This is a genomic window from Synechococcus sp. JA-3-3Ab, assembly GCF_000013205.1.
Lineage (GTDB): Bacteria > Cyanobacteriota > Cyanobacteriia > Thermostichales > Thermostichaceae > Thermostichus.
On record NC_007775.1, the window covers coordinates 56,631 to 167,690 of the forward strand.

Here is a 111,060-nt window from a genome sequence, read left to right on the forward strand (position 1 = left end):
TGTGCGGGCGCTTTTGATGGTATTTCCGGCAACCGCAAACAGCTAATGGCGGATCTGGATCCCATCCTCAATTGGGCAGCGGAGCAGGCTAAGTCCAAAGCCATTGGCCAAGCCAGCCTGTTTGATTTGTTGGGCAACGACCAGGGATTTATTGAAGCTCCGCGGGGGCCTGCAACTGAAGATTTTCCACCGCAAGAAAAGTTAAGGCTAGAACGGGAGCTGTTGGGCTTTTATGTTTCGGATCACCCGCTGCGGCGGATTCAAGAGCAGGCGCGGCTGTTGGCTCCTGTTAACCTCTCCGATTTGAGCGGCTACGCAGCCGATACTTCTGTAGGCATTCTGGCCCTGCTGACCGCCATTAAAACGGTAACCACCAAGAGAGGGGATCGCATGGCCATTTTGCAACTGGAAGATCTCACCGGCAGTTGCGAAGCGGTGATCTTCCCCAAAACTTACGAACGTTTGCGCCATCGTCTGGAGGTGGATCAACGGCTCTTTATCTGGGCCAAGGTGGATCAGCGGGATGAACAGGTGCAATTGATTGTCGAGGACTTACAGCCGATTGAATCGGTGAGTTGGGTTACGGTGGAACTCCCTCTGGACTCGGCTGGGACATTGGAGGATCGATACCGTTTGCAAACATTGCTTGCCCGCCAACGTTCGGAAGCCAAGGAAGAAAATCGCATCCCTGTTGTGGCGGCCATCGTCGCCCCTCCCCACACGCTCTGGGTGAGGCTGGGATCCCAATTTTGGGTTAAAGATGCCGAGGCCACCGTGGCAGCTTTGCGCCAAGCTGGCTATACCGCCCGCAGCGAAGCGCTAGCCTCCCGATAGGCAACCCAACTGTTGTCCCAGCCAGGCGCGCAACTGCGCCGCCGTCAGCCGCGGCGAGGGGCGAGGCAAAAGCCGTTCGGGATCCCCGGCCACCTTCAGCACGGGAACCTCCAGGTGGTAGCGCTCCCACCAGGCGGGGTTGGCGGTGATGTCGCGGATTTCCAGCTCGCCGATTTCGGGGATCTGCCGCAATTTCTCCGCTAGGCCCTCGCAGAGGTGGCATCCGGGCTTGCTGTAGAGAATCAGCGGCGGCCAAGGCATAGGGGATCCCTAGGGAGTAACGGCACAGGCCAGCCGGCGGTGTTGCAGCGAGGGCATCTGCCGCCGGATAAGCTGTAGCCGCTCTGGGGCGATCTCGGCAATGGCCACTCCTGGTTTTTCGCCGCCGGCATCCGCCAGGATCGTCCCCCAGGGATCCACGATCATGGCGTGGCCATGACATTGTCGCCGCTCGTAGTGGGTGCCCACCTGGGCGGGGGCGATCACGTAGCAGGTGTTTTCAATGGCCCGACACTGCAGCAAAACCTGCCAGTGATCCCGACCCGTGTAGGCGGTAAAGGCGGCGGGGATCAACAACACTTCTGCCCCTCGATCCACCAAGGAGCGATATAGCTCAGGAAAGCGCACGTCGTAACAGACCGACAAACCAAGGGTGCCTAGCCGCTCCTCCTGGCAGACAACCACCTCGTTGCCGCTCACCACCGTGTTCGACTCGCGGTAGGTGTTGCCGTCGGGCAGGTTGACGTCGAAGAGGTGGATCTTGCGGTAGCGGGCCAGCTCCTTGCCCTCGGGGCTGTAGAGGGCCGCCGTGTTGTACACCTTGCCCTGTCCATCCGGCACCGGGTATCCCCCGCCCAGCACAAACACCTGGTAGCGCTGGGCCATCTTGGCCAAAAACTCTTCGGCCCGCTGCGCAATCTCCGGCGCAAGGCGGGCTTTTTCTTCCTCCGGCCCCATGAAGGCAAAGTTTTCCGGCAAGGTCACCAGCTCACAGCCCCGGCGCGCCGCAAAGTCAATCCACTCCTCTGCCTGTTGCAAGTTGCCGGCCAGATCGGGGGTGCTGGTCATCTGCAGGGCGGCTGCCAAGTAGGATCGCATAGGAAAACTCCAAGGAGACTCAAGGGATCCAGCCGGCTAGCCCACCAGGTGCCACCAGCCCAGGGCAGGCCCCACAAATCGCACCACCACCCAGACAATGGCCAGGAGAATAATGCCGGCCCAAGCGCCTCGAGTTGTCCAATTGTAGATCGTGCGGGCTTGGGCTTTGGTGAGAGGAATGTCTTTGAGCTGGGGAAAGAGCAGCTCTTGGTCGGGAGTCGGTCTGTTTCGGGTTTTGCGGCGCTTGGCTTCGCCCATAGGGTGGCCTCCAAGTTGGCTTTTGCTGTGCCGGGGTAGTGACCATCATCTTAATGCTGTTACGCTTCCGGTGCGCCCACAACTTTTCCCAACGGCAGGGTGGCTCGGGATCCCTGTTTTGCCGATCCACATCGGCGAGAGTGCTCCGCCAGTCGCTTAAGCAGAGGGATCCTGGCTAGATCCATGCCTTGCCTCCGCCGACGAACCTATGTTGGTTGGCCACTGCTCCCGCTAGCCGGAAATCCACAGAGGGGATCCCTGGTGCTCTTGGGGCCGGCTGCCGTCTTCTTCGGTAATGGCCACTGCCCGCACCCATTCTGTGGATGCGAACACCGGTGGCAAGCGCAGCTCCTGTTCTTGGTTTCCCGCCGCATCCACCCGGAAAGCTGTGGTGAGGATCGCCCCCGCCCTATCTTTGGTGAAGGGCGCTTCCGGCTCCAGCACCACCCAGAGCGCATAGACGCGGCCTTCCGGCAGCGGCGGCAAACCGCGGGCTACCAGCCTCCCCTGCAAGCGCTGCGGATCCACCTCCACCGTAACCGAGCCAGTCACGTTTTCTGCCGTCGGTTGCAATTCATATGTCACCACCTCGACCGGGATCCCTTGCGTCTGGGCCAGTTGCAGCCTGCGCCACAGGTAGAGATTCCCCAGTCCCAAAGCCACGATTAACCCTGCTGCCAATGCCGCCAGGCCCCGCCAGCGAGGGGATCCCTGAATTGTCGTGGAGAGGGGTTTGGGCGCCGGCTCTGTGTAGGCTTGCAGCAGAGAAGCCCGCAGCGCGGGGGGAGGTTGCTTCTCTTCGACGCCGTAGGCCCTTTCCAGGGTCTGTTGCAGGGCTTGCAGCTCCTGCTGCAGCTCCGGGCGCAGCTTGAGCACCGCTTCCAGGCGGTCGGCCTCTTCCGGGGAGAGATCCCCCAGCACGTAGCCGGCCAGCCACAGTTGCAGTTCTTCGGGAGACACAGACTCGGCTTTCATGGGGCGCCTCCCAGCAACTCGCGCAGCCGCAGCAAGCCTCGGCGGGCTCTGGCTTTAACCGTTCCCAAAGGCAGATTCAATTGCTTGGCAATTTCTGTTTGGCTCATGCCTTCGTAATAGGCCATTTTGAGGATTTGGCGTTGATGTTCAGATAGCTGGGCCAAAGCCGTTTGCACCTCGACCGCCTGCTCTGCCCCGGCCAACTGCTCCAGGGCCGGATCCTCGGCGGCATCGCCCTGTAATTCCACTCTGCCCCGTTCCAGGGATCGCTGTCGATTGCGCCAAGAGCGCAGCCGATCCAAACAGCGGGAGCGGGCCAAAATGCCCAGGTAAGTGCGCAGGGATCCCCGCTTGGGATCGAAGGAAGAACGGGCCAAACTCAAAAAAATGTCCTGCGTCAGATCTTCGGCCTCGGCAGAGTTGCCCAGCATCTTGCAGGCGATTCCGTATACCAAACCGGCGTGGCGGTCGTAGAGGATAGCCAAAGCTTGCGACTGGCCTGCCTTGAGGGCTGAAAATACCTCTGCATCGCTTCTCTCCTGCAGAGATCCCTCGGCTTTGTCATCCTCGATCTTCATGGGGGGAAGGAGAAAACAAAACGGCGACGAGAAAGCACTTAGTAAGAAGCAGGCCTTGCCTAAGGCAAGCCAGAAAGGACAGCGGCTCCCATAATCTATCGCCTGCATAGATGGAGGTCAACCCTACTTGAAGAAGTACAGAAGGCCCAATCCCGAGCTGGAATCGGGCCGAAACAAAACAGCAACAATTGGCCAGAAAAATGACTGGAATTGTAACAACCTGGCCGATCTAGAAGGCAGCCAAGCCAAAGAACGGCCCACCCGGCAGCGTGCCCACAGAGGTGGCGCGACCTGTATTCAGGTCAATTCGATACAGGGTGGAGCCGCCGATGGCAAAGCCGGTATCCACCCCGCCGACCGTGCGGATGTCAAACCCGCCCACCGGGCCGAAGTTCACGCCCAGGGGGCCAATCGGCATTTGCACCCCCTCGTTGGGCGGATTCTGGAACAGCAGCAGGTTGCGCTCGCCGTCGATGTTCAACAGCCGTGTGGATTGGGTGCCGGCCACGTTGTTGGTGTAGGCGGCGGCGGTAACAGCCGGTCGGGATCCCTGCAGTTCCATTGGGCCAAAGGCCAAAGGTCTATCTTGGATCACTTCGCCCGTGTCCACATTGATGCGGAAGTTCTGGCCGTTGGCTCCCACCAGGCGCAGCCGATCCGGAACGGGGTTGAAATCTATGCCGGACAGCGTACCCGCCGTAAAGGGAACCGACAGGGTACTGGCCACCGTAGCGGCGCCGGTCTGCAAGTTAATGGTGTAGAGGATGTTGGCGTCGGTGAGGCCGTAGAGCAGGCGATTGGCAGGACGCACATCAATACCGATCAAACTACCACTCACCCCCGTCACCGTCAGGGATCCCTGTACCGAGGCATCGGTGGAGCGGATGAAGGTGAGGCGGTTGCCGCTGCCCAGGGCCACCAAATCTGCTTGGGAGGGGATCATCGCCATCGGAGAAGCATTGCTGTTGCTGCAGCCCAGCAGAGCTAAGCTACCGGCTGCCACAGATACGGCCACACACTGCAGGTGCTTGCGCATGGAAAATGCTCCTTAAAAAATTGACAAATTGTCTCAGTCGGTGTCAGGATTGTTGACAACAAAACACCCCTCTGCGCCACAAGACAGGTGGTTGCAGATTGCTGCGGCAAGCAGCACTCTCTTTTGCCGCTAGAAAGGCAGGCTAGAGGGATCCCATCCCCCAGCCGAGAATCCGCTTTTGCCCTTCCATTGAGGGGGAAGGCCAATTGTTCTTCCCAAAGGGGAGCGCGTGGGGCGCTTCTGTAGCAATTACTCCCATCCTCCCTGCTTGGATGCTCAGGATGGAAAGGTTTGGACGGAGATTTTAACTAGAGGCGCTGGTGTAAAAGCGCAGGGCAAAGCGCCAGAACAAATGGGATCCCCACAGCAGCCCCGCCGCCAGCAGGGCGGATCCCACAAGCCAGGGCCACTGGATCCGACCCAGCAAGGCTTCTGCCGGCACGGTGGTCAAGAAAGCCACCGGCACGACGAAGGTAAAAAACAACCGATAGGCCACCGGATAGGCCACCAGCGGGAATCGCCCCGCCTCCACCAAGCCCCGCAACACCTCGGTGACGTTGTAGATCTTGACAAACCAGATGCTGGTGGCCCCCAGCATAAACCAGAGGCTGTAGAGGATGACCAACCCCAGCAAAAGGGGCACTAGACCCAGAACATAGGCCCAGGCCGGCAGCCGCAACTGGATCCCGGCGTAGAGAATCAACAACAGGCCACAGCCAATATCCACCAGGCCCCAGGGAGAAAACACCCGCGTTGACAGCCAAAACTGACTGCTGATGGGCTTGAGCAACACAAAATCCAGGGTGCCTTCCTGAACTTGTTGCACGATGCGGTTTAAGTTGACGTTAAAAAGGCTGGCCGACACCCCCTGCAAAATGGTGAACACCCCCAAGACGATGAGCGCCTCCGGCCAGCTCCAGCCCCCCAGGCGGTGCCCCTGCTGGTAGAACAGCGACAGCCCAAACAAAGCTGACCCCAGGCCGCCCAAGCTGCTGAGGCTGGCAAAGACAAAATTGGCCCGGTACTCCATTTCTGCAGCTACAGAAGTGCTCCAAAACAACCACAACACCTGCAAATAGCGCAGCACTTGGGTTTTCTCCCATCTCAGCGTTCATTCCACTTGCGGTAGCAGCGGGCAGTAATCAAATAGGGGTGAAACACTTCTAAGAAATGGCTTTGTAACACCTGAAAGAACTCCTCGATCCGCTGTGAATCGTCGAGATGAAAGGGAAATTCGCCTTTAAACCCCTTGAAAAAATACCAGTTAATCAAGAGCTTACCTGCCGGCTGGAGCCAGTCGTCAAATTGCCGCAACTGCGCCGCCGGATCCGGCAAATGTTCCACCACATCGAAGCAGATGACGGTGTCAAAACGGATCCCTTCCGGGAAGGTGTCTGGACAGTGGATGCGTTCGCTTAGGCCCAGCTTTTCCGCCCGCAGTTGCACAAACTGCCGATGGATGGGGTTGATATCCCAGAAGATCACCTGCTCCACCGCCGGGCAGAGGGCCGCCCCAATGGCGTGGGTGCCGATGCCGCCGCCAAAATCCAACACCCGCCCACGGGCATGGTCGGCCACCAGGCGCAGGGTATCGCCGATGTAGTCGGTGCTGCTCAGGTGCCAAGCTGCCAAGTCCAGCAAATAGGCGGATCCCACCCGATCCCGGTAAAAGATCTCCGCCTGATCCCAGATGAAGTCGCGCCGGCCCAGCTCTGCCAACTGTTGCTGGCCAAGCCGCAGCTTCTCCCGCAGCTCGGCGGCCTTGAGGCCGAGAAAGGATCCCAAGTGAGCTTCCAGGTCGAAGCCATTTTGCCAGTAGCCGCTCAGGGCAGGGGGAGTGGGAGTCACGGGAACCCAAAACTCGGCAGGGGGTTGGATTGAAAACCATTCACGCCATCAAGCGGCGGTGAAGTCGTCGTTCTCTCTGGGCGTCTCTTTCAAGGTTTCTCTCTGGGATCCGGTTGGGGTTACATTGTCGCCGAGGGCCGGCGGCCTCAACAGGGCTGCCAGCGTCTCCGGGCTGAGGCGGTCGGTGCTCTCCACGATGGCGGTTACATTGGGCCCAAACCCTATCTTGTCCAAAAGCTGTAGCCGATGAGACAAAACCCGCTTGCCGTTGACGAACAAACCATTGGTGCTGCGGCGGGATGCGGAACTGCCGTCAAAGATCATATAGCCGTACCCAGCCCGGTTCTCTTCCGGGATGCGGATGATCAGGGCGTGTTCGCGGGAAACACAAGAGTCGTAGAGGCGGATGTGGTTGCTGGCTGCCCGGCCCACCGAGTAGTAAATCTTGTCTAAGACAACGCCGCGCCGACCCATCCGATCCGTGAAGATCAAGACCAAGTGAGGAGGGCTGGGTTGGGCAGCAGGAGCGCTCATGCTCATCTGTGGATACGCCCGGAGCTGAGGTGGTCAGAAAGGGCAGACTGGGAACAGTCAGGCAATCAAGCCGCAAAATGCGGATCCCCCTCTCTTCTCACCCGCCATAGGCTTGAATCATACACTATCCTAGGTCAACCCATACCGACAGCGCCTCCTACCCCCTCTTTTTCTCAAGGGCAAACAGGCTGAGAAAGTGACATCCTCTCCCGCTAAGCCCTGACGGGCTGTAGACGGGAGCTTCCGAGAATCACTTCCCGGAGTTGCTGCTTCAACGGACTGGTAAACCAGGATCCTCCACAGCCAGAGAGCGGCAGTCCCACCGCCCTGAGTCCTCGCTTCAAAATCTCGATAGCAGCGTTCAAGTCTCTGTCCCACGACCCGCAACGGGGGCAATCATGCACCCGTTCCGACAAGGTCTTGGGAACACGCTCCTCACAAACACAACAATTTTGGGACGTACCAGGGGGATCCACTCTCAACACCTGTTTGCCGCGTTTGACCGCCACTGCTGTCAGAATGTCAAGAAATTGTCCCCAAGCCGCATCCAAAATCGATTTAGCCAACCGAGTCCGTGCCAGCCCTCGGACGTTGAGATCCTCCACCACCAACAGGTCGTATTGCCCCACCAGCCAGTGCGCCACTTGGTAGTGGAACGCTTTGCGTTGTCGGGCAACGTGCAACTGCAAACAAGCAACTTTCGTGGCTTGTCTCTTCCAGTTGGCGGACCCCTTCACTTTGCGGCTCAGTTGCCGCTGCTGTCGAGCCAAGTGCTTTTGAGCTTGGCGGTAGTACCGCGGGATAGGCACCACCTCCCCATCGCTGGTGGTGAGAAACCTATCCAATCCCACATCAATACCCACCGCCCTTTTGACCGGCACAGGCTCTGGGAGAGGAACGCTTTTGTCCTCCAAAGTAATGCAGACATACCACCCATCGGCCTTGCGCACCACTGTGCAGGTTTTGGGCACGAACCCCTCTGGCAAGGGGCGGTGCAGCACCACAGGCATCGAGCCAATCTTGCTCAGCCGCAGAGTCTCCCCTTCCAGATGCGCTCCCGCCCCCCTGCTGGCCCCCCAACCCCCCGTATACGGGGGGCAGGGGGGGCGGGGGGCCGGGGCAGTTGATGCGGGGGAATGTGAAGGATCTCAACTCCCCCGCTTTTTTGAAGCGGGGCCGCCCCCGCCGCTTGCCTGTGCTATCCGGCACCTGCCACGCTTTCCACGCCTTGTCCAGCCGCATCAAGTTTTGCTGCAGCACCTCGGCGTAAATGCCCCGGTAGGCCGGGAATAGTTGCTTGATTTGTTTGAGGGATCCCGCCTGCCGATAATAATTCGGCTCCAGCGGGGGTTCTGACACAGGCAACGGGCACGAGACAAGGCTGCAACGGTCAATTGGGCAACGGGTTGCGGTCAGCCAGTCCAGTCTCTGCCCCAGAGCGTCGTTCCACTGCCGCCGCAACAATTCCAGCCACTCGGTCATCAGAGCGGCTTGGTCGTCGCTGGGCAGGATCCGGTACTCGTGGGTGATAATCATGAGACGGTTCTAGCATTTAGCGCAATGAGCTACAACATAGGCCATCGTTCTGTTTACAGCCTACAAATCCACTTGGTGCTGGTGACAAAGTACCGTCGTCGGGTGATAACTGCTCCAATGTTGCAGAGGCTGGAAGATATATTTCGAGCGACCTGCCAAAAGTGGCGCTGTTCCTTGGTGGAGTTCAACGGTGAGGCGGATCATGTGCATCTGTTGGTGAGTTTTCCGCCGGATGTTCAGGTCTCGAAGCTGGTGAACAACCTGAAAACAGTCTCCAGCCGGTTGATTCGCAAAGAGTTCGCCACAGAGGTGGCACGGTTCTACAGCAAGCCTGTATTTTGGACAGGGGCCTATTTTGTTGCCTCTTGTGGTGGGGTCACCGTTGAGGAGTTGAAGAAGTATGTCGAGCAGCAGGCAACGCCCAGATTGTGAGACTCAGGGGCATTGAACCCCTTCGTCTCACCGCCTATCCTCCATCCCGCCAAGCTGCGCTGTGGCGGGAGTACCCCGGAGGTTCTGATGGGTTCGTTGCAAAAACAACAACTGACCCAGAACAACTCGGTCTGACTTCTAATCTGGTTGGGGAACTCTCAAGAAGCGAGAAAGAGCGGGACAATGCCCAGCGCCTGCCGGATGTCGTCATCCAAGCCCTTGGCAAGGGTCAGAATCAAGCGCAGGAGGGATCCGGTTGCAGGTTTGCCCCAGACAGGAGATCATAGAGTCCTATCAAAGCAAAAAGCTCCCATTGACAGCGTGACGGTGGAACCTAAGCAGACTCAGCTAGACCCTCGGCCCGCCGGCCTCACCACAGCTACCGGAACCATCAAAGCCCAGTTGGATTTGCTGTTGCTGGGGCTGGAGTCCCTGAGCGGAGAAATTTCCGAGGCGGTTCTGGCTGCAGCCAAAGCCCTGAACTTGGAAAAGCAGATCGGCGATCGGGTGGCTCTCTGGCGGCTGCGCAACGCCAACCCTCTGCGCCGCAGCAGCGGTGGGCGAAAAGAAGTCGATATCGAAGAGGCGCGCGCCCTGGTGCTGGTGATTGCTCATCTGGCTGCTCAGCAGCAGGCCCGTATCCGCAGCACCTTGGAGCAACTGGAAGCTGCTGTTGAACAGGAGCTCAGCCCTTTCCGTCAGCCACTGGTGGGCGACTATCTAGATGAGTTTATCTCCCACTACCGCAGCCGCATGGTGGATGGGGATGTGCGTGACGAGAACAGCCTCGCCGAGCTGGCTCTGCGCATCTTGATCGAGCTGATGTTTTACAGCAGCCCAAGAGGGGCCCAGCGTCTATGGAAAGCCCTGCTCAACCGCCCTGAGATGGATCTGCCCGCCGGCAGCGACGAAGAAGGGGAGGTAGCCCATAGCTCCGGATCGGATGCTTTGCCCTCTTCCTGAAATAGGCTCCTTGCTTGTGTTGTTTGCCCGCCAGTTGCCATGCCCAGTCTCACCCTTATCAGTCATACCTATCAACAGCCCACCTCGACCCTCACGGTGCGGGGAGAGGCACCTGGCCTGCCCGAAGCTGCCGAGGGTTCCTCAACGCCGCCCCTGCGAGCCATCCAGCAGAACTTCGAGTGTCAGTTGGAAATTCGCCAGGGGGAGACCACCAAAACTCTGCAGGGGGACAGTGTTTGGCTCAGCGATTTGATCGCGGTGATCGACCGCTACGTCGGATCCCAGCTCAGCGGCGCGCCCAAGGGAACCTTCAGCGGTACTGTGGCCATCCGTCCGCTGGATTTTATTTTTCATCGCCTCACGGTGCGCCAAGGGGAGAATCAGATTGCCCAAGTGGATCTGTCGATGACCCAGTTGTACGACCTGTTGGAGAACCTCTCTCAGGTGGCCGATGACATTCCCCAACTGGCCAGCCTGGGAACGCCGGTAACGCGGGCTTGGTATCGACAGCCTGCCGGGATCGCTGCCCTGCTGGTGGGAGGGATCGCCCTGGTGGCCGGGGTCGGGATCTGGGCCAGCCGCACCCCGGAGAAGAGGGCTCCCACTGCTTTCAACTCGGCCCAGGAGCAGCTCACCGCGCCGGAAGCCTCTGGAGATCCTCTGCTGCGGCTGCAAAACACCCTGGCCCAGCAATGGCAGTCTCCTCCCGATTTGCAGGAGAGCTTGATCTATCGAGTAACGGTGGATGCGGCGGGATCCCTGCTGGCTGCCGAGCCGGAGAATGAGCTGGCCCGGGAACGCCGCGCCGAAACTCCTCTTGCCGACCTGCCGGAGTTGCCGCCGGATCCCTTGCCGACGGGTGCCAAACAGTTCCGCATCAGCCTAGGGCCAGAGAGCCGGGTAGAAGTGACCCAGATAGAGCCCCTCTGAAATCCGGGCTGAGGAGAACGTCACTCCAGACAGATGACCGGCCCCTCTGTGCCACACTGCTCGCCGTGCAGCCACTCTTCCTGGGGATCCGATTGAGCCAAAGACATAGCCGCCAGCAGAGCCAAAGCAGCGACTACCCCCGCGAGCCAGATGCTGCGCATGGTTTTCTCCCCATCTGCGATGAGTTCAATCTCTCGCTTTTCCGCCCGTGTCTTGGTGACCGGATGAGAGGTTCGAAGGCGATCCAAATCACAGTCAACGGCTGGCCGCTCGCCCTCTCCCCTTGCCGTCGCGGTAGAGTTTGGCAGTGATCTTAATCTGCAGGGATCCCCACTTCGCCCTCTTTCAGCGCAGATCCCGGCCAAAAGGCAACAAAGACAGGATGACCAGCTTCAGGTGCTGTTTGGCAAAGGGGATCCCAACGACGGTGACGGCCAGGATCACAGCCCAGAAGAGGTGGTTGAGCACCAGGGGCCAGCCGAAGAGCAACAGCCAGATCACGTTGAAGATCAGCAGCAGCGGGCTGTTGGCAACTCCACCACTTCTTTGCCGAAGGGGGCAAGCACTGCAAACCCCAGTTTGATGCTCTGCCAGCCAAAAGGAATGCCGATGATGGTCAGGCAAAGGCTTAGCCCCCCCAAGATATAGCCCAGACTGGTCAGCAACCCCCCGAAGATCAGCTAAATGATGTTGCCAATTAAGCTCATGATTCAGAACCTCTAGCGCTGAGCCCGGACTGCAGGGCAGGTTTCCGCTCCCCGCCCCCTGGACAAGCAGACGGGGCGGACCCCTTTTTATTGTTCCCATCGCCAAAGCACGTTCCCTTGAGCCTCGCCGAACTGCAATACTTCGTCAAGGTTTGCAACGCTTTTGGGGAGCTGTGGTAGGATGCCTGCTGTCTGACGAGCCGATCTACTTGCAGCGAGGAGAGCGCCTTGAGCCTGAGAGTTGCTGTTGTTGGGGGTGGCCCAGCCGGAGCCTCTGCCGCCGAAGTTCTAGCCCAAGCCGGAATCGAGACCTTTTTGTTTGAGCGGAAGCTAGACAACGCCAAGCCCTGCGGGGGCGCTATTCCCCTCTGTATGGTCTCAGAGTTCGACCTCCCTGAGGAGATTATCGACCGCAAAGTGCGCAAGATGAAGATGATCTCCCCTTCCAACTACGAGGTGGATATCGCCCTCGAAAAGGAAAATGAGTATATCGGCATGTGCCGCCGCGAGATCCTGGATGCCTTCTTGCGCAACCGCGCTCGCCAAAAAGGGGCGGAGCTGATCCACGGCAAGGTGATGCATCTGGAAATCCCCCAAAATGGCCGGGATCCCTACATCCTGCACTACAGCGATTTTTCCGACGGCTCAAATCGGGGAGTACCCCGTTCGCTGGGGGTGGATCTGGTGATCGGGGCAGATGGCTTTCACTCCAAGGTGGCAGAAGCCATCGGTGCCGGCGACTACAACTATGCTCTGGCCTTTCAGGAGCGGATTCGGCTCCCGGACGACAAAATGGCCTACTACGAGGAGCGGGCAGAGATGTACGTGGGGGACGATGTTTCTCCGGACTTCTATGCCTGGGTGTTCCCCAAGTGCGACCACGTGGCGGTGGGCACCGGCACCATGAAGGCCAACCAAGCCCAGATCCAAAAGTTGCAGGCCGGGATCCGCGCCCGCGCTGCCGAGCGGATTCGGGGCGGCCAGGTGATCAAGGTGGAAGCCCATCCGATCCCAGAGCATCCGCGTCCGCGCCGTGTGGTGGGTCGGGCAGCCCTGGTGGGAGATGCGGCAGGCTATGTAACCAAGTCCAGCGGCGAGGGGATCTATTTTGCCGCCAAGTCGGGCCGCATGTGCGCCGAGACCATCGTCGAGACCTCCGAGGGCGGGAAGCGCATCCCCAGCGAAGAAGATCTCAAGCTGTACCTCAAGCGCTGGGATCGCCAATACGGCCTAACCTACAAGGTTTTGGACATTTTGCAACGGGTGTTCTACCGTTCCAACGCCACCCGCGAGGCCTTTGTGGAGATGTGCGCTGACCGGGATGTGCAGCGGATGACCTTTGACAGCTACCTCTACAAGACGGTGGTGCCCATGAACCCTTGGGTGCAGTTCAAGATCACGGTTAAGACTCTAGGCAGCCTGCTGCGAGGGAACGCCCTGGCACCTTAGGGATCCCTACTGCCACTGGAAGGTGACGGTGACCCGATCCCAATTGGCATCGGTTTTCAGAACCCTAGCAGAGGCGCGTTGTCCCGGCGGCACGTCGCTGGGTTCAAACGCGACCACCCGCGTCTCCACCACCTCCTCTCCCCGGTAGAACGTGAAGCGAGCACGAGCGTTGAGGACGGTGCGGGTGCTGCGGTTGATCGCCTCTACGCTCAGGCGGCTGCCAGCCCCCACCCGTTCTTCCTGAATCGAGCCCACGATCACGAAATCTCCCGGGTTGGGTGCAGATTCGGCGGCAGCAGTCGGCGTTGGGCTGGCCGTCGGTGGGGCCGTCTCGGCCTGGCCGGGATCGGGCTGCTTCAAGAGCGCCAAGACGCGGGCCAGCTCCTGCTGAAAGAAGACAAAGGCTTCCCGCGATTGGTTGGCCACCTGGGCCAAGATCAGCCGATCCGACTCTTCCAGGGGGATCTCCAGGAGGGGGGCCGGCCCTTTGAGGGCGACCCGAATGCTGGCGACTTCTTGGTTGATGAATTTATCCAAGTAGGGAAAGATGTTGAGAATGCAGTCTTGAAAGGATCCCATTGGCATAACGCGATTGTTCGTCAGCACTAAGTCGGCTCGCTCACAGCTAGTTCGATCCTCCATATCGATTTCCAGCGGCACCCGAAAAGATCCCAGGCTGGTGTTGGTGATGGTGACGTTAATGCCGTCCACTTCCTGCCGCCAGCCGTGGATGATCTCCAGGCTAGGGCTGGTCACTTCCTCGGTGAAATACTCTCCGGCCCAGGCGGGGGATCCCCATAAAGCTAGGGCCGAGAGCAATCCAGGGAGATAGTAAGTCCGTCTCCAATTCACCTCAACTTTCCCTCCTTGAACTCGCAGATGTCGGGGTAGAGCCAAACCGCACCCAGATGTTGCCTGCTGCCCCGAGATGGCAATAGCCTAGCCCCAGGGCTAGCACAAACCAAGAGGAGACAGCGTTGGTTTAACGGCTTTCAACCTTCTCCTTACTCGGCTCGGCAGCCGAGCGCCCATCTTCTGAGAAACTCGCGGTTGTCTCTGCAGCAGCTCCCCAGAGACCCTACTTGGACGCTCCTGCCGCTGCCGTTTTCCGACTTGTCAGGTGAGGGATCCCGTGTGCGATAGGATCAAAAGGTGCCAAAATCCTGAAAGCCTCGGATCGAGTGCGCCCGTGTTCCTCACCCTTTCAGCAGTATGGCCAGATCTCCAGCTTTGTGGCTCAGTCGCCTCGCTGTTCTGCGAGGGCTGATCTTTATCTTGGCGGTGGTGGTTGCTCTCGTCTACTTGGGCTTCAGCCGCGAAGTTCGTCTTGGCCTTGACCTCAAAGGGGGGACGCAGCTCACCCTGCAGGCTTTGCCCACGGAAGAGGTGCCTGAGATTACCTCTGAGGTGATGCAGGGGGTAGAGGCGGTGATCCAGCAGCGGATCGACGGCCTGGGGGTGGCCGAGCCTCTGGTGCAGATCAGCGGCCAAGATCGCCTGTTCGTGCAGCTGCCGGGGGTGGCAGATCCCGATCGGGCCATTGCTCTTTTGGGCGATACGGCCCGGTTGGAGTTTCGCAAGGGCCTGGTGCCGGTCAGTGCCCTGCCCCGCAACGAGCGGGGAGAGATAACGGCGGGGGAGGATCCCGACGCCCTGTTTGAACGGGTCGGCCTCACCGGCGATCTGCTGCGCAACGCCTATCCCCAAGCCCCCCGCCGCGGATCCCAGACTTGGGAAGTGTTGCTGGAGTTTAAGCCGGCAGGGGCAGAGAAGTTTACTCAGCTCACCCGCGAGTTGGCCGGAACAGGGCGCCCGATTGGCATTTTTCTGGACGACGTGCTGATCAGCGCGCCAATTGTGGGGCCGGAGTTTGCCCGCACCGGCATTACCGGCGGGACGGCGGTGATCACGGGCAATTTCACAGTGGAAACCGCCACCGATCTGGCGGTGAAGCTCAAGGCGGGGGCGCTTCCCGTTCCCATTCGCGTCATTGAAAACCGCACCGTCGGGGCCACGTTGGGGGAAGAGAGCGTGCGCCGCAGCCTCTATGCTGGCATTGCCGGCCTGGTGCTGGTTTTCGTCTTCATGGTGGCCTACTACCGCCTGCCGGGGCTTGTTGCCGATATCGCCCTCCTCATCTACGCCCTCTGTACGTTTGCTCTGTTCCAACTGCTGGGGGTGACCATGACCCTGCCCGGGATCGCCGGCTTCATCCTCAGCATCGGCATGGCGGTGGATGCCAATGTGCTGATTTTCGAGCGCATCAAAGAGGAGCTGCGGGCCGGCAAGTCCATCTACAAGTCCATCTCGGAAGGGTTTAACCGCGCCTTCAGCAGCATCCTCGACAGCAATGTCACCACCCTTTTGGTCTGTGGCGTACTTTTCTGGCTGGGGATGGGGCTGGTGAAAGGCTTTGCGGTAACCCTGGCCATTGGCATTTTGGTGAGCTTTTTCACGGCCATCACCTGCACCCGCACGCTGCTTTTGGCGGCAATGGGGATCCCCGCCCTGCGCAAACCTGAGTTTTACGGCGTTCGCATGGAGGCGGCTCAATCATGACAGCTCAAGAGCTATCCCCCACCGATCCGGCAGTGGGATCCCGGCGGTCGCTTGACTACCGCTTCGACATCGTGGGTCGCAGCAGGCTGTGGTTTAGCTTGTCTCTGGCAGTGTTGCTGGTGGGGCTGGTCAGCATGGCTTTTTCCCTGGCCTCTCTGGGAACCCCCCTGCGGCTGGGGCTGGATTTTGCCGGCGGCACCTTGTTGGATCTGCGTTTTGAGCAGCCTGTCACCACCGACGAGCTGCGGCGGGCTCTGCAGGAACATGACCTGGGAACCAGCATCATCCAACTGGACACCCAGACGGGCCAAGAAGCCCTGATCCGCATGCCCCCTTTGACGGAGCAGGAGCGCCTGGCGGTAGAAGCCACGCTGCGGCAACAGATAGGCCCTTTTGAGCGCAAGCTGGTGGAGACGGTAGGCCCGACGGTGGGGCGTCTGCTCTTGCGCTCCGGCCTTGTGGCGGTGCTCATCTCCTTTGGGCTCATTGTGGTGTATCTGGCCCTGCGCTTCCAGTGGGATTACGCAGTGTTTGCCATTGTGGCCTTGCTGCACGATGTGGTGCTGACAACAGGTCTGTTTGCCCTTTTGGGCCTGACGGTGGGCATGGAGGTGGACAGCCTGTTTTTGGTGGCGCTGCTAACCATCATTGGCTTTTCCGTCAACGACACAGTGGTTATCTACGACCGCATCCGGGAAAATCTGCGTCTGGTCAGCCGCAAGGTCAGCTTTGCCGAGGTGGTGAACCTGTCGTTGAACCAGACTTTTGCCCGCTCTTTGAACACCACCCTGACGACGATGCTGCCCCTGGTGGCCATTGCCATTTTTGGGGGAGCCACCCTGAAGGGGTTTGCCATTGCTTTGCTCATCGGCTTCAGCTTGGGGGTTTATTCCAGCATCTTCATCGCCAGCCCCCTGCTGGTGTGGTGGCGGCAGCGGCGCTATGGCGCCAACAGGGATCCCAATCCCCTGCCTTCCGGCGCAGAGGGGTAGGATCTTCCCTAGCCCAGGGGTAAAGCGGCGGCAACGGCCTACCAGTGCAGTCGCTGGCCGTAGGCAACCAGGTAGCGCTGCAAATCGGCCATTTTGCCCTGGGGCACGATCTGGGCTGGGGTCAAGCCGGGATCCTGGCTGCGGAGCCAAGCCACGGTCAGCCCCGCTGCCGAGCCAATGGTCCACTCGCCGTAATGGGTGCGGGTGGCGGCGTTGACAATGTGGCTGGCGGCGATCCCCTTGCCGCCGATGAGCAGGTTATCCACCTTCTGGGGGATCAGGGCCTCTAGGGGGATGACGATGGGGCGGACGGAAAACTCGTTGACCGGCGCCGAGCTGGCCGACAGGGAAGGCTCCCAGTTGCGGTAGCGACAGCCGTGCATGTCGATGGCGTAGTGGGTGATCCCAACTGCTGTGGGGCTAAAGTCCCGTCCCCCGCTGGCGCCGACGCGAATATCCTGCTCCAGCATCAGGAATTCCGCCTGGCCGTAGGCAGCCCGCCCCAGGATACGCCGCCCCTCCCGGATGTAGGGGTAGAGGCTGAGGCCGGAGCGGGTGCCCAGCAAAGACTCTTCGCCAAACAGCAAGGAGAGGGGATAGCCGGCGCGGGACTGGGTTTCCATCAGCCATTCGGCAAACAGCAGGGCGTGGTTCTCCCCATCTTTGATGGCCGAGACATCCAGCCCCCCCAGCCAGTTGTGGCGCTGCCCTGAGGCCAGCAGCCGCTCTTCCGTTAGGATTAGGGGTGGGTTCATGATCCCCCAGTCGTTGCCGCGGTTCCAGTTCACCAGGCTGAGATCGCCGGGAAGCGGGGTGCCGTAAAAGGGATCCGTGCGGCCTTTGCTGACGATGCGGCGGTAGTTGAAAAAGCTCTGGCCGCTGAAGGTGGGAAACCCCTCCAGGTCGAACTGGCGGCGGTGCTCGGCGCGGGAGTAGCCCGGCTGCAACTGGGCCAGCTCGGCGCGGGAGCGCCCGCCGTCGTCGTGGATGGCCAGCACGAAGGGAAAAGTGAAAGCCTGGGTGCACTCCGGGTTGCTGGCCGGGGCGGCGTTGGGCTCCCCGGTTAGATCTCGCCCTTCTGAGCCCAGCCGGTAGGGGATCCCGGCCCAGCCCACCAGCTCGCCGGTGTCGGTGGCGTCGATCACGAACAAGGGGCGGCCCGGCGGCGCCTGCAGCCGCAGCACCCGCTTGGCAAAGACTTCCGTCTCCTGCCAGCTATACCAGCTCACCAATTCCCGCCACAGCCGCCCCGGCGGCACAAAATCGGGATCCCGCGGCTGCCGCTGCACCGCGTAGATGCTCTCGAGGCGGGAGCCGTCGGCGCTGAAGGTGGCCCCCTTAAAAGCGGTCTGGGTGGCCCAGCGACTGTGGGGGGCGCTGCGGGCGGCCTGTTGCAGCCAGGTTTCCACCGCCTGCAAACCAGCCTGGGGCGGAAAACACAGCCCCCCTACCCAGCAACTGTTGATTTCGGAGACACGGGTTCCCGGCGGGATCCCTGTCCAGGCGGGCAGATGCACCGGCTGGCTTTCGATGAGGGCCTTAAACTCCAGCCAGTGGCGGGAAAAATTGCCCCGCTGCCGCATGGGGAGCGACTCGTCGATGGCTGATACCCCCTGGGAGGTGATCTGGCCCCCCAGCCAAGGGGTGAGCTCGATGAGACAGGTTTGCACGCCCCCCCGCATGGCCTGGCCTGCCGCCGCCACGCCCCCCAGGGATCCGCCCACCACCACCAGCTCGCACTCCCAGATCTCGTCCGGCTGGGGCAGGGGATCCAGCAGCGGCCAGCCGTGGGCCGTAAAACGGGGCACCTCCGGCTCTGGAGCGGCGACGGGCGATCCCCCTTCCGGCTGGGAGAGGGCGGCAAACCCCATCCCCGCCACAAAGCCCAGCAGCGACAGGATCCCCAGCCCCAGAGCTTGTTTGCGCCTGAGTTGCTGCCGCGCCGCTGGGATCCCCTTACCGGCCGTCTTCACCTTAGTTTTGCCTCACACCCCAAGCTTTCTTCCGCAATGCTAGCAGGAGAACCCCTCTTGAGAATAGCTGATGAATAAGGCCCCCTTGAATGGCTGCGGGTGGCTCCGGATCCCCCAGATGGAAGTGCCGGACAAGGGGATCCAAGCAGGTGAAATCGGGCATAGGCAACCGTTGAGCCCTGGATGGCAAGGGCTGGGTCGTTGCCTGGCGTTGGATTGGGCTTTTGTTGGTATCCTACGCGATAGCCGGTCTGATACATTTACGCTGAACACTGCTGAACATCACTGTTCAACTATGCAGCGATAGCATTCTGCTTGTTTCCATTCGCGTTAGCGGGACGGAGTCCAAACAGAATGGCGGTATCCCGCAAAGCTTTGAGTAGAATACCCAAAGCGCAGTTTCCGTGTCGTCTTACTACCAATTTTCTGCTTTGCTTTGGCTACCATGTTGGCAGACTCGAAAGTAAACAGAAAGATCAACTGGTAGTAATCCGTACTGAACATATTATACATTATTTTCAGTATAGTTGAGCTTATTATTGACTAGAGTCATGCTCCGACTGCTGCTCCATGCTGACCTTGCAAACTGTGGCCGACCTGCTGCAAGCCCCTTTGCAGGGAGATCCCCACCTCTTGGGGTTGCCGGTTCAGGCCCTCTGCACCGACAGCCGCCGGTTGCAGCCAGGATCCGTTTTTGTGGCGCTGCGGGGAGAACGCTTCGACGGGCACGATTTTATTCCGCAAGCCCTGAGCAAGGGGGCCGTTGCTGTCATCAGCCAGCGGCCGGTGGAGGGTCCCCACTTCCAGGTTCCCGATACCTTGACTGCCTATCAGCGCATTGCCAGAGCCTGGCGGGAGCAATTTTCCATCCCGGTAGTGGCCATCACCGGCTCAGCAGGCAAAACCACCACCAAGGAAATGCTGGCGGCTGCTCTTTCGCGCTACGGCAGCGTTCTCAAAAGCGAGGCCAACCACAACAACGACATTGGGGTGGCGCAAACGCTGCTGCGGCTACAACCAGAACACCAGTTTGCCGTTCTGGAGATGGCCATGCGCGGCCCTGGTGAGATTCGCCGCCTTGCACAGATGGCTCGCCCCACCCATGCCTTGATTACCCACATCGGCACCGCCCACATCGGCAGGCTGGGATCCCGCGAGGCCATTGCTGCTGCCAAGTGTGAGCTGCTGCAGGAGTTGGGGCAGGGGATAGCTGTGCTCAATGGTGAGGATCCCTTGCTGTTGGCCACTGCCGCCAGCCTGTGGTCGGGAAAAACCCTCACCTATGGCCTCGCCCAAGGGGACTTGCGAGGAGAATGGGATCCCCAAGCCCAAACCGTAACCGTGGAGGGCTTGACCTTGCCGGTGCCCCTGCCAGGAAGGCATCACGCCCTTAACTGGATGGGGGTGCTGGCGGCTGTGCGCAGCTTGGGTCTGAATTGGGAGCGCCTGCAAGAGCCCCTTGACCTACCGCTGCCTCTGGAGGGGCGCAATCGCCATCTCAAGCTGGCTGGGGACGTGGAGATTTGGGATGAGACCTACAACGCCTCGCCGGAAGCGATGATCGCGGCTTTGCACCTGCTGGCTCAGACTGCGGGAAAACGGCGCTGGGCCATCCTCGGCCCAATGCGGGAACTGGGAGAGCATGCCCCACAGCTCTACGCAGAGGTGGGTCGGGCGGCTGCCTCCTTGAGACTGGAGCGGGTCTGGCTTTTGGATCCCGACGGGGAGATGCAGCCACTGGTTGACGAAAAGCCAGCCGCCGAGGTTGAACGCTTTGAGGAAGCTTCTGCCTTAGTGGAGGGTTTGCAGCAGCAGGTGCGGGCAGGGGATCGACTGCTGTTTAAGGCGGCGCGAGCCGTCGAGCTGGAGCGGGTGCTGCACCGCTTTTTGCAGGCTTGGCAGGGATAAGCTAAGCTAAAGGACAGTCGATAAGTGGCGCCCTATCGAGGCCATCGACCCGAAGCTTGCCCACACCTTCTTCACAGCTGCACTTCTTCTGGACAGCATGTACCACAACCCTTCTCTGCGGGAAGAACCTCGCGATCAGCCTCCAGTAGTGCTGCCCCTGCCCGGTAGCATTTCTATCCTCGACTGGTTGCGCCAGGAAGGCCGGCTGATCGAGCAGCCTCTTGAAGTCCCTGAAGCTGTTTTGGAAGAAGACATCGACGACATCGACGATTTGATCGGGGACGACTACGACGAAGACTTCGAGGCGGAAGAAGAGTAGGCATGCCTGCTGAGATCGCCAACTCGTTTACCCCTCTGCCCAGCACCGCAGAGGTGCCCACTTTGGCGATGCCAATGGAACGCTAACTTGAACAAACAATGTAAACAAACGTAACGATCCCTCAGCCTCAAGGGATCCTCATCGGGCGTGTTTTGGATGGTTCACCGCCATCCCGCGATGATTGTTGCAAATCTAACCTCAGCGGAGAGTAGCCTTGTAAGCCTTGTCAAAAAGGTATTTTGGGGTAGTAGAAATATCTTTTTCGGGGACTTTTTGCGATTTTGAGGAACCCGAGCTCTATCCCGTCCGTCACATAGAAATGTGAACCTACTCTTCACGGAGGGTTACATTGCATGATTCGCAATCTCTTCGCTCTCTCCTTGGCTGTTGCCTCGGCCACCACGTTGGTTGCAGCCCCTGCGGTCATTGCCGGCAGCCACGGCGCGACTTCTGAAAGCGTGAAAACCGCTGCCCCTGCCAGCAAAACCATAGTAGATGTTGCTGCCGAGGCCGGCTCTTTCACCACCTTGATCCAAGCCTTGGAAGCTGCCGACTTGGTGAAGGTGCTCTCCGGGGAAGGCCCCTTCACCGTTTTCGCTCCCACCGATGAAGCTTTTGCGGCGCTGCCGCAAGGCACTCTAGAGGAGCTGCTGCAGCCGGAAAACCGCGAGAAATTGACCCGGATTCTCACCTACCATGTGGTGCCCGGCAAAGTCCTCTCCAGCGATCTAAAGGAAGGTGAAGTGACGACGGTCGAAGGATCTTCTGTGAAGATCTCCTTGAGCGACGGAGTCAAGGTCAACGATGCCAAAGTGACGCAAGCAGACATTGAGGCCTCTAACGGCGTCATCCACGTCATCGACAAGGTGATCCTGCCCCCGCAAAGCTAACTTGTCGGTGCTAAGGCTCTAGATCCCAGGGGGGTCTAGTCCGGCCCCTGCCCTCAGGGGTGGGGGCTTTGCGTTGCAACCCAGCCCGGCGACCCTGGCCTTGAGCTCTACAGGTCGATGCCGACGCTGGAAGTGTAGATCGCCTCCACCGACACGCCGGACACCCGCTGCGGACGCACGATCATGTACTCGTTGTCCATTTGCTTGGGCAATGTGATGAACTCGTCCCCACCCACCATCAGTTGGTTGATCAGCTCTGTGTATTCTCTAGCTTCCTTGACCCGTACCTGCATGGTTTGTCCACCTTCGAGCATGATGTGGACAAGGTATCCATCGGGTTTTCTGGCCATGGGTGCTCCTATTGGGTGCAGCGAAGGTCGATAAGGGGCGTTCTCATGAACATTATTCCCCCATCGGAGAGGCCTGGCCAACCCTTGCCCCCGCCAGGAAATCTGGAGTTGCGGCGCGACCAACCGACTTGAGGCAGTTTCCCGGGCGCCTCCCCGGCCCACAGCTCCCCTCCCAAAAAGAGAGGAAAGGCGAAGGAAGGCCAAAGCAAGTGGTTCCCCTGCGATTGGGGATGGCTATAGATTACTAGGATGTGCCTATTTTGGGCTTCCTACCCAACTTGCTCGATCTCCCCGCTGGCTGGGATAGCTGGAGTGACTGGCGCAAACTCCCTTCAACGGCTGGACTGGCGCAACCTCAACACCCTCTGGGGATCCATTTTGGCCGAGACCTTGAGCCGGCTGGGTTGTCGGGTGGCCGTGGTCTGTCCAGGATCCCGTTCTGCCCCCCTCACCTATGCCCTAGCCCAGCACCCTGAGATCGAGGCCATTCCAGCGGTGGACGAGCGGTCGGCGGCCTTTTTTGCCCTCGGCTTGGCCCAGCAAACTCGGCAGCCCATCCCTCTGGTGTGTACTTCCGGCAGCGCCGGCGCCCATTTTTTCCCTGCTCTCATCGAGGCGGCAGAAAGTGGTTGGCCCCTTTTGGTGTTGACGGCGGATCGGCCGCCGGAGCTGCGCCACTGCCGCGCCGGGCAGACCATCGACCAGGTGAAGCTCTACGGCCACTACCCCAACTGGCAGGCGGAGCTGGCCCTGCCCAGCGCCGACCTGGAAGCTCTGGCCTACCTGCGCCAAATGATCATCCACGCCTGGGAGCGTGCTCTCTACCCTTTCCCGGGTCCGGTGCATCTCAACGTGCCTTTGCGGGATCCCCTAGCTCCCGTTGCCGATGGCAGCACGGCGCCGCTGGTTCATTTGCAGGAAGATCCGGAGTTTGAGAAGACCTTTTTCCGCGGGGTTATCTCCCCATCTGGCCTGGTCACCCCGGCTGGCGGTTCTGCATTCGCGTCAACAGCTTCCTTTTGGCGGGAGTGGTGTGGCTGTGAGCGGGGGGTGATCTTGGCAGGGCCGGCCCAACCGGCAGACCCCCAGCGTTATGCAGAGGCGGTGGCCCGCTTGGCGCTGGCCCTGGGCTGGCCGGTGTTGGCGGAGGGACTCTCCCCTTTGCGCAACTACGCTTCCCTCAACCCCTACCTCATCACCACCTACGATTTTCTCCTCCAGGGAGAGCAACCTCCTCTTTGGCCAGAGCAAGTGATCCAACTGGGATCCTTGCCCACCAGCAAGGCGCTGCGGCAAACCCTAGCCCAAGCCCGACCCCGCACCTGGCTGCTCGATCCCCGGGCCCAGAACGCCGATCCCCTCCACAACCCCACCACCCACTTGCCCTTTGTCGTGGAGGAGGTGGCGGCAGGGATCCCGGCAGGCAAGGCCAAAGCAACCGCTTTTCTACAAACCTGGCTGCGGGCGGAAGCCAAAGCTCGGGCTGAGCTGGATCGGCTGCTGGCTGACCTGCCGGAGTGGTTTGAGGGCAAGCTTGCCTGGTGGCTGGCCCACCACCTGCCGCCGGAGACGCCGCTATTTATTGCCAACAGCACGCCGGTGCGGGATGTGGAGTGGTTTTGGCCGCCCAACGATCGCCGCATCCGGCCCTACTTCAACCGCGGCACCAACGGCATCGACGGCATCCTCTCGACTGCCTTTGGGGTGGCCTACCGCCATCGGCCAACAGTGCTGCTGACTGGGGATCTGGCCTTTCTGCACGACTGCGGCGGCCTGCGTCTTGCCCAATGCCTCCAGGGATCCCTGACCATTCTTCTCATCAACAACCAGGGGGGCGGCATCTTCGAGCTGCTGCCCATTGCCGAGGCGGGCCCACCCTTTGAGCCCTACTTTGCGACTCCCCAGGCGGTGGATTTTGCCCTCCTCTGCCAGGCCCATGGCATCCCCCACCGGCGGATAGAGACCTGGGAAGAGCTGGCCCAGGCTTTGGATCCCTTGCCCGCCCAAGGGGTGCGGGTGTTGGAGATCCTTACGGATCGGCGGGCGGACGCGCGGCGACGGCAGGAGTGGTTCCGGCGCTGGTCTGAGCTGCCATCCACGCTGTAACCCGCTTCCAGATCTGTTCGGGCAGATCCTCGGCCTCGCAGTCCAGCCACTGGATCCCTGGCATGGCCCGAAACCAGGTCATCTGCCGCTTGGCAAACTGGCGGGTGCGCCGCACAATCAGAGGCTGCAGCTCGGCTGCCGGGATCCGCCCTTCCAGGTAAGCGCCGATCTCCGCATAGCCCAAGGTCTGCAAGAGGGGCAGGTCTGGGCCGTAGCGCTGCCGCAGCGTTTTTACCTCCTCAATCCAGCCTGCCGCCAGCATTTCTGCTGTGCGCCGGGCAATGCGTTGTTCCAGACGGGGCATTGGGCAGTGCAACCCCAAGAGCAAAATGGGGTAGTCAGGAGGATGGGCCTGCCGCAGGTAGGAAGCCGGCTTCCCAGTGGTGTAGATGATCTCCAAAGCCCGCAGGGTGCGCACTTCATCATGAGGGTGAATCTGCCCCGCTGCCACAGGATCCAACTGCTGCAGCCAGGCGTAGCGGATCTCGGGCGGCCACGTCTCCAGTTGAGCGCGCAACTGAGGCTGGGGGGGAACTGCCGGGATCCCTAAGCCTGCCGTGATCGACTGAATGTAGAGCCCTGTGCCCCCCACCAGAATAGGAGTCTGTCCCTGCCGATGGGCTGCGGCAATGCGCGCCTGGGCCGCCTGCTGAAACTCGGCCACTGTATAGGTGTGGCGGGGATCCACAAAGTCAATCAACTCGTGGGGCCAGAGGGCCCGCTCGGCGGGAGTGGGCTTGGCAGTGCCGATGTCGAACTCCCGGTACACCTGACGAGAGTCGGCGTTCAACAGGGGGGATCCCAGCCGCTGGGCCAACAGCAGCGCCTGGCGCGACTTGCCGGTGGCCGTGGGGCCAGCGATGACGACAAGCCCCGGCCTTGCAGTCGAGGAGGGGGAGGGAGGTTCTCGACAGTCGCGCCCATTTGGAGACCGGTTTTGATCCATCCGCCGGCAAGAAAGTTCACCCAGGGCAGCAGATTAAAATTTTCAAAGAACCTTAGCGCTGTGGCTAGAATAGAACATCCGTAGTCTCTATCGTCTTCCCAGCTCTTCGAATTTCCCCGTGATCTCATCTTATGTCCCTGCTTCCGTTGCCATGTGGGGCGGGGCACGGCCTCGGTTTAAACTGCCCCTTGTCAAACTGCTTTTCCTGTTGCTGCGGGCCTCGGCACGGCTAGGTCTGGCCGGCCTTGGCAGAGCCCTCGGAGCAGGAATCCTGGCGGCGTTGCTGGCGTGGGAACCGCGCCCTGCCTTGGCAGAAGTTTTGGTGCTCAAGCAGGGAGAAGTGCGAACTTTGCCCCTATTGCAAACAAGTGCCCGGCTGCCCCTGCAGATGGAAATGCTCTATTTGGGCATGGTGGAGGAGCGCTTCTTGAGCTACGCCCGCGCCAACAATTGGGAGACGATTTCCAGCGACCGGGAGGATCCCCGCTGGAGCCGCTGGCAACTGCGCCCGGGCGGTGAGGCCCTTTACCTGCCGGATGCCCCTTCGTCGCGGGATCCCTCAGAGCCCCCCCTCTATGCCCGTGGGTTTTATGTAGAGGCCTACTTCATGGGCGGGCGGCTGGCGGGGATGCACCTAATTGACAATCCAGAAGAGCCGGGCTTCAATTTAAGGCAACTGCAAAGGCTTGTTCGCGCCTGGTTCCCCGATAATCGCCTGATGGTGTACTACCAGGTGCTGCCGGAGGATCCGGACCAGCAGGTGCTGGGCGCCTACTGGGGCACTGTCCCTCCCCCTTACCTTGCCACCATTCAGCGCAACAGCCGCCTGCCCTTCTGCCAGACCTTTTTCAGCCCCACTTCGCCCCAGCCCATCACGCCTCCTTCCACACCTCCCCATTGCCTAGTCCAGGCCGCCGGTGAGGACGGTACCGTGCCTTTGGCTGCCCAGAAGAAGACCAACGCTCTGCGCTAGAATTTCGAGCCCATCCTCCCACCAGAAGGGATCCCTGCCGCTGAGCCGTGGCCCTTCCCAATGGGCTGAGGGTGAGGAGCGCCAGGCCTTCTCCCCTCTCTTTTGCGCCTTGGCCTGAGAGGAGTCCAAGGGCAGGGTTTTCCCAGATCAGCTCAAATCAAACCGTTACCAGCTCGGGGCGGCGGCTGTGGCGAATGGCACGAATGGCTTCCCCGTAGTCCTTGGCCTTGAACACGGCTGAGCCAGCCACGATGGCGTTGGCCCCCGCCTCGATCACCTGCCAGGCGTTGCTGGCCTTGATGCCGCCATCTACTTCAATCCAGGGATCCAAGCCGCGCTCGTCGCACAGGGCTCGCAACTGGCGAATCTTGGGCACCACCGCCGGGATGAAGCTCTGCCCGCCAAAGCCAGGGTTGACACTCATGATCAACACCAGATCCACCAGATCCAGCACGTACTGGATCAGCTCCAGGGGGCTGGCGGGGTTGAGCACCACGCCTGCTTGCTTGCCCAGATCCTTGATTTGTCCGAGGGTGCGGTGCAGGTGAATGGTGGAGCTGGACTCGGCGTGAACGGAGATGATATCGGCCCCCGCCTTGGCAAAGTCGGCCACATACTTTTCCGGCTCCACAATCATCAGGTGGACATCCAGAGGCTTGGCCGTAACCGGGCGCAGGGCTTCTACCACCAGCGGGCCGATGGTGATGTTGGGCACAAAGCGGCCATCCATCACATCCACGTGGATCCAGTCGGCCCCTGCCTCGTCCACCGCCCGCACTTCTTCCCCCAAGCGGCTAAAATCGGCTGAAAGGATGGAGGGGGCGACGACGATCGGCTTTTGCCCAGAAGCTGCTGACGGCTGAGTCATGGTGAGTATCCAAGTTGTAAACCGCAAAATAGGGGAGCTCGCTCCTCTATGGTACGGAGTTTGATCCCCTTTGCAAACTGCCTCTTGGCTCGGAGCCTAGGGTTGCAGGGGAGAGGTGGAGCCAGCACTGGCCTCGACCCACCGCCATCCCCGGAAAACTTAGGCCAGATGTCCCCAGAGATCCGGTGGCTGCGCGTTGCTCTGAGGCTCTGGAGCAGCCTGCTCTGAGGGAGCCGGGTTCACCTCTTCTTCCAGCCGCAGGGCCAGCTGCTGCAACTGCATATAGATGCTGTTGACAGCCAGCATGGCCAAGACGGTGCCGAAAAACTTGGTGCGGGATCCCATAGACCAACTCCTGGGTAAGAACCAAGATAGGACAAAGGTACGTTCCTCGCCGCTGCCCTAGCTCCAACTTAGCGCACAGGCGGAGCAGGCTCTTGGAGAAAATATGGTTTCCCTCGACAGATGCAAGCACTTTCCCGGAGCAATGTCATGACCGCCTCCCCAAAGCCCGCCTACCAGCACCTGCACACCGCCCTTTGGGTCAGCGATCTGGCCAGGGCCGAGCATTTCTACGGCACGGTGCTCGGGATCCCCAAGGCAGAACGGTTTCCCTTTGACTTTCCCGGCGCCTGGTACCAGGTGGGGTCTTCGCAGATTCACTTGATCGTCACTGAGGAGCCGCTTGACCAGGGGCAGCAAGCCAGTCGTGGCAGCAGGGCGAAGTGGGGGCGCCTTCCCCACGTGGCGCTGGGAGTGGAAGATCTGGAGGCGGTGAAAGCCCGCCTGCTGCAGGCAGGCTATGAGGTGCAGCCCAGCGCTTCCGGGCGGGCGGCTGTGTTTGTCCGCGATCCGGATGGGAATGTAATCGAGCTAAGCGCCATTGGCGCAACTGAGCCATGAACCCTCTCCCCCCAGCGATACCGCCTGTAACACCAGCGCGGCGTGGCGATAGGGATCCCCGCTGCCAGTTCGACCCGGCCACCGCCCTGGTCAGCGCGGCGCAGATGCAGCGCCTTGAGGAGGAGATCTTCGCTGCCGGCATGCCCGTGGCCGCCCTGATGGAAAAGGTAGGGCTGGCCGCTTTTGCCCAGTTGCAACAGGATTTTCCCCAGGCCCAGCGCATCGGCATCCTCTGCGGGACAGGGCACAATGGCGGCGACGGCTTGGTGGTCGGACGAGAGCTGCGGCTGGCCCAAAGGTCGGTGAAGGTGTGGCTGGGCAAGCCAGATCTCAAACCCCTGACCGCCGAGCACGCCCGCTACCTCAGGGCCCTGGGGGCGGAGTTTGTGGAGCGGGTGGAGGCGTTGGCCGACTGCGACCTGCTCATCGACGCCCTCTTTGGCATTGGCCTAAACCGGCCCCTGGGGGATCCCTGGGCGGAGGCGGTGGAGTGGGCCAACGGCAGCGGCATTCCCATCCTCAGCCTGGACCTGCCCTCCGGCCTCAACGACCAGACAGGCGAGATCTGGGGCTGCTGCATCCGCGCCAGCTACACCTATGCCCTGGGCCTCTGGAAGCGGGGCCTGTGGCAGGAGGCGGCTCTGCCTTGGGTGGGACGTCTGCGCCGCCTCGATTTCGGCATTCCCCCTTGGGCCTGGCCGGAGGTGGAAGTTCCCCAGGTGTTGCTGCACCCCTGGCCCCATTTCCCCCCCGATCCGCCTTTGGATACCCACAAATACCGCCAGGGATCCCTGTTGCTGGTGGCGGGATCGACAACCTATGCCGGGGCGGCGGTGTTGGCCGGGCTGGGATCCCGCGCCAGCGGCGTGGGCATGGTAACCCTGGCGGTGCCGGCAGAATTGAAAGGGCTCGTCCACAGCGCTTTGCCGGAAGTCTTGGTTCACGCCTGGGAAGGGATCCCCTCCCTGCTGGCCGAGAAACCCTTTCAGGCAGTGGCGGTGGGGCCGGGCGTGGGAGAAACCCGCCGTCTGCTGCTGGAGATCCTGCTGCAGGATTGGGCCGGGATCCCTTGGGTGATCGACGCCGATGGCCTCAACGCCTTGGCGGAAATAGGGGTGGAGCGCTTGCCAGAACACAGGATCCAAGCCATCCTCACCCCGCACCTGGGGGAGTTTCGCCGGCTTTTTCCGCACCTCCCGCTTTCAGATCGCATGGAGGCAGCCCAGAGAGCAGCAGCCCAGAGCGGGGCAGTAGTGGTCTTGAAGGGGGCGCGGACGGTCATCGCCTCTCCTACGGGGGAATGCTGGGTCAACCCGGAAAGCACACCGGCTTTGGCCCGCGGCGGCAGCGGCGATGTTCTGACCGGCCTGATCGGCGGCCTGGTGGCGCGCAGAAGGGCTCAACTGGGTCAGTCGATGGGGATCGCGGAGCTGCTCAGTTGCGCCTGTGCGGGGGTGTGGTGGCATGCTCAAGCAGCCATCCATTTGGCGGGGGAACGGGGTCTAACGGGCGTGGATCCGGCCCACCTGGCGGAGCACCTGCCGAAAGCGCTGCGGATTCTGCGGCAACAAAAGCCCACTTAAGGTTGCAAAAACCCCAGGGCCAGCCCCAGGAAAATGAACAGGCCAAAACCAATCCGATAGACAATGAACACCCAGGTGCTGCTGCGCTGCAAAAATCGAATTAGCCAGTCGATGGACCCGTAGGAGAAGACAAAGGCCGAGAGCGTCCCCAGCCCCTGCGACAGCAGCGCCTCTGCCCTGAACTCGGCGATAAACTCCGCCACCCCGGCCAAAAAGAGGGCCGGGATCCCCAGCAAAAAGGAGTAGCGGGCGGCAGCCGAGCGCTGCAAATCGAGCAACAGAGCCGCCGTCAGCGTCACACCAGAGCGGGATACCCCTGGGATCAGGGCCAAAGCCTGGGCCAGCCCCACCCAGAGCCCATCCCCAATGCCCAGGCTGTGCAGATCGCGCCGGCGCTTCCCCACCCGTTCTGCCCAGCCCAAAGCCAGGGCCAAGCCGATGGCGGCGGCGGCAACCACCCACAACTGCCGGGGCGGGGATCCCCAGATGGCCTTGACGGCCCAGCCCGCTATGACAATCGGCAGCGTTCCCACCAGGATCCCCATGAGCAGCCGCCAAGACTCCTCCTGGAAATCTCGCTTCTGCCAAGCCTTCCAGGAGCCGAGGAGCAACTGGCGCAGGTCAGAAGCAAAGTAGATCAACACCGCTCCCAGGCTGCCCAATTGGATCACCGCCGCAAAGGAAGCCCCCGCATCCGGCCAGCCCAGCAAAGCTGGAAACACCCGCAGGTGCGCCGTGCTGCTGATGGGCAGAAATTCCGTGATCCCTTGCACCATGCCCAAGACCAGGGCCTGCCACCAGTTGGGATACCAGATATCGGCCAGCACCAAAGAAAGCCTCTCCCAGTACGCCAGGCTACTGTCTGGAGGGGAGTTTCCCTCACCCCCAACCCCTCTCCCTTAGGGAGAGGGGAGATAGAGATGCCGCAGTACCTCACCAGCCTTGCCCTGTCTCTGAAAAGGGCTACGCCCGAAACCCCCTGTTCAGGGATCCACTCTCAAAACTCTCCCCCGCTCGAAGGGAGCTGCCCTTAGAAAGTGAGCCGCTCCGGATCGTCGATGGTGATGAGCCAGTTGCCCACATTGCGGAAGAGGGGGTTGGGCTCTGTCCCCCGTACCCGCGCCTCTACCCGGTAGATGCCGGCAGCGGAAGGATTGCGCACATTGGAGAGCACCAAGCGGATCTCCTGGCCGGCGGCAATGGGCTGACGGGCCACCACCTCCAAAGAGCGAAACTCCTCGTTCCAGTACACTTCCGCCAGCTCCACCGGCTTGCCCTCCACCTCTAGGCGCACGTTCTCCGGGTCGATGACGGCATCGAAATTTCTATCCCCGTTGATCTGCACCTCTGCCACCGCCACGTTCTGAGGCGGGATCGTCAGGCGATAGCGATCCAACCGACCGCGAATGCCGCGAAAATCCAGCCGGTAGCTGAGGACAGGTACCCCTTCGCTGCCGGTGATCACCAGGCCCGACTGCGCCGCTGCCGAAGGGGACAGCACCCCTACCAACAAGCCTGCCAAAATCAGCCTCGTCCCCAGCCGGGCCAAGCGGAGGCTCCACGAACGCTTCACTGCTCTCAACACCCAAACCTCCCAAAAGACATCAGTATAGGCACAACTTGCCGCTGACCTAGGGAGCAGCAAGGCCATGAGATTAAATTAAATTGCTATCCATTGTAAGGGGTGGGATCCCTTCTACCGAGAGCGCTCAAGGCCCACGCGGGTGCGGAGATGCGCAGTTTTCCCCGCCCCCAGAACCTTGCAGTCGCAACCCTGATGCTCTGCAACGTCCAGGAGCCTGGGGGATGGGCGTCGAAGGATATCACTTAAAGAAACTAAGTACCCCCACCCCGATCACCATCAGCACCCAGAGCAGGGATCCCACCAAAATCACATTCTTGGCCCGGCTCCAGTCGCTGGCCGAGCTGAAGAGCACCGGCACCGCCACCACCAACAGCAAGCTGTAAAGCACCAACACCAACAAAGCAATTTGGAAAATGAGCATCATGGTCTGGATCCCTCACAAAAGTCTTGTCTTGGATAAAAGCTCCCGACAACACCGGGCTGCCCAACCTGATCCGGCTCGCTGCGCACCGGCGGCAGGGTAGATAGGATAACGCTGTAAACTACCCGGCTCCGACCGCCCCCCCTTCCAGCCCCCCAACCCCCCGTATACGGGGGCAGGGGGGCGGGGGGATTGAGGGGGGCTGGTTTACAGCAACCCCCAAAAGTGCAATCCCGTTGGCACCGTTCAAATCTGCATCCCCTTCCCAACCACAAGCCGGGTTCACACAGCGAAAATGCTTCCCTTCCCGTTGCCCAATCCACAGGCACTGGTGGCAGGTCTGCGAGCTGTAGGCCGGCGAAACCACCACAACCTTCACCCCTGCCCGCATCGCCTTGTAGTGCACAAACTGCCGCAACTGGTAGAACGCCCAACTGTTTGCCCGCCGCCGCTCCGTCTTGCTGCGCGGCTGCCGGTTGACCCGCTCCCGGATCCCGGTCAGGTCTTCCAAGGCAATAAAACGGTGAGTGGCCAGTGCCCTAGCAACAATCGACTTGGAGATGCAGTGGTTCACCCAAGTTTGAAAGCGTCTCTCCCGACCAGACAGCCGTTGCAGCAGTTGCTGACACCGACGTCGTGTACTGCGTGTGCCCTTGCTGGCCTTGCGTTGGAGAACCCCTCTCAAACGGGAGTAGTGGTCTCTGACCTGGTTCAACTGCTGTCCATTCCAGTTATCTCCCTCAGAGGTGTGGGCAATATCTCTCCTACCCAAGTCCACACCAATGGCCTTGACGGCGTGCTCCGGCTCCGGCACCTCAGACTCCACGCCAATCTGGATGGAGTAGGAGCCGCCTTGGCGCTTGACCAACGTGGCTGCTTTGGGATTTGAACCCGCTAGCAGGCCGCGCTGGTAGTGACCTATATCCAGTTCAAAGCGTTCCCGTCCCTCAACGGTGGTCAGCGACACCGTCCAGTCCTTCTCACGGAACGAGAAGATGCGGGCATCGTAGGTAACAAAGCCAGACTTGAACGCCTTGACTGGACGGTTTTTCTGCTGGGCAACCTTGCGGGCACCGGCTAACCTTCTGCACACCTGTTGTGCCAGGTTGCTGGATAGTCCGAAGCGGGTACGAATCTCGCGGTAGCAGAGAGATTGGAGCTTGACGGCGTTGACTATCTTCTCTGGTGTGTTCTCATTCACGCAGTTCAGTGCCTTTGCGAAGGCATCCAGGGTCGCATCCAGCTTGGCGGCTTGCGACACAGACACCTTGAGTTTGCAGGAGATAGTCAGGACTTGGGCCATGTCACGATTATACGTCGTCCGCATTCCTCCCGACCCTGACCGGCACGGCCCCCGGCCCCCCAGTCCCCCCGTATACGGGGGGATATAGGGGGGTACAGGGCGGGGCTCCTGCGGTTTCTAGCTGACTATACCAAAACTGGGATCCCTCTTTTGGCCATATCCGTCGGGGCAGCCATGGACGAATGAACTACCCAGATACGGACTGCATTCGGAAAGGGTTGAAGTCGGTTGCCACGTCAAAGTAGTCTTCCTGTTCTTGCTGCTTCAGCCAGCCGGTGATGACATAGGTCAGGGGCGTACAGACCGCCTCAACGGCACACTTGAACACGTAGTTGGAGACAATGAGGCTCATCAGACCGGGAAACACCCCCCAGAAGGCGATGAGAATAAACAGGCCCGTATCCACCGCCTGGCCCACCAGGGTGGAGCTGATGGTGCGTGTCCACAGCCAGCGTCCCCGCGTCCACACCTTCAGGCGGGCCAGCACATAGGCATTGGCAAAGCTGCCGCTCCAGTAGGCAATTAGGCTGGCCAGTACAATGCGCGGGGTAAGGCCGAGAATCTGTTTGTAGGCTTCCTGGTAGGGCCAGTCGGGGGCTGCCGGCAGGGATCCCACGATCATCAAGGTCGCCGACATCAGGGCCGCCGAGATAAATCCCAGCCAGATCACCCGCCGCGAGCGGGCATAGCCGTAGACCTCCGTGAGGATGTCGCCGAAAATGTAGCTGAGGGGAAAAAGGACGGTGCCGCCATCGAACGTAAACGGCCCCAAGAGCACGATCTTGGTGGAGGCGATGTTGGAGATCAGCAGCACAGCCACAAACAGGGCCGTCACCGCATCCAGGTGCCGATAGGCGCGCTCAAAAACCCTCTCAGACATCAGGATCCCCCCAACAGCTTGCGGATGTGCTTTAGCTCCTTGACGATCAAGGCCAAGCCCTGGCTGTGCCGTTCCACCTCGCTGGTGAGTTTACGGATCTGCTCTTCCAGGTTAGCGCTGTGGGATTCCTGACGCTCCAGGCGCTGGTTGAGATCAGAAAGCCGCGTCACCACTTCCCGCTGGATAAGGTTTTCCGTACCTTGGATGAGCAGCGTCTCGATGGCGGTGAGCTTGTTCAAGAGCAACTGAGTGTTGGTTTCCGATCCCGGCTCTGCTGCCGCCGCAGGAGCTACTTGCAGGGCCTTTTGAATGCGAGCCAGAAGAGCCTCCGCCTCAAACGGCTTTTCAATAAAATCGAAATCGACAAAAGGCTCAGGGACGCGGGCTGTTACCTGCTCTTTCATCCCCGACATGATGATGACAGGGGTATTCTTCAGGCTCTCTTCCTGCCGGATGGCCTGCAATGTGTCATAGCCGTCCATCTTGGGCATGACAAAATCCAGCAAGATCAGGTCGGGGTGATGTTTTTTGGCAGCCTCCAGGCCCGCTAGGCCGTCTTTGGCCTCCAGCACCTGAAACTGGTCAGCCAAGATGCTGGCCACCATCTTGCGGATCATGATGCTATCGTCAATGACCAACACCGTCTTGGCTGTCATGCTCGGGCGCCCCCTTTTCCCAATCTACTCGACCTGCTCAGCCTCTTCCTCCAGCGCATGAAGCATCAGAGGCGTCCTTCCTGGGACACCAATAGAGTACTCTCCCTCTCAGGGAAGTGGAGTGTTTACAGCTCCAATTTCGCCGGCTCTCCCAAGGCCCAGAACTTGCCGGTTTCGCATCGCTGCCTTGCTATAATCTAACGTAAACAAACATTAAGCATTCGCACCTTGCAGGGTTATGAGCTTACAGTTGAGCTCCGAGCTGTCGCTGCCGATCCCATCTCCAGTCGGAGAAGCTGCTTACCGCGCTTTTCAGTGGGGCAAAAATCTCTTTGGCTTTGCCCACAAGGCTCTCTCCACCCAGGCTTTGGAGCTGATGCTCTCTGTGCTCAGGGAGCTGCAAAGTTTTTCCTCTGGGAAGCCCCTACCGCCGCGGGAGCGGGTGAAGGTCAGCCCAGCTACTTTGCAAGAGTTGCGGGCTCGTTACGAACGGCTGCTACAGGTCGATTGGCAAGACGCCGAGGCAGGTTACTACCCTCACGCCCTTCTTTTCGATAACCCCTGGCTGGACTTTGCCCGCTACTACCCGCAGGTATGGCTGGATCTGCCGCAGATCACTCAGCGGGTACACAGCCGGCGCTACCAAGAGTTTTCTCCAGACATCTCCACCGAGGGCTATCCAAAATACTACCTGCAAAATTTTCATTACCAAACCAACGGTTACCTGAGCGACAGCTCGGCTGAGCTCTACGACCTGCAGGTGGAACTGCTGTTTGGTGGCGCGGCAGATGCGATGCGGCGACGGGTGATCCGCCTGCTCAAGGATGGTCTCGATCCTGCTCTATCCGACCCCCACATCCTCGACGTAGCTTGTGGCACCGGGCGCACGCTGCGCCTGCTGCGGGGATCCCTGCCCAAAGCGGCGTTGTACGGCCTGGATCTTTCCCCTGCCTATCTGCGCAAGGCCAACCGGCTGTTGCAGGAGTTGCCCGGGGAGCTGCCCCAGCTCATCCGCGCCAATGCCGAGGCCATGCCCTACGCCGACGCCACCTTTGATGCGGTTGTCAGCGTGTTTCTCTTCCACGAGCTGCCCGGCCCGGCCCGCCAAAATGTCATCAACGAGATGAGCCGGGTGGTGAAGCCGGGGGGCGCCATTGTCATCTGCGACTCGGTGCAACTGCTGGACTCGCCCGAGCTGGAGGAGACGATGGAAGCTTTTGTGCAAACCTTCCACGAACCCTACTACCGGGACTACATCCGCGACGACCTGGGGGTGCGCCTGCAGCAGGCAGGCTGTGAGGTGTTGCGCCGAGAAACCCACTACGTCAGCACTTATATCTTGGCCCGTAAGAGTTGAGCGCCCTTGCCAAAAGCTTAAGAGGGTAAGGAGATTCGCGGTCGCCTGGCCAAAGGCTGTATAGTAGTATCAGACACGAAACCTCGGATAAAAAGCTAGGTCATCAACGCCCTTAAGTGCAAGGCGTCAGAATCTTTTCTATACTTAGGCTCATGTCCCCTCCGTATGGATCCCTTCGTGCCGGCATCACTGCTCTCAAGCAGGAGCGCTACTTAGAGGCGATCAACCTCCTTGAGTCTTTCTGCTACTGCTGCTCGATTCACGAGAGCTCGCCCCGCCAGAAGGAGCGCAACGGTTCCAGGATAAACCCTGAGGAATGCGCTTTGGCGCGGGTAGCCCTGGTCATGGCCTATCAGGGCAGCGGCGACTTGGAGCGCTCGACCGCGCTCTGTCAGGAGCTGTTGGAGCAGGGGGAACCCTCCTCAACAACACCCCTCTGGGCGCAGGAATGGGCAGCTCAAGCTCTGCCCACCCTCAGGCAGGCTTCAGAGCAGTCTATGCCGCCTGAGGAGGTGATGGCGCGGCTGCCCGTCCCCCGGCAGTTGGAAGACTGTCAGACCCTGTGTAGCTCCCGCGATCCCGCCCCGCATTTACTCAAGTCTGCCAACTAATCCTGCCAGTAGGCTGAAGTTGGCAACTCTGGGTGAAGAGCCGACAGGAGAAGTTGTGTTTTCGCCAGGAGCGCGCCTCTAGGTGTTCGAGTCTCACATGTTAATCGTAGAGTATGCCTGCTGCTGAGCCCACCACCTACCACTTTATTGTTGCCAGTCTGTCTTTTTTGCGCTCTGAACCTCTGGAGGAAGTGCTGGAGGAGCGTCGCCGACACTACGAGGAGCACCATCGCTCCATCGATTTCTTTTGGGTGCCCCAGCCGGCTTTCATGGAAGCTCCAGAGCTGCGTCCCCTGCGCCACAAGTTAAAGGAGCCGCTGGGGGCAGTGGTCTCGACCAATGAGGATTTCATCCGTTGGCTGGCGGTGCGCCTCACTTTTGTGGAAAAGGGCAGCTTCGTGGCCCCCAGCGAGTCGATCCCGGATCCCTTGCGCTCCCTGTCCTTGGCAGAGGGTTGATGAGATCCTGCCGGCGCGACCGATGGGAGGTGTCGCCCCCTCCTCGAGACGGGCGCGCAAGTTTGATTGCGGGATGGGCCAAGATTAAGATCAGGGCACCTCTCTCCGTCCAGCAGCAGTGGCGGCACGAGCCGGCATGAAAAGCACCTGTCAGGGCCAAGGCGGGGGAGGGAGAAAGGTTACACGGGGCACTATGACTTTGGAGCGACGAGGGGACTGGCCGGAAGGGGAGGCGGAGGTCTGCCAGCGGACTCCTCATCTTCGGGATCTTCCTCCCACATTTCCTTCAACTGAGGTGCTAAAGTCGGAGGCCCCCCCACTTGAGCCGCCGGCAAGTCCTCCCTCCGGCTCGCTGGCGTGTTCGTCCGGGAATCCCTTGCCGGAGCCGCTCCCTGAGGATCCCAAAGACGACGGCCCAACCGAGAAGCTGAAGCAGGAGGATGCTGCTCTGGCCGGGCCAGGCCTGAGAAATTTCCTGGCCGTGCTGCGCCGACGCAATTTCCTGCTGCTGTGGATAGGGCAGGTGTTTTCCCAGTTGGCCGACAAGGTGTTGTTGGTGCTGCTGATTGGGTTGATCTCGAGGCAGTTTCAGCCGGAAGGGGCCTCCATCAGCGGCTGGGTGGCGGCGATCATGCTGGCTTTTACGCTGCCGGCGGTGTTGTTGGGCAGCCTGGCGGGGGTATTTGTGGATCGCTGGCCCAAGAAGGGGGTGCTGGTGCTCTCCAACGTGGTGCGCGGGATCCTGGTGCTGCTGTTGCCGCCGCTGCTCTGGCTGACGGCGGGGCGCAACTTTTGGCCAGGGATCCCTTTGGGCTTTGGCGGGCTGCTGTTGATTAGCTTTGCCGTGTCTGTTTTGACCCAGTTTTTTGCCCCTGCCGAACAGGCCACTCTGCCCCTGATCCTGCCCAGGCGGGAGCTGTTAGCGGCCAACTCCCTCTACACCACGACGATGATGGCTTCGCTGATCGCCGGCTTTGCCATCGGCGAGCCGCTGCTAACGCTGGCGGATCGTTGGGGGCGTGCGTGGTTGCCCGGCTGGGAGGTGGGGCCAGAGCTGTTGGTGGGGGGAGCCTACCTGTCGGCGGGAGCCCTGCTGCTGCTGTTGCAACCCCACGAGAAGCTGGAGCCCAGACCTTGGGAGGCTCCCCATCTCTGGGAAGATCTCAAGCTGGGCCTGGAATACATCGGGCAAATGCCCTTGATCCGCGCGGCCCTGCTGCAAATGGTGGTGCTCTACTCGCTGTTTGCGGCGCTGGCGGTCTTGGCGGTGCGCATGGCCGAGGTGACGGCGGAGCTGGAGGCAGATCAGTTTGGGGTGTTGCTGGCGGCTGCCGGCCTGGGCATGGCCATTGGGGCCTTTTGGGTGGGGCATACGGGCCGGCAGGTGAGCCGTCGCGCCTGGAGTGGGCTGGGATCCCTGTTGCTGTGTCTGTCCTTGGCGGCCTTGTCCTGGACGGAGGGGAAGCTGTTTCCCAGCTTGGCTTGGATTGCCCTGCTGGGCTGTGGAGGGGCGTTGGTGGCGGTGCCCATGCAAACCCTGCTCCAGGAGGAGACCCCCGAACATCTGCGCGGCAAGGTTTTTGGACTGCAGAACAATGCGGTCAACATTGCTCTCAGTTTGCCGCTGGTTTTGGCGGGGGTGGCGGAAACCTATTTCGGCCTTGCCTGGACGTTTCTCGGCCTGGCGGCCCTGACCGGGTCGGCGGGGCTGTACCTCTGGGGTCTGCTGGGCAGAGAGGGGCACAGATAAGTTTTTCTGCTGGATAGCTGCGACGTAGGGCTGGGTATCTGTCAATGCCTTGTCGGTCTGGGTTTCTCCCCTGAGAGGGGAGGAGCGGGCCGAGGTGGGATGCGAGTCTGCTACCCTTATAGAGGCTTTGGAATCGCACATCCCCTTGTAGATCAGCGTTCTGGCGCCGTAGGGATCCGCCCATGCACATCGCCTGGATAGGCAAGAAGGCACCTTTCTGTGGCAACGTCACCTATGGCCGTGAGGTGACCAACGGCCTCTTGGAGCGGGGACATCAGGTGAGCTTTTTCCATTTCACCAACGAAAGCCCCTCCCCCAGCCTGGAGGCGCCTGCTGTAGAGGGATCCCGTCCGGGGAGCCGTTGGCGTGCTGAGCTGGCGGGGCGGGATGTCTCCCTGCCCTGTCTGTACAAGTCGCAGATTTATACGATCCCAGCTCCCAACGCCAGGCGGCTGCTCACCCAGGCGCTGCGGGAGTTGCAGCCGGATCTGGTGCATGCCTCGCTGACGATTTCTCCCATCGACTTTGTCTTGCCGGAGATCTGTGCGGAGCTCAACCAGCCGCTGGTGGCCACCTTCCACCCGGCCTTCGACCGGCGGCGGCGCAACATTGCCTCCCGCACCCAATACCTGGCCTACCAGCTCTATGCTCCTTGTTTGGCCCACTACGACCGCACCATCGTCTTCTCGGAAACACAGCGGCAGATCTTGGTCAGGCTAGGGGTGAGCCGCGAGCAGGTGGTGGTCATTCCCAACGGCGTCGACGTGGATAAGTATTCGCCGGGGCCCTCCACCCTTAAGCAACGGTTGGGGCTGGAGCGGATCTTCGTTTACCAAGGGCGGATCTCGCCGGAAAAAAATGTGGAGGCCTTGCTCAAAGCCTGGAAGCAAGCTCAAATGGGCGAGAAGTGCGGCCTGCTCATTGTGGGGGATGGGCCGCTGCTCAATACCCTCAAGCCCTTCTACACCCGCCAGCACGGGATCCACTGGCTGGGCTACGTTGCCGACGAGCAGCAGCGCATCGAGATCCTGCGCGGATCCGACGTGTTTATCCTGCCCTCTTTAATCGAGGGGCTCTCTTTGTCGTTGCTGGAGGCGATGGCCTGTGGGGTGGCGGCGGTGGCCACCGACGTCGGGGCCGACGGCGAGGTTTTGGCCGATGGAGCCGGGATCCTGTTGGATCCGGCTCGGGTGACGGTGGAGCTGCAAACGCTGCTGCCCCTGCTGCGGGATCAACGGGAATTTACGCAACTGCTGGGGATGAAAGCCCGCCAGCGGGTGCTGGAGCGCTACACCCTCAGCCACAACCTCAGCCGGTTGGAGCAGCTCTACCAGGAGCTGTGCCGGGGATCCCGTCAGCGCCGCCGCGCGTAAGGAAGACTATTGGGATTGGGCTGAAACTTTTGCGACAAAGCTTTTGATATTTTTGCTAAACTGCATCGTTATGTTTCCAAGGGATTGCCTCTAAGTTCCCGATGGATGAGTACGGCCCGCAAAAAGCCTTTCCGGCGCAGCCCCCTGCCGGGCTGTCGGGTTCGTCCTGGACGGAGTCTTTGCTTGCCCAAGGCGCGGACAGAAACTCCTTTCCCGCCAACGTTCCGGCTGCGTCGCTGCCGCCCACCGACGAGCAGGGCGATCTGCGCTCGGCCCAAGCTGGCCCAGATGGGGATCCCGCCGGTGCGCCCAAGGCGGCCTCGGAGGAGAGAAAGCTGACGGAAGTGAAACCGGCCATCTTGCCCGCCCCGCCGAAGCCGGAGCCGGTGGCAGAGCTGGGGACAGACCAGCAGCCGATGCTGTATTTGCTGGGGGGATTGGCCTTTGCCCTGCGCTCCTTCAACAACCTGAACCAGATCCTAGAGCTCACGGCTTTTGTGGCCAGCCAACTCACCGCTGCCGACGGCGGCGCGCTGGTGTTGTTCAACCCCAACGGCACCATCCAGCTAGATCAACTGCATTGTTCGGACCTCGACCGCCGCGAGCAGATTCGCGCCGAGATGGAGCAGATCGCCCAAGCTCTGTCTGCGCAGGAGCCCATTTTAAAAACCGAGGGATCCCTGTCTGTGAAGATCCCAGCCCTGGAACATCTCTTGGACGAGCGCCTGCGCCAGAGTCTGGGGCCAGATGTCCGCCTGTTCGGGACGCCGCTGTTGATTCGCAGCTCCGTCCAGGGGCGCCTGTACGTCTTCAGCCGTCAGCCCGGCTACCAGTGGAATGAACGTCGCCAACAACTGCTGCGGTTGGTGGCTGACCAAGCGGGCGTGGCCATCGAGAACGAGCGCTTGACGGCGGCCTTGCGCCGCAAAATGGCCCTGGAAAAAGAAATGGAGATCGGCTCCTACATCCAGACCCAACTGTTGCCCCGCCAGTACCCCCAGGTTCCGGGCATTCGGCTGGCAGCCCGCTGCCGTGTGGCCAGCAAGGTGGGGGGCGATTACTACGATTTCATTAAGATACCCAGCGAGCGACCGGAAAACTCTAGGGCCGCCGCCGATGAGCCGGTTGGATCCCTGGCCCCTTCCCCTGAGCCATCCGAAGACTTTCGCCTGGCCATCGTAATTGGGGACGTGATGGGCAAAGGTGTCCCTGCCGGCATGTTGATGAGCATGACCCGCGCCATGGTACGGGCAGAAGCCCTCAACCGCCACTCGCCGGCCCGCGTTCTCCAACATCTCAACCGGGCCATGTACAGCGATCTGGAGAACTCCAATCGCTTTATCAGCCTGTTCTACTCAGAGTACGATCCCCGCTCCCGTCGCCTCTGTTTCAGCAACGCCGCCCACAACCCCACCCTCTGGTGGCGGGCCCGCAGCCGCGACATCCAGCCCCTCGACACAGAGGGAGCGCTGATCGGCTTGGAGGAACACAGCCAATACTCGGAAAGCTGCGTGCACCTGCAGCCGGGAGATGTTGTAGTTTATTATACCGATGGCTATGTCGAGGCCGCCAATACCCGCGGGGAGCGGCTGGAGACTTCAGGTCTGATGGAGGCCATCCAGCGGGCTGCCAGTCGCTACGAGTCGCCCGAGGAGATCCTGGAGAACCTTTTTGAGCAGATGGACGCCTTCCGGGGCCGCCAGGGATCCCACCCTGTTGTCCCAGGGCCGCCAGTGGATGCAGGGCTCTTGTTTCAGGATGAGATTTCCCTGCGGCCTGAGCCGGTGGACGATACGACGCTGGTGGTGTTGAAAGTACTGCCCGATTCTGAGCCAACCTAGCTACGAAGGTTCAAACTAAGGGTACCCTCTAGCTAGGGAGGCCACTTAGGTGGCGGCCCGCTTTCCCAGTTGACCTTTGCCTGAGGTACATGCATGCACTCCACTGCTTCTGGCTCTGAGCCCTCCTTAGTTTACTTGCCGACCTCGCCGGCCTTGCAGACGGAAGCGATCGTCGCCCAGGTGTTCCGGCAGGACGTGCTGGGCGATATCCGCAAGGGCTGGAACAACTTCGTGGAATCGGGCCAAATTTGGGCCCTTTTGATAGGGATCGTGGCAGGCTACATGCTCAAGAGCATCACCAGCTCTCACTAAAGGCGGTGGCGCCCGGATTCCCTGGCCCCAAGGTGGCGGCGTTTTGGCTGTCGTTGCCTTGCTTGCTCTTTTCCGCCTCAACTGCAGCCAAGTCTTTCTGTGGTGGTCATCTCTCTCCCCGTTCCAAGCCCATGGCTAAGCCGACGGCACCTTCCACCCCGCGCCCCTGGAGCGGACGCTTTGCGGGATCCCTCCACCCTAGGATTGCCCGCTTCAACGCCAGCATTGGCTTCGACATTCGCCTTTTGCCCTACGATGTGGCCGGATCCCTGGCCCATGTGCAGATGCTGGGGGCCTGCGGCATCTTGAGCCGCGAAGAGGCAGAGCAAATTCGGCAGGGGCTGGAGCAGATCGAGAAGGAAGTTGCCGAGGGCATCTTCCAGCCTGACCCTGAGGCGGAAGATGTCCACTACGCCGTCGAGCGCCGTCTGGTGGCCTTGGTGGGGGAAGTGGGCAAAAAACTGCACACGGGGCGCTCCCGCAACGACCAAGTGGCCACCGACCTGCGCCTCTACCTGCGGGATGAAATCGACACCATCCGGCAGGCTCTCTGGGAGCTGCGGGGGGTTTTGTTGGACTTGGCCAGCCAGCATGTGGAGACAATCCTGCCCGGCTACACCCACCTGCAGCGGGCCCAGCCCATCAGCTTGGCCCACCACCTTTTGGCCTATGAAGAAATGCTCTGGCGGGACTGGCAACGGTTGGGACGGGTGCGGGAAGAGGTCAACGTCTGTCCCCTGGGCTCCGGGGCCTTGGCCGGCACTTCCTTGCCCATCGACCGGCAACTGGTTGCTCATCTGCTGGGCTTTGAGCGCATCAGTGCCAACAGCCTAGACGCCGTCAGCGACCGGGACTACCTGGTGGAGTTCCACGCTGCCGCCAGCCTGATCTTGGTGCATCTCAGCCGTCTCTCGGAAGAGCTCATCCTCTGGGCCACCCAGGAGTTTGGCTTTGTCGCCCTCACCGATGCCTGTGCCACGGGCTCCAGCCTCATGCCCCAGAAGAAGAATCCCGATGTGCTGGAATTGGTGCGGGGCAAGACAGGGCGGGTGTTCGGCCATCTCCAAGCTCTGCTGGTCACCTTGAAGGGGCTGCCCCTGGCCTACAACAAAGATTTGCAAGAGGACAAAGAGGGGCTCTTCGATACCGTCGATACTGTGAAGGCTTGCTTGGAGGCGATGACCATCCTGCTGCGGGAAGGGATCCAATTCCAAACCCAACGCATGGAGGCCGCGGTGCAGGAAGACTTCTCCAACGCCACCGACGTGGCCGACTATCTGGTGCGAAAAGGGATCCCCTTTCGCGCCGCCCACGATCTGGTGGGTCAGATCGTGCGTACCTGTGTGGCAGAGGGAATTCTGCTCAAAGATCTGCCCCTGGAGCGGTGGAAAAGCTTTCATCGAGCCTTTGAGGAGGATATCTTTGCGGCCATCGATCCCCGCCAGGTGGTGGCCGCGCGGCTCAGCGCTGGAGGCACTGGCTTTGCGGTGGTGCGGGAAGCCTTGCAACGGGCCCAGGCCCGCTACCAACAGACAGAGCCGGCAGAAGAACCCCCGCTGCCCCCCTCCTCACCTGGCTCTGGGCTGCCCTTGGAGAGCTGAGCAGCGGCCCTGCCTCCATTCCCGCTTGCCCCCTCTGTCCGCGACCCCAGAGCGACCTCCCAGCCATTGGCCTTGAGAAAGCGGAGGAAGGATGCGATCCCAAGCCATCTCCCCACCCCCCTCTGCCCTGGGAGAAGTGGTGGAGGCCAACACCACCACCCTTGTGGCCCAGTGCCTAGAGCCAGAACGCCTGAGCTTCCCGCCCCTGCCCGCCCTCGGCAGTTGGATCCGCTCGCAAGACGAGGAGACCGGCAACTGGATCTATGGAGTGGTCTGCTATGCCGCCATCACTCCCATCGACACCGTTCACCGTCCCAGGGCCTTGGGCCTCTCCCCCCGGGAACTGCGGGAGCAGCAACCCCAGATTTTCGCCATGTTGCGCAGCGATTTCCGCGCTGCCATTGTCGGCTTCGTTGGCGGGGGGCGGGTTTATCAGTATCTGCCGCCGCGTCCGCCCCAGATCCACCAGCCAGTTTACCCCTGCTCTGAAAGCGAGGTAAGGGAGTTTTGCCGCTCTTTTGAGTTTTTGCGCACCCTGCTGCGTGTCAACGGGATCCCCAGCGACGAGTTGGTGGCCGCTGTCATCCGTCAGACTTACCGGATCTTGAACCGGGATCGCCACTGGTTGGTGCAAGCAGGGCGGCAGTTGAGCTCGCTGTTGCGGGACGACTACGAATACCTTAGCGCAATTTTACGAAAGATTGAAGCCTAAGCGAAGAAGTATTGAGAATAGTCCTGAATCCCGCCGAAATTTCATCTGAGAGTGATAGCCTGAGGCGAAATCCTTGTGAATCATTCCTTTTGTACCCCATTGCTTGCGTCAAAATGTTTAACAAATTTAATCCCTCTGACAAACCCTCCAAAGGCAACTGGGCAGGTCGCACTTTTTCTGCTGCTGTGGGCGCTTCGCTGGCAGCGGCTGTTTGCATGGCTCATGGCCAGCCGCCCTTTATATCGCTGCTAGTGGCCAGTTGTGCAACGGTGTTTACCCTCGTTTGTGATGAGATGGGCTGGATATAGGCTCGGGGTCAGCTTTGGGCTCTCAGCCCCTCTGAGGCAACCATCGAACGACATGCAAGATACCCACGGATCAAACGCCGCTAAGAGTCTCTCCGCCCCTGCGCAATTTGTTTCGGCGAGCCATAGCCCTCGGCAAGCTATTGGAGGGCAGTAGAAGAGGGCGGATACGGATTCCTGTCTCTCGAGGCTTTTGGCTGGATCTAGAGGCCCTGGTAACTGTCCCCGGCCCGGCAGCCTCTGGGCCCACTTGGGCGAGGTGGGCAGGGAGCGAGCAGCGCTGTTTGGTTTTGATGTTTTTTGCCGGATCCCTGCCCAGGGCTGGCTTCGGCGAAGCAAAAGGTAGAGCAATCGGGGGTTAAGATCGGGGGGAGCGCCCTCTGCTGGTTTCTCTTTGCCTATAGTTGGCCCCGGAAACATCCCCATCTACAGAGGCTGTGCTGCCGTAACTTGAGAACCAGGCAGGCGGGAGCCTCCGATCCCAGTCAGGGCCTTTCCAAAACCCGATTTGACGGCCGATCTGTCTGGAGCGGGGCCAGAGTTGCTCGCTTCCCCCAGGCGCCGATGCCCTTGAGCCTATGACCTCCCTTCCTCTGGTTTCTGTGATCTTGGGCACGCGGCCCGAAGCCATTAAGCTGGCTCCGGTAATCCAGGCCCTGCGGGCCAGTCCCCACCTGCGCACCGAGGTGATCCTGACAGGGCAACACCGGGAGATGGTGGATCAGGTGATGCGGCTCTTCGGCCTACGGGCGGATCGGGATCTGGAGATCATGCGTCCCCGCCAAAGCCTGACCGACATCACCGAAGCCACCCTGCGGGGTCTAGAACCCTACTTGCAGGCGCAGCGGCCCCAACTGGTTTTGGTGCAGGGCGATACCACCACCGCCTTTGCCGCTGCCCTGGCTGCTTTTTACCAACGCATTCCAGTAGGCCATGTGGAAGCCGGCCTGCGCACCGACGATCTCTACCACCCTTTTCCCGAAGAGGCCAATCGCCGTCTCATTTCTCAGTTGGCCAGCCTGCACTTTGCTCCCACGCCGCAAGCGGTGGATAACCTGAAGCAAAGCCGCGTGATCGGCTCTATCTATTGCACGGGCAACACCGTCATCGATGCCCTGCTACAGGTAGCTGCGCTTGGGATCCCCTGCCCCATCCCTGGCTTGGACTGGGGGCGCTATCGGGTTTTGTTGGTTACTGTGCACCGGCGGGAAAACTGGGGGGATCCCTTAATAGCCATCGGCCAGGCTCTGCTGCAGATTTTGGCGGAGTTCCCCGACACGGCCCTCCTCTTGCCTCTCCACCCCAACCCCGCGGTGCGAGAGCCCCTGCAGGCCCTGTTGGGATCCCGGGAGCGAGTTTTTCTTACCGAGCCCTTGGACTATCCCTGCTGGGTCAGCGCCATGCAGCGCTGCACTCTCATCCTCAGCGATTCCGGCGGCATTCAAGAAGAGGCGCCAGCTTTGGGCAAACCGGTGCTGGTGCTGCGGCAGACCACCGAGCGCCCTGAGGCGATTGCTGCCGGCACCGCCCGCCTGGTGGGCGCCCATCCCGAAAAGATCCTGGAGGCGGCCCGAGAATTGCTCACGGATCCCCAGGCCTACGCCCGCATGGCCCAGGCTCAAAACCCCTTCGGCGACGGCACCGCTGCCAGGCAAATTTGCCACATCATCGAGAGGCAGTTTAACTCGCCCAGCTCACCAGAATAAGGCCCGCAGAGACTCAGACTGGGGTGAGAAAACCGTTGCCTGCTCCTCCCTTTCTTCGGCTGCCCCGAAAAAAACTAGGATCGACTGCTGGTACACCGGCAAAGCCGTCATCCGCACCGCCAAGATCCTGCCCAGCTACCCGGCCGTGCTCTGCCGGAGCGCCACCTGCGTATGTGTTTATGGCCTTGGGACAGGAGCCATTCATCATGGTCATGGCTCCCCCCAAAACCCTCCCCGACCTAGACAAAGTGCAAGCCCTGCGCTTCCCCCCTGGGCACGGGCTGCTGCTGCACCGCGGCACCTGGCACGCTTTCCCCCTCGCCTGCGAGCGCCCCGTTGTGGTGCTGACTGCCAACTCCGACGAAGTGGTAGAGGCCCTGGCCAGCAGGACGACGGCGCAGGATCAGGGGGATCCCTGTGCCAGCGGCTGAACGCCGAGATCCATTTGCAGCCGCTCTAAGCCCATGGCGCGGATCCCCGACGGCACCCCCCCACCGGCTCTTTCGGCGCAGAAGCCTTCGGCTTTAGCCGTGGGGTAGTTTGCAGAATACCCAAACCTCAGCATTAAAAATCGGCAAAAATTGGCGGTTGGTCTGCCAGGCTCGAATTGGGAGGGGTGAGTATTCTCGAATACTCCGAAAAGAAAACGCAAAGTTAGCTTTTAGGCAAGCGCAAGCTCAGCTCCGACCGAAGCGCGCTGGGGGCAACAGTTCGTCCTAATTTGGGCTCTATCTACTAGGTGTTCGGGAATACGTACCCTTCGATAGGAACCTCGCTTGTACAAAAGAGGAAGCTTAACTGCGAGAGAAGATTCATAGGCAAAGTACGAAACATGAAAGCGCCCAGATTATCCGGATGAGGCTCTTTTTGGGGGCCGCATCCGCCTAGCTAGAAGATCCGCAAACGTCTTCACCGTTGGCATCTGAAGAGAGTTGCCTTATATTAAATCAGCTAGCATGTTCGATATTTGCCAGAATTAAGCTATCTTGAGGGCTGACATGCCATCTAACCATTGGTCAGACTTTCATCCTCCCAGTCCTGGGCAAGGCTTGGAGCAAACTCAGTCAACGCCTTCCCATTGGAGTGAGCGCTACACGGGGGAGGACTCTCAGGTCGAGTATGAAAGAAACGGAGCCCAGACCAAGGCAGCGGCTCATCCAGAGGAGAACATGCTGAGCAATGCCGCGAAAATTAAGGTGGTGGGCGTGGGGGGTGGAGGTGGCAACGCGGTCAGTCGGATGGCGGCCAGCAACCTCAAGGGTGTTGAGTTTTGGAGTATCAACACGGATGCTCAGGCCCTTGCGCAGTGCTCGACATCAACGGTGAACCGCCTGCAAATCGGGCAAAAGTTAACCCGCGGGCTGGGGGCAGGCGGCAACCCGGCCATTGGTCAGAAAGCCGCCGAAGAGTCCAGCGAAGAAATTGCAGCGGCTCTCAAAGGGGCAGATTTGGTCTTTATTGCCGCCGGCATGGGAGGGGGCACGGGCACCGGTGGAGCCCCTATCGTCGCCCAGATTGCCAAGGCCAGCGGTGCCCTGACGGTGGGGGTGGTGACGCGGCCTTTTTCCTTTGAGGGCAAGCGGCGCACCAAGCAGGCCGAAGAAGGGATCCAAGCGCTGCAGGAGGCGGTCGATACCCTGATCGTGATCCCCAACGACAAGCTGCTCTCGGTGATCTCTGAGCAAACTCCTGTGCACGAGGCTTTTCGCGTCGCGGACGATGTCTTGCGTCAGGGGGTGCAGGGCATTTCGGATATCATCCTCATCCCCGGCATGATCAACGTGGATTTTGCCGACGTGCGCAGCGTGATGGCCGATGCCGGCACTGCCTTGATGGGCATTGGCATGGGATCCGGCAAGTCCCGCGCCCGCGAAGCTGCCATTACCGCCGTCTCCTCTCCCCTTTTGGAAACTTCCATCGAAGGGGCCAAGGGCGTGCTCTTCAACATCACCGGCGGGCTGGATCTGTCGTTGCACGAGGTCACGGTAGCCGCTGAGATTATCGCTGAGGCAGTGGATCCAGAAGCCAACATCATCTTCGGCACCGTCCAGGACGAGCGCATGCAAGGGGAGGTGCGCATCACCGTCATCGCCACCGGTTTTGACGGATCGCGGTCGGCTGCCGCTTCTGGATCCAAAGCCTCGGTCGCCAACAAGGGGGGGGTGGGGACGCGTAGGACCACTGCCTCTGGCTCTGAGCCACCGCCTCGACAGCCCCCTGAGCCTGAGCCCCCTGCATCCGGGGGCTTGGACATTCCCGAGTTTTTGCGCCGCCGCCGTCCTCCTTCGTAGGTTAGAGTGAGGGAATGCGGCTATCCTGGTGCCGGTTGCTGGGAGTGGGGAGTGCTTTGGGGTTAAGCCATGAACATTGTTATCTTGGCAGGGGGTCGTTCGGCAGAACGTCAGGTTTCTTTGGTAACGGGCAAAGCCTGTAAGCGGGCGCTGGAGGATCTGGGGCATCGGGCGAAGTTGATCGACCCCGAGGAGGATCTGCCGCTGCGCCTTTGGCAGGAACGGCAGGCAGGCTGCGACTTCGTCTGGATTGCCCTGCATGGCCCCGGCGGTGAGGATGGGGTGGTGCAGGGGATGCTGGAGTGGCTGGGCTTGCCCTATCAGGGATCCGGGCCGTTGGCCAGCGCTCTGGCCATGGACAAGCTGGTCTCCAAGCAGATCTTTCGGGCCGAAGGGATTCCCACTCCTGAGTGGCTGGTCTGGGATGAAGCGCAGCCGCTCTCCTGGGCCGAGTGTGTGGCGCGTTTGGGATCCCCGCTGGTGGTGAAGCCCAGCAACAGCGGCTCGACGGTGGGGATTAGCCTTGCGCGGGATGAGGTGTCGTTGGCTCAGGGGCTGGCGTTGGCCAGCTCGGTCTCCTCGCGGGTCTTCCTGGAGCGCTACATTCCCGGCAAGGAGATCACCCTCTCCATTCTCTCCGGCCAGGTTCTCCCGGCCATTGAGATCATCCCTGCCCAGGGAGATTTTTACGATTACGAAGCCAAGTACGCCCCCGGCGGCTCACGGCATTTGATCCCCTGTTCCCTCAGCGCGGCAGGGCTGGCCCGCTGCGAGGCGGCAGGGCTAAGGGCCTATCGGGTGTTGGGATGTGAAGGTCTGGCGCGGGTGGATCTGCGGGTGGATGCCGACGAGAACCCTTGGGTGCTGGAGGTGAACACCCTGCCCGGGATGACCCCCACTTCGCTTTGCCCAGAGGCGGCGGCAGCTCTGGGCTGGACGTTTACGGAGCTGGTGGAGCGGATGCTGCAGGATGCCCTGCAGAGGGCGGCATTGACTCGCTCGGCCCCGTCTGGATCCCGGCCTTCGCCACAGCCGGCCTGATCCCCAGCCAGACTGCTTTCTAGAGAAAGAAAAGAAGCAAAACCGCCACCGCCATCCCGACCATCAGCACTGCTCCTGCCGGCCACAGCCAGGCAATAGGGGATCCGCCTTTGCCAGCAGCTTTTTGGCCGGGACCCTTTTCTTTGGGCTCAGGCTGGGGGCCGGCGGAATCGGGAGCAACCAGCGTTAGATCCTGCAGCAGCCGGTTGCCTTGCTTTTCCAGCACGAGCGTGGTCTCCTCAGCGCTCAAGAGAGGATCCCGCAGCGGCTGGGTTTGCTGCCACTCGTATTCGGAATGTCCTGACGCTCGCCCATAGACCGTCACCTGCTCCAGGCCGGATAGGCCCAACGCCTCCAGCGCGGCTCGCACCTGTTGGGTGAGATGGGGATAGTCGAGCTGGGTTTGCGGGGAGCGGTTGAGGAGAACGTGCAGGTGAGCCTGGCGACGCTTGACGGCGATCTTGACAGGGACGGCCAAGCGAGCCTGCAACGCCTGGGCAATCTCAGCTTCCGTCATCGAGTTTTATTCCAGTGAAGGCAAGTTAATTCTAATACAGCCATGGGACAGGCGCTGGGAGTGGCGGCAGCGGCTTCGGGGTAGAATGTATCCGCATCGGCAAGGAAGGCCCCTGAGGAGGTCGTGTAGCTGGAAGTTCTATGCAAGAAAAAGCCATTGTCCGCAATTACTTCAACACCGTCGGTTTCGAGCGCTGGCGGCGCATCTACGGCAACGAGGAAGTCAATTTTGTCCAGAAAGATATTCGACTGGGCCATGCCCGCACAGTCGAGACGGTGTTGCAATGGCTGGGGGATCCCTCCGGTCTGCGCATTTGCGATGCCGGCTGCGGAGTGGGCAGCCTTAGCTTGCCTTTGGCCGCCCGAGGGGCGCAGGTGTTTGCCAGCGACATTTCCGAGCAAATGGTCAACGAAGCGCGTCGCCGCCAACAGATGGAGCTGGGATCCACAGACAACCCCCAGTTTCAGGTTTTGGATTTGGAGGAACTGACGGGGGAGTACGATGTCGTCGTCTGCCTGGATGTGATGATCCACTATCCCGAAGCCGACGCCCTGCGCATGCTCAACCACCTAACTTGCCTGGCCCGCTCTCGCCTGATCTTCAGTTTTGCTCCCAAAACCCCCTGGCTGACGCTGCTGAAGAAAGTAGGGGAGTTCTTCCCTGGCCCCAGCAAAACCACCCGCGCCTATCAACACCGCGAGGCGACGTTGGTGGGCCACCTGGCCGAGTGGGGCTGGAAAGTGCAACAACGCCGAACCATTCGAAGCCGCTTCTACTTTGCCTGGCTGCTTGACCTGGTTCGCTGAAGCCGTCGCTCCTAGCTTGCTCTGGGGCCGAGCTGCCTGGGCTCGACCAGGTCAGTCGAAGTTACCCAGTTTTTCCAGCAAATCCGGATCTGCCAGCTTTTGCAGGGCAAGTCGCGCATCATCCTGGACTCCCCAGTCAGGGTCGCCGCTGGCGCTGGCCAGCAACTGCTTGGTGAGCATTTGATAGAGAGCTGTATAGGGCGTCGCCGGCTTCAGATGTTGCCCTAGGATCCCTAGGCTCCAGGCGCAGTTGCCGCGGACTGCCGCCACCGGATCGTGGGCCAAGCCCCGACAGAGGGCTGCCGCCACCTCTTGCAAGGCCGGGCCGGGCAACACCTGAGCTTGGGCCAATTGTCCGAGGGCGCTGGCCGCCCACAGTCGCACGGCTGTGATATCTCCGGCCAATACTTCCAGCAACACCGGATAGGCCCGCGGATCCTTGGCATTGCCCAGGGCCCACACCAACCCTTTGCGCACATAGCCATTCCAATCCCGGCGCAAGCTGTCGATCAGCAGCTCCACCTCACAGGGATCCGAATTTCGACCTAGGGCATAGGCCGCCCCTACCCGCACCAATGGGCAGGGATCCCTGAGCAGAGCCAACAGGGACGGCACGGCACGGGGCTCTTCGATCTCACAGAAGGCGCGGGCCGCCTGCATCCGCAAACGGGGATCCGGATCCTGCAACTGCTGCAGCATCCGCTCCACATCTACCTCCGGCGGCGAGTGAGGTGGCAGCTCGTCTAGGGGAGAAAAGGCATCTTGGTACATGAAGGGGCGCGGGCAGATTGGTGCCGTTGGCGGGGAGGGCAGGAGCACGAAAATCTCTTCTCCCCAGGCAAAAGGCCAGAATGAAGGCGGAAAAAGCAGCCAAGCAAGCAAATCCTGGCTGCAGCCCATCATAAGCCGCCGAGGTCCCTAGTTTGCAGTTGAATCTGGAGATCCGGGAACCTGCAGCAAGTCCGCTCCTTCCAGCACCCGCGCCGAGCGGATCACATCCCCCACCTGCAGGCGCTCCACCCACTCCATGCCACTGGTGACATAGCCGAACACCGCATAGCGCCCATCCAGGATCGGCAGAGCAGAGAGGGCGATGTAAAACTGGGAAGAGGCCGAATCCAGCGGGCTAGAACGGGCCATGGCCACCGCGCCCAAGCGATGGGGCAAGGCCAGCTTGCTCAGGGCGATGGGATCCTCAATCAAGGTGTTGTAGCGGGGGTGAGGCTCCCCACGCACCTGAATCTCCAAAGGGATGGTGCGCAGGCGGTTGCTGCCCGGCTCGGTAGCGCCACCGGTGCCATCTCCCCGCGGATCCCCTCCTTGCACCACAAAAGGTTGGGGATCTTTCTCCACTCGATGGAAGGTGAGACCGTTGTAAAAGCCCCGCTGCACCAAATCCACAAACTGGCCAGCCGTGAGGGGCGCCTCCTCCCCGTGAATCTCCAAGATCACCTTGCCCGCTCCCTCAGCAGTTTGCACCTCTAGCTCCACCAGCGCCTTGCCCTGCAGTTGCGGGCGATGGGCGTAGGCCGGTGGGATCCCCGATGGAGAGCCAGAGGAGGGGAGCGCACGGCGACAAGCGAACAGACCAAGACAGAGGTACCCCAAAGCCAAGCCCAACCCCACTCTGCAGCGGCTCATTCGCCCCAGCTTGGTAAATTGCATCTGCCCCTTCTCCCTTTTTCGATTTGATCCAACTTTCCACAGGGATCCCTCTCCAGATGTCAAGAGAGATATCTAGAGCCGTTGCGACAACCCCAATTGCAAGGTGACGCTTTGAGCGCCATTGCTTACCCTCACCCCGTAGGGGCTGATGGAGGTGACCCGCCACTCTGCTTTCACCGCCTGGCCAACCGGCACCTGTCGCACCACGTTGTCGATCAGAATCAGAGCCTTGGGATCGCCCGGATCGTGGATCAACCCCACCAGCTTCATCTGCGGCGGCGGTTGAGGCGGGATCCGCACCGGCGCAGACCTGAGGGAGGGAGGAGAAGCGCTGGTTGCCGCTGCAGGGGTAGGAGCGGTGGCCGCTGGCGGCCTTACGGGGGTTGTTTTCGCCTCTGGCTCGGCTAAGGTGATCCTAGGTGGCTCCTGAGACGAAACTTCCTCAGAGGGATCTCGAGGAGTTTTACCTCCCGCCTCTGGGGGCCGAGATGGTTCCTGTTCCTGGGCCAGCCGGAAATCCGAGTTGGGAGAATCGGAGGCCTCAGTCACAGGATCCCTCAGCCAAGGAGAATTGGCCTGAGAAAAGACTCCCGCCCGGCGGCGCAGGGTCGTCCAGAAGGCTAGCCCTGCTACCAGAGTGGCCGCCAAGGCCAAACCCAGTAGGATCCCTGAGGCCATAGAAGAGCGCCGCAAAGGCAGCGGCGGGCGCGTGCCCCAATAGGGGTACTCTTCCACCAGCCCTTCTTCAAGGCTGTGCTCCAAATCCTCAAGCAGCTCATCCAGCAGGGAATCTGCTTGACTCTTGTAACGCAATACAGCCCAAGGAGAACGACGGCTCCTGTCTGCCGAAGCATCAAACCCGGACATAGAACCTCCCTTGGCGGCGAGACCCCTAGCCGACAGCAGCCGTCTCCTCACTCCAGCGCTCTCACAGGAGCCGCATTTCCGGGTACTCGGTCAACAGCGCCTCTGCCGACAGGGTGTCTCCTTCCAACTGCGGCGTCCACAGCACTTCGATCGCCACAATTCGCTCCGCCGGAATGGAGGCCAACTGCAGCAGGCACTGCCGCAGATCCGCCGCAGATTTAACTACAGGTAGTGTACCTAAGTTGCCGCGATACGCAACTAGTAGAGTAACGACCAGATACTCGCCGACATCCGGGATCCCGGCAGCAGCGCGTTTAAGGACCGCTTGGGGAACCTGTTGGATTTGGTTGTTGCGGTTGCTGAGGGTTTCGGCGCTAAACTTGCTGCGCTCTTGCAAAGAGGCTTGGTAGAACAGAGACTCGGCGCGGGAGAGAGGCAGCTTCTCTGCTTGGGCATGGCCATAGGCCCAGTAGTCGCTGTAGCGCATCAAGCCGAGGGTGACCTCTTGCAGGAGTTGGCTCAGCCCTTCCGGCGATTGGGTATCCGCTTCCAGAGCCAGGGCGTTCATGTCTTTTTGCAGTTGCCGGGCGCTGGCCAGCAGGCCCACTTTCACCTGAGCCAGGGTTACTGGCGGGTCAGCAACCCCCTCGTCGCCATCTTCGGAAACAGCCGAGCGCAGGCTGCGCACCAGAAAGCTACCTGCCCCGATGAGCAGCAGCAGTGTCAGCAGGCCGCCACCACCACCCCAGAAAAAGGGCACCACCAGGGGAAAGCCGAACCCCCCTCCATAGCTGGGGTACACCGGAGCCGAGCGGGGGCCAACGGAGCGGGGGGCAGAGAAGGTCGGAGAGCGGAAAGAGCCACCGCCAATGCGACCACCACTGCGCGCCCAGACGGCACTGACGGGGGCCAAGGCCAAGATCAAAGCCAGGGCAATGGCCAGCAGGGGCCGGCAGCTTCGACTGATTCGTTTCAGCATGTTCACGTGTCCATCACGGGGCTAGTCTTCCTCAATTGTATGCTCTTTCCTTAGACAGCAGAGGGCAGGGATCCGAACCTTTTAGCGGGCTATTTGAGCCATTGCTTGTGAATCCCCACCGATTTACTCCTCAGCATCCAACTCAGGATTACTTCAATCTGGCCCATCGAGACTATCGACGGAGGCGACCGCAGTCTTGACACTCCCACCGCCTGAAGGCGGGGCGGTTGTTCACCCCCACGCAAATTGCGGATCCCAGCCAAGCGGCCGCCCTCCAGGAAGAGAACAACCGCAAACGGATCCGCATCGATGACCGGCTGCTCACCCAAAACCCGGATCCGGTTATCTATCCCACTCCTGGCGGTCTCAGCGCTGCCAACACGGTGCGGGGCGGGGATCGCGTCAGCAACATCGTTGGGATCATGACTCAGTTACGGGGCCGGAACGTCGCTGGCGACGTGGATGCCACCATCGACTACCGCATCCACCCCAACGATCCCAGCAACTTGCCGACGTTTCAGTCCGTCAACCCTCGCCCGCAAACTCCACCCGCGGTAGGCGGATCCCTGAAGGTGGCCAGCTTCAATCTGTTCAACTACTTCAACACCTTCGGCAACATTTGCTTCCCCAACAATTCCGAGTGTCGAGGGGCCAGGAACGCCGCAGAGTTCACCCGCCAGCGGGACAAGATCATCGAGGCGATTCGCCGCATGGACGCCGATATTGTGGGCCTGAACGAGCTGGAAAACGACGGCTATGGCCCGAACAGCTCCATCCAAGATTTGGTGAACGGTCTCAACCAGGTCATGGGGCCGGGAACCTACGCTTTTGTGGATGTAGGGGTAGCCAACCTAGGCGGTGATGCCATTACCAATGGTTTCATCTATAAGCCGGCTACGGTTGAAATTGCGCCTGGCACCAACCCCGCCTTTCTGGATACCGGGGAACTCACCCAAGATCCCTCGCTTCGTCGCCACCGCCCTCCCTTGGCCGTCACCTTCCGGCAGAAGAGCAACAACGCCATCTTCACGGTGGTGGTCAACCACTTGAAGTCGAAGGGATCCCCCTGTGATCCTGTCGACAACGATCCCTTCCAGGGCAATTGCAACGGCAACCGCAGGCGGGCTGCCCAGGAAATCCTGAACTGGTTGTCCACCAACCCCACCGGCTCCACCGATCCGGATGTGCTGATTATCGGGGATCTCAACGCCTACGCCAAGGAAGACCCGATCAAAGTCTTGGAGGAGGGCGGATTTACCAACCTCAACGGCCCCAACAGCTATTCCTTCAGCTTCCAAGGTCAGTGGGGATCCCTGGATCACGCCTTGGCCAACGCCAGCTTGAGGCCGCAAGTGACCGGGTCGGCCAAGTGGCACATCAACGCCGACGAGCCAGTGAGCCTGGACTACACCACGAGCTTCAAGAGCGCCTCACAGCAGAGCCTCTTTTACGCCCCGGATCCCTTCCGTTCTTCCGATCACGACCCGGTGATCGTCGGCTTGAACCTGACGCCGACGCCAACGTCAACCCCGACGCCAACACCCACACCGACCCCAACGCCAACCCCGACCCCGACACCCACGCCGACCCCAACGCCCACGCCAACTCCAACACCAACACCTCCTCCAGTTAACCTGCCTCTAACCGAAGACTTTGACAACTGCAACCCCGCTCCCGCTGGCTGGCAGATTGTGGATGTGGATGGCGACACCACCCGCTCTTGGCGCTGCGTCAATTCCTATGCCGAGGCCAACGCCTTCGGCGGCCAGCAACCGGGTGATGATTGGCTGATTACTCCGCCTCTGAACCTGGCTTCGGCCAACAACCCGGTTCTGACCTTCCGCAATCAGAGTTCCTTTACCGATAGCGGCGTTCCTTTTCCGCAACTAAGCGTTCTTTACTCCACCGATTACAACGGTGCGGGCACTCCGGCGGCGGTGCAGGCAGCCACTTGGACGGCCCTGACGATTCCCAATCCCTCTACAGGCCAATTTGTGGATTCTGGAAACATTTCTCTATCTGGGATCCAACCTCCTGGCCGTGTTTACATTGCCTTCCGCTATCGGTCTTCTGGCACAACTTCTGGCAGAGCCACTCGCTGGCGGGTGGATACGGTTAGGATTGCCGGGAATTAGGACTGGGATCCAAGTGCCAAACTGACTTCGATGGGCAGGAGCTGGGGGAGCGGCTTTGCTTCTCCAGCTTTCTTTTGCTCGCTTTTTTCCCTGAAAAGGGAGCCATATCAGGATTGGGGTAGGGTGGCGGCGTCCTTGTCTCAATCGAGACGACCTGGGATCCCCGCCTGAGCGCAGACCTGGCCCTGGCGATCGAACAGGGTTACCTGCACCGGCAGGGATCGAGCGGCATACTTTTGCACATAGGCTGTCGCCCGCTGGCGGATTTGTCGGGAAAGCTCCTGCAGCACCGGCTCTGCCCAGCCCAGATCCTTCAGATACTGCACCGCTGCCTCTACCGTCCTCAGCTCCAGCACCTGCCGCGCCTGCTCGGCTGTTCCCCCGCAGCGGATGAGGGCTGCCGCCAAGATCTCCAGGCGGGCATCGGCCACATGGCTGGAAGTGGTGAAAATGCCCCCCGCCAGCTTGATCAACTTGCCGTGGTAGCCGATCAAATGAATCGAGTCTGCCCCTCGCAATGCCGCTTCCACCAGCAGCGGCCCGATCCAATTGGCCACCAGTAGAATTTGTTCTGCTGGGATCCCTTGCCGCAAGGCCACCTGCTGCCCATGGCTGCCCACGCAAAAGGCCAGATGCCGGTGGTTGGCCAATTTCTGTTGCAATTCGCGGCGGGCCCGCTCCAGGCTCTCGGCACTGGCAGAAGGCTCCACCTCGGCCCGCGTTCCCAAGAGAGCCAGTCCCTCCAGCACCCCAAACGCCGCATTGGAAGTCCGCTCCGCCAAGAGTTTTCCCTCCGGCAAGATGATGCGCACCCGCAGGCGATACCCATCCGGGATCCCAGGCGAAAGATTGATCTCAAACAGGCGCCGAGCGTAAGCATAGATGGCCGGGCTGCCATCAGCATGCCGCCCCAGCCCCTCTCCCGCTTCCAGGAGCAAAGGCGGAGTGGCGGGATCCCGTTCCTCCAAGCCCACCCAGGCCCAGACCGGCGTGTTGCGGGTGAGATCCAGATGAGGGCCGGGATCCGAACGGGTAATGGCCAAAGCGGTGTTCTCCGAGAGAGCAGCCACCTGCTCCACTGGGATCCGGATGCAAACATCAGGGAACTGGGGCTCCACCTGCACTGCAATGACAGGATGAGCGCCGTCCTGCTCCAAAGGGATCCCCAGAAGGCGGCGGAGAGCGGCTTTAGCAGCAGCCACCGCAAACACGGGCAAGGTATAGCCCTGTTGTGACGAGGGGGGAACCGCATCCTGCATTTTTTGCCTGGAAATAGAGAGGAACCTGCTCTGGAAAAAACTTTGGAGAGAGCCTGTCTCAATTGTGGCCGACGCCAGCCAGCAGGACTGGCTTGATAGGGCAAACTCCTGAAGCCGACTTTAGTGCTCCAACCGCGTAATCGTTAAATGATCTGGGGGAAGAAGGGGAGGAGCGAGAACTTATCTCTTTCAATGAAAGTAAAGAGTCAGAACCGGGGCAGCTATGAGCGAAACCTTGCAGCACTATTTTGAGCGTCTGGAGTTGCAAATTCAGGAGCTGAAAGCTGCCATCGAGCGGATGCCGGAGCAGGTGGCGGCTGCTCTCCTGGCAAAGCAGGAGGCTAAAAAAAATGCCCCCGCCCCCTCCCGTTACAGCGTTCTCACCTCAGACTTGGTCGAAGATGGGAGCCACAACTTTTTGCTGGAGGAGGATCCCCCTGTAGTAAGCAACCGCAGCCCGGCGTATGAACTTGCTCCTGAAGCCCAGATCCAGCGCCTGAGCGCCCAGCTAACCGCTGCCTACAACCGCATTGCTGCTCTAGAAGAACAGCTCTTGGCGCAGCGCCTGCGGCAATGACCTAGCGAGGTTTCGGTGGAGGGGTGGCAAGTGTGCTGTTTTTGCGCTGCACATCTTGCATCTGGAAGCCGTGCTTGCGCAGCTCCTGATCCAACAGCAGCTCGTTTTCCACGTGATCCACAAACAGCACACCGTTGAGGTGATCGATTTCGTGTTGGATAACCCGCGCCAGCAGGTCGTCGGCTTGGAGGGTGCGGGGCCGCCCGGTTTCGTCCTTAAACGAAACCACCACCCCCTGCGGCCGCATGACCTCGCAGAAGACGCCCGGAATGCTAAGGCAGCCTTCCTGGCCGGCTACAACTTCGCCGAGGTACTCGCGGATCTCCGGGTTGATCAGCACCAGCGGTGGCACTTCCGGCTTATCGGGATAGAGATCTACCACAATCAAGCGCTTGGGAATGCCCACCTGGGGAGCTGCCAGGCCAATGCCATCGGCGCTGTACATCGTCTGCAGCATGTGTCGCGCCAACTGGCGGATCTCGTCGTTGACCTGGCTGACGCGCTTGGCCGGCTGCCGCAGCACCTTGTCACCCATGCGATGGATGCGCAGAGGCGGGTTTTTCAGCTTGGCTTTGGGGACAGAAAGGGTGGCCACCATCCGGCAGGTCTCTCAGAATAAACAACAGCAGACATCCCGTCTGGACTTCCATTCTACATTCAGTCCAAGCCGTGCCGAAGCGATGCGTCTGCTGTTCAGCTCCCCTCTGCCTCTGCCAGAGAAGCTGGGAATAGTTGCGTCAGCAGCACGGAGTGCTTGGGCTCGGCAGCGGGTAGGGCCGAAGGACTGGCTCGGGCTTGTTTGCAATCACCAAAACCTTGGCGGCGCAGGCCCCGTCCTCCCCCTTTCCCCCCGTATACGGGAGGATGCAAGGGGGGCTGGGGATCAGCCGCCTTCTATGCCATGTTCGCCAGCCCCACCCCGTTTGGGGAGGGTGCAGCGTTGTCAGTATCTGGGCTTAGGTCCAGGTTGGGGTTATGGCCTCCCCCACAAACATATGGCAGTCTCCCGCCCCTGTAGCTCGCGACAAGCGAGAAAGAATCTGGACTGGGGAGAAGGTCAATACAACTCGGAGCTGTCTTCCTCGACCTCTGGGGATCCCTGTTGGTCAATGGCTTGCTTGAAGCCCAGGGCCACCAGAATGTTGGAGAGGGTGAGGAAAGCCTCTGCTCCCCCATGCAAGGGATCCACATTGGCCAGGGAAGTGCCGTAATGCAGTTGGGCATACAACCCTGCCGGGATGCTGACGGCCACAAACAGTAGCAGCAGCCAAAACCCGATCAAAGCCAGGCGCGGGATCCGGCGGAGCCGCGACAGGAAAAACAAGAAGGCCAAATAGGGAAATAGAGAAAGGGCAAACAAACTGTCCATCGCCTAGCTTGGATCCCTCCTCCCAAGGGACTGATCCGCCTGCTCCGCCCGCCAAATGCGGTAGGCAGCCCAGGCCAGAGTGCAATTGCCCAGAAGTGTCAAGCTCGCCTGGGCAGTTACCACCCAGTTGAGGGCGGGATCGTTGTCAAACCAGTGCCAGGTAATGGCACACATTGCCCCCACCAGAGCAGGCAACATCGCCCAGCTCAAGCCGCGCCACTCTGGCCGGCCCGTTCGCTCCCCAAACTGCCACACGCAAACAATGGCCGCCAGCCATTCCAAGACGCTGGCAATGTGAATCCACCAGGTGGGAAACGAAAGGGCGTGCATCAAACCTCAAGAGAATGGCGCAGCAACTGGCGGTAGGTGGCCTCCTGCAACAGCATTTGCTTGTGCAGCTTGACCAGGATGTCCTTGGCCTGCTCAGGGCTCATGCGAGCTACCAGCGTCTCGAAAGCCCGCTGGCGAAATTCTTGCTCCAGAGAGAGACCTAGCGTTTCCTCCATTGTCGTCACCTTGAGACTCTTAGGGTAGGTGAGAGACTCGCGCTAGGATATCCCAGCGCTGCTCCCAACAAGCACTGCAAGCAGGACAATACATATCTTAACAATCTAGTTTAACAAGTTGCAACAAAACGACAAGGGCCTCCGGATACCGGTCGAGCCAGAGCTGGAGGGGAAACTCAACAAAGGAGCGGGAAAAGTACACGCCCGTAAAGTTTGACAAAAGCACATTTTGGATGGGAAAGTGCGAAGATTTTTGAGCGGCGATCCCTTTACATCCTGTCATGTTGTGCGATTAGGCGGGGCCCCGTGATAAAAGTGAAGTACCTTGAGCTTTGGTTGCCGCTCTTTCCGATTCGCGCCTTGCTTTGCTTGAATTGCCATGACCATTTTTGTGGGAAACCTAAACTATAAAGCCTCAACAGAAGAGCTAGCAGCTTTCTTCCAGCAGAGGTGGAACGTTAAGTCGGTTACAATCCCGATAGACCGAGAAACGGGCCAGACACGGGGCTTCGCGTTTGTGGATTTGGCCACGGAGGCCGAGGAAGAGGAGGCCATCGACGTCGCCAACGGCCAGGAATTTATGGGCCGACCTTTGCGTTTGGATCGAGCCAGGCCTCGCCGACAGGCTTAGCTTCAGCGGGGATTCCTCATCTGACTCCGAGTGGGGTGCCAATCCAAAAGTTGGCAAGGCAGGCAAACGGCGGGCAGGAGTGAGGGCAACGGATGGAAGGGCTTCAAGGCTGCTTGAGATGGTGAAGCTGCTGCATTTTTCCGATATTCATTTGGGCAGTGGCTTGGCCTACGGCTCCATCAACCCAGCTACGGGGCTGAACACGCGTTTGGAGGATTTTGTCGCTTCTTTGCGCCTATGCATTGATCATGCCCTCGATCAGGCTGTGGATCTGGTGCTGTTTGGGGGCGATGCCTTTCCCGACGCGACGCCGCCGCCGCTGCACCAAGAGCTCTTTGCCCAACAATTTCGCCGCCTGGCCGATGCCCGGATCCCGACCGTTCTCTTGGTGGGCAACCACGACCAGTACGGGCAGGGGCAAGAGGGCAACAGCTTGGCCATCTACCGCGCTCTGGGGGTGGCGGGATTCGTTGTGGGGGATCGGCTGCAGACCCATTGGATTGAAACTCGCAGCGGCCCGGTGCAGGTGACCACCTTGCCTTGGCTAAACCGCTCCACCCTGCTTGCCCGCCAGGAGAGCCTGGATCTCAATGCCGAAGTATTCACTCAGCAGCTCCTGCAGCGCCTCGATCTGGCTCTGGAAGGGGAGATCCGCACTTTGCAGCCAGGGATCCCGGCGATTTTGTTGGCCCATGTGATGGTGGATACAGCCCGCTACGGGACGGAGCGGCATCTTTCGGTGGGCAAGGGAGTGACGGTGCCCCTGTCGCTGCTGGCGCGGCCCGCCTACCAATACGTGGCTTTGGGTCATGTGCACCGTCACCAGGTGTTGTGTCGGGATCCCTTGGTAATCTATCCCGGCAGCATTGAGCGAGTCGACTTTGGGGAGGAACAAGAGGAAAAAGGTTGTGTGTTGGCAGAGGTGACGGCCACGGGGGCGAGCTACGAATTTTTGCCCTTGCCCACCCGCACCTTTCACTCCATCCGCCTTGATCTCACCCCCTATCCCCCCCAAGAGGTGCAGGCCAAACTGCTGGAGGCCATTGCCAAGGCCCCTGTACCCGGCTCCATCCTGCGCCTGATCTACCGCCTCCGCCCTGACCAGCTCGATTGCGTTGACGAGCGGACCCTGCACCAGGCCCTCGCCCCTGCCTTCAGCTATACTCTCGTCCCAGACGTGGTCAGCCCCAGCCGCATTCGCCTGCCGGCCCTGGATCCCAGTTGTCTAGAGCCCCTGACGGCCCTGGAGCACTATCTGGCCGACCGCAGCGATCTGGCCCCCTTGCGCAACGAGTTGCTAGCCGCTGCTCGTCAGTTGTTGGCGGAAGCAGCAGATCCCTTGTCAGAGGGAAATGCCAACAGGGAGGAGGCAGATCCTGCAAGCCTTGCTGAAGGGGAAGAGCAGCAATTGCCCTTGTTCTAGGGCTCTGCCTCCATTGCTTTGACCTTTGTCGGTCAGAGGTGGGGAGCAGGGCCGCTTCTAAAGAACCTTTGCCGCGTGATCCGGATCACTTCGGGAGGGGGGGGAAACGGCAGAGACTGGAACTGGGTTGAAGTCGTTGGCAACGACGCTCTCAGCTCACTTCCAGGGAACTAACCTAGGCTGGCAGATCTCACCCTGCCAGTCTTTCCTTTTGTAGAGCTGGGGAGCCGTGGAAAGCAAGGGATCCCTGTAGTTATCATGTCACTGCCAGGATCTGTCTCGACTTCGAAAGAAGCTGGAGGTGGAGTGGATTTGTCTCGAGAAAAGAAGGAGCAAAGGGCATGGAAAGCGTACTAAGGTCTCTAGTGATCGGGGCAATTGCCGGTTGGCTGGCAGGGTCTATCCAGCGCGGCTACGGTTTTGGCCTGATTGGTAACATCATTGTCGGCATTTGCGGAGCAGTTGTGGGAGAATACCTTTTCAACTTGCTCGGCTTATGGGCTACAGGTCTGCTGGGGAACTTGGTGATGGCAACCGTTGGGGCTCTGGTTTTGTTGGCGTTGGTCAACTTTCTTCGCCGGGCTTAACTTCTCCAAGGGGGGTACGTCGCCAGCGGGCAGGGATGGCTGACGTGACGCTGCTTTTTTTGGTTGGCTGTGGATCAAACCCGTGTCTGGTTCAGATTGCCGGGTAAGGAGCACCTCTGCTCAGGCCGGAAGCTGTCATTAGAAAAAGGGGGCCATAGAGCCCACCCCTTCCGTGACCTACTCCCGGCACTGAGTACAGCGCAGGGCTCAGCCACCCCCACCACCCCCACGAGCTAAAGCCGGGATGGCAGAGGGGCAGCTAGCGGTGCAGGTAAGTGTAGGCCCGCAGGTTGTCTTCAAAGTGCTGCTGCAGCGCCCTAGCCTGCTCTAGAGTGATCTGCCCCCTTTGTAGCGCGGCTTCGGTGGCGTGGTGGAGGGTTTCCACCAGGTCTTCGCTGTTGTACTGCACCCAGCTCAGCACTTCGCCGATGGTGTCCCCCTTGATGACTTGGGTGACTTGGTAGCCGCCGGGACGGGTGCGGATGTGCACCGCGTTGGTGTCTCCAAACAGGTTGTGCAGATCCCCCAGGATTTCTTGGTAGGCGCCCCCCAGAAACACCCCCAGCAGGTAGGGCTGCCCGTTGGGATCGTGCAGCGGCAAAACCGAGGTGATCTGCCCGTCTTCGCCAAAGAAGCGGTTGATCTTGCCGTCGCTGTCGCAGGTCAGATCGGCCAGGGTGGCCCACTGGCGCGGCTCCTCGTCCAGACGGTGGATGGGCATGATGGGGAACACCTGGTCGATGGCCCAGCTATCCGGCAGGGATTGGAAGAGGGAGAAGTTGCCGTAGTAGATGCTGGCCAGCATCTCGTCCAGATCCAGGAGATCTACGGCCACCGGCTGCCCCGCCTGGTGCTGCTCGTAGGCCAGCGTGCAGATCTTGTCGGAGCAGTTCCAAAACAGCCGCTCCACCTCGGCCCGCTCCCGCAAGCTGAGGGATCCCTCGGTAAATTGGCGCAGGGCGGCCTCTTTCAGCTCCTGGCAGCGGCGATAGTCGGCCACCAGGGTCTCGGGCCGGATCTCGTAGTAGAGCTGGTTCAGCTTTTGGATCACCTCAGCATCGGAGGTGAGCTGGGTGGGCATGGGGTAGGGGCTGGCGGCGTTGACATCCTGGATGTCGAAGACCAGCACCGACTGGTGGGACATCAGGGCCCGCCCGCTTTCGGTCACCAGCACCGGCGGCTGGATCCCGTGCGGCTGCAGGGCGGTCAGCACCGTCTGCACCACGGTGGCGGCGTAATCTTCCAGGCTGTAGCTCTGGGAAAAGTGGCTGGTGGACTGGGATCCGTCGTAATCGACCCCCAAGCCGCCGCCGACATCCAGATAGCCCATCGGCGCCCCCAGCTTGACCAGCTCGATGTAGATCTGGCTGGCCTCCCGCACGGCCCGCCCATGCACGCTCACCATCGAGATCTGCGAGCCGATGTGGTAGTGCAACAGGCGCAGACAGTGCAGCTTGCCGACTTCCCGCAGCCGCTCCACCACCTGCAACATCTCGGTGGCCGTGAGGCCGAACTTGCCCCGATCCCCAGCCGAGGTGCCCCAGCGGCCACTGCCCTGGGCGGACAGCTTGGCCCGCACCCCCAGCAGGGGATCAATCCCCAGGTGCTCGGCAGCTTGCAGCACCAGCTCCAGCTCTTGCAGCCGTTCCAGGACGATGATGGGGGTGCGCCCCAGCCGCTGGGCCAAGAGGGCCGTTTCCATAAAGTCGCGGTCTTTGTAGCCGTTGCAGATCAACAAAGCCCCAGGTGTATCCAGCAGAGCCAGGGCGATCAACAGCTCCGGCTTGGATCCCGCCTCCAGGCCAAAGTGGTAGGCACGGCCGTGCTTGACCACCTCTTCCACCAGGTGGCGCTGCTGGTTCACCTTGACCGGGTAAACCCCTCGGTAGACGTTGGGGTAGCCAAAGCGCTCGATGGCCTGCTGAAAGCTCTCACAAATCCGCCGCATGCGGTCGGCCACGATCTCGGGAAAGCGAATCAACAAAGGCAACTGCAAACCCCGCGCCACCAGATCCGTTACCAGGTGGTACAGGTCGATGCCCCCTTCCTGCTGCTGTGAGCCCTGTGGGGTTACCTCCACATGACCGGCGGCGTTGATACGGAAGTAGGGATCCCCCCAACCTGAGATGCGATAGAGCTTTTCGCTGTCTCGCAGTGTCCAGGGAGAACGAGTCAAAGTCGGCATAGTAGTCCCCCAGATACCGAGATGTGAACAGCGCAGGATTTCTGCACAGAATCCACAATATATTGCCCTATTCCAAGATATGTCAAGATTTTTCCAAGGCAGGGGGGATCCGGCCCCAAACCGGCTAAGCCTTGCCAGATAAGGCTTTGGCCTGAGGATCCCTCTGCAGTTGCTGCAGAACTCAACTCTCTCGTTCTCTTTTTTTCGCTGTTTTTCTTTGTTTTTCTCGCTCAGGCTTCGTTTTTTACTCTGGATCCAGAAGCGGGGTTGGGATCCCAACTGTTGCCCAAGAGCGCAGCGAATCCTGCAAGGATCGGCGACAAGTTGGTGGAGGGAAGAAGCTGCCTTTTGCGGAAGGTTGTCCCCTCTGGTGCTTCCCAGAGCTCAGGATGGCCACCCTTGACAGGGCTCCGTAGGCAAGACAAGGATCGGGGCGGAGAGCTTGGAGCGCCTCAGCTATGGTGCAACTGCCCCGCCTTCGCCGCCGAGAAATGCTGCTGTCGTTGCTGGCTGCTGCTGGCCTGAGCGCCTGCCGAAGGGGATCCCGTTCTGGGCAGGCTGGCCCTGTTGCCGACAGCCAGCTTGCCGCTGAGACCTTGTTGATCAACGGGGCCGGGGCCACCTTCCCGGCTCCCCTGTATTTGCGCTGGTTTTCCGACTACCGCCAGGTGGATCCCAAAGTCGAAATCAACTTCCAGCCGGTGGGCAGCGCCGCCGGCATCCGCCAATTTATCGACCAGACGGTGGACTTTGCCGCCAGCGACGTGGCCATGACCGATGCCGAAATTGCCGAAGTCAAGCGGGGCGTGGTCATGATCCCGATGACGGCAGGCAGCATTGCCGTCGGCTACAACCTGCCCGGGATCCGCTCCGGCCTCAAACTGTCCCGCTCGGTGTTGGTGCAGATCTTCCGCGGCCAAATTACCCAGTGGCGGGATCCGCAGATTTTGGCCCTCAACCCCGACCTGGAGATCCCCGACCTGCCCATCGCCGTCTGCTACCGCTCCGACGGCAGCGGCACCACCGACACCTTTACCCGCCACCTGGCCGCCATCGACCCCACCTGGGCCTCCGAGATCGGCGTCGGCATGTCCCTGGAGTGGCCGGTGGGCATTGGGGTGAAAGGCAACGAAGGCATGAGCGCCCAGATGCTCCTCAGCGAAGGGGTGATCGGCTATGTGGAATCGGTCTATGCCCGCGACCTGGATCTGTCGGTGGCGGCCCTGGAAAACCGCCGCGGCGAGTTCGTCCTCCCCACCCCGGAAGCCTCGGCCCTGGCCCTGAGCGAAATCGAGCTGCCCGACAACCTGCGGGCTTTTGTGCCCGATCCCGCCGGCGCGGGGGCCTACCCCATCGTCACCTACACCTGGATCCTGGCCTACCGCCAGTATCGGGATCCCGCCATGGCCAACGCCCTGCGGGCAGTGCTGCGCTGGGCCCTCAGCGAGGGACAAGCTCTGGCCGCAGAGATGGGCTACCTGCCCTTGGCCGAAACCGTTGTAGCCCGCAGCCTGGAAGCCCTGCAGCTTATCCAGAGCTAGCCGCCCTTGCCCCAACCGGTCCTGGAAGCAAGGCCGCGGCAGGTACGGAGATCCGTAACTGTTCTGCCTTCCAGTCGCCAGAAATGGGCGGCATTCTCGCCCTGACCCAGATGCCCTGCTGGTTAGGATCGACCTAGGAAACGGCTAAATACCTGCTGAATTTTCACGGATTGGCTGCCCAAGCTACTTCATACAGCCTGGCGGCGGTAGCCGAGGTCACGTCTTGAACAAAAGGAGAACAAGGAGCCGATGGGAAAAGTTGTAGGAATTGACTTGGGCACAACCAACTCGGTTGTCGCCGTAATGGAAGGGGGCGTCCCCACTGTCATTCCCAATGCCGAGGGGAGCCGCACTACACCCTCAGTGGTCGCTTTCACCAAAGATGGGGAGCGCCTGGTGGGCCAGATGGCCCGTCGCCAAGCGGTGCTCAACCCCGAGAACACTTTTTACTCGGTCAAGCGGTTCATCGGGCGCAAGTACGATGAGCTGAACGTCGATGCCAAGCGGGTCTCCTACCAGGTGCGGCGGGATGAGCGGGGCAATGTCAAGTTGTACTCACCCCGCATGAACAAGGAATTTGCCCCCGAAGAGATCTCGGCCATGGTGCTGCGCAAGCTGGTAGAAGACGCCAGCCGCTACCTAGGCCAACCGGTCACCCAAGCCGTCATTACTGTCCCGGCCTACTTTAACGACTCGCAGCGGCAGGCCACCAAAGATGCCGGGAGGATCGCCGGCTTGGAAGTGCTGCGCATCATCAACGAGCCGACGGCGGCTTCCTTGGCCTATGGCTTGGACAAGCGCAACAACGAGACCATCCTCGTCTTCGACTTGGGCGGTGGCACCTTCGACGTCTCCATTCTGGAGGTGGGGGATGGCGTCTTCGAGGTGAAGGCCACCAGCGGCGATACCCAGTTGGGTGGCGACGACTTCGACAAGAAGATCGTCGACTGGATGGCCGAAGAGTTCAAGCGAATGGAAGGGATCGACCTGCGGCAAGACCGGCAGGCCCTGCAGCGGCTGACGGAAGCCGCCGAGAAGGCCAAGATCGAGCTGTCCAGCGTCTCCGAGACTACCATCAACCTGCCCTTCATCACCGCCACGGCCGATGGTCCGAAGCACCTGGAGTTGAAGCTCTCCCGCGCCCAGTTTGAACACCTCTGCGCCGACTTGCTGGAGCGCTGCAAAGGGCCGGTGGAGCAGGCCCTGCGGGATGCCAAGCTCACCAAGGCCGACATCAACGAAGTGGTGCTGGTGGGCGGCTCCACCCGCATCCCGGCGGTGCAGCGGCTGGTGAAGGAGCTGCTGGGCAAAGAGCCCAACCAAACTGTCAACCCCGACGAGGTGGTGGCCGTGGGTGCTGCCATCCAAGCTGGCGTGCTGGCGGGCGAGGTCAAAGACGTGCTGTTGCTGGATGTCACCCCCTTGTCTTTGGGGGTGGAAACCCTGGGCGGTATCGCCACCAAGCTGATCCCGCGCAACACCACCATCCCCACCCGCAAGTCGGAGATTTTCTCCACCGCCGAAGATGGGCAGACCTCGGTGGAAATCCACGTGGTGCAAGGGGAGCGGGAGTTGGCTCGCGACAACAAGTCCCTGGGCCGCTTCAAGCTGGACGGGATCCCGCCGGCTCCCCGCGGTGTGCCGCAGATCGAGGTGACCTTCGACATCGACGCCAACGGCATCCTCAAAGTGACGGCCAGAGACAAGGGCAGCGGCAAGGAGCAGAGCATTTCCATTACCGGCGCCTCCACGCTGGATAGCAAAGAGGTGGAGCGGATGATCGCCGAGGCGGAAAAATACGCTGCCGAAGACCGCGCCCGCCGCGAGAAAATCGAGCGCCGCAACAAGGCCGACTCGCTGGCCTACCAGGCTGAGCGGCAGTTGAAGGAGCTGGGAGACAAGGTCTCCGCCAGCAAGCGCAGCCAAATCGAGACCCTGGTGCGAGAGCTGCGGGAGGCCATCCAGCGGGACGACGACAGCGCCATCCAGAGCAAAGAGCGGGAGCTGCAAGAGGCCCTCTACGCCATGAGCAGCGAGCTCTATCAGCAGCCCGGCGCCGCTTCCAGCTCCACCTCTGGGACAACCTCCGGCGGCAGCGACGACGTCATCGACGCCGACTTCACCGAGAGCAAGTAACGACAATGGGATCCCCCTGGGGCCCGCAGGGCGGATCCCGCCTTTGTCTGGAGCATCGATAATGGGGAGGGACGGGATGGGCGATAGCGTCTAGCCCGCCTCTTTCTCTTTTCGTCAACAGGTCAGAGGGAGGGATCCCTTGATGCCTGGCCTCTTGGTTTTCTGACCCTTCTCAGTGACTTGCCTGCGGACGCCTCCATGCAAAATTTCAAGGACTACTACAAGATTTTGGGGGTCAGCCAGACGGCCACCGCCGACGAGATCAAGCAGGCCTATCGGCGCCTGGCCCGAAAATATCACCCGGATGTTAACCCGAACAACAAAGCTGCCGAAGAGAAGTTTAAGGAGATCAACGAAGCCTACGAAGTTCTCTCGGATCCCGGCAAACGCAGGCAATACGACCAATTTGGCCAGTACCACCAGCAGGGCGGGTTCCGCTACCGGCGGGATACCTACAGCCAGCCTTACAGCAGCAGCCCTTTTGGCGACAGCTCCTTCAGCGAAGACTTTGGGGGAAGCGGTTTTGGCAGTGGCGTCGATTTCAGCCAATTTGAGGATTTTCAAGACTTCATCGATCAACTGCTGGGCCGGGTGCGCAACTCAGGTGCGGATCGCAGCAGTAGCTCCGCTGGCAACGCCAACTACGATGCGGAGGCCACCATCCAGCTCACCATTCCCGAAGCTTTTGAAGGGGGCAGACGCCGCCTACGGGTGGGCGGGGATCGCGTGCTCGAGGTCAACATCCCAGCAGGGATGACGCCAGGGAAGCGGATTCGCCTGCGCGGCCAAGGCCACCCCAAACCCAACGGCGGCGCCGGCGACCTGTACCTCAAGATCGAGCTGAAGGAGCACCCCTTCTACCGCCTTGAGGGGTTTGACGTCTACTGCGATTTGCCCATCAGCCCCAGCGAGGCCGTCTTGGGCGCCCAGGTGGAGGTGCCCACCTTGGATGGAGTGGTGAAGCTGCGGATCCCACCCGGCATGCAGCCGGGGCGAAAGTTGCGCTTGGCAGAGAGGGGTTTTCCCAAGGGCAATGGAGAGCGGGGCGATTTCTACGCGGTAGTTCAGATCTATTTGCCCACCCGTGTTTCGGAGGAGGAGCGGGAGCTCTACGAAAAGCTGCAGCGGGTTCAGTCCTATGATCCCCGTGCCGCCCTCAAGCTCTAGCTAGAAGGAGGAGTGGGCGGTCGGAGAGCGCGATCCAGGAGTTCCATCGGGTGATAAATGGGGATCCCGGCCTTGCCTTGCAGACGCAGGTGCTTCTGGAGCTGCAGGCGGCAGCCGATATTGGCGGAGACGATCCCCTGGGCGCCGGTGTTGAGCAGGTTGGCCACCTTCTGGGATCCCAGCTCGTCGGCCACCTCGGGCTGCAGCAGGTTGTAGACGCCGGAGCTGCCGCAGCAGAGGGCGGCATCGACAGGATCCCGCAGCTCCAGCCCGGGAATTTGCCGCAGCAGTTGTCGCGGCTCCTGGCTGAGGCGCTGCCCGTGCAGCATGTGGCAGGCATCCTGATAGGCCAGCACCAAGGGATCCGGCTGCAGGGGGTACAGGGGAGCGGTCAGCCCTACCTGCGCCAGAAACTCCTGGATATCCTTGACTTTGGCCGCAAACTGAGCCCCTTTCTCTTGGTAGTCGGGATCCCTGGCCAAAAGGTGGCCGTACTCCTTGAGGGTGTGGCCGCAGCCGGAGGCAGTCACCAAAATGGCATCCAACTCGTAGCCGGCAAAAGCATCCACCATCTGGCGGGCCAGGGCTTCTGCCTGCTGCAGTTGCCCTTGGTGGTGGGGCAAGGCCGCACAACAGCCCTGGGCGGGCGGGATCACCACCTCACAGCCGTTGTGGGTCAAGACGCGAATGCTGGCCTCATTCACCTGCGGGGCAAACAGGCGCTGCACGCAGCCGAGGAGCAGCCCCACGCGAAAGCGGCGTTCGCCCACCGCCGGGATCCGCTCCGGGTAGCGCTTGGGCAGCAGTTGCCCCACCTCAAGAGGGGGCAAGAGGGATTCCATGGCCGCCAGGCGCGGGGAGACCTTCGCCAGCCCTTGGCGAATCCAGGCGCCGACCCCCATTTTTTGGTAGAGCCAAAGGGACCAGAGCAGAGGCCGCAGCCGCGCCGGGTAGGGGAAGAGCCAGAAGATGAACTGGCGGTACAGCCAATCCCAAAGGTTGCGGCGGTGGTTGCGCTCGATCTGCGGGCGGGTGGCGGCGATCAGCCGGTCGTAGCGCACCCCCGAAGGACAGGCGGTAACGCAGGCCAGACAGCCCAGGCAGGTATCGAAATGGGAAACCACTGCTGCCGAGAGAGAGATTTGGCCTTGATTGAGGGCGTCCATCTGGTAGATGCGCCCCCGCGGCGAGTCTGTCTCCTTGCCGAGGACGCGGTAGCTGGGGCAGGTGGTCAGACAAAACCCACAGTGCACACAGGCATCGATTAGCTTTGGATCCGGCGGATCCAGGCTGTCAAAACTCGGCCTTTTGGATGAGCTCATCGGCCTCGACCTATCGCGCTTTCAACACTTCATCACCCCCGTAAAGAGAGAATTGGCCGTTCGGGGATCCTGTCCCCTCCTTTTGCTTCCGGGGTTTTTTGCATCTTAATCTGGGAACAGAGCGTCTGAGACTTCTATCCAGATCCAAACGCTCTTTTCGTCCGTACTACCCTAGAGAAGGGACATACCCGGCCGATTTCTCCTCGTCGTTCATTTCCCAATGAAAGTGCAACACCTCTTCACCCCAGCTCTTGTGGGGGCAGCTCTCTCCAGTTTGAGCCTATCTGGAGCGGCTTTTGCCCAGGCCAACCTGCGGGAGCTGCCCCCCGATCTGGCCGAACAGCTCACTACAGAGCAGATCTTGCAAGCCTGCGCCGCCAACCAGGCAGACACCTTGCCCAGCCCCTTCCCAGACGTGGTGCCGACCGATTGGGCCTACAAGGCGGTGCTCACCCTCTACTACTGCGGCGCCTACCGGGGGGCCATTCCCCCGGAGACCTTCCGGCGCTACCTGGAGCAACAGCGGGGATCCCAAACTTAGCTCCCTGTCGGATACATCTCCTGGATGAGGTGGGCGTAGCGCTCGGCCACCGGGTTACGCTTAATTTTCAGCGTCTGGGTCATGAGGCCGTTTTCCACGCTCAGGGGCTCTGGCAAAAAGCGGAAGTCGGCAATTTGCTCGTGGGGCCGGTAGCCAGGACGCTCTTGGATGCGGGCCCGCACCTCCTGCAAAATCAACGTGCGCACCTGCGGGTGGCCCAAGAGCTCGGCCTCCGCAGCCGGGATCCCTTGCTCAGCGGCCCAAGCCTTAAGGACATCGAGGTTGGGGTAGATGAGGGCGGCCAGTTTCTTTTGGTCTTGCCCGACGATCACGATCTGGCTGATGTAGGGGGATTGCAGGCAGGCATCTTCCAGCGGCTGCGGCTCGACATTTTCGCCGTTAAGCAGCACGATCACGTCCTTGGCCCTGCCGGTGATCACCAGTTGTCCGTCGGGGGTGAGCCAGCCCAGATCCCCTGTTTCAAACCAGCCGTCGGGGCTGAGCACCTTGGCAGTCGCTTCCGGATTGTTGTAGTAGCCCATCATCACCTGCGGCCCCCGCGCCAGGATCAGCCCTTTTTCGCCAGGGGGCAACGGCTGCCGCGTCTCCGGATCCACGATGCGAAACTCCGTCCCTGGCAAGGGGGGGCCCGCCGTGCCGCGCACGTTGTTGTCAGGACGCCGCGCGCACAGCACCGGCGAGGTTTCCGTGAGGCCGTAGCCATTGAGGATGGAAATGCCCACCACCTCGTAAAACAGATCCAGGTAGGCGGGCAGGGATCCGCCGCCGCTGATGGCCTGTTGAAAATTGGGGCCCAAAGCCTGCCGCACCTTGCGGTAGATCAGCGCATCGGCCAGGCGGTGGACAGGCCAGAGCAGCCCCTGTTGCAGGCGGGCCCCCAGGCGCACCCACGGGCTGACGCCGTAGTGTAAAATCGACCGATTGCCGGCAATCCGCCCGGCGAGCACGTAGCCTTCGCTGGCCGCCATCAAGGTGCGGATCAGCCGCTGCATCAGGGGGCTTTTTTCCTTAAATTGCCGCTGGATCCCTTCGTAAACGGTCTCCCAGATGCGGGGCACCGCCACCAGATAGTGGGGCTGCTCCTGTTGAAAATCTTGCTTGATAAAGCGAGGGTTGGTGTAAACCAACGTGCAGGCCTGGCTGAGGAGAAAATACTCACAGGCCCGCTCGTAGGAGTGCCAGGTGGGCAGAATTGTCAGCACCTTATCCCCAGGCCGGGGCTGCACCACCACATGCAAGTTTTCCACCTGGTGCATCAGGTTGCCGTGGCTGAGCATCACCCCCTTGGGCCGACCGGAAGTGCCAGAAGTGTAGATGATGGTGGCCAACTGGGATCGCTCCAGCCGCGGCGGCTCGTAGCGGCGCTCCCGGCCTTTTTGCAGCCACTGAGAAAAATTCAATACCCCCGGCTCTTCTTCATCGGAAAGCAACAGCAGCCGCTCCAGGCCCAGCTCCTGCACAACCGGCCGCACCCGGCTTAGGGTCTTCGCATCCTGGGCAATCAAAGCGGTGCTGCCGGAATGGCGCAAAATGTAGCCCAGCTCCGCCGGATCCGCCACGGCGCTGCGCGGCACATTGACCGCTCCCGTAAACAGCGTGGCCAGATCTGCCATCAGCCAGCGGGGGGAATTGTCGGCAAAAATGGCCACCCGATCCCCAGGCCGAATGCCCAAAGCCTGCAAACCGGCAGCCAAGATCTGAATGCGGCGAAAGAGCTGCCCGTAAGAAATCTCAAAGACCGGCTGGGCATGGGGATCCCTGAGGGCAGTGTAATCGGCAAACTTTTCGGCCAGGACTTGCCAGATGTCGAGCAGCGTCGTCCCAGCGGGGGTAGCAGCAGCGGAGACAGTAGTCATAAATCTGTACCCTAAATCACATTTACAGTCTAGTAAACTTGGGCTTTTTCCCAAGACACCCCCAGGACAGTTCTCAATCTGTCACCAAATCCAACCCCTTCCCCTTGCGGGGAAAAGGTAGGGATCAACCCTACTCCCGGAAAAGCCTGAACTCATGAGGTTTTCAAGGTGCGCTCGCGAGGAAGTACCGAGACTTCCCGCCACAGATGTTAACCTCGCTTCCCCGAATAAGCGCAACTCAGAAAATTCGCTCTTTTGGGGACGTCATGCTGCATTTTCCCGCCAATCCCGGCAAAAGCTACTAGATCTTATGGCACCCGCAAAAAAAGCTAGCAATGGCTCCCCCCGATGGATCGGCCCCAAAACTTTACAATCTCGGCTAAGCTGAGAACCTCACAAAATAAGGTAGTCCGGCGGCTCGTAGGGGAGAGGCCCGCCGAAGACCTTGGTACGTCGTTTGGCGGTGGCATCCAGAGGGTAGGCCTGCAGGCTATCTTCCTCGAGGTTGAGCAGAGGCAGCCACGACTTTTCCAGCTCGGCAGTGTCCAGGGGGCATTCAACAACGGAGTATTGCGCTCGCTGGCAGCACTGTTCCAGGCGCTTGGCCAACTGTTGTCGGCGCTTATCGTCCACCACGTCGTAGCAAACCAACCATAGCCTCAGCGCAGCTCCATTGCTTCGTACTCTAGGTTGCCGCTCACCAGGCAACGGCCCAGCCAGCGGGCTTGCTCCAGCACGATTTGGCTCAGGGCTAGGCGACGCGATTGCGGAGGGTAAAGCAAAGGCTCGCAGAAGCGGCGCTCCAGCTCACCCAAAAACAGCTTTTTGGCCAGGGATCCCATGCTCCATCCGGCGACGGCTCGCAGTCTTCCGGGGTGAGCAAGCCGGCCTTGATGAGTTGGCTTACCCAGCATTTCGCTCATCCCTCTCACAAAGGCCTCGGCCTAGATGCCCTTAGATTCGTCGTCAAAGTACCAGTATGCTTTCCTAGAGATCCAACCGAATAATCTTGCTGCCCAAAATTTGCCTAATGCTCTCCAGACTGTCTTTTCTTGCGTTGAACCCAAAGGTATCTCGCTGTGGCTGCTAGCGCAAGCGGGAGTAGGGACGGGGATAGGGTTGGCGCATCTGCCGAGCCAGGTACACCTGAAAGGTTTGCGCCACCGCGCCCGCCCGCCGCAGGGGAACCTCTGCCACTGGCTCAATTTGTTCAAAGTAGGTGCCGTAGACAGCCTGGATCCCTGCTCTTGGCCAAAACAGCTGGGAGGTGACCAGCAGCCCATCTTTGCCCAGCCAGTCTTCAGGTTGGGACCAAAAGGCAAAGCCGCGCAGATCTTCATCCAGGCAGGTGAGGGGCTTCTCCGTCAGCGGCGCCAAGGCCATGCCGATCTGCCCGCCCAAAAAGTAAACGTTGGTGAAGATAAAATCCGCCTCTGCAAGAGCCTGGGCCAAGCGGGGATCCGTCTGAAACTGCCGCCGCAACTGTTCGATGTCAATCAGCTGAGTCGAGGGATCCCGTTCCACCGGCCACAGGCCCAGCCCGCCGGGATCCTGGAGGAGGCCGTAGCGCACATGGGCCAGCCCCACTGCCACCAACAGGCCCACTGCCACCGCCGTCCCCGCCAAGAGCTGCCTTGCTCCTGGCCACCGTTCCCAGCGGGATCCCAACAGCAAGCTCAGCACCCAAAACCCCGGCATGGGCCAGGTGGGGAGGATGGGCCGGTAGCCTCCCATGAAGGTAAAAGCCAACACCAGCGGCAGCCCACAGGCCAAGATTAAAAGCTGTTTCAGCTCCTGATCCGTGAGGCGTCTTCCCTGAACCAGCGCCAGCCCCACCCGCCCACCCTCGGCCAAGCTCAGCCCCAGCAGAGGGATCCCCAAGGTCGGGAAAAGGTACCCCATCTCCTGCAGCACCGTCAGCCCCAGCTCCTGCAGTTGATACCCTGCCTCCGGCACTGCTCGCCCCCCCTGGAAGCGGAAGGAGACCCAATCCTGTTGGGTGTTCCAGATTAAAACGGGGCTGAAGGCCGCCAAAAACCCCACCACCGCCAAGAGCGCCCATCCCGACCGAAGAGCGCAGCGGTGGGCCGGGCTGAGCAGACAAAAGAGCACCAGGCCAAACCCCAGCGCCAGGCCGTGGTATTTGCCCAGGCAGGCCAGACCCACCAAGAGCCCAATCAGCGCCAGCCGCGGCCCCGGTCGGTAGCGCGCTGCCCCATAGACCCCCAATTTCCCCTCCGCCAAGGGAGCCGGAAAAAACTCCTGGGCAGCCACCCACAGGGTTGCCGCCGTAAACACCATCAGCGGGCTATCCGGCAGGGTCAGCACCCCAAACCCAATCCAGAAAATGGGGGCGATGCTGATGGTTGCCAGGGTGATCAGCCCCGCCTGTGGCGAAAAAAGCCGCGTCGCCGTCAGGTAAAGCAACAGGGAAGAGCCGGTGTAGGCCAGCAGGGATCCCAGTCGAATCGAAAAAGCCGACACCTGCCCCGTCAAAACAGGCCCCAAGCCCGTTGTCCAGGCCACCAGCGGCGGATGGTCAAAATAGCTCCAGTCCAGATGGCGGGTGTAGAGGTAGTAGTAGGCTTCGTCAAAGCCCGGTGGCAACAGAGCAGCCACCAAGCAGCGCAGAAGCAGGCCCAGGCCCAAAATCCACAGAGCAGCTTTCGGCAGCACAGGGGATCCCCTTGAGCGTGTGGACAGGTGTTATTGTCTCAGCTTTGGCCAGACTTGTCCCCAAAAAACCAAGTGGGGGCTCAGAATAAACTGAGCCTAAGACGTTGCCTCCGGCAGCTTTACCGGACACCCCAAAAGCTGGCCCAATTGCTCTGCTTCCGCCCTTGCCTTGCTATCATCAGAACCAAAGCCTAGGTACAATAAAGGCTCTCCCAATGCCAAATTCACCTTCACCGAAAAATAACTATCGCCATCGGAATCTGTTGACCTCTCAACTACAACTTGCTGAACATCTCTGAAGGAATAAGCTTTCCGCCCCCTTATTCCAAAGGGAGTGAGGTGCTCCTCCAAGATCTGGTAGAAGGAGCGGTCAAAGGTCAGCCGACGGCTTCCTAGCTTAGGTATTAGCGATAGACCTACCATTCCTGCTGGGAGAGAAAGTAGAAGTGCAGCAAACAAGTCTCCTGAGTTAAAACTATCGCTGGCCACCAAGAGCTGACTCTCTGCACTCATCCGAAACGATTGGATCTTGGTTGCCAGTTGTCGAGCGTCGCTCTCGCTGGCGGCTGACCAAGCTTTTGTTTCTCCTGCAGGAGTTATGAGAGTAACGTAGTAATAGGTTGTCTCGTCTCCTTCGGAGTCTGTTCGAGTTTCAGTTTTGACTCGGGCTCCTCTTACATCATAATAAAACTCGATCTGTTTTGGTAAAGGCAGCAGTGGTTGAAAGACCACTTCAGAGGTGACTGTATCCTGATCAAGCCGATGGCAAGTGAAACGGCGATCCCCCCTGAAAAAGCCAAATCAGGGAACACAAAGCCAGCGCCACAAAGAAAATAACGCCAGCAGCCACCAGCGGAACCCCAGGCTCTAGACAAACGCGCTTGCTGGGGGTTTGCTCTACACATCTCATCCCTATAGGCTTACCTCCGTCGGGATCCCTGGGCCTTGCCCTCATTATTGCTTGCTGGTGTGATACTTGACCGTTTTCCGGAATACAGAGCTTTGCTCATTTTGAGAGCAGAGTTGGGTTGCGAGATCCAGGGCAAAGCCAGAGAATCCTCTTGCAGATAAGCTGGGCGCTCCAGGACTTGTACTGGCTGGCCGGGACGATAGATGTAGATTCTTCGGCTTTCCGGGTCAATTAGCCAGCCCAGTTGGGCGCCGTTGTCGAGGTACTTCTGCAGCGTGGCTTGCAAAGCAACCAGATCGTCCACAGAGGAGCGTAATCCGAGCCTAGGAAGGCAAAGCGATGGCGCTCCTCGGAGGTAAGCTGTTCCGCTACGCAACGCTAAACAAAAACAAACTTTTGTAAGGACTTCGTCCCGCTTACGCGATCATAGATAGTAAGCAAGACCTTGAGGCTTTGCCTCAAGGAACTATCTAGAGGCATCTTGACAGCGCCTTTGCGAGTTCGTTTTTGAACTGCGTCAAAATCCCCCGCCTTTAGGCGGTGGGAGTGTCAAGTTCGTGGTTGCTGATAGCCATCGGTTAAGGGCTGGTGGAAAAAGAGGGCAGCTCGGGGCAGATTATTCCCAAACTAAGCTGAGATCGGCAACAAAGCCAGGGAGGGCGGGATCCCCTTCTAGGTAAGCTGGGCGCTCCAGAACTTGGACGAGCTGGCCGGGGCGATAGACGTAAACTCGCTGGCTTTCCGGGTCGATCAGCCAGCCCAGTTGGGATCCGTTCTCGAGGTACTCCTGCAGCTTGGCCTGCAAAGCAGCCAGGTCGTCGGAAGGGGATCGCAATTCCAGGACAAAATCCGGACACAGGGGGGCAAAGCGGCGGCGCTGCTCTGGAGTAAGCTGCTGCCAGCGCTCCTTGGCAATCCAGGCGGCATCGGGAGAGCGAATAGCCCCGTTGGGCAGGGCAAAACCCGTGGAGGAGTCGAAGACAAGTCCTAAGCTCGTGCGGCGGTTCCACTGCCAGAGCTGGCCTAGCAGGTCGGCATTGCGAAGTCCGCTCTCACTGCTGACAGGGGCCATGGCCACTAGCTCCCCTTTGGCGGTGCGCTCCAGGCGCAGCTCAGGGTTCTGCCGGCAGAGCTGTTCAAAGATTTCATCGGTCAACTCCAGGCTGGGCCGTAGGTTAAGCGCGATCATAGGCAAGTTCCCTGGGAACTATTCCCAGACTAGGGTGAGATCGGCAACAAAGCCAGGGAGGGCGGGATCCCCTTCTAGGTAAGCTGGGCGCTCCAGAACTTGGACGGGCTGGCCGGGGCGATAGACGTAAACTCGCTGGCTTTCCGGGTCGATCAGCCAGCCCAGTTGGGATCCGTTCTCGAGGTACTCCTGCAGCTTGGCCTGCAAAGCAGCCAGGTCGTCGGAAGGGGATCGCAATTCCAGGACAAAATCCGGACACAGGGGGGCAAAGCGGCGGCGCTGCTCTGGAGTAAGCTGCTGCCAGCGCTCCTTGGCAATCCAGGCGGCATCGGGAGAGCGAATAGCCCCGTTGGGCAGGGCAAAGCCGGCAGAAGCATCAAAGGCCACGCCAAGCTGGGTTTGGCGGTTCCATTGCCAGAGTTGGGCGCTGAGGCTCAAGTTTTGGCGGCTGCTTTCGCTGCCGACAGGGGCCATGGCCACTAGCTCCCCTTTGGCGGTGCGCTCCAGGCGCAGCTCAGGGTTCTGCCGGCAGAGCTGTTCAAAGATTTCATCGGTCAACTCCAGGCTGGGCCGTAAGTTGAGGGAGATCACGGCCTTAGGGATCCCGTTTAGAGGATTTGAGGATGGGCTGGCGCTATTGTAGTCTTTTGGATCCCTCACCCCTAGCCCCTCTCCCACAGCCAGAGGGGAGGAAGTTGACACTCCCACCGCCTAAAGGCGGGGGATTCTTACGCAGTCCACAAAAGAACCCGTAACGGCGTTGTCAAAGCGCCTCTGGACAGTTCCTGAAGGCAAAGCCCCAAGGTTCTGCTGACTTTCTTAATCCGCCGGTTTCCGTAGTTCGGTCAAGCTTTTGCAACCAAAACCCCTGCGGCTTGTGAGTCTTGAGCCTAGCCAGCTCCTTGTTGTACCCCTGGTTAAAGGACTTGACTTTGCGGCCATCAATGATGAAGCTATGTCCTAAGTTGCTAACGCACGTGAGCCAGTTGTTGACTCCGTGGTCAATTGCTAGAGCTTTTCTCGGATCCAGCGATTTGGGCTGGGCAGGCTTGGCATAGACCCACTCCAGCTACAGACTTACAGGTCTGTTGCGCGGCGGAGACATACATTGCGATGAAGTGCTTGTTTTGGGTTCTCACCATCTCAGCGCAAAGCGCACCATAGCTTGCCCATCGCTTCGTTTTGAAATAGACTTGTCTCGCATAGTACAAAGCACAGTTGTACACCTTATTAGACTGTTGACACAAGTACTCTAATAGGGGGACTAGCTCCCTGTTCCTGACTCGAACCTGCTGACAGCCGCACTCCATCATTGTTGGCAAGCGGCATGACAACCGCAGTCTGACATGGGCAAGCGATAATGCGAGAGGAAAGTCAACGGTACAATCACTACAACCATGCTGTGGGGCTAGCGGTTGTTTATCTTATTTTTTGGCCAAAGAGTAAGGAGAGAGGTCTTGGTGGGAGAAGTCAGGAAGAGGTTGTTTGAGCTATGAAACTATATCAACGACCCCCATCATGGGTAAGCGACTAAAGTGACTAGCGGGCTTTTCCGCCCCGCACTCAAGTGCGGGGCTACCAAGCTATCCTTTTGTGTGCAAAGTCAGCCAAGGAAGGGCTTGTTCAGGCAAAGATCGCCTGTACTCCCAGGTTGACCGCCTCGGATTTCACAAGCCACGGCTTGCTTTCCCCTCTTCTACTGCCCCAGGGACTGCAGCCAGCCGATGAGAGTAGTGCCAGACAAGGCTTCAAACAGGATCAGGGCAACAAAACCGATCATCGCCAAACGCCCGTTCAAGCGCTCTGCATAGTCGGTGAAGCCCACCCGCGGAACGGTGTCCACGTACATCTCCGGCTCGATGGCGTAGTTGTTGAGGCGGCCACCTTCTTCGACTACGACGGAGCGATATCTGCTCATAGGATTCTCCTTGCTTTTTCTCTACTAGCGTAGCGCGCTCTACATAGGACTGTAAAGTTTTGTTTACAACTTTGTTCACCCCCGCAACAAGCCGACACTGATTAGGCTAGGAAGAGTTTGTAGGCCGGATTGTGGCTTTCGTCCCAGTAGCGATAGTTCAGGGTATCCAGAAAGCGCTGCCAGGCGGGCATTTCCGAGGTGGGCACTTGCATGCCGATGAGGACGCGACCGTAGTCGGCGCCGTTGTTGCGGTAGTGAAAGAGGCTGATGTTCCAGTTGGGGCTCATGCAAGACAAGAACTGCATCAGGGCCCCGGGCCGCTCCGGGAACTCGAAGCGGTAGAGCAGCTCGTTCTCGGCCAGGGGGGAGCGCCCCCCCACCATGTGGCGTAGATGCAGCTTGGCCAGCTCGTCGTCGGTGAGATCCAAGGTCTTAAAGCCAGCCCGCTCCAGATCCAGGGCCGCTGCCTGGGCATCGGCCCGATCCCGCACCTGTAGGCCGACAAAGATGTGAGCTTCGTGGGTATCGGCAATGCGGTAGTTGAACTCGGTGAGGTTGCGCTGGCCGATGTGGGCGCAGAACCGACGCAGGCTGCCCCGCTCTTCGGGGATGGTGACGGCGAAAATGGCCTCCCGCTGTTCGCCGATCTCGGCTCGCTCGGCCACAAAGCGCAGGCGGTCGAAGTTCATATTGGCCCCGCTGGCCACCGCCACCAGGGTCTGTCCCTGGATGCCGGTGCGGCTGACGTAGGCTTTGAGGCCGGCAATGGCCAAGGCGCCGGCGGGCTCCAAAATAGAGCGGGTATCTTCAAAGACATCCTTGATGGCGGCACAGGTGTCGTCGGTGCTCACCAAGAGGATCTCGTCCACGTACTGCTGACAGAGGCGGAAGGTTTCTTCCCCCACCTCTCGCACCGCCACCCCATCAGCAAACAGGCCTACCTGAGAGAGGCGCACCCTTCGGCCAGCTCGTAGGGAGCGGTACATGGCGTCGGCGTCCAGCGGTTCTACCCCAATGATTTTGATCTCCGGGCGCAGGCGCTTGACGTAGGCGGCGATGCCCGAGATCAGGCCGCCCCCGCCGACGGCGACGAAGATGGCGTGGATGGGCTGTTGAGACTGGCGCAGGATCTCCATGCCGATGGTGCCCTGGCCAGCGATCACCAGGGGATCGTCGAACGGATGGATGAAGGTCAAACCTTTCTCGGCTTCCAGTTGCCGCGCGTGAGCATAGGCATCGTCAAAGGTGTCGCCGTGCAAGACCACCTGGGCCCCCCGCGCCCGCACCGCGTCTATCTTCACCTGGGGGGTGGTGACGGGCATCACGATGACCGCGTGGGTGCCCAGCCGCTGCGCTGCCAGGGCTACCCCTTGGGCGTGGTTGCCCGCAGAGGCCGCGATCACCCCTTGCGCCAGTTGCTCCGGAGGCAGGTGGGCCATCTTGTTGTAGGCCCCCCGCAGCTTAAAGGAGAAAACCGGCTGCAGATCTTCCCGCTTGAGCCAGACCTGGTTGTTCAGGCGGCGGGAGAGGTTAAAAGCCGGCTCCAGGGGGGTTTCTTGGGCGACGTCGTAAACGCGAGCCGTGAGGATCTGAACAAGATAGTCACAATACATCGGGATGTATCGACGTCGATAGGGTTGAAAAATGTCGAAAAACGTTGCTCCCGGTGGTGCGGGCTGCTCAAACGGGCAATGGATATTATCCCAGGGATCCAACCCTTCTCAAACGAGGGGGGCTTGGGGATAATAGCAGGGGCAATGGGAGAAAAAGCGATGTCGGCGCAGGAAAAGTTGAAGGCGCTGCTGGAGGGCCAGCCGGTGGCCAGCTTGGCGGTGCTGGATCACGGATCCCCGGCGGTATCGTTGGTGCCCTTCGTGGTGCAGTGGGATCCCTTGCGCTTTGCCATTGTCATCAGCGACCTTTCTTCCCACACCCAGGCTTTGCGGGCGGATCCGCGAGCCAGCCTGCTCATCCACGAGCCGCCCACGCCGGGGGATCCCCGCAGCAACCACGCTTTGCCGCGGGTGATGGTGAGCGGAAAAGCCCAGTTCCTCAGCCGCAAGGAAGCGCAAGCCCAGGGGTTCGAGGCTCTTTATCGCGCCAAGTACGAGATTGCCGAGATGATCCTGGGCCTAGCGGACTTCCACTTCTGCCAGATCACCCCCACCGGCGGCAGCTTCATTCAGGGGTTTGGCCAGGCCTTCCGGCTGAGCGGCCCCAACCTGGATCAACTGGAGCACCTCGGTCGCTCTTAGGCGGGAGAACCCAGACCTTCCTCCTCGCGGGAGTTGCTAGGGGATCCCGAGCTCAGGTTTTCGGGTGGGATCCCGGATCCAAGCCAGCAGCAGCGGGTTGACCAGCTCCGGGGCCTCGTCTTGGGGGCAGTGGCCAACTCCCGGCAGGGGGATGAACCCCACCACGCAGGGGAACTCGGCCAAGGCCCGCCCCAAAGCAATGGGCTCCCAGGGATCCACCTCTCCCCAGAGGATGAGGACGGGGCAGGTGACCTGGGGCAGGAGATCCTCGGCCAAGGGCCCCTGGGAGTAGCGCACAAAGGCCAAGAACACCTCTGCCGCTCCCGGATCGAGGGCCGGTCGCAGCAAAAGCTGCACCAGGTCTTCCGTAACCGCTTCCTTGCGCCCATACGCTTGGAGGAGGATGTTGCGAATGGCCCAGGGCTGGGCTATCTGGGCAAAGAAAAACCGGCCGAAGGGGGGCCACCCCAGCAAGGACTGGATGAGGGGGGTGGTTCGGCGGCGCAGCCAAGAGATCTGGCGACGCTTGCGCTCGTGCAACAGCCGCAGTGAGGGATCCAACATCGCCACCCCCAAGGCCTGGCCTGGCTCGAAAACAGCCGCCTGCAAGGCCACAATGCAACCAATGGAGTTGCCCACCAGATAAGCTGGCTCCCCCACCACCTCCCGCCCAAAATCGGCCACCTGGGCGCCCCAGGTTTCAAAGGTGTAGGGGAAAGGGGATCCCGGCAAGGGCTTGGCGGATCCCCCAAATCCCAGGAGGTCAAGGGCGTACACGCGGCAGTGCCGCCCCAGCTCCGGCAAATTTTTCCGCCAGTGGTCGCTGCTGGCCCCAAAACCGTGGATAAGCACCACCGCCGGGCCGGCGGATCCCGCCTGTTGGTAGCGGATGGACTGGCCCTGCCAGAACCAGCGCCCCTCGCGGGGGGCCAAGACGCTTGTAGAAGGCTGTTCAGAGAGCATGGAATCCCTATCTCACCCCGAAGGATAGCGCTCTTTTTTGTTGGCACAATCTGGATTGGGAAGCAAGTTCTCTCCCTAGGCCCGTGGCAATGTCGTTGGTAACCTACTCCCTTTTGGGCGTCAACCTGCACCTTACCCTGCCGGAAACCCATCTGCAGAGCTATACCGCCTGGATTGAAGCCCGCATCAGCCAGGGCCTGGGTGCTCAGGTAGTCACCTGCAATCCGGAGATGATCATGCAGGCGCAGCGGGATCCGGCCTTTGCCCAAGTGCTGCAGGAGGCTGAGCTGGTGATCCCAGATGGGGCGGGGGTGGTGTGGGCTTTGCGGCGGCAGGGGATCCGTGTCCAGCGGGTGCCGGGGATCGAGCTGGCCGAAGCTTTGATCTCGCGGGCAGCAGAACGGGGGTGGCGCTTGGCCTTGGTGGGAGGAAGGCCGGCAGTCAACCGGGCAGCGGTTCAGCAGTGGCAAGCTCACTTTCCCTCTCTGTCCATTTGGGGCCATCACGGCTACTTCTCTGGCGCCGAAGAGGAAAAACTTCTGCAAGCTCTCCAGAAAATCCAACCCCAACTGGTGTGGGTGGGGCTGGGATCCCCGCGCCAGGAGCTGTGGATCCAGAGATGGCGCAGCCTCTTGCCCCAGGCCATCTGGATGGGGGTGGGGGGCAGCTTCGACATTTGGGCCGGCCAAAAACGGCGAGCCCCGCGCTGGTGGCGTGACCATCACCTGGAATGGTTGTATCGTCTCTATCAGGAACCTTGGCGCTGGCGACGCATGTTGGCTTTGCCCAGGTTTGCCTGGCGGGTGCTGTGGGATCGCTGATACATTTACGCTGAACACTGCTGAACATCACTGTTCAACTATGCAGCGATAGCATTCTGCTTGTTTCCATTCGCGTTAGCGGGACGGAGTCCAAACAGAATGGCGGTATCCCGCAAAGCTTTGAGTAGAATACCCAAAGCGCAGTTTCCGTGTCGTCTTACTACCAATTTTCTGCTTTGCTTTGGCTACCATGTTGGCAGACTCGAAAGTAAACAGAAAGATCAACTGGTAGTAATCCGTACTGAACATATTATACATTATTTTCAGTATAGTTGAGCTTATTATTGACTAGAGTCATGCTCTTCTCCCTCGCGCTCCTAGCCTGGCAGCTCCACTCGTTCCCTTCTCTCTAGGCGCTTTACCACGATGCTTGGTCAGCACATCGGCTACGCTCCCCGCCTTCACCCTTGGGCTGGTACAGCCCCAAACCCCTCCCTCCTCGTCCCAACCGACCCAGAAACCACCTTGGGCCTCTACCGCAAGCCCCAGACCGGATCCCTGCCAGCCCTAGGTAGCGCTGAGAGCATGGTGTCGCTGCGGGGGGTGAGCAAGGTCTTTCCCAACGGCAACTGGGTTTTCCGAGATGTGAACTTGGAGGTGCGCCGCGGCGAGTTTGTGTTCGTAACCGGGGTGTCGGGGGCGGGCAAGTCCACCCTGCTACGGCTGCTCTACGGGGCCGAACAGGCCACCGAGGGCACGGTGATAGTGGATGGGGTGTGTCTGTTTTCTTCGGAAGGTCGGCGACGGCCCTACCGCATCCCGCCCCGCCCCCTAGCAATGTTGCGGCGGCGCTTGGGGGTGGTTTTTCAAGACTATCGCCTCTTGGCCAATCGCACCCTGGCGGAAAATGTGGCCTTTGTGCTGCGCGCCCAGGGACTTTCCCCAGCAGAGATTCGCCGCCGCCTGGGGCCGACCTTGAAGATGGTGGGGCTGACCGAGAAGCGGGATTGCTTCCCGGACGAGCTTTCGGGAGGGGAGCAACAGCGCCTCAGCTTGGCCCGCGCCATTGTCAACATGCCCGTCTTGTTGCTGGCCGACGAGCCGACGGGAAATCTGGATCGGGAAAACTCCCTATTGGTGCTCCAAATCCTGGAGCGGCTCAATTCTTTTGGCGTGACGATCCTCATGACTAGCCACGACCCCTATCTGGTGGAGCGGGCCGGCCACCGGGTGGTGCGCATGGAGGGAGGGCGCCTGTATGATCTGCGCTGAGGGCTGCCGGGATCCCTACTTTGCTCTTCACAAGCTTTTTGAGATCCCGGAGAGCAGCTTTGCCGGTTGCATCAGCAGACCGTAGGCCCTAAGCCAGCCGCATCAGCACAACAGCGGCACCGCCCGCGGCGACTTGTCAAGCCAGCCCGACCAGTTACATCAGCGGGTCGTGGGCCTTACTCGCGCAGACCCTCAGGTTGGGTTTCCAGAAGCTCCTCCCTTAGCTGATGAGCGGCAGCCACCATATTTTTCAGTGCGGGGATCACCTCCTCCCAGCGGCGGGTCTTGAGGCCACAATCGGGATTAACCCAAGTTTGCTCCACAGGCAAGTGGGCCAGTCCTGTGCGCAGCTGCTGCAGGATTTGCTCAACGCTCGGCACCGCAGGGCTGTGGACATCGTAAACGCCGTTGCCCACCTGGTGACGATACCCAGCCTGGGCAATTTGCAGCAGGGTTTTGTTGTTGCTGCGGCTGTTTTCAATGGAAAGCACGTCGGCATCCAGCCGCTCAATGTGCTCGATGATGTCCCCAAACTCTGAGTAGCACATGTGGGTGTGAATCTGGGTTTCCGGCTTGGCCCCGCCGGTAGCTAGGCGAAAGGCATCCACTGCCCAGCTGAGGTATTCTGGCCAGCGTTCTTTTTTCAGAGGTAGCCCCTCCCGCAGTGCCGGCTCATCCACTTGCACCATCACCGCTCCAGCCGCTTCCAGATCTGCCACTTCGGCTCTCAAGGCCAGGGCAATCTGCAAAGCCTGCTCCCGCCGGGGAATATCAACACGGGGAAAGGACCAGTTGAGCATAGTCACTGGCCCCGTGAGCATGCCTTTCACCGGCTTTTGGGTGTGGGACTGGGCTACTTGGAATTCCCGCACTGTCATGGGTTGGGGGCGAACCACGTCGCCGTAGAGAATGGGAGGGCGCACGCAGCGGCTGCCGTAACTCTGCACCCAGCCGTGTTCAGTGAAGGCAAAGCCTTCCAGCTTCTGGGCAAAGTACTCCACCATGTCGGTGCGCTCAAATTCTCCATGCACCAACACATCCAGGCCAATCTCTTCTTGAATGCGGATGCACTTGGCAATCTCAGCGTCAATGGCTGCTTCGTACTCCGCCTGCGAAACCTCCCCTCTTTTGTACTTAGCTCGCCACTGCCGCACCTCTGGAGTTTGGGGGAAGGAGCCAATGGTGGTGGTGGGCAAAGGTGGTAGCTGAACCTGCCGACTTAGGCGCTGCTCGTAGGGCAGGAATCGCTCGAAGTCCTGGAGCTTGAGGTTGGCCAAAGCCTGGCGCACTTGGGGGTTGGGGGGGCTAAACTGCGCAAAGCTCTGCCACTGCTGCTGGATTTCCGCCTGCTGGGCAGCAGTGTCTTCGCCGTTGAGGGCTCGCGCCAGGAGAGCTACTTCGGCCAGCTTCTGTTCGGCAAAGCTGAGGACATTTCTGAGGGGTTCCGGCAACTGGGCTTCCAGAGCAGCGTCGTGGGGCACAAATTGCAACGAAGCGGAAGGCTGCACCCGTAGGTTGGGAGCTACCCCCTGCAGCTCCCGCAGGCTGGCCAAGACGGTCTCAGGCTGAACCTTCCAGACATTCCGAGCGTCCACTACGCCAGCACCTAGGATCTGGTCAGCCGGAAAGCCATAGGTTCTTACCAGATCCAGGGTGTGGCCACGGGTAAAGTCAAGGCTAATGCCGGCCACCGGCAGTTGCACCACCCAGGGGTAAGTCTCCCCCAGGTCATCGAAGTAGGTGACCAAGTGGACACGGATCCCGGCGGTTGCCAACTGGCGGTAGCTCATTTCCACAGCTTCCCGCAGGCCACTTCCCTGGCTGGTAACCAAAATGGGATCGTGAATCTGGACTTCTGGGATCCCCAGCTGTTTTAACTCCTGGAGGAGATCCCGGTACAGAGGAAGGAGCTTTTCCAAGTCCGCCCGCAGATCCCCAGATCGCTGGCTAAGGCAGAGCAAAGTCACTGGACTGAGGACAACGGGGCTGGTGCGCTCCCCTAGGATCCCTTGGGCCCGCCGAACTCTTTCCAAAAAATCCCCAAAGTTAGGACTGGGATCGGCTTCCGGCTCAATTTCGGGTACCAAGTAGTGGTAGTTGGTGTCAAACCACTTGGTCATTTCCAAAGCCGGCAGGCCCTCCCGCCCCCGCGCCATGGCAAAGTAGCGGTCTAAACCCGACAGACCTCGGAACCGAGAGGGGATCAGCCCCAGCCAGGTGGCCCAGTCCAGTACATGGTCGTAGAGAGTCTGATCCCCTACCGCAATGTGATCAATCCCAGCTTGTAGCTGAGTCTGCCAGGCTTGAGTCTCCAAATCCCAAAAGGTAGCCAGCAGAGCCTCTGACCCTAGGGCACCACTCCAAAAGCCTTCCAAAGCTTTTTTGAGCTCGCGGCGCTTGCCCATGCGGGCATACCCCAATGTCATGGTTTGTGCAGTCATGTTGTGTGCCATCCCAAATACTGAGTTTTCTAATTTTCCTGCGTTCAATTCGCCCTCAACTGGGATCCCGCCCGCCAAGGAAGAAACCGGCTGTTCCTCTCTTGCCTCTGGAACCCCAACAAAACACTGCCTTTTGCGCAAAAAAGATACTCAACGCAGCCAGCGATCGCAGTGGCTACTTGCCAGCCACCAATTGAAGTCAGGAAGCCTGACATCTCACTCTTTCCTTCGCGTAGGCGGGCTGTAGATCTTGATAGATCTTGGTGCAACAGCACCCAAAATTTACTCTCTCCCGGCCAACTGGCTCAGAGTCTTGCTTGGGTTCTTGGACTTATTTCTACTGCTGAGGAGTACCGAAAGCTTGTGGGAGCAACGCCGGGAAAATGCTCAGGATAACGAAAGCAGAAACGAGCTAAAGCCAAGACAGTTACCATCTGTACCTCGCAGATGTTGTGAAGTTTAGAAAAACCATCGGCGGGCATTCTGACTGACACGGTTTTGGGGGACAAGATCTGGATCGGCAGCGAATGACTCTAGAGATTTGCTGCAGAACTTCTCCTAAACCGGATCACAGCTGCGGGACAGCGGCAGATTCTCACTGCTCTTTCCCCGTTTCCTCTGGCGGCTGATCCCCGTCAGAACCGATAGCTGAGCTACATCGTATCACGGAGTTCAGAGACGGGAGTAGAGTGCTTCAATCATCACCAAGCCAGCAGCCTTTGGAGCTACCAGACCTCACCTTTCACCCAGCGGTCTTGCAGGAAGTCATCGGAATCCTCTAAACATCCTCCCCCCCTGCATTGCTCTCAAGATAAGGCAGTGATAGCTTAGCTGCCATAAGTCTTGTCCAGGAGGCAAGGGGGTTTGCTCCTTTTTGCTGAAAAAGCGACAGATCGGGGTTTCTATGGCATCAAGCTTAAAAGTAACTGTGTGGTCTGTGGGCCTCTTCTTGCTGAGCCAGATGTGGGCTGGATGCGCTCAGAATGCTGCTAAGCGGACAGCTTTCGATCCAAAGCTAGCAGGATCCAGCGATCAAATCGTGCTGGCCATTGGAGGGGAAAGGGAAGAAGGATTTGATCCCACCCTGGGCTGGGGACGTTACGGTTCGCCTTTGTTCCAAAGCACTCTGCTGCGGCGGGACGAGAACCTTGAGATTGTAAACGACCTGGCGACTGGCTACACTGTCAGCCAAGATGGCCTAACCTGGACGGTAACCCTACGAAAGGATGCAGTCTTCTCCGATGGAAAACCTGTCACAGCAGCGGACGTGGCTTACACCTTTAACCAAGCAGCTCGGAGTGGTGGTCTGGTCGACCTAACCGCCCTAAAGGAAGCAGTAGCTATCGACACTCATACGGTGGAGCTGCGGCTGCAAAAACCCCAAAGTACTTTTGTCAACCGCCTCATCACCTTGGGTATCGTGCCTCAACATGCCCACGGGCCTGATTATGCTCGCAAACCCATTGGCTCTGGCCCCTACCGACTGGTGCAGTGGGATGAGGGGCAACAACTGATTGTGGAGGCAAATCCCTTATATTACGGCCAGACTCCTGGCATTCGGCGGCTGGTTTTCCTTTTCCTGGAGGAGGATGCAGCCTTTGCAGCAGCCCGAGCCGGACAGGTACACGTGGTTAGCGTGCCTCAGTCTTTGGCTAAGCAAACTGTTAAGGGCATGAAGCTTCACGCCATTCCCAGTGTGGATAACCGAGGGCTGATGTTCCCCTTTCCCCCTAGAACCGGTGCGACAACCCCAAAGGGATACCCCATCGGCAACGATGTGACTTCTGACTTGGCGATTCGCAAGGCGGTCAACTTCGCCATTGACCGACAGGCGCTGGTGGATGGAGTCCTAGAAGGCTACGGATCCCCTGCCTATGGCCCAGTCAGCGGTTTGCCCTGGGAAGAGCCGACCGCCAAGATTGAGGACAACAATCCAGACCTGGCCCGTCAGATTCTAGCTGAGGGAGGCTGGAGCGATAAAGATGGGGATGGGGTAGTGGAAAAAAACGGGCTGCGGGCTGAGTTCACCGTGCTCTACCCGGCCAACGACAGTATTCGCCAAGCCCTGGCCCTAGCTGTTGCAGAAATGCTGCGGCCTGTGGGCATCCGAGTCAATGTCGAGGGCAAAAGTTGGGATGACATCATTCCGCTCATGCACAGCAACGTGGTGCTGTTTGGCTGGGGCAGCCATGACCCAACTGAGATGTACAACCTCTACCACAGCAAAGCGGCCCAGGGGGGATTTTTCAATGCCGGCTACTATGCCAACCCGTTTGTGGATCGAATGCTGGATCTGGCTATGGAGGCCCCCTCTGAAGCTGAAGCTATCCCCTTCTGGCGGGCAGCCCAGTGGGATGGAAAGCAAGGCTTTACTGCCAAAGGAGATGCAGCCTGGGCTTGGTTGGTAAACCTGGATCATACCTACTTTGTCCACGAGTGCTTGGATATAGGCCAGCCGCAGGTACAGCCTCATGGCCATGGTTGGCCAATCACAGCCAACATCACCCGTTGGAAATGGACGTGCAACTGAGGTCAGTTCTGCTGTTTCTGGCTTATAAGCTGACTCGGCTGGGGTTGCTGCTGGCGGCTGTGGCAGTCCTGACGTTTGCCCTGCTCAGCTTCTCCCCTGTTGATCCCGTACAAGCCTATGTAGGGGCCGACATGCTGCAGATCAGCCCAGCCCAACGAGACCTGATTGCCCAGCGTTGGGGGCTGGATCAGCCCATGCTGCTTCGCTTTGGGAACTGGCTTGGGCAGATGGTTCAAGGCAACTGGGGCACCTCAATGGTGTTCAATCAGCCAGTGGTGCAGGTCATTCAACAGCGGTTTGAGCTATCGCTGCCCTTACTGGCAATTGCCTGGCTGCTTTCCGGTTTCCTGGGAGTGGGGTTGGGGGTTTTGGCCGCAGCGTTTCAGGGCACTTGGGTTGACCGCGGTATTCGTCTTTACGCCTACACCCTCGCCTCTTCTCCCCCTTTCTGGGTGGCGCTGCTACTCTTGATCGCGTTTTCGGTAGAGCTGGGTCTAACACCTATCTGTTGCGCCGCGCCACCTGGCGCGTTGGCGGAGGAGGTGACTTTTTGGCAGCGCTTACACCACTTGCTCTTGCCTGCTTTCACCCTAACTTTCATCGGCGTTGCCAACATCACCTTGCACACTCGTCAGAAGCTCATTGACGTGTTGCACAGCAACTATGTGCTGTTTGCTCGTGCCCAGGGGGAAAGCCTGGCTGGGATCCTGTGGTACCACGGCTTGCGGAATATCTTGCTGCCTGCGCTGACGCTGCAATTTGCCTCCTTTGGGGAACTGTTTGGTGGCTCAGTGTTAGTGGAACAGGTGTTTGCTTATCCAGGACTGGGACAAGCAACGGTACAGGCAGCTTTGCGCAGTGATGTGCCTCTGTTGGTGGGCATTGTGTTTTTCAGCGCCTTGTTTGTCTATGCCGGCAATACCCTAGCTGACCTGTCCTACCAGATTGTCGATCCACGCATTCGCCTTGGCGGGAGGATAGGATGATCCCTTTTGCATCGCCTCGTGTTGCTGCTGCTGATGCCGATGGGGGGATGAAATTCTCAGAGTCCTCTGTCAAAGGAGAGCGCAGGCGGCAGACTCTGTGGGCAATTGGACTGTGTGCTTTTTTTTTGGTGTCTATCCTCTGCAGCGCTGGGCTTATCGGCGATACCGGACTGAGCCCGAACCTAACTCAGCGGAATCAGCCTCCTTCCCTGGCCCATCCCTTCGGCACCGACTGGCTGGGGCGGGATATGCTGGCCCGATCCTTGCACGGGATGTCCCTTAGTCTGTGGGTAGGCATGCTGGCTGCCGCCGTCAGCGTGGTGATCGCCGCTGTTTTGGGTTTGGTGGGTGGCACGGTGGGAGGCTGGGTGGATGCCTCGATCTGCTGGATGATTGACCTATGTTTCAGCCTGCCTCACCTGGTGGTGCAGATCCTTATAGCTTTTGCTGTCGGCGGCGGAGTTCGGGGAGTCATTGTTGCCGTTGCCCTCACCCACTGGCCCAGCCTAGCGCGCCTGGTGCGGGCCGAGGTGTTACAGGTCAGCAGTTCTGACTATGTCCAGAGTTCTTACCGACTGGGCCGCTCTTCCCTCTGGGTTGCCCGCTACCATATGATGCCTCACATTTTGCCCCAGCTCCTAGTGGGACTTATTCTGCTGTTTCCCCACGCCATTTTGCACGAAGCAGCCCTCTCATTCATTGGGGTAGGTATTTCGCCGCACCTACCGGCCATCGGCATTATTCTGGCCGAATCCATGCGCCACCTCTCCACCGGCTACTGGTGGCTGGGGGTTATGCCTGGACTGCTGCTGCTGCTGTCGGTCAAGGCTTTTGACTGGCTGGGAGAAAACCTGCAGGCCCTTCTCAATCCGCGTACGGCTCAGGAGTAGGGACATGTTGGTGGTCTCCGGCCTAAACATTAGGTTCAGCCGATACGAGCGGGGGCTGCGCCGCCGCTACCTTCAGGTGATTACAGATCTGGATCTGGAGGTTAAGGCAGGGGAGGTGGTGGCAGTGGTGGGGGCCAGCGGATCGGGCAAAAGTTTGCTGGCCCATGCCCTCTTGGGTCTTTTGCCAGAGAACGCTACCCTGCGCGGTACTCTCCTATTTCAGGGGCAGCCCTTGACCCCTGAGCGGTGTAGGCAACTGCGCGGCAAGGCCATTGCTCTCATCCCCCAGTCTGTGGACTACCTGGATCCCCTCATGCAAGTAGGATCCCAGGTACAGCGGGTAGCTCGGCTCAGCGGTGCCTCCCAAGGCGAGGCCCGTAGAGCAGTGAGCCGCATCTTTGCCCGCTATAGCTTGCCGCCGGGAACAGAGGGCCTCTACCCTTTCCAGCTCTCCGGAGGCATGGCACGGCGGGTGCTGTTATCGACGGCGGCAGTTAGCAGAGCCAAGCTGGTGATAGCCGACGAGCCCACGCCAGGCTTGGACGCGGAGGTGGTGGCTGAGACCCTTGCCCATCTGCGGGAGCTGGCCCAGGAGGGCCGAGGCGTTATGTTGATTACACACGATATTCAGGCGGCGTTGTCGGTGGCAGATCGAGTGGCAGTCTTCTATGCGGGCACTACAGTCGAGTTGGCCTCGGCTCAGGATTTCGAAAGGGGAAACTTGCGCCACCCCTACACTCAAGCTCTGTGGCGATCCCTGCCCCAAAATGAGTTTGCTCCCCTGCCGGGCAACCAGCCTGACCCTGAGGCACTGCCTGCGGGTTGTTTGTTTGGGGATCGCTGCCCCTGGGCAAGTGAAATCTGTCGAGCTGAGCGTCCGCCTCTGCGGGCGGTTGGAGGAGGGTGGGTGAGGTGTATCCATGCTCAAGGGTGAGCATCTCTGGTTTCGCTATGGACGGCATCTGCCTTGGGTGGTGCAAGATCAGACCCTTCAAGTAGAACTTGGGGAAGTCGTAGGGCTGATGGCTCCCTCTGGTTTTGGCAAAACTACTCTGGCCAAGTTGCTGGCGGGCTACCTTACCCCCAGCCAAGGTCGGGTGAGTGTGGCAGGGCAGCCTTTGCCTCGGCGAGGGTACTGCCCAGTGCAGCTTGTCTTTCAACATCCAGAGCAGGCCGTTAACCCCCACTGGCGCATAGCTCAGGTCTTGCGGGAAGGGCCTCCTCCCCAGCCAGAGGTTCTCCACACCTTAGGCATTTCCCCCAGTTGGCTCAACCGCTATCCCCATGAGCTAAGCGGGGGAGAATTGCAGCGGGTTGTCATCGCCCGGGTTCTCAACCCACAAACTCGCTATTTGATTGCAGATGAGATGACAGCCATGCTCGACGCCAATACCCAAGCCCTGATCTGGCAAGCTGTCTTGGCCTATGGGCGGGCACATCAGATGGGGCTTTTGGTCATCAGTCATGATCGCTTTCTCCTGGAACGGCTCTGCAGCCGCTACGTCATCATGACCAGCCACGACCCCTATCTGGTGGAGCGGGCGGGTCACCGGGTGGTGCGCCTGGAGGGAGGACATCTGTACGATATGCGCTGAGGGGCTCCCGCCAGAGCGGCGCAGCCCCATCTTCCTCTCCACAACTGCGACGCTAAAGCTTAGAGCGGGCAAACTCTTGGACGGTAGGCAGCATGCACTCTCTCTCCCGATTTCTCAACAAAATCCGCTACCTCCTGCAGGAAACTTTTTTGGGGTTGCGGCGGGGGGGCTGGCTGAACTGGGCTGCTATCAGCACCCTGTTGGTGTTGCTGTTTTTGGTCGGGATCGGCGTGGAGCTGTCTCGGGGGGTGGATGCAACGGTCCAGTCGCTGGGGGGGCAACTGGAGATCTCCGTCTATCTGGAGCCGGAACGCCGGGGGGTGGATTTGCAGCCCCAAGTGGCCCAACTGCCTCATGTGGCGGAGGTGAGGGTGATCACCAAAGAGCAAGCTTGGCGCGACCTTTTGCTGGAGATGGGGATCCAGGATGAGGCGGCCCTGGAGACCCAGTTGGGGGATAACCCTTTGGTGGATGCCCTGCGAGTCAAGGCCGATTCTGCCGAGATCCTAGGTCAAGTGGCCGAGCAGATCCGCCAACTGGAGGGGGTAGACGAGGTGTACTACGGCGACCGCATTGTGGAGCAACTGGCCCAAATCCAGGAGGTGCTACGTCTGGGATCCCTGAGCATCACCGGGGTGTTGGCCCTGACGGCAGTGGCGGTGATCACTACCACCATTCGCCTGGTTGTCATGGCGCGGCGGCGGGAGATTGAGGTGATGCAACTGGTGGGTGCGACGGCGACCTGGATTTACTTGCCCTTTATTTTGCAGGGCTGCCTGTTCGGGGTAGTCAGTGCGCTGGGGGCTTGGGGCTTGGTTCTGGGATCCCAACAGTTACTGCAGGAGGCGCTGGAGCAGTTGATTGCGCTGCCCTTCCTCAAGGTGATGCAGGCCGATCCCGGCCAGGCGGAGTTTTGGTTTCTGCCGCTGCTGTTGCTGGGGATGGGGGTTTTTCTGGGCACCAGCAGCAGCTTGATTGCAGTGCGCAAGTCGGCGGGGCGTTGGTTTTGATCGGGGATCCCTCGCCCTGGGCCGGGCTGACGCCCTTATGAGCTGCGAGAGGTTTGCTAAGATAAAAGGCTACCTGGTAACAAGACGCCGACCATGACCTTGCGTAACCCTCACTTGGGCATCGACAACGACGAGCTGATGCGTCGGGTAGAGGCGTTAATTAACGCTTCCAAAAACCGCTATCGCATCACAGTGCAGGTGGCCAATCGGGCCAAGCGTCGCCGCTACGATGACCCCAACGATGTGGAAGAGGGCTGGATGAAGCCCATTCGCCGCGCCATCATCGAAATGTCCGATGAGCTGACCGAGCCGGAAATCATCGGCGACGAGTAGCCGCCTGGCCCCCTTGGAGCTGCGATGGCCAGCTAGGGAGGAAGTTGGCCGGCTCGCTCCTCAGAAATGGGATCGGGGTTGCTCAGCCGTGACTCCATCAGAACCTCCGGGGTACTCCCGCCACAGCGCAGCTTGGCGGGTGGGGGATAGGCGGTGAGACGAAGGGGTTCAATGCCCCTGAGTCTCACTATCTGGGCGATGCCTGCTGCTCAACATACTTCTTCAACTCCTCAACGGTGACCCCACCACAAGAGGCAACAAAATAGGCCCCTGTCCAAAATACAGGCTTGCTGTAGAACCGTGCCACCTCTGTGGCGAACTCTTTGCGAATCAACCGGCTGGAGACTGTTTTCAGGTTGTTCACCAGCTTCGAGACCTGAACATCCGGCGGAAAACTCACCAACAGATGCACATGGTCCGCCTCACCGTCGAACTCCACCAAGGAACAGCGCCACTTTTGGCAGGTCGCTCGAAATATATCTTCCAGCCTCTGCAACATTGGAGCAGTTATCACCCGACGACGGTACTTTGTCACCAGCACCAAGTGGATTTGTAGGCTGTAAACAGAACGATGGCCTATGTTGTAGCTCATTGCGCTAAATGCTAGAACCGTCTCATGATTATCACCCACGAGTACCGGATCCTGCCCAGCGACGACCAAGCCGCTCTGATGACCGAGTGGCTGGAATTGTTGCGGCGGCAGTGGAACGACGCTCTGGGGCAGAGACTGGACTGGCTGACCGCAACCCGTTGCCCAATTGACCGCTGCAGTCTTGTCTCTTGTCCGTTGCCTGTGTCAGAACCCCCGCTGGAGCCGAATTATTATCGGCAGGCGGGATCCCTCAAACAAATCAAGCAACTGTTCCCGGCCTACCGGGGCATTTACGCCGAGGTGCTGCAGCAAAACTTGATGCGGCTGGACAAGGCGTGGAAAGCGTGGCGGGAGCCGGATAGCACAGGCAAGCGGCGGGGGCGGCCTCGCTTCAAAAAAGCGGGGGAGTTGAGATCCTTCACATTCCCCCGCATCAATTGCCCCAAGGCGGGAGCGCATCTGGAAGGGGAGACTCTGCGGCTGAGCAAGATTGGCTCGATGCCTGTGGTGCTGCACCGCCCCTTACCAGAGGGGTTTGTGCCCAAAACCTGCACAGTGGTGCGCAAGGCCGATGGGTGGTATGTCTGCATTACTTTGGAGGACAAAAGCGTCCCTTCCCCAGAGCCTGTGCCGATCAAAAAGGCGGTGGGCATTGATGTGGGATTGGATAGGTTTCTCACCACCAGCGATGGGGAGGTGGTGCCTATCCCGCGGCACTACCGCCGAGCTCAAAAGCACTTGGCCCGACAGCAGCGGCAACTGAGCCGCAAAGTGAAGGGGTCCGCCAACTGGAAGAGACAAGCCACGAAAGTTGCTTGTTTGCAGTTGCACGTTGCCCGACAACGCAAAGCGTTCCACTACCAAGTGGCGCACTGGCTGGTGGAGCAATACGACCTGTTGGTGGTGGAGGATCTCAACGTCCGAGGGCTGGCACGGACTCGGTTGGCTAAATCGATTTTGGATGCGGCTTGGGGACGATTTCTTGACATTCTGACAGCAGTGGCGGTCAAACGCGGCAAACAGGTGTTGAGAGTGGATCCCCGTGGTACGTCCCAAAATTGTTGTGTTTGTGAGGAGCGTGTTCCCAAGACCTTGTCGGAACGGGTGCATGATTGCCCCCGTTGCGGGTCGTGGGACAGAGACTTGAACGCTGCTATCGAGATTTTGAAGCGAGGACTCAGGGCGGTGGGACTGCCGCTCTCTGGCTGTGGAGGATCCTGGTTTACCAGTCCGTTGAAGCAGCAACTCCGGGAAGTGATTCTCGGAAGCTCCCGTCTACAGCCCGTCAGGGCCTAGCGGGAGAGGATGTCACTGGGTGCAAAAGGCGGTGGGTTTCTTCCGGGCTGAGGCCCTGGATGCGCATCTCCAGTGGGCTGCGGAACCAGAGGGCTTGTTGCGGAAACGGGATCTGGATCCCGGCTTGGTCGAAGGCATGCTTGAGGCGACGGCGGTATTCCCGCGTCACCCGCCACTGCTGCAGCGGTTGCACCTTGATCCAGATGCGCAATGTAATCCCCCGCTCCCCCAGGTCATCGACGCCGTGCATCTCGGGGGGCTCGCGGATCTTGTCCCGCCAGGCCGGCTCCCGATACATCTGTAGAGCCACCTGCTCGGTAATGCGGATGGCCTGTTCCAGGTCGTTTTCGTAGGCGATCACGATCCCCAGATCCACCCGCGACCAGCCGTTGGAGAGGTTCTCCACCACCCGAATGGCGCTGTTGGGAATGGAGCGGGCCCGCTGCGACACCGGCGGCAGGCTGCCGGGATCCCCCTGTGGCGCGGCGACCAAGAACAGCCGCCGCCCATCCAGTGTCACGGCCTCCGTTTGGATGGAAGCGGTGGGCAGGCTGAGCGCTTGCCGCAGCTCTTCCAGAGCATCCAAGCGGCTGAGCAAAGGCACGTTGGAGGCGGTGCCGTGGTTTTGAGAAGTTTCCTGCCCCCAGGCAGGCTCGATGGCCGGAGATAGGGCGAGGGACGCGCCGAAAAGGAGCGGCCACAGCAGGGATCCCATTTTCCCCGACTTATCTACCGGTCGCAGCTGGCGCAACATGAATCGTTTGCGTCCGCGGTGTGGAGTACTTGAACAACCTCACTCCAAAAAGAAAAAAGCAATGCCGAGAATGGCATAGGTGGCCAAGAGCAACAGCCCCTCCAGCCAGTTGGAGCGACCGTCGCTGCTGACGGAGTTGACCAGCAACACCGAGACGGCAATGGCCACCAGCTCCACTGTGCCGAAGTTAAAGTTCATCGGCTGGCCCAGCACGTTCCCGGCCAGCACCAACAGAGGCGCCACGAACAGGGCAATTTGCATCGTCGAGCCCAGAGATACTGAGAAGGAGAGATCCATCTTGTCTTTCATGGCCACCGTGATTGCCGTCGCATGTTCGGCCGCATTGCCGATGATCGGCAGCAAAATCACCCCCATGAACAGCGAGGTAATGTGCAAGTGCTCCAGAGTATGCTCCAGGGTGCTCACCAACAGTTCCGACTCCAGCGCCACCAACACCGTCAACCCCAAGAGGGCCAACAGCCAAAACCCCAAACCGGCCCGCTCGGGCGGGGCCGTCAACACTTGGGGAATGGATCCCTCTGCCTGCAAAACCGGATTGGGGGCGAGACGGGCAGCGGCTTCATGTTCTGCCGCCTCTGCCTCGTGAATGGTGTAAAGGTAGCTGTGGGTTTTGAGGGAAAACAGCAAGGTAAGGCCATAAACCCCGATCAGCACCAAAGCCACCGCTGTAGAGAGCTCTTGGATGGAGAGCGCGCCCAAGTTGGCGTCGGCATAGGTGACCACGCTGGGCAAGATCAGGGCCACCACCGCCAGGTTCATTACCGAGGCGTTCATACGCGCCACTTCGGGCCGAAAGCTCTGCTCGCGAAACTTAATGCCGCCCAAAAACATGGCCAGCCCGGCCACCAGCAGCAGGTTGCTGATGATCGAGCCGGTGATGGAGGCTTTCACCACCTCCACCAGTCCCGCCTGCAGCGCCACCAGGCCAATGATTAGCTCGGTGGCGTTGCCAAAGGTGGCGTTGATCAGTCCCCCGATCGTCGGCCCGGTCAAGGCAGCGATCTCCTCGGTGGCTTGACCCATAAACTTCGCCAAGGCCACCACCGCCAAGGCCGCACAAAGGAAGACCAGATTGGGATCCCAGCCCTGCAAGTGGCCTGTCCACGAGAGGGGAACCCCCAGCAGCAGCAGGAACATCAAGCCGTTCAGCGCTCTCTGCCAGCCTGCTGCAGGGCGAACTGAGGAAACCAGAGAATTTGCATCGGCCAGAGTCATAGTTCCGGGGAATAGAGGCTGATAGATAGTTTCAGAAGTGTGGCGGCGGCAGCAGCGGCCTTCCAAAGCAGTCTAGCTGCTGCCAGGGAGGCTTGAGTAGGTACTGCCATTAGAGGGAGATGACTCGATGGCGCTGCAGCAGGCGGAGGAGCTCGGCTCCCAGTTGATCCACCAGGTGCTGCGGATCGCCGATTTTCAAAAAGCTGCTGCCTTCCACCTCAAAGGGAAAGGATCCCTCGATGCCGTGGCGGGGCAGTTGCACCAGCAGCAGTTGCTCGGGGCGCTTCGATTGCAGGGCATAGCCCAGCTCCAGACAGACCTGTGGGCTGGGCAGAGGCCGCCCCCGGCCATTGACCTGCACAGGGGTGACATCGGCCACCACCAGCAACGCCTGCTTGAGCTTGCGAATCAGCGCTGCGTCGATGAGGGGTGTCTCTGGGGATCCCTGCAGTTGTAGCGGAAGAACCGGCTGATGATGGCGGTTAATGGCCTCCACCACCGTCTGCAACGCCTGGTGCAGCGTGGCGCTGGAGTCGGGGTAATCTGATTGGCCACAGAAGTAGATGGCCGGCTCCGTGATGCTTAGGGCAGCCCGCTTATTGAAGTAGATCTCGCGGCTGATTAAATCGAGGTTGGAGATGCTGTAGGCGCCGCTGCCCTCGATGTAAAACTCCACCAGCTCCCCTTCCAAGTAGCGCTGCCACCAGACAGAGGCCTTCACCTGCTCCACATCGTCGAGGAAATCGGCTCGCATCGCCGTTTTCAGGAGGCCGGTACGGCTTAGGCGCAAGTCAGGGGCTCGCTGTTGCACTTGGGAGGCAGACAACACCGAATCCAAATACCAGGCTCTCAAGACAATGATCGCCATCGGATCCCTCTGCGCTTAGCCTCAAAGGTACCTGATTTTGGCCGGCTATCCAAGTCAGCCTAGGCGCAGGGCCAGATCCAGCAGCCGGTGAGCCAGGGTCGATTTGGTGGCCAACGGGAGCAGTTCCGGGTTGCCCTGCCGCGGGATCCAGTAGCCTTGGTTGTGGCTGCTGCCAAAGCCGCTCTCCGGCTGGTCGATGGGGTTGGCCACAATGGCGTCCAGCCCTTTCTGCTGCAGCTTCTCCTTGGCCGGGGGGAGAGGATCCCCGCTCTGGGCAGCAAAGCCGATAAGAAGCTGGCCGGGACGTCGGTGACGGGCTAGGGCTGCCACCAAATCGGGGACAGGCTCCAAGGGCAGCAGCAGGGGCAGCTCGGCCTTGGCCAGCTTGCCCGCATAGGTCTGCGTGGGCCGCACATCCCCCACTGCCGTTGCCATCCAGAGCACGTCCACCTGGGGAAACTCCGCCCGCAAAACCTGCTCCAGTTGGGCTGCTGTCTCCACCGGGATGGCCCGAATGGCGAAGGGTGCTGGATCAAAGGGGATCCCCAGCGGCCCATGCACCAGCGTGACTTCGGCCCCCCGACAGGCGGCGGCCACCGCCAGCGCCACCCCCATCCGCCCACTGGCCGGGTTGCCGATAAAGCGCACCGCGTCGATGGGCTCGCGGGTGCCTCCTGCCGTCACCAACACCCGCTTCCCTTGCCAGTCTTTTTGCCCCCCTGTCCAGAGCAGAGCCCGCACATACTCCTGCAGCGCCTCTGGCTCCAGCAGGCGCCCTTCCCCCACCGCATCGCAGGCCAGGCGGCCCCTGGCCGTGGGCAAGGCCCAGAAGCGGGGATCCCGTTGCAGCCGCTGCCAATTCTCGGCCACTGCTTCAGCCTTCCACATGTGGGTATTCATGGCCGGCGCCAAGGCCACCGGACAGTGGGAGGCCAAAACCACGTTGGTGAGCAAATTGTCCGCCAGCCCCTGGGCCAGCTTGCCCAAGGTGTTGGCCGAAAGCGGCGCAATCAGGAGAGCCTCGGCCCATTCCCCCAGCTCGATGTGCAGCGGCCGTCCCCGCGCAGCTTGCCAGAACTCGGCATCTGTAAAAGCCGGCTGACGGGACACAGTGGCAAACGTCAGCGGGGAGATAAACTGTTGTGCAGCTTGCGTCAAAACCACCCTCACCTCTGCCCCCTGCTGGGCCAGAGCAGACACCAAAACCGCAGTTTTGTAGGCAGCAATTCCCCCGCTCACCCCAACCAGCAGACGCCGCCCCGACCAAAAGGGATCCATATCAGCGAATACTCAAACAGCCCTGTTTCCAGTTTCCCTGCCTTTGCCAGCAACACAACAGGAATCCCTCGCCCAAAGTGCTAGGGCTCAGGCCGCCGATCCCGCCGAGAACAGCACTTGCGAGCCTAGGGCTTGCCTGGGGAGAACCCCTCTTTCGCAAGTCCGACCTCGACTCTACAGGTTCTGTCCCGCAGGGGGAATTCGCTACTGCTGTTTTGCGCACTCGCCTCTTCAGATCCCATTCCGCTTGCCGAACTTGTCTCCTCTAATAAGAAAGAGTTGAAGGCAACTTATTGCAATCGCTATTTGTTTTTGGCTACACTAACTGTTGTCCTTGAGCCATCTTGATATGACTACGACCGGTAAACCAAAACCACTCACTGGCCAAGAGCTCCTCGACAAGGTAACTTCGATGGGAAATGCGGATCGCAAGGAAAAAGCTCGCGCCTGTGGCTACGTCACCTATACCAAGAATGGTCAGGAGCGAGTGAATCTGATGCAGTTCAACAATGCCTTGCTGAAGGCAGTCGGTGTGGATCTCGATGCTAGTGATGAGAACGGTTCCCGCGGTCGGGCTCCGACTTACCGGGTTTCGGTTCACAAGAATGGCAACCTCCTCATCGGAGCTGCCTACACCAAGAAGATGGGCCTCAAGCCGGGGGATCAGTTCGAGATCAAGTTGGGCCACCACAACATCAAGCTAGAGCGCATCGACTGATTTCCTGTCGCCTGCCTTGTCGAGGTTCTCTCTGCTGATAACAGCGTTTCAGCTTGGGTAAAGCCCTCGATGGTTAGGGAAGAGCGAGATGCTTCTTTCCCTCCATCGTCACCCTGTTTTTAGGCGGACAAGGGATCCTCGTATTCGTTGAGGATCCCTATCTGTCTGTATCATCTGTATCAATAGGTATCAATTGATGGCTGAAGCGCAGAGGGCTTCGTTATTCTGACAAAAGTTAAAGTTCATGAGGGCGGCGGCAATGTACACTCCAACTGCACAGAACCTGGCCCGTCGGTGGCGACGCTGGCGAATTTGGGTGGGGCTGGTGGTGTTGGCAGTGGTGTTCTGGGCCGTTCAGCCTCATCTGCAGGTTGAGTCGCAATCGAATGCGCCGCTGCAGTGGGTCTCCTCTCAGCCAGCCCCCGAGCAGCAGGATGTTTTTGTGGACGGGGTTCTACGGCTGCAATTCGATCGGCCGCTGGATCCCAATCTACAACGGCTGGCGGTTCAGTTGGAGCCGCCGGCAGCGGTCATTTTCGACGTGCAGGGAGACGAGTTGTTGCTTAAACCTCGGGATCCCTTGCGCTTTAGCACCGACTACACCCTCACGATCGCGCCGCAGGAGGGGCTGCCGCTGGAGCAGACCATCCAACTGCGCTTTCGCACCGAGCCGCAGTTTACCTACGAGCGGGACATCAAGCCGTTGCTGGAGGCCAGTTGTGTCGGCTGCCACCAGCCGGCAGGGCGACAGCGCACCCAGTTGCTGGACAGCTACGAAGCGGTTCTGGCCTACGTCAAGCCAGGGGATCCCAACAGCGAGTTGATCGATCCCCGCTGGACGCGCCGCCACGCCACCATCCTCAACGCCAACAACCCCAACCGCCCTCAGGCCCGCGGCGGATCCCCGGAGATCGCCTACCTCCAGGCCCGCGGGCTGCCCCTCTCTCGTCTGGGCTTTTGGACGCCGGAGGAGGTGGAGATCGTCCGCACTTGGATCGTCCAAGATGGGGCCCCCCGCAGCAGCGCCCGCGCTCAGGCGGGCAACTAGTCTCACCGCCATGACCGCTCCCCAACCGCTAGCCACCGTCATCCAGGGATCCCTGAGTCGGGGCTTGGAAGCTCGCCTCAACCCCGGTGTCTCGGTAGAAGACCTGCGGGTGGGCAAGTTTGTGGTGATCCAGGGGGAGCGCCACCGCTTCTTCGGCCTGCTCACCGACGTTACCTTAGCAACCAGCAACCCGCAGATCTTGGTCAATCCCCCCCGCCCGGAAGAGACCCTGCTGCAGGAGGTGCTGGCGGGTACCGGCACCTACGGGGTTATCGCCCTCACGCCCATGCTGATGCTGGTGCCGCGGCAGACGGAAGCAGAGAGGCTGTATCCCCTCATCGATCCCAAGCGGCCAGACGACTGCGGCTCAGCCCCTCCTGCTGCCGAGGCGATGGAGCTGTTGCCGGTGAAAACGGTGCCGGCCCACTTTTCCCAGGTGTACGAGGCGCGGGAGCTGGACTTTCGCACCGTCTTCGGCTGGGAAGACGACCCCACTCGGCGCAACTTCGCCATCGGCCAACCCTTGGACATGGCGGTGCCCATTTGTCTGGATCTGGATCGCTGGGTGGAGCGCAGCAACGGCATCTTCGGCAAGTCCGGTACCGGCAAATCCTTTTTGGCCCGCCTGATCCTGGCGGGCATCATCCGCAAACGGGCGGCGGTAAACCTGGTTTTTGATATGCACTCTGAGTATGGCTGGGAGGCGGCCAGCGAGGATAGGCAGGCCACCACCGTCAAGGGGCTGCGGCAGCTCTTCCCCGGCCAGGTGCAAATCTATACCTTGGATCCCGATTCCACGCGGCGGCGAGGGGTGCGGGATGCCCGCGAGCTGTTTATTGCCTACAACCAGATCGAGGTGGAGGATCTGGCGCTGTTGGCAGAGGAGCTCAACCTCTCCGAGGCCAGTCTGGAAAACGCCATTATCCTGCGCAACGAGTTTGGCCGCGACTGGATCAGCCGTCTTTTGAGCCTTTCCAACGCCGAGATTCAGGAGTTTTGCGAGCAAAAAATGGGCAACAAGGCCTCGATCCTGGCCCTGCAGCGCAAGCTCACCCGTCTCGACGACCTCAAGTACATCCGCAACAGCCTGCCCCACAACTACATCGGCGAGATCCTGGAGGCCCTCAGCCGCGGCATTCACGTGGTCATCGAGTTCGGATCCCAGTCCAACCTGCTCTCCTACATGTTGGCGGCCAACGTCATCACCCGCCGCATTCACCAGGCCTATGTGCAGCAGACGGAGCGGTACTTGCAGTCCAAAAATCCCCTCGACCGGCCCCGGCAACTGTGCATCACCATCGAGGAAGCGCACCGCTTTCTGGATCCGCGGGCGGCCAAGCAGACCATTTTCGGCACCATCGCCCGCGAGATGCGCAAGTACTTTGTGACGCTGCTGGTGGTGGATCAGCGCCCTTCCAGTCTCGACCGCGAGGTGATGTCGCAGTTGGGCACCCGCATCACGGCCCTTCTCAACGATGACCAAGATATCGAGGCTGTGTTCACGGGTGTAGCCGGCAGCCAGAACTTGAAAACGGTGCTGGCCAAGCTGGATTCCAAACAGCAGGCCCTGGTTCTCGGCCATGCCGTGCCCATGCCGGTGGTGGTGCAAACCCGCTCCTACGACCAGAGGTTCTACGCCGAGATCGCCGATCCCGATTGGTCAGAGGCCGCCGATGCGGAGGTGCTTTGGGCAGCTCAGAAGGCCAAGGAGGAACTGGGGCTGTAGGGAGGGCTGCCCCACAGCCCGGTCATCAGGCGCAGCAAAAAGCGCCGCAGCGGCGGAAAGCGTATCATCCCTATCAAAACCAAGCGCCGCAAGACCACCAGGGGCCAGTAGGAGTTGGAGAAAGTGCGGGTGAGGAGATCCGTAAAGAGCAACACCACCCAGTTTTCCCAGCGGCGACGGCGACCGTAGCGCCGCAGGACTTGGACCTCTCCCAAATCCTCCTGTCGTCTCCAGGCGTCCAGCAACACTTGGGCCAAGGCAGCGGCATCGCGGATGCCGAGGTTCAGCCCTTGGCCAGCTACGGGATGACAGTGGTGAGCGGCGTCCCCCACCAAAGCCAGGCGGTGCTGATAGTAGCGGCGGCTCTGGCGCAGGCGGGCCGGGAAGACTTGGGGCGGGTTCAGCAAGGTAAGGTAGCCGCCCTGGTCGCCGTAGTAGCGCTGCATCTCGGCCAAGAAGTCGGCCTGGGAAAGGGCCAGCGTGGCCTTGGCCTGCTCGTGGGGCAGGATCCAGACCACCTGGCAGCGGTTGCCGGGCAGGGGCAGGATGGCGAAGGGGCCGGCAGGCCAAAAGCGCTCGTAGGCGACGTTTTGGTGGTCTTGGGCAGGGGCCACCAGGGCGGTGATACACGACTGCCAGTAGTCCCAGCCGTCGCTCGGGATCCCTGCCCGCTGGCGCACTTGGGAGCGCAGGCCATCGGCGGCTACCACCAGGGAGGCGGCCAGCCGGCGGCGGCCTTGGGTCGTTTCCAGCTCTACCTCAGCCGCAGCCTCCCCGTAGGTTACGCTCTCCACCCTGGCTTCGTAGTGGCAGGTGATCTGGGGATCGGCAGCCACCCGCTCCTGGAGCACCTGCTGCAGCCGAGCATGTTCGCCGCAGTAGAAAACTGCCGTTTCCCCCACATCCTCCGGCCTAAACGTCACCCGCTGGGGAGCGTCGGCGTCGGTCAGAATCACCTGGGCAAAGGGTGTGATGTGGGGAGCCAGCGCCTCCCACACCCCGATGGCCCGAAAGATGCGGATCGACAACGGCGAAAGGGCATAGGCCAAGGGGCGCTGCCTGACTGCCTCAGCCGACTGGGCCTCAATGAGGGCCAAGCGCAGGCCGGATCCCTGCAGGGCACAAGCTAGGGTCAAGCCCGCAATGCCGCCGCCGACGATGATCACGTCGTAAACGGCTGCCAAGGTAGTCGGAGTGGGAGCAAGGGTTGTCATTTCTAGTGCTGAGTGCTGTGGGCAACTACTTCTGGGCGGGCGGAGTTTGCCGGCGTGGCGGCCCGCACCGCTCGGAACATGCCAAAGCGGCAGAGGCCAGTGCCGAAGGCCAGGCGCATGAGCAAGAAAGTGGGCACCTCCCGCAGCGACTTGATCAAGCCCACCAAGCCAAACTTCAGCAACCCTTCGGGACGGACAACCCCCTGCCAGATGGAATCCAGCCAAGAAGGAAGAGTTTCTTGCGTCCAGTCGGCAGTTTGCACCTGTCCTTCCACCAGGCCCGTGGCTTGCAACTGTTCGGCAAACCCCTCGATGCTGGAAAAGGCGGGGTGCGACCACTGATCCAACAACTGCCGCATCACCAGCCGCTCCCAGAAGTTGAGGGGCTTTTGACGGTCGTCGCGCTGGTTCCAGTCCGCCACCACCAAGATGCCGCCTGGCTTGAGCACCCGCAGCATCTCGCTGGCGTAGCGAGCCTTGTCCGGCATGTGGGGCCCCGCCTCGATGGACCAGACCACATCAAAGCTGGCGTCGGGGAAGGGCAGGTTGAGGGCGTCGGCCACCTGAAACCGGACGGGCAGATCGGGGGGGGTGAGCTCCTGGGCCCGCTGCACCTGCTGCGGGCTGATGGTGATGCCGGTCACCACAAAGCCATAGTCGCGGGCCAAGATGCGACAACTACCGCCAATGCCGCAGCCCACATCCAACACCGTCGTCCCCGGGGGCAGCCGATCCAGCCCGCCCCAGCGCACCATCTCGTGGACAAAGTCGTGCTTGGCCTGGATGAAGTTCTTCCGCCGCGGCGGGGATCCGTAGTGGCCCAGGTGAATATGCTCGCCCCAGTAGAACTCCAGGATCCCGTCTCGCGTCCATTCGTCGTAGGCGCGGGCTACCGATTCAGGAGAGCGGTACTTGCGGGCGGTCAACAGGTAGGCTCCCAATCCTATAGCTAGGAGCAGGACTAGGCCCCAAAAAACCCAGAGTGTTGGATTCATTAGAACTACCTTGAGATGGCTAGAGATGGCAATTGATGATTGTTGCTGCGGTGGCAACAGACACAGCGGGGATCCCTTCTGGCCTCCGTTGATCCAGCGGAGCAAAGCCCCACTCTCATCTTGCCCTATTTGCCAGCTGCAAGGCGGCCTAGGAGTGTCGTAGCCGCACGGTTGCCCGCGGAGGAGACGCTGGCCTGAGCAACCTTGCCGGGGGCTAGGTGGCCTGGAGCTCCTCCCTTAGACGCTGAGTGGCTGCCACCATGTTTTTCAGGGCAGGGATCACTTCCTCCCAGCGGCGGGTTTTTAGGCCGCAGTCGGGGTTGACCCAGGTTTGCTCTAGCGGCAAGTGGGCCACTCCCAGGCGCAGTTGCCGGAGAATCTGCTCGGTGTCGGGCACCGCCGGGCTGTGAACGTCGTAAACGCCGTTGCCTACCTGGTGGCGATAGCCGGCTTGGGCAATCTGCAGCAAGGTTTTGTTGCTGCTGCGGCTGTTTTCGATGGAGAGGACGTCGGCATCCAGACGCTCGATGTGCTCGATGATGTCCCCGAACTCCGAGTAGCACATGTGGGTGTGGATCTGGGTTTCGGGCTTGGCGCCAGCGGTAGTCAGGCGGAAGGCCTCCACCGCCCAACTTAAGTATTCTGGCCAGCGCTCTTTTTTCAAGGGCAGCCCCTCTCGCAGCGCTGGCTCGTCCACCTGCACCATCGCGGCTCCGGCAGCTTCCAAGTCGGCCACCTCTGCCCGCAGGGCCAGGGCAATTTGCAGGGCCTGCTCGCGACGGGAAACGTCAACGCGGGGGAAGGACCAGTTGAGCATGGTTACCGGCCCTGTCAGCATCCCCTTGACCGGCTTTTGAGTCAGAGATTGGGCCACCTTGAACTCCCGCACCGTCATGGGGCGAGGGCGAGACACGTCGCCGTAGAGAATGGGGGGACGCACGCAGCGGCTGCCATAGCTCTGCACCCAGCCGTGCTCGGTAAAAGCAAAGCCCTGCAGTTGTTGGGCGAAGTATTCCACCATGTCGGTGCGCTCGAACTCACCATGCACCAGCACATCCAGGCCAATTTCTTCTTGGATGCGGATGCACTTGGCAATTTCGGCGTCGATGGCAGCTTCGTATTCGGCCTGGGAGATCTCGCCCTTTTTGTACTTGACCCGCCACTGCCGGACTTCGGGGGTTTGGGGAAAAGAGCCGATGGTGGTGGTCGGCAGCGGTGGCAGCTTGACCTGCCGGCCTATACGCTGCTCGTAGGGAAGGGAGCGCTGGAAGTCCTGCGCCGTCAGGTTAGCCAAGGCCTGGCGCACTGTAGAGTTGGGGGGATTGAAGTCCTGGAAGGCCTGCCACTGCTGCTCCAGCTCCTGCTGCTGGGCGGCGGTGTCTTCGCCGTTGAGGGTGCGGGCCAGCAGAACCACCTCGGCCAGCTTCTGCTCGGCAAAGCTGAGAACATTGCGCAAAGGCTCTGGCAGGTGGGTTTCCAGAGCAGCGTCGTGGGGCACAAATTGGAGCGAGCAAGAAGGCTGCACCCGCAGGTTGGGGGCTAGGGCTTGCAGCTCTTGCAGAGTGGCCAGAACGGCTTTGGGCTGGATCTGCCAGATGTTGCGCCCGTCCACTACCCCCGCCCCCAGGATCTTGTCGGCGGGGAAGCCGTGGGCTCTGACCAGTTCCAGGTTGTGGCCGCGGGTGAAGTCGAGGCTGAGGCCAGCTACCGGAAGCTCCACCGCCCAGGGGTAAGTCTCCCCCAAGTCGTCAAAGTAGGTAACCAGGTGGAGAGGGATCCCCACGCTTGCAAGCCAGCGGTAGGTCTGCTCCACCGCTTCCTGAAGACTTTTGCCTTCGCTGGTCACCAAGATGGGCTCATGGACTTGCACTTCCCGGATCCCCAGGCGCTGCAGCTCCTGCAAGAGTTCTCTGTAGAGAGGAAGCAGCTTCTCCAGATCCCCCCGCAACTCGCCAGAGCGCTGGCTTAGAGCAAGAAGGGTAACCGGACTGAGGAGGACGGGGCTGGTGCGGTTTCCTAGGATCCCTTGCGCCCGTCGCACCGTGGCCAGGAAGTCGTCGAAATGGGCCTGAGGGATCGCGTCGGCCTCAATTTCCGGCACCAGGTAGTGGTAGTTGGTGTCAAACCACTTGGTCATTTCCAAGGCCGGCAGCCCCTCCTGCCCCCGCGCCATGGCAAAGTAGCGCTCCAGGCCTGATAAGCTCTGAAACCGGGAGGGAATCAGCCCCAGCCAGGTGGCCCAGTCCAAAACGTGGTCGTAGAGGGTTTGATCTCCTACGGCAATGTGGTCGAGGTTGGCCTGTCGCTGGGTTCGCCAGGCCTGACTCTCCAGATCCTGCAGCGTCGCCAACAAGGCTTCCGCCTCCAGGGTGCCGCCCCAAAAGGCCTCCAGGGCTTTCTTCAGCTCGCGGCGCTTGCCCATGCGGGCATAGCCTAGGGTTTGAGTTTCAATGGCCATAAGGTACCTTGTCCTGAATCGAATTCGGTAATTGAGGTTGCCGCCAGTTGTCATCCAACCTAGGCAGCAAGAGATGGCCGCCGACATGCCTATCGGTGGCATCCCGGCAGAAGGTTTTCCCTAGGCCAGGAAACCTGCCGGAGCTGTCAAGGCGTTCCTTCACCCTGGCGGCTTGCCCACTCTGCACAGGGGGATGCCCAGAGGACTCTTTTGTGCAACCAAAGCGAGCAACCGTCCTCCTAGCTGCCCCTGAGCTATCTGCTCAGCTCTCTTGTCCGCGCTTTTGACTGAGTGCCTACGATCCGAGAGCGTCGAAAATCCGTAAGCAGGCCGATGAAAAAACTTCGAGACGGGAACGGGCTAACGTCAAAATGGGGAGCATATCTGTACCTCGCAGATATGGTGAACTGTGGAAAAACCGCCGGCGGGCATTCTGACTTGCTCAGTTTTGGAGGGGCTGGCTTGCGTTTCAAGGCCTCTTGCAACAACGAACTAGGGATCCCAAGTCCAAAACCGGCTCACAGCTGCGGGACAGCGGCAGATTCTCACTGCACTTTCCCCGTTGCCTCTGACGGCTGATCCCCGTCAGAACCGACAGTAGACTTTATCCTATCACTGGTTTTAGCGGGACTGGGCGGATTTGAACCGCCGACCTAGCGCTTAGGAGGCGCTTGCTCTATCCAGGCTGAGCTACAGCCCCAGGTCAGGTACCTCACTGATACTAGCAGAGAGGCTAGGGGGTATCGCCGCAAGGCTGCCGAGCAATAGCGTTCTTATGGAATTGCTGGAACAAAGGCTTTGCTTTCTGACACAAAACCCAACGCGGCGGCTCACCCCAGTAGTACTCTTTTTTCCAAATGGGCAAGCGCTCCTTGATTGCATCAATGATGTAACGTGCTCCAGCAAAAGCGGCGCCGCGATGTTCAGCTGTAGCACCAACCCAAACCGCAATATCACCAATTGCAAGATGACCCTGGCGGTGACAGGCAACAGCACCGCAGAGGCCAAACTTGGCGTGGGCTTCTCGGAGGATCTTCTCGCCCTCCTTCTGGGCAAGGATCTCGTAGACTTCGTACTCCAAGCTGAGAACAGGTTTGCCCTGGCTGTGGTTGCGTACCCAGCCCTCGAAGGTTACTAAGGCACCCGCTGTGTTATTGACGAGCAAACGACTGAGTTCAGCTGGCTGGATGGTGCTATCCACAATTAGAAAACGCAGCATTTAGCCCCCACAAACTGGTGGAATGAAAACTACCAAGGCACCTTCATCTATCGGCCTAGTCAAGTCACAGAACTCATGATTGACAGCA

At 60.3% G+C, this 111,060-nt stretch carries 112 protein-coding genes, 1 tRNA gene, 1 pseudogene and 2 riboswitches (2 of these 116 running past the window's edge); of the genes and pseudogenes, 52 read left to right on the forward strand and 62 right to left on the reverse strand.

Features of this window, described 5'->3' with window-relative positions; translation table 11 throughout:
* On the forward strand, positions 1-834 hold the 3' end of the coding sequence (locus CYA_RS00270; RefSeq protein ID WP_011428980.1) for a DNA polymerase III subunit alpha. The gene continues 2,652 nt to the left of window position 1, outside the view; the window shows 834 of its 3,486 coding nt (coding positions 2,653-3,486); its start codon lies beyond the left edge, outside the window; the stop codon is at positions 832-834.
* Here the strand turns inward: CYA_RS00270 and CYA_RS00275 are convergent.
* The 10 genes from CYA_RS00275 to CYA_RS15150 all read right to left on the reverse strand — a co-directional run bounded on the left by CYA_RS00275 (position 820) and on the right by CYA_RS15150 (position 8,171).
* A complete protein-coding gene (locus CYA_RS00275; protein WP_011428981.1) occupies positions 820-1,095 on the reverse strand; it encodes a glutaredoxin family protein in 276 nt (91 codons plus the stop codon). The two genes, CYA_RS00270 and CYA_RS00275, sit on opposite strands and share 15 nt — an antisense overlap.
* A gap of 9 nt (positions 1,096-1,104) precedes the next feature.
* Complete coding sequence (locus tag CYA_RS00280) at positions 1,105-1,932, reverse strand: carbon-nitrogen hydrolase family protein (RefSeq protein WP_011428982.1); 828 nt, start codon at positions 1,930-1,932, stop codon at positions 1,105-1,107.
* 36 nt (positions 1,933-1,968) lie between these two features.
* Positions 1,969-2,190: a DUF2839 domain-containing protein gene (locus tag CYA_RS00285; protein ID WP_011428983.1), complete on the reverse strand. Its 222-nt coding sequence runs from the start codon at positions 2,188-2,190 to the stop codon at positions 1,969-1,971.
* Between the two features lie 231 nt (positions 2,191-2,421).
* Positions 2,422-3,165: an anti-sigma factor gene (locus CYA_RS00290; RefSeq protein ID WP_011428984.1), complete on the reverse strand. Its 744-nt coding sequence runs from the start codon at positions 3,163-3,165 to the stop codon at positions 2,422-2,424.
* On the reverse strand, positions 3,162-3,743 hold the full coding sequence (locus CYA_RS00295) for a sigma-70 family RNA polymerase sigma factor (protein WP_011428985.1): 582 nt from the start codon (positions 3,741-3,743) through the stop codon (positions 3,162-3,164). Before CYA_RS00295 ends, CYA_RS00290 begins: the two co-directional genes overlap by 4 nt.
* A gap of 229 nt (positions 3,744-3,972) precedes the next feature.
* On the reverse strand, positions 3,973-4,779 hold the full coding sequence (locus tag CYA_RS00300) for a DUF4394 domain-containing protein (RefSeq protein WP_011428986.1): 807 nt from the start codon (positions 4,777-4,779) through the stop codon (positions 3,973-3,975).
* Between the two features lie 304 nt (positions 4,780-5,083).
* Complete coding sequence (locus CYA_RS00305; protein ID WP_011428988.1) at positions 5,084-5,866, reverse strand: ABC transporter permease; 783 nt, start codon at positions 5,864-5,866, stop codon at positions 5,084-5,086.
* Positions 5,867-5,883: 17 nt separating this feature from the next.
* Positions 5,884-6,627, reverse strand: coding sequence for a class I SAM-dependent methyltransferase (locus CYA_RS00310; RefSeq protein WP_011428989.1), 744 nt, complete (start codon positions 6,625-6,627; stop codon positions 5,884-5,886).
* Positions 6,628-6,675: 48 nt separating this feature from the next.
* Entirely contained in the window at positions 6,676-7,167 is a 492-nt protein-coding gene (locus CYA_RS00315; protein ID WP_099812622.1) for an FHA domain-containing protein, read from the reverse strand.
* A 206-nt stretch (positions 7,168-7,373) separates the two neighbouring features.
* The gene (locus tag CYA_RS15150; RefSeq protein ID WP_255322511.1) at positions 7,374-8,171 is read right to left on the reverse strand and encodes an RNA-guided endonuclease InsQ/TnpB family protein; all 798 of its coding nucleotides are present in this window, start codon (positions 8,169-8,171) and stop codon (positions 7,374-7,376) included.
* Positions 8,172-8,652: 481 nt separating this feature from the next.
* On the opposite strand from CYA_RS15150, the gene tnpA (CYA_RS00325) reads away from it, so the two are divergent.
* The 3 genes from tnpA (CYA_RS00325) (at position 8,653) to CYA_RS00335 (ending at position 11,022) form a co-directional block, all read left to right on the forward strand.
* A complete protein-coding gene (gene tnpA / locus CYA_RS00325; RefSeq protein WP_011428991.1) occupies positions 8,653-9,129 on the forward strand; it encodes an IS200/IS605-like element ISSoc3 family transposase in 477 nt (158 codons plus the stop codon).
* A 321-nt stretch (positions 9,130-9,450) separates the two neighbouring features.
* The gene (locus CYA_RS00330) at positions 9,451-10,092 is read left to right on the forward strand and encodes a DUF3038 domain-containing protein (RefSeq protein ID WP_011428992.1); all 642 of its coding nucleotides are present in this window, start codon (positions 9,451-9,453) and stop codon (positions 10,090-10,092) included.
* A gap of 39 nt (positions 10,093-10,131) precedes the next feature.
* Positions 10,132-11,022 carry a DUF4335 domain-containing protein gene (locus tag CYA_RS00335; protein WP_011428993.1) on the forward strand — a complete coding sequence of 297 codons (891 nt, stop codon included), beginning with the start codon at positions 10,132-10,134 and terminating at the stop codon, positions 11,020-11,022.
* Between the two features lie 20 nt (positions 11,023-11,042).
* Here CYA_RS00335 and CYA_RS14940 read toward each other — a convergent pair whose 3' ends face one another.
* From CYA_RS14940 to CYA_RS15165, 3 genes are all read right to left on the reverse strand, one after another.
* A complete protein-coding gene (locus tag CYA_RS14940) occupies positions 11,043-11,183 on the reverse strand; it encodes a hypothetical protein (RefSeq protein WP_168173324.1) in 141 nt (46 codons plus the stop codon).
* A 184-nt stretch (positions 11,184-11,367) separates the two neighbouring features.
* On the reverse strand, positions 11,368-11,523 hold the full coding sequence (locus tag CYA_RS15160; protein ID WP_228375383.1) for a YccF domain-containing protein: 156 nt from the start codon (positions 11,521-11,523) through the stop codon (positions 11,368-11,370).
* Between the two features lie 8 nt (positions 11,524-11,531).
* Positions 11,532-11,687, reverse strand: a complete 156-nt coding sequence (locus CYA_RS15165) for a YccF domain-containing protein (protein WP_228375384.1) — start codon at positions 11,685-11,687, stop codon at positions 11,532-11,534.
* A 270-nt stretch (positions 11,688-11,957) separates the two neighbouring features.
* Between CYA_RS15165 and chlP the strand changes: the two genes are divergently transcribed.
* Positions 11,958-13,178 carry a geranylgeranyl reductase gene (chlP, locus tag CYA_RS00350; protein ID WP_011428994.1) on the forward strand — a complete coding sequence of 407 codons (1,221 nt, stop codon included), beginning with the start codon at positions 11,958-11,960 and terminating at the stop codon, positions 13,176-13,178.
* 6 nt (positions 13,179-13,184) lie between these two features.
* Here the strand turns inward: chlP and CYA_RS00355 are convergent, their stop codons facing one another.
* Complete coding sequence (locus CYA_RS00355) at positions 13,185-14,030, reverse strand: hypothetical protein (protein ID WP_011428995.1); 846 nt, start codon at positions 14,028-14,030, stop codon at positions 13,185-13,187.
* Between the two features lie 360 nt (positions 14,031-14,390).
* Between CYA_RS00355 and secD the strand changes: the two genes are divergently transcribed.
* The gene (gene secD / locus CYA_RS00360; RefSeq protein ID WP_011428996.1) at positions 14,391-15,737 is read left to right on the forward strand and encodes a protein translocase subunit SecD; all 1,347 of its coding nucleotides are present in this window, start codon (positions 14,391-14,393) and stop codon (positions 15,735-15,737) included.
* Entirely contained in the window at positions 15,734-16,729 is a 996-nt protein-coding gene (secF, locus tag CYA_RS00365) for a protein translocase subunit SecF (RefSeq protein WP_011428997.1), read from the forward strand. The genes secD and secF overlap by 4 nt, the downstream gene beginning before the upstream one ends.
* A gap of 38 nt (positions 16,730-16,767) precedes the next feature.
* Here secF and CYA_RS00370 read toward each other — a convergent pair whose 3' ends face one another.
* Positions 16,768-18,702: an FAD-dependent oxidoreductase gene (locus CYA_RS00370; RefSeq protein WP_228375385.1), complete on the reverse strand. Its 1,935-nt coding sequence runs from the start codon at positions 18,700-18,702 to the stop codon at positions 16,768-16,770.
* A 570-nt stretch (positions 18,703-19,272) separates the two neighbouring features.
* Here CYA_RS00370 and murF point away from each other — a divergent pair.
* From murF to CYA_RS00385, 3 genes are all read left to right on the forward strand, one after another.
* Positions 19,273-20,610 (forward strand): UDP-N-acetylmuramoyl-tripeptide--D-alanyl-D-alanine ligase, encoded by a 1,338-nt coding sequence (murF, locus tag CYA_RS00375; RefSeq protein ID WP_011428999.1) that lies wholly within the window; start codon positions 19,273-19,275, stop codon positions 20,608-20,610.
* A gap of 97 nt (positions 20,611-20,707) precedes the next feature.
* Positions 20,708-20,929: a DUF3134 family protein gene (locus CYA_RS00380; RefSeq protein ID WP_011429000.1), complete on the forward strand. Its 222-nt coding sequence runs from the start codon at positions 20,708-20,710 to the stop codon at positions 20,927-20,929.
* Positions 20,930-21,282: 353 nt separating this feature from the next.
* Positions 21,283-21,819, forward strand: a complete 537-nt coding sequence (locus tag CYA_RS00385) for a fasciclin domain-containing protein (RefSeq protein ID WP_011429001.1) — start codon at positions 21,283-21,285, stop codon at positions 21,817-21,819.
* Positions 21,820-21,926: 107 nt separating this feature from the next.
* Here the strand turns inward: CYA_RS00385 and CYA_RS00390 are convergent, their stop codons facing one another.
* Positions 21,927-22,169, reverse strand: a complete 243-nt coding sequence (locus tag CYA_RS00390) for a hypothetical protein (RefSeq protein WP_041438020.1) — start codon at positions 22,167-22,169, stop codon at positions 21,927-21,929.
* A 312-nt stretch (positions 22,170-22,481) separates the two neighbouring features.
* Here CYA_RS00390 and menD point away from each other — a divergent pair, with 312 nt between their 5' ends.
* Complete coding sequence (menD, locus tag CYA_RS00395) at positions 22,482-24,275, forward strand: 2-succinyl-5-enolpyruvyl-6-hydroxy-3-cyclohexene-1-carboxylic-acid synthase (protein ID WP_011429003.1); 1,794 nt, start codon at positions 22,482-22,484, stop codon at positions 24,273-24,275.
* Here menD and miaA read toward each other — a convergent pair.
* A complete protein-coding gene (miaA, locus tag CYA_RS00400) occupies positions 24,199-25,221 on the reverse strand; it encodes a tRNA (adenosine(37)-N6)-dimethylallyltransferase MiaA (protein WP_011429004.1) in 1,023 nt (340 codons plus the stop codon). The genes menD and miaA overlap by 77 nt on opposite strands.
* 307 nt (positions 25,222-25,528) lie before the next feature.
* Between miaA and CYA_RS00405 the strand changes: the two genes are divergently transcribed.
* Positions 25,529-26,194, forward strand: a complete 666-nt coding sequence (locus CYA_RS00405; protein WP_228375386.1) for a hypothetical protein — start codon at positions 25,529-25,531, stop codon at positions 26,192-26,194.
* 157 nt (positions 26,195-26,351) lie between these two features.
* On the opposite strand, the gene rpe is transcribed toward CYA_RS00405, so the two are convergent.
* Positions 26,352-27,062, reverse strand: coding sequence for a ribulose-phosphate 3-epimerase (rpe, locus tag CYA_RS00410; RefSeq protein ID WP_011429006.1), 711 nt, complete (start codon positions 27,060-27,062; stop codon positions 26,352-26,354).
* Positions 27,063-27,221: 159 nt separating this feature from the next.
* The gene (locus CYA_RS00415; RefSeq protein WP_011429007.1) at positions 27,222-27,407 is read right to left on the reverse strand and encodes a hypothetical protein; all 186 of its coding nucleotides are present in this window, start codon (positions 27,405-27,407) and stop codon (positions 27,222-27,224) included.
* Between the two features lie 147 nt (positions 27,408-27,554).
* Here CYA_RS00415 and CYA_RS00420 point away from each other — a divergent pair, with 147 nt between their 5' ends.
* Entirely contained in the window at positions 27,555-27,965 is a 411-nt protein-coding gene (locus CYA_RS00420; RefSeq protein ID WP_011429008.1) for a VOC family protein, read from the forward strand.
* Complete coding sequence (locus tag CYA_RS00425; protein ID WP_011429009.1) at positions 27,962-29,548, forward strand: bifunctional ADP-dependent NAD(P)H-hydrate dehydratase/NAD(P)H-hydrate epimerase; 1,587 nt, start codon at positions 27,962-27,964, stop codon at positions 29,546-29,548. The genes CYA_RS00420 and CYA_RS00425 overlap by 4 nt, the downstream gene beginning before the upstream one ends.
* Here the strand turns inward: CYA_RS00425 and CYA_RS00430 are convergent.
* The 6 genes from CYA_RS00430 to CYA_RS00455 form a co-directional block, all read right to left on the reverse strand.
* Positions 29,545-30,375: an undecaprenyl-diphosphate phosphatase gene (locus tag CYA_RS00430; RefSeq protein ID WP_011429010.1), complete on the reverse strand. Its 831-nt coding sequence runs from the start codon at positions 30,373-30,375 to the stop codon at positions 29,545-29,547. The genes CYA_RS00425 and CYA_RS00430 overlap by 4 nt on opposite strands.
* A gap of 203 nt (positions 30,376-30,578) precedes the next feature.
* Complete coding sequence (locus tag CYA_RS00435; protein WP_228375387.1) at positions 30,579-31,133, reverse strand: DUF2808 domain-containing protein; 555 nt, start codon at positions 31,131-31,133, stop codon at positions 30,579-30,581.
* Positions 31,134-31,371: 238 nt separating this feature from the next.
* Positions 31,372-31,557 carry a photosystem II reaction center protein PsbZ gene (gene psbZ, locus CYA_RS00440; RefSeq protein WP_011429012.1) on the reverse strand — a complete coding sequence of 62 codons (186 nt, stop codon included), beginning with the start codon at positions 31,555-31,557 and terminating at the stop codon, positions 31,372-31,374.
* 118 nt (positions 31,558-31,675) lie between these two features.
* Positions 31,676-32,857 carry an RNA-guided endonuclease InsQ/TnpB family protein gene (locus tag CYA_RS00445; protein ID WP_011429013.1) on the reverse strand — a complete coding sequence of 394 codons (1,182 nt, stop codon included), beginning with the start codon at positions 32,855-32,857 and terminating at the stop codon, positions 31,676-31,678.
* Positions 32,858-33,044: 187 nt separating this feature from the next.
* Complete coding sequence (locus tag CYA_RS00450; protein ID WP_011429014.1) at positions 33,045-33,737, reverse strand: queuosine precursor transporter; 693 nt, start codon at positions 33,735-33,737, stop codon at positions 33,045-33,047.
* Complete coding sequence (locus tag CYA_RS00455; protein WP_011429015.1) at positions 33,737-34,393, reverse strand: response regulator; 657 nt, start codon at positions 34,391-34,393, stop codon at positions 33,737-33,739. The genes CYA_RS00450 and CYA_RS00455 overlap by 1 nt, the downstream gene beginning before the upstream one ends.
* Positions 34,394-34,631: 238 nt before the next feature.
* Between CYA_RS00455 and CYA_RS00460 the strand changes: the two genes are divergently transcribed.
* From CYA_RS00460 to CYA_RS14510, 11 genes are all read left to right on the forward strand, one after another.
* Entirely contained in the window at positions 34,632-35,750 is a 1,119-nt protein-coding gene (locus CYA_RS00460) for a class I SAM-dependent methyltransferase (protein ID WP_011429016.1), read from the forward strand.
* Positions 35,751-35,902: 152 nt separating this feature from the next.
* Positions 35,903-36,361, forward strand: coding sequence for a hypothetical protein (locus CYA_RS00465; protein WP_049749696.1), 459 nt, complete (start codon positions 35,903-35,905; stop codon positions 36,359-36,361).
* Between the two features lie 113 nt (positions 36,362-36,474).
* Entirely contained in the window at positions 36,475-36,819 is a 345-nt protein-coding gene (locus CYA_RS00470) for an MgPME-cyclase complex family protein (protein ID WP_011429018.1), read from the forward strand.
* Between the two features lie 193 nt (positions 36,820-37,012).
* Positions 37,013-38,569, forward strand: a complete 1,557-nt coding sequence (locus CYA_RS00475; protein WP_011429019.1) for an MFS transporter — start codon at positions 37,013-37,015, stop codon at positions 38,567-38,569.
* A gap of 182 nt (positions 38,570-38,751) precedes the next feature.
* Positions 38,752-39,942 (forward strand): glycosyltransferase family 4 protein, encoded by a 1,191-nt coding sequence (locus tag CYA_RS00480; RefSeq protein WP_011429021.1) that lies wholly within the window; start codon positions 38,752-38,754, stop codon positions 39,940-39,942.
* Positions 39,943-40,043: 101 nt separating this feature from the next.
* Positions 40,044-41,783: a PP2C family protein-serine/threonine phosphatase gene (locus CYA_RS00485; protein ID WP_228375389.1), complete on the forward strand. Its 1,740-nt coding sequence runs from the start codon at positions 40,044-40,046 to the stop codon at positions 41,781-41,783.
* A 93-nt stretch (positions 41,784-41,876) separates the two neighbouring features.
* Entirely contained in the window at positions 41,877-42,095 is a 219-nt protein-coding gene (locus CYA_RS00490; RefSeq protein WP_011429023.1) for a hypothetical protein, read from the forward strand.
* A 131-nt stretch (positions 42,096-42,226) separates the two neighbouring features.
* The gene (gene argH, locus CYA_RS00495) at positions 42,227-43,696 is read left to right on the forward strand and encodes an argininosuccinate lyase (protein ID WP_011429025.1); all 1,470 of its coding nucleotides are present in this window, start codon (positions 42,227-42,229) and stop codon (positions 43,694-43,696) included.
* Between the two features lie 91 nt (positions 43,697-43,787).
* Positions 43,788-44,408, forward strand: a complete 621-nt coding sequence (locus CYA_RS00500; protein WP_011429026.1) for a hypothetical protein — start codon at positions 43,788-43,790, stop codon at positions 44,406-44,408.
* A gap of 883 nt (positions 44,409-45,291) precedes the next feature.
* On the forward strand, positions 45,292-46,419 hold the full coding sequence (gene wecB / locus CYA_RS00505) for a non-hydrolyzing UDP-N-acetylglucosamine 2-epimerase (protein WP_011429028.1): 1,128 nt from the start codon (positions 45,292-45,294) through the stop codon (positions 46,417-46,419).
* Positions 46,420-46,625: 206 nt separating this feature from the next.
* Positions 46,626-46,850 (forward strand): ureidoglycolate lyase, encoded by a 225-nt coding sequence (locus tag CYA_RS14510; protein WP_206336818.1) that lies wholly within the window; start codon positions 46,626-46,628, stop codon positions 46,848-46,850.
* On the opposite strand, the gene CYA_RS14945 is transcribed toward CYA_RS14510, so the two are convergent.
* Complete coding sequence (locus tag CYA_RS14945; RefSeq protein ID WP_168173323.1) at positions 46,823-46,984, reverse strand: hypothetical protein; 162 nt, start codon at positions 46,982-46,984, stop codon at positions 46,823-46,825. The genes CYA_RS14510 and CYA_RS14945 overlap by 28 nt on opposite strands.
* A 604-nt stretch (positions 46,985-47,588) precedes the next feature.
* Here CYA_RS14945 and ftsZ point away from each other — a divergent pair.
* Positions 47,589-48,710, forward strand: a complete 1,122-nt coding sequence (gene ftsZ, locus CYA_RS00515; protein WP_011429031.1) for a cell division protein FtsZ — start codon at positions 47,589-47,591, stop codon at positions 48,708-48,710.
* Positions 48,711-48,779: 69 nt separating this feature from the next.
* Positions 48,780-49,751 carry a D-alanine--D-alanine ligase gene (locus CYA_RS00520; protein WP_011429032.1) on the forward strand — a complete coding sequence of 324 codons (972 nt, stop codon included), beginning with the start codon at positions 48,780-48,782 and terminating at the stop codon, positions 49,749-49,751.
* Between the two features lie 19 nt (positions 49,752-49,770).
* On the opposite strand, the gene CYA_RS00525 is transcribed toward CYA_RS00520, so the two are convergent.
* Positions 49,771-50,268 carry a hypothetical protein gene (locus CYA_RS00525; protein WP_041438022.1) on the reverse strand — a complete coding sequence of 166 codons (498 nt, stop codon included), beginning with the start codon at positions 50,266-50,268 and terminating at the stop codon, positions 49,771-49,773.
* 140 nt (positions 50,269-50,408) lie between these two features.
* On the opposite strand from CYA_RS00525, the gene bchM reads away from it, so the two are divergent.
* Positions 50,409-51,074, forward strand: coding sequence for a magnesium protoporphyrin IX methyltransferase (gene bchM, locus CYA_RS00530; RefSeq protein WP_011429034.1), 666 nt, complete (start codon positions 50,409-50,411; stop codon positions 51,072-51,074).
* A 51-nt stretch (positions 51,075-51,125) separates the two neighbouring features.
* Here the strand turns inward: bchM and CYA_RS00535 are convergent, their stop codons facing one another.
* From CYA_RS00535 to CYA_RS00550, 4 genes are all read right to left on the reverse strand, one after another.
* Complete coding sequence (locus CYA_RS00535; protein WP_011429035.1) at positions 51,126-51,845, reverse strand: HEAT repeat domain-containing protein; 720 nt, start codon at positions 51,843-51,845, stop codon at positions 51,126-51,128.
* Between the two features lie 147 nt (positions 51,846-51,992).
* Positions 51,993-52,739 carry a peptidylprolyl isomerase gene (locus tag CYA_RS00540; protein ID WP_011429036.1) on the reverse strand — a complete coding sequence of 249 codons (747 nt, stop codon included), beginning with the start codon at positions 52,737-52,739 and terminating at the stop codon, positions 51,993-51,995.
* 72 nt (positions 52,740-52,811) lie between these two features.
* A complete protein-coding gene (locus CYA_RS00545; RefSeq protein WP_011429037.1) occupies positions 52,812-53,606 on the reverse strand; it encodes a hypothetical protein in 795 nt (264 codons plus the stop codon).
* Positions 53,607-53,667: 61 nt separating this feature from the next.
* Positions 53,668-54,585 (reverse strand): DUF1517 domain-containing protein, encoded by a 918-nt coding sequence (locus CYA_RS00550; RefSeq protein ID WP_041438024.1) that lies wholly within the window; start codon positions 54,583-54,585, stop codon positions 53,668-53,670.
* A 227-nt stretch (positions 54,586-54,812) separates the two neighbouring features.
* Here CYA_RS00550 and CYA_RS00555 point away from each other — a divergent pair, with 227 nt between their 5' ends.
* Complete coding sequence (locus CYA_RS00555) at positions 54,813-56,720, forward strand: ExeM/NucH family extracellular endonuclease (protein WP_011429039.1); 1,908 nt, start codon at positions 54,813-54,815, stop codon at positions 56,718-56,720.
* A gap of 140 nt (positions 56,721-56,860) precedes the next feature.
* On the opposite strand, the gene cbiD is transcribed toward CYA_RS00555, so the two are convergent.
* On the reverse strand, positions 56,861-57,979 hold the full coding sequence (cbiD, locus tag CYA_RS00560; protein WP_011429040.1) for a cobalt-precorrin-5B (C(1))-methyltransferase CbiD: 1,119 nt from the start codon (positions 57,977-57,979) through the stop codon (positions 56,861-56,863).
* Between the two features lie 223 nt (positions 57,980-58,202).
* Between cbiD and CYA_RS00565 the strand changes: the two genes are divergently transcribed.
* On the forward strand, positions 58,203-58,556 hold the full coding sequence (locus CYA_RS00565; RefSeq protein ID WP_011429041.1) for a hypothetical protein: 354 nt from the start codon (positions 58,203-58,205) through the stop codon (positions 58,554-58,556).
* Position 58,557: 1 nt separating this feature from the next.
* Here CYA_RS00565 and def read toward each other — a convergent pair whose 3' ends face one another.
* From def to CYA_RS00585, 4 genes are all read right to left on the reverse strand, one after another.
* Entirely contained in the window at positions 58,558-59,154 is a 597-nt protein-coding gene (gene def, locus CYA_RS00570) for a peptide deformylase (RefSeq protein ID WP_011429042.1), read from the reverse strand.
* A 459-nt stretch (positions 59,155-59,613) separates the two neighbouring features.
* Positions 59,614-59,925, reverse strand: coding sequence for a DUF3593 domain-containing protein (locus CYA_RS00575; RefSeq protein WP_011429043.1), 312 nt, complete (start codon positions 59,923-59,925; stop codon positions 59,614-59,616).
* Between the two features lie 3 nt (positions 59,926-59,928).
* Positions 59,929-60,255, reverse strand: a complete 327-nt coding sequence (locus CYA_RS00580) for a DUF2499 domain-containing protein (protein ID WP_011429044.1) — start codon at positions 60,253-60,255, stop codon at positions 59,929-59,931.
* Positions 60,255-60,431, reverse strand: coding sequence for an NblA/ycf18 family protein (locus tag CYA_RS00585; protein WP_011429045.1), 177 nt, complete (start codon positions 60,429-60,431; stop codon positions 60,255-60,257). The genes CYA_RS00580 and CYA_RS00585 overlap by 1 nt, the downstream gene beginning before the upstream one ends.
* A 379-nt stretch (positions 60,432-60,810) precedes the next feature.
* Here CYA_RS00585 and CYA_RS00590 point away from each other — a divergent pair, with 379 nt between their 5' ends.
* From CYA_RS00590 to CYA_RS00600, 3 genes are all read left to right on the forward strand, one after another.
* Positions 60,811-61,062, forward strand: coding sequence for an RNA recognition motif domain-containing protein (locus tag CYA_RS00590; RefSeq protein WP_011429047.1), 252 nt, complete (start codon positions 60,811-60,813; stop codon positions 61,060-61,062).
* 118 nt (positions 61,063-61,180) lie between these two features.
* The gene (locus CYA_RS00595; protein ID WP_011429048.1) at positions 61,181-62,485 is read left to right on the forward strand and encodes a metallophosphoesterase family protein; all 1,305 of its coding nucleotides are present in this window, start codon (positions 61,181-61,183) and stop codon (positions 62,483-62,485) included.
* A 341-nt stretch (positions 62,486-62,826) separates the two neighbouring features.
* A complete protein-coding gene (locus tag CYA_RS00600) occupies positions 62,827-63,072 on the forward strand; it encodes a GlsB/YeaQ/YmgE family stress response membrane protein (RefSeq protein ID WP_011429049.1) in 246 nt (81 codons plus the stop codon).
* 259 nt (positions 63,073-63,331) lie between these two features.
* Here the strand turns inward: CYA_RS00600 and speA are convergent, their stop codons facing one another.
* Positions 63,332-65,257, reverse strand: coding sequence for a biosynthetic arginine decarboxylase (speA, locus tag CYA_RS00605; protein WP_011429050.1), 1,926 nt, complete (start codon positions 65,255-65,257; stop codon positions 63,332-63,334).
* Positions 65,258-65,715: 458 nt separating this feature from the next.
* Between speA and pstS the strand changes: the two genes are divergently transcribed.
* The 3 genes from pstS to CYA_RS00620 all read left to right on the forward strand — a co-directional run bounded on the left by pstS (position 65,716) and on the right by CYA_RS00620 (position 70,101).
* Positions 65,716-66,798, forward strand: coding sequence for a phosphate ABC transporter substrate-binding protein PstS (gene pstS, locus CYA_RS00610; RefSeq protein ID WP_041438026.1), 1,083 nt, complete (start codon positions 65,716-65,718; stop codon positions 66,796-66,798).
* A 249-nt stretch (positions 66,799-67,047) separates the two neighbouring features.
* Positions 67,048-68,934, forward strand: coding sequence for a molecular chaperone DnaK (dnaK, locus tag CYA_RS00615; protein WP_011429052.1), 1,887 nt, complete (start codon positions 67,048-67,050; stop codon positions 68,932-68,934).
* 198 nt (positions 68,935-69,132) lie between these two features.
* On the forward strand, positions 69,133-70,101 hold the full coding sequence (locus tag CYA_RS00620; protein WP_011429053.1) for a DnaJ C-terminal domain-containing protein: 969 nt from the start codon (positions 69,133-69,135) through the stop codon (positions 70,099-70,101).
* Here CYA_RS00620 and CYA_RS00625 read toward each other — a convergent pair.
* Positions 70,098-71,423 (reverse strand): (Fe-S)-binding protein, encoded by a 1,326-nt coding sequence (locus CYA_RS00625; protein WP_011429054.1) that lies wholly within the window; start codon positions 71,421-71,423, stop codon positions 70,098-70,100. The genes CYA_RS00620 and CYA_RS00625 overlap by 4 nt on opposite strands.
* Before the next feature lie 220 nt (positions 71,424-71,643).
* Here CYA_RS00625 and CYA_RS00630 point away from each other — a divergent pair, with 220 nt between their 5' ends.
* The gene (locus tag CYA_RS00630) at positions 71,644-71,964 is read left to right on the forward strand and encodes a hypothetical protein (RefSeq protein WP_011429055.1); all 321 of its coding nucleotides are present in this window, start codon (positions 71,644-71,646) and stop codon (positions 71,962-71,964) included.
* Here CYA_RS00630 and CYA_RS00635 read toward each other — a convergent pair.
* The 9 genes from CYA_RS00635 to CYA_RS14355 form a co-directional block, all read right to left on the reverse strand.
* The gene (locus CYA_RS00635) at positions 71,961-73,841 is read right to left on the reverse strand and encodes an AMP-dependent synthetase/ligase (protein ID WP_011429056.1); all 1,881 of its coding nucleotides are present in this window, start codon (positions 73,839-73,841) and stop codon (positions 71,961-71,963) included. The two genes, CYA_RS00630 and CYA_RS00635, sit on opposite strands and share 4 nt — an antisense overlap.
* A gap of 393 nt (positions 73,842-74,234) precedes the next feature.
* Positions 74,235-74,492: a CRISPR-associated endonuclease Cas2 gene (gene cas2, locus CYA_RS00640; protein WP_240527297.1), complete on the reverse strand. Its 258-nt coding sequence runs from the start codon at positions 74,490-74,492 to the stop codon at positions 74,235-74,237.
* 8 nt (positions 74,493-74,500) lie between these two features.
* On the reverse strand, positions 74,501-74,683 hold the full coding sequence (locus tag CYA_RS00645) for a hypothetical protein (protein WP_041438029.1): 183 nt from the start codon (positions 74,681-74,683) through the stop codon (positions 74,501-74,503).
* Positions 74,684-74,927: 244 nt separating this feature from the next.
* The gene (locus tag CYA_RS00650; protein ID WP_011429058.1) at positions 74,928-76,517 is read right to left on the reverse strand and encodes a glycosyltransferase family 39 protein; all 1,590 of its coding nucleotides are present in this window, start codon (positions 76,515-76,517) and stop codon (positions 74,928-74,930) included.
* A 96-nt stretch (positions 76,518-76,613) separates the two neighbouring features.
* Complete coding sequence (locus CYA_RS00655; RefSeq protein WP_143596989.1) at positions 76,614-77,249, reverse strand: hypothetical protein; 636 nt, start codon at positions 77,247-77,249, stop codon at positions 76,614-76,616.
* A 188-nt stretch (positions 77,250-77,437) separates the two neighbouring features.
* On the reverse strand, positions 77,438-77,731 hold the full coding sequence (locus tag CYA_RS14515) for a Uma2 family endonuclease (protein ID WP_011429059.1): 294 nt from the start codon (positions 77,729-77,731) through the stop codon (positions 77,438-77,440).
* A 312-nt stretch (positions 77,732-78,043) separates the two neighbouring features.
* Complete coding sequence (locus tag CYA_RS00665) at positions 78,044-78,616, reverse strand: Uma2 family endonuclease (RefSeq protein WP_011429060.1); 573 nt, start codon at positions 78,614-78,616, stop codon at positions 78,044-78,046.
* 18 nt (positions 78,617-78,634) lie between these two features.
* Positions 78,635-79,207 (reverse strand): Uma2 family endonuclease, encoded by a 573-nt coding sequence (locus CYA_RS00670; RefSeq protein WP_041438035.1) that lies wholly within the window; start codon positions 79,205-79,207, stop codon positions 78,635-78,637.
* Positions 79,208-79,379: 172 nt separating this feature from the next.
* Positions 79,380-79,685 (reverse strand): transposase, encoded by a 306-nt coding sequence (locus CYA_RS14355; protein ID WP_083759184.1) that lies wholly within the window; start codon positions 79,683-79,685, stop codon positions 79,380-79,382.
* Between the two features lie 291 nt (positions 79,686-79,976).
* Between CYA_RS14355 and CYA_RS14520 the strand changes: the two are divergent.
* A pseudogene (locus tag CYA_RS14520) lies at positions 79,977-80,109 on the forward strand (IS200/IS605 family transposase); the annotation flags it as partial.
* Between the two features lie 203 nt (positions 80,110-80,312).
* On the opposite strand, the gene CYA_RS00675 reads toward CYA_RS14520, so the two are convergent.
* Both CYA_RS00675 and ilvA read right to left on the reverse strand, forming a co-directional pair.
* Positions 80,313-80,534 carry a high light inducible protein gene (locus CYA_RS00675; RefSeq protein ID WP_011429062.1) on the reverse strand — a complete coding sequence of 74 codons (222 nt, stop codon included), beginning with the start codon at positions 80,532-80,534 and terminating at the stop codon, positions 80,313-80,315.
* Positions 80,535-80,635: 101 nt separating this feature from the next.
* Positions 80,636-82,147: a threonine ammonia-lyase, biosynthetic gene (gene ilvA, locus CYA_RS00680; protein ID WP_011429063.1), complete on the reverse strand. Its 1,512-nt coding sequence runs from the start codon at positions 82,145-82,147 to the stop codon at positions 80,636-80,638.
* Positions 82,148-82,291: 144 nt separating this feature from the next.
* On the opposite strand from ilvA, the gene CYA_RS00685 reads away from it, so the two are divergent.
* Positions 82,292-82,789, forward strand: coding sequence for a pyridoxamine 5'-phosphate oxidase family protein (locus tag CYA_RS00685; protein WP_228375391.1), 498 nt, complete (start codon positions 82,292-82,294; stop codon positions 82,787-82,789).
* Positions 82,790-82,825: 36 nt separating this feature from the next.
* Here the strand turns inward: CYA_RS00685 and CYA_RS00690 are convergent, their stop codons facing one another.
* The gene (locus tag CYA_RS00690) at positions 82,826-83,752 is read right to left on the reverse strand and encodes an alpha/beta fold hydrolase (protein WP_049749697.1); all 927 of its coding nucleotides are present in this window, start codon (positions 83,750-83,752) and stop codon (positions 82,826-82,828) included.
* 89 nt (positions 83,753-83,841) lie between these two features.
* Between CYA_RS00690 and CYA_RS00695 the strand changes: the two genes are divergently transcribed.
* The gene (locus tag CYA_RS00695) at positions 83,842-84,573 is read left to right on the forward strand and encodes a WecB/TagA/CpsF family glycosyltransferase (RefSeq protein WP_011429066.1); all 732 of its coding nucleotides are present in this window, start codon (positions 83,842-83,844) and stop codon (positions 84,571-84,573) included.
* A gap of 366 nt (positions 84,574-84,939) precedes the next feature.
* Positions 84,940-85,785 carry a cell division ATP-binding protein FtsE gene (locus CYA_RS00700; RefSeq protein WP_228375392.1) on the forward strand — a complete coding sequence of 282 codons (846 nt, stop codon included), beginning with the start codon at positions 84,940-84,942 and terminating at the stop codon, positions 85,783-85,785.
* Positions 85,786-85,961: 176 nt separating this feature from the next.
* On the opposite strand, the gene metE (CYA_RS00705) is transcribed toward CYA_RS00700, so the two are convergent.
* Positions 85,962-88,226: a 5-methyltetrahydropteroyltriglutamate--homocysteine S-methyltransferase gene (metE, locus tag CYA_RS00705; RefSeq protein WP_011429068.1), complete on the reverse strand. Its 2,265-nt coding sequence runs from the start codon at positions 88,224-88,226 to the stop codon at positions 85,962-85,964.
* 455 nt (positions 88,227-88,681) lie between these two features.
* A riboswitch (cobalamin riboswitch) is annotated at positions 88,682-88,887 on the reverse strand.
* A 378-nt stretch (positions 88,888-89,265) separates the two neighbouring features.
* Here metE (CYA_RS00705) and CYA_RS00710 point away from each other — a divergent pair.
* The 7 genes from CYA_RS00710 (at position 89,266) to CYA_RS00740 (ending at position 95,570) form a co-directional block, all read left to right on the forward strand.
* Positions 89,266-90,756, forward strand: coding sequence for an ABC transporter substrate-binding protein (locus CYA_RS00710; RefSeq protein WP_228375393.1), 1,491 nt, complete (start codon positions 89,266-89,268; stop codon positions 90,754-90,756).
* Positions 90,741-91,742, forward strand: a complete 1,002-nt coding sequence (locus CYA_RS00715) for an ABC transporter permease (protein ID WP_011429070.1) — start codon at positions 90,741-90,743, stop codon at positions 91,740-91,742. Before CYA_RS00710 ends, CYA_RS00715 begins: the two co-directional genes overlap by 16 nt.
* A gap of 128 nt (positions 91,743-91,870) precedes the next feature.
* Complete coding sequence (locus CYA_RS00720) at positions 91,871-92,632, forward strand: ABC transporter permease (protein WP_228375493.1); 762 nt, start codon at positions 91,871-91,873, stop codon at positions 92,630-92,632.
* A 4-nt stretch (positions 92,633-92,636) separates the two neighbouring features.
* A complete protein-coding gene (locus tag CYA_RS00725) occupies positions 92,637-93,566 on the forward strand; it encodes an ABC transporter ATP-binding protein (protein ID WP_011429072.1) in 930 nt (309 codons plus the stop codon).
* On the forward strand, positions 93,553-94,227 hold the full coding sequence (locus tag CYA_RS00730) for an ABC transporter ATP-binding protein (protein WP_011429073.1): 675 nt from the start codon (positions 93,553-93,555) through the stop codon (positions 94,225-94,227). Before CYA_RS00725 ends, CYA_RS00730 begins: the two co-directional genes overlap by 14 nt.
* Before the next feature lie 92 nt (positions 94,228-94,319).
* Entirely contained in the window at positions 94,320-95,237 is a 918-nt protein-coding gene (locus CYA_RS00735; protein ID WP_011429074.1) for a cell division protein FtsX, read from the forward strand.
* Between the two features lie 93 nt (positions 95,238-95,330).
* The gene (locus CYA_RS00740) at positions 95,331-95,570 is read left to right on the forward strand and encodes a DNA-directed RNA polymerase subunit omega (protein ID WP_011429075.1); all 240 of its coding nucleotides are present in this window, start codon (positions 95,331-95,333) and stop codon (positions 95,568-95,570) included.
* A gap of 187 nt (positions 95,571-95,757) precedes the next feature.
* On the opposite strand, the gene tnpA (CYA_RS00745) is transcribed toward CYA_RS00740, so the two are convergent.
* Complete coding sequence (gene tnpA, locus CYA_RS00745; RefSeq protein WP_011429076.1) at positions 95,758-96,231, reverse strand: IS200/IS605-like element ISSoc3 family transposase; 474 nt, start codon at positions 96,229-96,231, stop codon at positions 95,758-95,760.
* Here tnpA (CYA_RS00745) and CYA_RS00750 point away from each other — a divergent pair.
* On the forward strand, positions 96,187-97,458 hold the full coding sequence (locus tag CYA_RS00750; protein WP_011429077.1) for an RNA-guided endonuclease InsQ/TnpB family protein: 1,272 nt from the start codon (positions 96,187-96,189) through the stop codon (positions 97,456-97,458). The genes tnpA (CYA_RS00745) and CYA_RS00750 overlap by 45 nt on opposite strands.
* Here the strand turns inward: CYA_RS00750 and CYA_RS00755 are convergent.
* From CYA_RS00755 to coaBC, 4 genes are all read right to left on the reverse strand, one after another.
* Positions 97,448-98,212: a mechanosensitive ion channel family protein gene (locus CYA_RS00755; RefSeq protein WP_011429078.1), complete on the reverse strand. Its 765-nt coding sequence runs from the start codon at positions 98,210-98,212 to the stop codon at positions 97,448-97,450. The two genes, CYA_RS00750 and CYA_RS00755, sit on opposite strands and share 11 nt — an antisense overlap.
* Before the next feature lie 39 nt (positions 98,213-98,251).
* Positions 98,252-99,370: a calcium/proton exchanger gene (cax, locus tag CYA_RS00760; protein ID WP_011429079.1), complete on the reverse strand. Its 1,119-nt coding sequence runs from the start codon at positions 99,368-99,370 to the stop codon at positions 98,252-98,254.
* A 187-nt stretch (positions 99,371-99,557) separates the two neighbouring features.
* Positions 99,558-100,316: a hypothetical protein gene (locus CYA_RS00765; RefSeq protein ID WP_011429080.1), complete on the reverse strand. Its 759-nt coding sequence runs from the start codon at positions 100,314-100,316 to the stop codon at positions 99,558-99,560.
* A 54-nt stretch (positions 100,317-100,370) separates the two neighbouring features.
* Positions 100,371-101,594 carry a bifunctional phosphopantothenoylcysteine decarboxylase/phosphopantothenate--cysteine ligase CoaBC gene (gene coaBC, locus CYA_RS00770; protein WP_011429081.1) on the reverse strand — a complete coding sequence of 408 codons (1,224 nt, stop codon included), beginning with the start codon at positions 101,592-101,594 and terminating at the stop codon, positions 100,371-100,373.
* A 349-nt stretch (positions 101,595-101,943) separates the two neighbouring features.
* Here coaBC and CYA_RS00775 point away from each other — a divergent pair, with 349 nt between their 5' ends.
* The 3 genes from CYA_RS00775 to CYA_RS00785 all read left to right on the forward strand — a co-directional run bounded on the left by CYA_RS00775 (position 101,944) and on the right by CYA_RS00785 (position 105,086).
* On the forward strand, positions 101,944-102,312 hold the full coding sequence (locus CYA_RS00775; RefSeq protein ID WP_011429082.1) for an AbrB family transcriptional regulator: 369 nt from the start codon (positions 101,944-101,946) through the stop codon (positions 102,310-102,312).
* 259 nt (positions 102,313-102,571) lie between these two features.
* The gene (locus tag CYA_RS00780; RefSeq protein WP_011429083.1) at positions 102,572-103,360 is read left to right on the forward strand and encodes an Ig-like domain-containing protein; all 789 of its coding nucleotides are present in this window, start codon (positions 102,572-102,574) and stop codon (positions 103,358-103,360) included.
* Positions 103,361-103,370: 10 nt separating this feature from the next.
* Complete coding sequence (locus CYA_RS00785; RefSeq protein ID WP_041438042.1) at positions 103,371-105,086, forward strand: helicase HerA domain-containing protein; 1,716 nt, start codon at positions 103,371-103,373, stop codon at positions 105,084-105,086.
* Here the strand turns inward: CYA_RS00785 and CYA_RS00790 are convergent.
* The 6 genes from CYA_RS00790 to CYA_RS13900 all read right to left on the reverse strand — a co-directional run.
* Complete coding sequence (locus CYA_RS00790) at positions 105,056-106,300, reverse strand: FAD-dependent hydroxylase (RefSeq protein ID WP_011429085.1); 1,245 nt, start codon at positions 106,298-106,300, stop codon at positions 105,056-105,058. The two genes, CYA_RS00785 and CYA_RS00790, sit on opposite strands and share 31 nt — an antisense overlap.
* A gap of 2 nt (positions 106,301-106,302) precedes the next feature.
* On the reverse strand, positions 106,303-107,295 hold the full coding sequence (locus tag CYA_RS00795) for a methyltransferase domain-containing protein (protein ID WP_011429086.1): 993 nt from the start codon (positions 107,293-107,295) through the stop codon (positions 106,303-106,305).
* 214 nt (positions 107,296-107,509) lie between these two features.
* Positions 107,510-109,753: a 5-methyltetrahydropteroyltriglutamate--homocysteine S-methyltransferase gene (gene metE, locus CYA_RS00800; protein WP_011429087.1), complete on the reverse strand. Its 2,244-nt coding sequence runs from the start codon at positions 109,751-109,753 to the stop codon at positions 107,510-107,512.
* 405 nt (positions 109,754-110,158) lie between these two features.
* A riboswitch (cobalamin riboswitch) is annotated at positions 110,159-110,364 on the reverse strand.
* 14 nt (positions 110,365-110,378) lie between these two features.
* A tRNA-Arg gene (locus CYA_RS00805) sits at positions 110,379-110,453 on the reverse strand.
* A 33-nt stretch (positions 110,454-110,486) separates the two neighbouring features.
* The gene (locus CYA_RS00810) at positions 110,487-110,972 is read right to left on the reverse strand and encodes a molybdopterin synthase catalytic subunit (protein WP_011429088.1); all 486 of its coding nucleotides are present in this window, start codon (positions 110,970-110,972) and stop codon (positions 110,487-110,489) included.
* Positions 110,973-111,060: the 3' portion of a MoaD/ThiS family protein gene (locus CYA_RS13900; protein WP_369781430.1), read on the reverse strand. 212 nt of this gene lie beyond the right edge of the window; only the last 88 of its 300 coding nucleotides appear in the window; its start codon lies beyond the right edge, outside the window; its stop codon occupies positions 110,973-110,975. It lies immediately after the preceding gene.

What these genes read in the sequence shown, in the direction of transcription:
- CYA_RS00275 (WP_011428981.1), bottom strand. Translation starts at nt 1,095, where the DNA reads ATGCCTTGGCCGCCGCTGATTCTCTACAGCAAGCCCGGATGCCACCTC.
- CYA_RS00280 (WP_011428982.1), bottom strand. Translation starts at nt 1,932, where the DNA reads ATGCGATCCTACTTGGCAGCCGCCCTGCAGATGACCAGCACCCCCGAT.
- CYA_RS00285 (WP_011428983.1), bottom strand. Translation starts at nt 2,190, where the DNA reads ATGGGCGAAGCCAAGCGCCGCAAAACCCGAAACAGACCGACTCCCGAC.
- CYA_RS00290 (WP_011428984.1), bottom strand. Translation starts at nt 3,165, where the DNA reads ATGAAAGCCGAGTCTGTGTCTCCCGAAGAACTGCAACTGTGGCTGGCC.
- CYA_RS00295 (WP_011428985.1), bottom strand. Translation starts at nt 3,743, where the DNA reads ATGAAGATCGAGGATGACAAAGCCGAGGGATCTCTGCAGGAGAGAAGC.
- CYA_RS00300 (WP_011428986.1), bottom strand. Translation starts at nt 4,779, where the DNA reads ATGCGCAAGCACCTGCAGTGTGTGGCCGTATCTGTGGCAGCCGGTAGC.
- CYA_RS00315 (WP_099812622.1), bottom strand. Translation starts at nt 7,167, where the DNA reads ATGAGCATGAGCGCTCCTGCTGCCCAACCCAGCCCTCCTCACTTGGTC.
- CYA_RS15150 (WP_255322511.1), bottom strand. Translation starts at nt 8,171, where the DNA reads ATGCCTGTGGTGCTGCACCGCCCCTTGCCAGAGGGGTTCGTGCCCAAA.
- CYA_RS00335 (WP_011428993.1), top strand. Translation starts at nt 10,132, where the DNA reads ATGCCCAGTCTCACCCTTATCAGTCATACCTATCAACAGCCCACCTCG.
- CYA_RS14940 (WP_168173324.1), bottom strand. Translation starts at nt 11,183, where the DNA reads ATGCGCAGCATCTGGCTCGCGGGGGTAGTCGCTGCTTTGGCTCTGCTG.
- secD (WP_011428996.1), top strand. Translation starts at nt 14,391, where the DNA reads ATGGCCAGATCTCCAGCTTTGTGGCTCAGTCGCCTCGCTGTTCTGCGA.
- secF (WP_011428997.1), top strand. Translation starts at nt 15,734, where the DNA reads ATGACAGCTCAAGAGCTATCCCCCACCGATCCGGCAGTGGGATCCCGG.
- murF (WP_011428999.1), top strand. Translation starts at nt 19,273, where the DNA reads ATGCTGACCTTGCAAACTGTGGCCGACCTGCTGCAAGCCCCTTTGCAG.
- CYA_RS00380 (WP_011429000.1), top strand. Translation starts at nt 20,708, where the DNA reads ATGTACCACAACCCTTCTCTGCGGGAAGAACCTCGCGATCAGCCTCCA.
- CYA_RS00385 (WP_011429001.1), top strand. Translation starts at nt 21,283, where the DNA reads ATGATTCGCAATCTCTTCGCTCTCTCCTTGGCTGTTGCCTCGGCCACC.
- CYA_RS00390 (WP_041438020.1), bottom strand. Translation starts at nt 22,169, where the DNA reads ATGGCCAGAAAACCCGATGGATACCTTGTCCACATCATGCTCGAAGGT.
- miaA (WP_011429004.1), bottom strand. Translation starts at nt 25,221, where the DNA reads ATGGATCAAAACCGGTCTCCAAATGGGCGCGACTGTCGAGAACCTCCC.
- rpe (WP_011429006.1), bottom strand. Translation starts at nt 27,062, where the DNA reads ATGACTCAGCCGTCAGCAGCTTCTGGGCAAAAGCCGATCGTCGTCGCC.
- CYA_RS00415 (WP_011429007.1), bottom strand. Translation starts at nt 27,407, where the DNA reads ATGGGATCCCGCACCAAGTTTTTCGGCACCGTCTTGGCCATGCTGGCT.
- CYA_RS00420 (WP_011429008.1), top strand. Translation starts at nt 27,555, where the DNA reads ATGACCGCCTCCCCAAAGCCCGCCTACCAGCACCTGCACACCGCCCTT.
- CYA_RS00425 (WP_011429009.1), top strand. Translation starts at nt 27,962, where the DNA reads ATGAACCCTCTCCCCCCAGCGATACCGCCTGTAACACCAGCGCGGCGT.
- psbZ (WP_011429012.1), bottom strand. Translation starts at nt 31,557, where the DNA reads ATGATGCTCATTTTCCAAATTGCTTTGTTGGTGTTGGTGCTTTACAGC.
- CYA_RS00445 (WP_011429013.1), bottom strand. Translation starts at nt 32,857, where the DNA reads ATGGCCCAAGTCCTGACTATCTCCTGCAAACTCAAGGTGTCTGTGTCG.
- CYA_RS00450 (WP_011429014.1), bottom strand. Translation starts at nt 33,737, where the DNA reads ATGTCTGAGAGGGTTTTTGAGCGCGCCTATCGGCACCTGGATGCGGTG.
- CYA_RS00455 (WP_011429015.1), bottom strand. Translation starts at nt 34,393, where the DNA reads ATGACAGCCAAGACGGTGTTGGTCATTGACGATAGCATCATGATCCGC.
- CYA_RS00460 (WP_011429016.1), top strand. Translation starts at nt 34,632, where the DNA reads ATGAGCTTACAGTTGAGCTCCGAGCTGTCGCTGCCGATCCCATCTCCA.
- CYA_RS00465 (WP_049749696.1), top strand. Translation starts at nt 35,903, where the DNA reads ATGTCCCCTCCGTATGGATCCCTTCGTGCCGGCATCACTGCTCTCAAG.
- CYA_RS00470 (WP_011429018.1), top strand. Translation starts at nt 36,475, where the DNA reads ATGCCTGCTGCTGAGCCCACCACCTACCACTTTATTGTTGCCAGTCTG.
- CYA_RS00475 (WP_011429019.1), top strand. Translation starts at nt 37,013, where the DNA reads ATGACTTTGGAGCGACGAGGGGACTGGCCGGAAGGGGAGGCGGAGGTC.
- CYA_RS00480 (WP_011429021.1), top strand. Translation starts at nt 38,752, where the DNA reads ATGCACATCGCCTGGATAGGCAAGAAGGCACCTTTCTGTGGCAACGTC.
- CYA_RS00485 (WP_228375389.1), top strand. Translation starts at nt 40,044, where the DNA reads ATGGATGAGTACGGCCCGCAAAAAGCCTTTCCGGCGCAGCCCCCTGCC.
- CYA_RS00490 (WP_011429023.1), top strand. Translation starts at nt 41,877, where the DNA reads ATGCACTCCACTGCTTCTGGCTCTGAGCCCTCCTTAGTTTACTTGCCG.
- argH (WP_011429025.1), top strand. Translation starts at nt 42,227, where the DNA reads ATGGCTAAGCCGACGGCACCTTCCACCCCGCGCCCCTGGAGCGGACGC.
- CYA_RS00500 (WP_011429026.1), top strand. Translation starts at nt 43,788, where the DNA reads ATGCGATCCCAAGCCATCTCCCCACCCCCCTCTGCCCTGGGAGAAGTG.
- wecB (WP_011429028.1), top strand. Translation starts at nt 45,292, where the DNA reads ATGACCTCCCTTCCTCTGGTTTCTGTGATCTTGGGCACGCGGCCCGAA.
- CYA_RS14510 (WP_206336818.1), top strand. Translation starts at nt 46,626, where the DNA reads ATGGTCATGGCTCCCCCCAAAACCCTCCCCGACCTAGACAAAGTGCAA.
- CYA_RS14945 (WP_168173323.1), bottom strand. Translation starts at nt 46,984, where the DNA reads ATGCTGAGGTTTGGGTATTCTGCAAACTACCCCACGGCTAAAGCCGAA.
- ftsZ (WP_011429031.1), top strand. Translation starts at nt 47,589, where the DNA reads ATGCTGAGCAATGCCGCGAAAATTAAGGTGGTGGGCGTGGGGGGTGGA.
- CYA_RS00520 (WP_011429032.1), top strand. Translation starts at nt 48,780, where the DNA reads ATGAACATTGTTATCTTGGCAGGGGGTCGTTCGGCAGAACGTCAGGTT.
- CYA_RS00525 (WP_041438022.1), bottom strand. Translation starts at nt 50,268, where the DNA reads ATGACGGAAGCTGAGATTGCCCAGGCGTTGCAGGCTCGCTTGGCCGTC.
- bchM (WP_011429034.1), top strand. Translation starts at nt 50,409, where the DNA reads ATGCAAGAAAAAGCCATTGTCCGCAATTACTTCAACACCGTCGGTTTC.
- CYA_RS00535 (WP_011429035.1), bottom strand. Translation starts at nt 51,845, where the DNA reads ATGTACCAAGATGCCTTTTCTCCCCTAGACGAGCTGCCACCTCACTCG.
- CYA_RS00540 (WP_011429036.1), bottom strand. Translation starts at nt 52,739, where the DNA reads ATGCAATTTACCAAGCTGGGGCGAATGAGCCGCTGCAGAGTGGGGTTG.
- CYA_RS00545 (WP_011429037.1), bottom strand. Translation starts at nt 53,606, where the DNA reads ATGTCCGGGTTTGATGCTTCGGCAGACAGGAGCCGTCGTTCTCCTTGG.
- CYA_RS00550 (WP_041438024.1), bottom strand. Translation starts at nt 54,585, where the DNA reads ATGCTGAAACGAATCAGTCGAAGCTGCCGGCCCCTGCTGGCCATTGCC.
- cbiD (WP_011429040.1), bottom strand. Translation starts at nt 57,979, where the DNA reads ATGCAGGATGCGGTTCCCCCCTCGTCACAACAGGGCTATACCTTGCCC.
- CYA_RS00565 (WP_011429041.1), top strand. Translation starts at nt 58,203, where the DNA reads ATGAGCGAAACCTTGCAGCACTATTTTGAGCGTCTGGAGTTGCAAATT.
- def (WP_011429042.1), bottom strand. Translation starts at nt 59,154, where the DNA reads ATGGTGGCCACCCTTTCTGTCCCCAAAGCCAAGCTGAAAAACCCGCCT.
- CYA_RS00575 (WP_011429043.1), bottom strand. Translation starts at nt 59,925, where the DNA reads ATGGACAGTTTGTTTGCCCTTTCTCTATTTCCCTATTTGGCCTTCTTG.
- CYA_RS00580 (WP_011429044.1), bottom strand. Translation starts at nt 60,255, where the DNA reads ATGCACGCCCTTTCGTTTCCCACCTGGTGGATTCACATTGCCAGCGTC.
- CYA_RS00585 (WP_011429045.1), bottom strand. Translation starts at nt 60,431, where the DNA reads ATGGAGGAAACGCTAGGTCTCTCTCTGGAGCAAGAATTTCGCCAGCGG.
- CYA_RS00590 (WP_011429047.1), top strand. Translation starts at nt 60,811, where the DNA reads ATGACCATTTTTGTGGGAAACCTAAACTATAAAGCCTCAACAGAAGAG.
- CYA_RS00595 (WP_011429048.1), top strand. Translation starts at nt 61,181, where the DNA reads ATGGTGAAGCTGCTGCATTTTTCCGATATTCATTTGGGCAGTGGCTTG.
- CYA_RS00600 (WP_011429049.1), top strand. Translation starts at nt 62,827, where the DNA reads ATGGAAAGCGTACTAAGGTCTCTAGTGATCGGGGCAATTGCCGGTTGG.
- speA (WP_011429050.1), bottom strand. Translation starts at nt 65,257, where the DNA reads ATGCCGACTTTGACTCGTTCTCCCTGGACACTGCGAGACAGCGAAAAG.
- pstS (WP_041438026.1), top strand. Translation starts at nt 65,716, where the DNA reads ATGGTGCAACTGCCCCGCCTTCGCCGCCGAGAAATGCTGCTGTCGTTG.
- dnaK (WP_011429052.1), top strand. Translation starts at nt 67,048, where the DNA reads ATGGGAAAAGTTGTAGGAATTGACTTGGGCACAACCAACTCGGTTGTC.
- CYA_RS00620 (WP_011429053.1), top strand. Translation starts at nt 69,133, where the DNA reads ATGCAAAATTTCAAGGACTACTACAAGATTTTGGGGGTCAGCCAGACG.
- CYA_RS00625 (WP_011429054.1), bottom strand. Translation starts at nt 71,423, where the DNA reads ATGAGCTCATCCAAAAGGCCGAGTTTTGACAGCCTGGATCCGCCGGAT.
- CYA_RS00630 (WP_011429055.1), top strand. Translation starts at nt 71,644, where the DNA reads ATGAAAGTGCAACACCTCTTCACCCCAGCTCTTGTGGGGGCAGCTCTC.
- CYA_RS00635 (WP_011429056.1), bottom strand. Translation starts at nt 73,841, where the DNA reads ATGACTACTGTCTCCGCTGCTGCTACCCCCGCTGGGACGACGCTGCTC.
- CYA_RS00645 (WP_041438029.1), bottom strand. Translation starts at nt 74,683, where the DNA reads ATGGGATCCCTGGCCAAAAAGCTGTTTTTGGGTGAGCTGGAGCGCCGC.
- CYA_RS00665 (WP_011429060.1), bottom strand. Translation starts at nt 78,616, where the DNA reads ATGATCGCGCTTAACCTACGGCCCAGCCTGGAGTTGACCGATGAAATC.
- CYA_RS00675 (WP_011429062.1), bottom strand. Translation starts at nt 80,534, where the DNA reads ATGAGCAGATATCGCTCCGTCGTAGTCGAAGAAGGTGGCCGCCTCAAC.
- ilvA (WP_011429063.1), bottom strand. Translation starts at nt 82,147, where the DNA reads ATGTATTGTGACTATCTTGTTCAGATCCTCACGGCTCGCGTTTACGAC.
- CYA_RS00685 (WP_228375391.1), top strand. Translation starts at nt 82,292, where the DNA reads ATGGGAGAAAAAGCGATGTCGGCGCAGGAAAAGTTGAAGGCGCTGCTG.
- CYA_RS00690 (WP_049749697.1), bottom strand. Translation starts at nt 83,752, where the DNA reads ATGCTCTCTGAACAGCCTTCTACAAGCGTCTTGGCCCCCCGCGAGGGG.
- CYA_RS00695 (WP_011429066.1), top strand. Translation starts at nt 83,842, where the DNA reads ATGTCGTTGGTAACCTACTCCCTTTTGGGCGTCAACCTGCACCTTACC.
- CYA_RS00700 (WP_228375392.1), top strand. Translation starts at nt 84,940, where the DNA reads ATGCTTGGTCAGCACATCGGCTACGCTCCCCGCCTTCACCCTTGGGCT.
- metE (WP_011429068.1), bottom strand. Translation starts at nt 88,226, where the DNA reads ATGACTGCACAAACCATGACATTGGGGTATGCCCGCATGGGCAAGCGC.
- CYA_RS00715 (WP_011429070.1), top strand. Translation starts at nt 90,741, where the DNA reads ATGGACGTGCAACTGAGGTCAGTTCTGCTGTTTCTGGCTTATAAGCTG.
- CYA_RS00725 (WP_011429072.1), top strand. Translation starts at nt 92,637, where the DNA reads ATGTTGGTGGTCTCCGGCCTAAACATTAGGTTCAGCCGATACGAGCGG.
- CYA_RS00730 (WP_011429073.1), top strand. Translation starts at nt 93,553, where the DNA reads ATGCTCAAGGGTGAGCATCTCTGGTTTCGCTATGGACGGCATCTGCCT.
- CYA_RS00735 (WP_011429074.1), top strand. Translation starts at nt 94,320, where the DNA reads ATGCACTCTCTCTCCCGATTTCTCAACAAAATCCGCTACCTCCTGCAG.
- CYA_RS00740 (WP_011429075.1), top strand. Translation starts at nt 95,331, where the DNA reads ATGACCTTGCGTAACCCTCACTTGGGCATCGACAACGACGAGCTGATG.
- CYA_RS00750 (WP_011429077.1), top strand. Translation starts at nt 96,187, where the DNA reads ATGATTATCACCCACGAGTACCGGATCCTGCCCAGCGACGACCAAGCC.
- CYA_RS00755 (WP_011429078.1), bottom strand. Translation starts at nt 98,212, where the DNA reads ATGTTGCGCCAGCTGCGACCGGTAGATAAGTCGGGGAAAATGGGATCC.
- cax (WP_011429079.1), bottom strand. Translation starts at nt 99,370, where the DNA reads ATGTTCCTGCTGCTGCTGGGGGTTCCCCTCTCGTGGACAGGCCACTTG.
- CYA_RS00765 (WP_011429080.1), bottom strand. Translation starts at nt 100,316, where the DNA reads ATGGCGATCATTGTCTTGAGAGCCTGGTATTTGGATTCGGTGTTGTCT.
- coaBC (WP_011429081.1), bottom strand. Translation starts at nt 101,594, where the DNA reads ATGGATCCCTTTTGGTCGGGGCGGCGTCTGCTGGTTGGGGTGAGCGGG.
- CYA_RS00775 (WP_011429082.1), top strand. Translation starts at nt 101,944, where the DNA reads ATGACTACGACCGGTAAACCAAAACCACTCACTGGCCAAGAGCTCCTC.
- CYA_RS00780 (WP_011429083.1), top strand. Translation starts at nt 102,572, where the DNA reads ATGTACACTCCAACTGCACAGAACCTGGCCCGTCGGTGGCGACGCTGG.
- CYA_RS00785 (WP_041438042.1), top strand. Translation starts at nt 103,371, where the DNA reads ATGACCGCTCCCCAACCGCTAGCCACCGTCATCCAGGGATCCCTGAGT.
- CYA_RS00790 (WP_011429085.1), bottom strand. Translation starts at nt 106,300, where the DNA reads ATGACAACCCTTGCTCCCACTCCGACTACCTTGGCAGCCGTTTACGAC.
- CYA_RS00795 (WP_011429086.1), bottom strand. Translation starts at nt 107,295, where the DNA reads ATGAATCCAACACTCTGGGTTTTTTGGGGCCTAGTCCTGCTCCTAGCT.
- metE (WP_011429087.1), bottom strand. Translation starts at nt 109,753, where the DNA reads ATGGCCATTGAAACTCAAACCCTAGGCTATGCCCGCATGGGCAAGCGC.
- CYA_RS00810 (WP_011429088.1), bottom strand. Translation starts at nt 110,972, where the DNA reads ATGCTGCGTTTTCTAATTGTGGATAGCACCATCCAGCCAGCTGAACTC.